The 112,505-nt window shown below is 72.5% G+C and carries 110 protein-coding genes (2 of these 110 only partly in view); 41 read left to right on the top strand and 69 right to left on the bottom strand.

Translation table 11 applies throughout. From position 1 onward, the window contains the following. The 3 genes from STRCI_RS31515 to STRCI_RS31505 form a co-directional block, all read right to left on the bottom strand. Positions 1–1,000 carry the 5' portion of a damage-control phosphatase ARMT1 family protein gene (locus STRCI_RS31515; RefSeq protein WP_269662341.1) on the bottom strand. Its footprint begins 167 nt before the window's first position, so the window shows 1,000 of its 1,167 coding nt (coding positions 1–1,000); it begins with the start codon at positions 998–1,000; the stop codon falls past the left edge of the window. A gap of 38 nt (positions 1,001–1,038) precedes the next feature. Beyond that, complete coding sequence (locus tag STRCI_RS31510) at positions 1,039–1,686, bottom strand: ScbR family autoregulator-binding transcription factor (RefSeq protein WP_269662340.1); 648 nt, start codon at positions 1,684–1,686, stop codon at positions 1,039–1,041. 70 nt (positions 1,687–1,756) lie between these two features. Further along, positions 1,757–2,671, bottom strand: a complete 915-nt coding sequence (locus tag STRCI_RS31505; protein ID WP_269662339.1) for a ScbA/BarX family gamma-butyrolactone biosynthesis protein — start codon at positions 2,669–2,671, stop codon at positions 1,757–1,759. A 176-nt stretch (positions 2,672–2,847) separates the two neighbouring features. Here STRCI_RS31505 and STRCI_RS31500 point away from each other — a divergent pair, with 176 nt between their 5' ends. Beyond that, positions 2,848–3,516 carry a ScbR family autoregulator-binding transcription factor gene (locus STRCI_RS31500; RefSeq protein WP_269662338.1) on the top strand — a complete coding sequence of 223 codons (669 nt, stop codon included), beginning with the start codon at positions 2,848–2,850 and terminating at the stop codon, positions 3,514–3,516. Next, entirely contained in the window at positions 3,513–4,376 is an 864-nt protein-coding gene (locus tag STRCI_RS31495; RefSeq protein WP_269662337.1) for an NAD(P)H-binding protein, read from the top strand. The genes STRCI_RS31500 and STRCI_RS31495 overlap by 4 nt, the downstream gene beginning before the upstream one ends. A 66-nt stretch (positions 4,377–4,442) precedes the next feature. Here the strand turns inward: STRCI_RS31495 and STRCI_RS31490 are convergent, their stop codons facing one another. Then, positions 4,443–6,245, bottom strand: a complete 1,803-nt coding sequence (locus STRCI_RS31490) for a S8 family peptidase (protein ID WP_269662336.1) — start codon at positions 6,243–6,245, stop codon at positions 4,443–4,445. A 379-nt stretch (positions 6,246–6,624) separates the two neighbouring features. Here STRCI_RS31490 and STRCI_RS31485 point away from each other — a divergent pair, with 379 nt between their 5' ends. Next, positions 6,625–7,530: a lytic polysaccharide monooxygenase auxiliary activity family 9 protein gene (locus STRCI_RS31485; protein WP_269662335.1), complete on the top strand. Its 906-nt coding sequence runs from the start codon at positions 6,625–6,627 to the stop codon at positions 7,528–7,530. 18 nt (positions 7,531–7,548) lie between these two features. On the opposite strand, the gene STRCI_RS31480 is transcribed toward STRCI_RS31485, so the two are convergent. Beyond that, complete coding sequence (locus STRCI_RS31480; protein ID WP_269662334.1) at positions 7,549–8,202, bottom strand: Tat pathway signal sequence domain protein; 654 nt, start codon at positions 8,200–8,202, stop codon at positions 7,549–7,551. A 328-nt stretch (positions 8,203–8,530) separates the two neighbouring features. On the opposite strand from STRCI_RS31480, the gene STRCI_RS31475 reads away from it, so the two are divergent. The 3 genes from STRCI_RS31475 to STRCI_RS31465 all read left to right on the top strand — a co-directional run bounded on the left by STRCI_RS31475 (position 8,531) and on the right by STRCI_RS31465 (position 11,122). Beyond that, positions 8,531–9,142, top strand: coding sequence for a DUF6230 family protein (locus tag STRCI_RS31475; protein ID WP_269662333.1), 612 nt, complete (start codon positions 8,531–8,533; stop codon positions 9,140–9,142). Then, on the top strand, positions 9,142–9,558 hold the full coding sequence (locus tag STRCI_RS31470) for a DUF6114 domain-containing protein (protein ID WP_269662332.1): 417 nt from the start codon (positions 9,142–9,144) through the stop codon (positions 9,556–9,558). The genes STRCI_RS31475 and STRCI_RS31470 overlap by 1 nt, the downstream gene beginning before the upstream one ends. 184 nt (positions 9,559–9,742) lie before the next feature. Then, a complete protein-coding gene (locus STRCI_RS31465) occupies positions 9,743–11,122 on the top strand; it encodes a glycoside hydrolase family 43 protein (protein ID WP_269662331.1) in 1,380 nt (459 codons plus the stop codon). A gap of 10 nt (positions 11,123–11,132) precedes the next feature. On the opposite strand, the gene STRCI_RS31460 is transcribed toward STRCI_RS31465, so the two are convergent. Beyond that, on the bottom strand, positions 11,133–12,068 hold the full coding sequence (locus STRCI_RS31460; protein WP_269662330.1) for an ABC transporter substrate-binding protein: 936 nt from the start codon (positions 12,066–12,068) through the stop codon (positions 11,133–11,135). Positions 12,069–12,231: 163 nt separating this feature from the next. Here STRCI_RS31460 and STRCI_RS31455 point away from each other — a divergent pair, with 163 nt between their 5' ends. Genes STRCI_RS31455 through STRCI_RS31440 form a run of 4 tightly spaced genes read left to right on the top strand, consistent with a single transcriptional unit; the run spans position 12,232 to position 16,185 of the window. Then, positions 12,232–14,688, top strand: coding sequence for a sensor histidine kinase (locus STRCI_RS31455; RefSeq protein ID WP_269662329.1), 2,457 nt, complete (start codon positions 12,232–12,234; stop codon positions 14,686–14,688). Beyond that, positions 14,685–15,161, top strand: a complete 477-nt coding sequence (locus STRCI_RS31450) for a roadblock/LC7 domain-containing protein (protein WP_269662328.1) — start codon at positions 14,685–14,687, stop codon at positions 15,159–15,161. Before STRCI_RS31455 ends, STRCI_RS31450 begins: the two co-directional genes overlap by 4 nt. A gap of 42 nt (positions 15,162–15,203) precedes the next feature. Beyond that, positions 15,204–15,620 (top strand): DUF742 domain-containing protein, encoded by a 417-nt coding sequence (locus STRCI_RS31445; protein WP_269662327.1) that lies wholly within the window; start codon positions 15,204–15,206, stop codon positions 15,618–15,620. Continuing rightward, positions 15,568–16,185, top strand: a complete 618-nt coding sequence (locus STRCI_RS31440; protein WP_269662326.1) for a GTP-binding protein — start codon at positions 15,568–15,570, stop codon at positions 16,183–16,185. Before STRCI_RS31445 ends, STRCI_RS31440 begins: the two co-directional genes overlap by 53 nt. Position 16,186: 1 nt before the next feature. Here the strand turns inward: STRCI_RS31440 and STRCI_RS31435 are convergent, their stop codons facing one another. From STRCI_RS31435 to STRCI_RS31420, 4 genes are all read right to left on the bottom strand, one after another. Beyond that, positions 16,187–16,861, bottom strand: coding sequence for an ABC transporter permease (locus tag STRCI_RS31435; RefSeq protein ID WP_269662325.1), 675 nt, complete (start codon positions 16,859–16,861; stop codon positions 16,187–16,189). Beyond that, positions 16,858–17,532 (bottom strand): ABC transporter permease, encoded by a 675-nt coding sequence (locus STRCI_RS31430; RefSeq protein WP_269662324.1) that lies wholly within the window; start codon positions 17,530–17,532, stop codon positions 16,858–16,860. Before STRCI_RS31430 ends, STRCI_RS31435 begins: the two co-directional genes overlap by 4 nt. Then, on the bottom strand, positions 17,529–18,671 hold the full coding sequence (locus STRCI_RS31425; RefSeq protein ID WP_269662323.1) for an ABC transporter ATP-binding protein: 1,143 nt from the start codon (positions 18,669–18,671) through the stop codon (positions 17,529–17,531). Before STRCI_RS31425 ends, STRCI_RS31430 begins: the two co-directional genes overlap by 4 nt. Positions 18,672–18,756: 85 nt before the next feature. Beyond that, positions 18,757–19,134 (bottom strand): hypothetical protein, encoded by a 378-nt coding sequence (locus STRCI_RS31420; RefSeq protein ID WP_269662322.1) that lies wholly within the window; start codon positions 19,132–19,134, stop codon positions 18,757–18,759. Positions 19,135–19,231: 97 nt separating this feature from the next. Between STRCI_RS31420 and STRCI_RS31415 the strand changes: the two genes are divergently transcribed. After that, positions 19,232–20,032: a class I SAM-dependent methyltransferase gene (locus STRCI_RS31415; RefSeq protein ID WP_269662321.1), complete on the top strand. Its 801-nt coding sequence runs from the start codon at positions 19,232–19,234 to the stop codon at positions 20,030–20,032. Positions 20,033–20,041: 9 nt separating this feature from the next. Here the strand turns inward: STRCI_RS31415 and STRCI_RS31410 are convergent, their stop codons facing one another. The 3 genes from STRCI_RS31410 to STRCI_RS31400 are packed head-to-tail and all read right to left on the bottom strand — an operon-like array spanning position 20,042 to position 22,533. After that, on the bottom strand, positions 20,042–20,764 hold the full coding sequence (locus STRCI_RS31410; RefSeq protein WP_269662320.1) for an FAD:protein FMN transferase: 723 nt from the start codon (positions 20,762–20,764) through the stop codon (positions 20,042–20,044). A gap of 1 nt (position 20,765) precedes the next feature. Continuing rightward, positions 20,766–21,182, bottom strand: a complete 417-nt coding sequence (locus STRCI_RS31405) for an FMN-binding protein (RefSeq protein WP_269662319.1) — start codon at positions 21,180–21,182, stop codon at positions 20,766–20,768. A 10-nt stretch (positions 21,183–21,192) separates the two neighbouring features. Further along, positions 21,193–22,533, bottom strand: a complete 1,341-nt coding sequence (locus STRCI_RS31400; RefSeq protein WP_269662318.1) for a ferredoxin reductase family protein — start codon at positions 22,531–22,533, stop codon at positions 21,193–21,195. Between the two features lie 157 nt (positions 22,534–22,690). Between STRCI_RS31400 and STRCI_RS31395 the strand changes: the two genes are divergently transcribed. Both STRCI_RS31395 and STRCI_RS31390 read left to right on the top strand, forming a co-directional pair. Further along, positions 22,691–23,380: a response regulator transcription factor gene (locus STRCI_RS31395; protein WP_269662317.1), complete on the top strand. Its 690-nt coding sequence runs from the start codon at positions 22,691–22,693 to the stop codon at positions 23,378–23,380. Next, on the top strand, positions 23,377–24,816 hold the full coding sequence (locus tag STRCI_RS31390; protein ID WP_269662316.1) for a sensor histidine kinase: 1,440 nt from the start codon (positions 23,377–23,379) through the stop codon (positions 24,814–24,816). Before STRCI_RS31395 ends, STRCI_RS31390 begins: the two co-directional genes overlap by 4 nt. Here the strand turns inward: STRCI_RS31390 and STRCI_RS31385 are convergent. Next, positions 24,813–25,346, bottom strand: coding sequence for a barstar family protein (locus tag STRCI_RS31385; protein WP_269662315.1), 534 nt, complete (start codon positions 25,344–25,346; stop codon positions 24,813–24,815). The two genes, STRCI_RS31390 and STRCI_RS31385, sit on opposite strands and share 4 nt — an antisense overlap. An 87-nt stretch (positions 25,347–25,433) precedes the next feature. On the opposite strand from STRCI_RS31385, the gene STRCI_RS31380 reads away from it, so the two are divergent. Beyond that, positions 25,434–26,423 carry an NAD-dependent epimerase/dehydratase family protein gene (locus STRCI_RS31380; RefSeq protein WP_269662314.1) on the top strand — a complete coding sequence of 330 codons (990 nt, stop codon included), beginning with the start codon at positions 25,434–25,436 and terminating at the stop codon, positions 26,421–26,423. A gap of 6 nt (positions 26,424–26,429) precedes the next feature. Here the strand turns inward: STRCI_RS31380 and STRCI_RS31375 are convergent, their stop codons facing one another. Further along, positions 26,430–27,542, bottom strand: coding sequence for a sensor histidine kinase (locus STRCI_RS31375; protein ID WP_269662313.1), 1,113 nt, complete (start codon positions 27,540–27,542; stop codon positions 26,430–26,432). Between the two features lie 2 nt (positions 27,543–27,544). After that, positions 27,545–28,231 (bottom strand): response regulator transcription factor, encoded by a 687-nt coding sequence (locus STRCI_RS31370; RefSeq protein WP_269662312.1) that lies wholly within the window; start codon positions 28,229–28,231, stop codon positions 27,545–27,547. Positions 28,232–28,335: 104 nt separating this feature from the next. Here STRCI_RS31370 and STRCI_RS31365 point away from each other — a divergent pair, with 104 nt between their 5' ends. The 3 genes from STRCI_RS31365 to STRCI_RS31355 are packed head-to-tail and all read left to right on the top strand — an operon-like array spanning position 28,336 to position 30,412. After that, positions 28,336–29,043, top strand: a complete 708-nt coding sequence (locus tag STRCI_RS31365) for a glycosyltransferase family 2 protein (RefSeq protein WP_269662311.1) — start codon at positions 28,336–28,338, stop codon at positions 29,041–29,043. Next, positions 29,040–29,651 carry a TIGR04282 family arsenosugar biosynthesis glycosyltransferase gene (locus STRCI_RS31360; protein WP_269662310.1) on the top strand — a complete coding sequence of 204 codons (612 nt, stop codon included), beginning with the start codon at positions 29,040–29,042 and terminating at the stop codon, positions 29,649–29,651. The genes STRCI_RS31365 and STRCI_RS31360 overlap by 4 nt, the downstream gene beginning before the upstream one ends. Then, on the top strand, positions 29,648–30,412 hold the full coding sequence (locus STRCI_RS31355) for a class I SAM-dependent methyltransferase (protein ID WP_269662309.1): 765 nt from the start codon (positions 29,648–29,650) through the stop codon (positions 30,410–30,412). Before STRCI_RS31360 ends, STRCI_RS31355 begins: the two co-directional genes overlap by 4 nt. Positions 30,413–30,713: 301 nt before the next feature. Here STRCI_RS31355 and STRCI_RS31350 read toward each other — a convergent pair whose 3' ends face one another. Next, on the bottom strand, positions 30,714–31,955 hold the full coding sequence (locus STRCI_RS31350; protein ID WP_269662308.1) for a molybdopterin-dependent oxidoreductase: 1,242 nt from the start codon (positions 31,953–31,955) through the stop codon (positions 30,714–30,716). 113 nt (positions 31,956–32,068) lie between these two features. Between STRCI_RS31350 and STRCI_RS31345 the strand changes: the two genes are divergently transcribed. Continuing rightward, on the top strand, positions 32,069–33,397 hold the full coding sequence (locus STRCI_RS31345) for a hypothetical protein (RefSeq protein ID WP_269662307.1): 1,329 nt from the start codon (positions 32,069–32,071) through the stop codon (positions 33,395–33,397). Between the two features lie 24 nt (positions 33,398–33,421). Here STRCI_RS31345 and STRCI_RS31340 read toward each other — a convergent pair whose 3' ends face one another. Genes STRCI_RS31340 through STRCI_RS31290 form a run of 11 tightly spaced genes read right to left on the bottom strand, consistent with a single transcriptional unit; the run spans position 33,422 to position 47,083 of the window. Continuing rightward, positions 33,422–36,127 (bottom strand): SpoIIE family protein phosphatase, encoded by a 2,706-nt coding sequence (locus STRCI_RS31340; RefSeq protein ID WP_418953393.1) that lies wholly within the window; start codon positions 36,125–36,127, stop codon positions 33,422–33,424. A gap of 32 nt (positions 36,128–36,159) precedes the next feature. After that, the gene (locus STRCI_RS31335) at positions 36,160–37,629 is read right to left on the bottom strand and encodes an ABC transporter ATP-binding protein (protein WP_269662306.1); all 1,470 of its coding nucleotides are present in this window, start codon (positions 37,627–37,629) and stop codon (positions 36,160–36,162) included. Further along, positions 37,626–38,426 (bottom strand): ABC transporter permease, encoded by an 801-nt coding sequence (locus STRCI_RS31330; protein ID WP_269662305.1) that lies wholly within the window; start codon positions 38,424–38,426, stop codon positions 37,626–37,628. The genes STRCI_RS31335 and STRCI_RS31330 overlap by 4 nt, the downstream gene beginning before the upstream one ends. After that, positions 38,423–39,376 carry an ABC transporter permease gene (locus STRCI_RS31325; protein WP_269662304.1) on the bottom strand — a complete coding sequence of 318 codons (954 nt, stop codon included), beginning with the start codon at positions 39,374–39,376 and terminating at the stop codon, positions 38,423–38,425. The genes STRCI_RS31330 and STRCI_RS31325 overlap by 4 nt, the downstream gene beginning before the upstream one ends. Continuing rightward, positions 39,373–40,929 carry an ABC transporter substrate-binding protein gene (locus STRCI_RS31320; protein ID WP_269662303.1) on the bottom strand — a complete coding sequence of 519 codons (1,557 nt, stop codon included), beginning with the start codon at positions 40,927–40,929 and terminating at the stop codon, positions 39,373–39,375. Before STRCI_RS31320 ends, STRCI_RS31325 begins: the two co-directional genes overlap by 4 nt. A 19-nt stretch (positions 40,930–40,948) precedes the next feature. After that, on the bottom strand, positions 40,949–41,737 hold the full coding sequence (locus STRCI_RS31315; RefSeq protein ID WP_269662302.1) for a class I SAM-dependent DNA methyltransferase: 789 nt from the start codon (positions 41,735–41,737) through the stop codon (positions 40,949–40,951). Continuing rightward, positions 41,734–42,930, bottom strand: a complete 1,197-nt coding sequence (locus STRCI_RS31310; RefSeq protein WP_269662301.1) for an MFS transporter — start codon at positions 42,928–42,930, stop codon at positions 41,734–41,736. Before STRCI_RS31310 ends, STRCI_RS31315 begins: the two co-directional genes overlap by 4 nt. Then, on the bottom strand, positions 42,914–43,954 hold the full coding sequence (locus tag STRCI_RS31305; RefSeq protein ID WP_269662300.1) for a mandelate racemase/muconate lactonizing enzyme family protein: 1,041 nt from the start codon (positions 43,952–43,954) through the stop codon (positions 42,914–42,916). Before STRCI_RS31305 ends, STRCI_RS31310 begins: the two co-directional genes overlap by 17 nt. Further along, the gene (locus tag STRCI_RS31300; RefSeq protein ID WP_269662299.1) at positions 43,951–45,021 is read right to left on the bottom strand and encodes a PLP-dependent cysteine synthase family protein; all 1,071 of its coding nucleotides are present in this window, start codon (positions 45,019–45,021) and stop codon (positions 43,951–43,953) included. The genes STRCI_RS31305 and STRCI_RS31300 overlap by 4 nt, the downstream gene beginning before the upstream one ends. After that, the gene (locus tag STRCI_RS31295; protein WP_269662298.1) at positions 45,018–45,830 is read right to left on the bottom strand and encodes a Rossmann-like domain-containing protein; all 813 of its coding nucleotides are present in this window, start codon (positions 45,828–45,830) and stop codon (positions 45,018–45,020) included. The genes STRCI_RS31300 and STRCI_RS31295 overlap by 4 nt, the downstream gene beginning before the upstream one ends. Next, positions 45,827–47,083: an ATP-grasp domain-containing protein gene (locus STRCI_RS31290; RefSeq protein ID WP_269662297.1), complete on the bottom strand. Its 1,257-nt coding sequence runs from the start codon at positions 47,081–47,083 to the stop codon at positions 45,827–45,829. Before STRCI_RS31290 ends, STRCI_RS31295 begins: the two co-directional genes overlap by 4 nt. Before the next feature lie 186 nt (positions 47,084–47,269). Here STRCI_RS31290 and STRCI_RS31285 point away from each other — a divergent pair, with 186 nt between their 5' ends. After that, on the top strand, positions 47,270–48,022 hold the full coding sequence (locus tag STRCI_RS31285) for a DUF4142 domain-containing protein (RefSeq protein WP_269662296.1): 753 nt from the start codon (positions 47,270–47,272) through the stop codon (positions 48,020–48,022). 6 nt (positions 48,023–48,028) lie between these two features. Here STRCI_RS31285 and STRCI_RS31280 read toward each other — a convergent pair whose 3' ends face one another. Together STRCI_RS31280 and STRCI_RS31275 are read right to left on the bottom strand one after the other, a co-directional pair. Further along, the gene (locus STRCI_RS31280; RefSeq protein WP_269662295.1) at positions 48,029–49,090 is read right to left on the bottom strand and encodes a PucR family transcriptional regulator; all 1,062 of its coding nucleotides are present in this window, start codon (positions 49,088–49,090) and stop codon (positions 48,029–48,031) included. 130 nt (positions 49,091–49,220) lie between these two features. Next, a complete protein-coding gene (locus STRCI_RS31275; protein WP_269662294.1) occupies positions 49,221–49,802 on the bottom strand; it encodes an Rv1733c family protein in 582 nt (193 codons plus the stop codon). Between the two features lie 286 nt (positions 49,803–50,088). Here STRCI_RS31275 and STRCI_RS31270 point away from each other — a divergent pair, with 286 nt between their 5' ends. The 3 genes from STRCI_RS31270 (at position 50,089) to STRCI_RS31260 (ending at position 52,735) form a co-directional block, all read left to right on the top strand. Next, complete coding sequence (locus tag STRCI_RS31270; RefSeq protein WP_269664695.1) at positions 50,089–50,874, top strand: SAM-dependent methyltransferase; 786 nt, start codon at positions 50,089–50,091, stop codon at positions 50,872–50,874. 246 nt (positions 50,875–51,120) lie between these two features. After that, entirely contained in the window at positions 51,121–52,107 is a 987-nt protein-coding gene (locus STRCI_RS31265; protein WP_269662293.1) for a lysylphosphatidylglycerol synthase transmembrane domain-containing protein, read from the top strand. Positions 52,108–52,180: 73 nt separating this feature from the next. Then, a complete protein-coding gene (locus STRCI_RS31260) occupies positions 52,181–52,735 on the top strand; it encodes a hypothetical protein (protein WP_269662292.1) in 555 nt (184 codons plus the stop codon). 13 nt (positions 52,736–52,748) lie between these two features. On the opposite strand, the gene STRCI_RS31255 is transcribed toward STRCI_RS31260, so the two are convergent. From STRCI_RS31255 to STRCI_RS31230, 6 genes are all read right to left on the bottom strand, one after another. After that, positions 52,749–53,954, bottom strand: coding sequence for a PP2C family protein-serine/threonine phosphatase (locus tag STRCI_RS31255; RefSeq protein ID WP_269662291.1), 1,206 nt, complete (start codon positions 53,952–53,954; stop codon positions 52,749–52,751). Between the two features lie 141 nt (positions 53,955–54,095). After that, positions 54,096–55,322 carry an MFS transporter gene (locus STRCI_RS31250; protein ID WP_269662290.1) on the bottom strand — a complete coding sequence of 409 codons (1,227 nt, stop codon included), beginning with the start codon at positions 55,320–55,322 and terminating at the stop codon, positions 54,096–54,098. After that, the gene (locus STRCI_RS31245) at positions 55,297–55,863 is read right to left on the bottom strand and encodes a GNAT family N-acetyltransferase (RefSeq protein ID WP_269662289.1); all 567 of its coding nucleotides are present in this window, start codon (positions 55,861–55,863) and stop codon (positions 55,297–55,299) included. The genes STRCI_RS31250 and STRCI_RS31245 overlap by 26 nt, the downstream gene beginning before the upstream one ends. 4 nt (positions 55,864–55,867) lie before the next feature. Further along, positions 55,868–57,043, bottom strand: coding sequence for a type III PLP-dependent enzyme (locus tag STRCI_RS31240; protein ID WP_269662288.1), 1,176 nt, complete (start codon positions 57,041–57,043; stop codon positions 55,868–55,870). After that, positions 57,040–58,305: a DUF6271 family protein gene (locus tag STRCI_RS31235; RefSeq protein WP_269664694.1), complete on the bottom strand. Its 1,266-nt coding sequence runs from the start codon at positions 58,303–58,305 to the stop codon at positions 57,040–57,042. Before STRCI_RS31235 ends, STRCI_RS31240 begins: the two co-directional genes overlap by 4 nt. A gap of 50 nt (positions 58,306–58,355) precedes the next feature. Then, positions 58,356–59,372, bottom strand: a complete 1,017-nt coding sequence (locus tag STRCI_RS31230) for a phytanoyl-CoA dioxygenase family protein (RefSeq protein ID WP_269662287.1) — start codon at positions 59,370–59,372, stop codon at positions 58,356–58,358. Between the two features lie 45 nt (positions 59,373–59,417). Here STRCI_RS31230 and STRCI_RS31225 point away from each other — a divergent pair, with 45 nt between their 5' ends. After that, positions 59,418–60,146 (top strand): GntR family transcriptional regulator, encoded by a 729-nt coding sequence (locus STRCI_RS31225; protein ID WP_418953478.1) that lies wholly within the window; start codon positions 59,418–59,420, stop codon positions 60,144–60,146. Between the two features lie 134 nt (positions 60,147–60,280). Here STRCI_RS31225 and STRCI_RS31220 read toward each other — a convergent pair whose 3' ends face one another. The 9 genes from STRCI_RS31220 to STRCI_RS31180 are packed head-to-tail and all read right to left on the bottom strand — an operon-like array spanning position 60,281 to position 67,568. Further along, positions 60,281–60,712 carry an HIT family protein gene (locus tag STRCI_RS31220; RefSeq protein WP_269662285.1) on the bottom strand — a complete coding sequence of 144 codons (432 nt, stop codon included), beginning with the start codon at positions 60,710–60,712 and terminating at the stop codon, positions 60,281–60,283. A gap of 1 nt (position 60,713) precedes the next feature. Next, a complete protein-coding gene (locus STRCI_RS31215) occupies positions 60,714–61,421 on the bottom strand; it encodes a copper homeostasis protein CutC (protein WP_269662284.1) in 708 nt (235 codons plus the stop codon). 3 nt (positions 61,422–61,424) lie between these two features. Beyond that, complete coding sequence (locus STRCI_RS31210) at positions 61,425–62,093, bottom strand: HAD family hydrolase (protein ID WP_269662283.1); 669 nt, start codon at positions 62,091–62,093, stop codon at positions 61,425–61,427. A 26-nt stretch (positions 62,094–62,119) separates the two neighbouring features. Further along, positions 62,120–63,217 carry a glycosyltransferase family 4 protein gene (locus STRCI_RS31205; RefSeq protein ID WP_269662282.1) on the bottom strand — a complete coding sequence of 366 codons (1,098 nt, stop codon included), beginning with the start codon at positions 63,215–63,217 and terminating at the stop codon, positions 62,120–62,122. Continuing rightward, the gene (locus STRCI_RS31200) at positions 63,214–63,741 is read right to left on the bottom strand and encodes a dCTP deaminase (RefSeq protein WP_269662281.1); all 528 of its coding nucleotides are present in this window, start codon (positions 63,739–63,741) and stop codon (positions 63,214–63,216) included. Before STRCI_RS31200 ends, STRCI_RS31205 begins: the two co-directional genes overlap by 4 nt. Next, positions 63,738–64,268, bottom strand: coding sequence for a dCTP deaminase (gene dcd, locus STRCI_RS31195; protein ID WP_015657115.1), 531 nt, complete (start codon positions 64,266–64,268; stop codon positions 63,738–63,740). The genes STRCI_RS31200 and dcd overlap by 4 nt, the downstream gene beginning before the upstream one ends. Continuing rightward, the gene (locus STRCI_RS31190; RefSeq protein ID WP_269662280.1) at positions 64,265–65,233 is read right to left on the bottom strand and encodes a diiron oxygenase; all 969 of its coding nucleotides are present in this window, start codon (positions 65,231–65,233) and stop codon (positions 64,265–64,267) included. The genes dcd and STRCI_RS31190 overlap by 4 nt, the downstream gene beginning before the upstream one ends. 50 nt (positions 65,234–65,283) lie before the next feature. Next, the gene (locus tag STRCI_RS31185; RefSeq protein WP_269662279.1) at positions 65,284–66,330 is read right to left on the bottom strand and encodes a methyltransferase; all 1,047 of its coding nucleotides are present in this window, start codon (positions 66,328–66,330) and stop codon (positions 65,284–65,286) included. Continuing rightward, on the bottom strand, positions 66,327–67,568 hold the full coding sequence (locus tag STRCI_RS31180; RefSeq protein ID WP_269662278.1) for a cytochrome P450 family protein: 1,242 nt from the start codon (positions 67,566–67,568) through the stop codon (positions 66,327–66,329). The genes STRCI_RS31185 and STRCI_RS31180 overlap by 4 nt, the downstream gene beginning before the upstream one ends. Before the next feature lie 281 nt (positions 67,569–67,849). On the opposite strand from STRCI_RS31180, the gene STRCI_RS31175 reads away from it, so the two are divergent. Then, positions 67,850–68,548, top strand: a complete 699-nt coding sequence (locus STRCI_RS31175; RefSeq protein ID WP_269662277.1) for a LuxR C-terminal-related transcriptional regulator — start codon at positions 67,850–67,852, stop codon at positions 68,546–68,548. 51 nt (positions 68,549–68,599) lie between these two features. Here the strand turns inward: STRCI_RS31175 and STRCI_RS31170 are convergent, their stop codons facing one another. The 14 genes from STRCI_RS31170 to STRCI_RS31105 form a co-directional block, all read right to left on the bottom strand. Beyond that, complete coding sequence (locus STRCI_RS31170) at positions 68,600–69,772, bottom strand: NAD(P)/FAD-dependent oxidoreductase (RefSeq protein ID WP_269662276.1); 1,173 nt, start codon at positions 69,770–69,772, stop codon at positions 68,600–68,602. A 20-nt stretch (positions 69,773–69,792) separates the two neighbouring features. Continuing rightward, positions 69,793–71,313 carry a SagB family peptide dehydrogenase gene (locus STRCI_RS31165; protein ID WP_269662275.1) on the bottom strand — a complete coding sequence of 507 codons (1,521 nt, stop codon included), beginning with the start codon at positions 71,311–71,313 and terminating at the stop codon, positions 69,793–69,795. Further along, positions 71,310–71,468: a hypothetical protein gene (locus STRCI_RS31160; RefSeq protein ID WP_269662274.1), complete on the bottom strand. Its 159-nt coding sequence runs from the start codon at positions 71,466–71,468 to the stop codon at positions 71,310–71,312. The genes STRCI_RS31165 and STRCI_RS31160 overlap by 4 nt, the downstream gene beginning before the upstream one ends. 278 nt (positions 71,469–71,746) lie before the next feature. Next, a complete protein-coding gene (locus STRCI_RS31155; RefSeq protein ID WP_269662273.1) occupies positions 71,747–73,309 on the bottom strand; it encodes a SagB family peptide dehydrogenase in 1,563 nt (520 codons plus the stop codon). Positions 73,310–73,320: 11 nt separating this feature from the next. After that, positions 73,321–75,318: a TOMM precursor leader peptide-binding protein gene (locus STRCI_RS31150; protein ID WP_269662272.1), complete on the bottom strand. Its 1,998-nt coding sequence runs from the start codon at positions 75,316–75,318 to the stop codon at positions 73,321–73,323. Then, positions 75,311–77,191, bottom strand: a complete 1,881-nt coding sequence (locus STRCI_RS31145) for a hypothetical protein (protein WP_269662271.1) — start codon at positions 77,189–77,191, stop codon at positions 75,311–75,313. Before STRCI_RS31145 ends, STRCI_RS31150 begins: the two co-directional genes overlap by 8 nt. Before the next feature lie 169 nt (positions 77,192–77,360). Beyond that, positions 77,361–78,494: a nucleotide disphospho-sugar-binding domain-containing protein gene (locus STRCI_RS31140; protein WP_269662270.1), complete on the bottom strand. Its 1,134-nt coding sequence runs from the start codon at positions 78,492–78,494 to the stop codon at positions 77,361–77,363. A gap of 3 nt (positions 78,495–78,497) precedes the next feature. Next, positions 78,498–79,460, bottom strand: coding sequence for a dTDP-glucose 4,6-dehydratase (gene rfbB / locus STRCI_RS31135; RefSeq protein ID WP_269662269.1), 963 nt, complete (start codon positions 79,458–79,460; stop codon positions 78,498–78,500). Next, positions 79,457–80,524, bottom strand: coding sequence for a glucose-1-phosphate thymidylyltransferase (locus STRCI_RS31130; RefSeq protein ID WP_269662268.1), 1,068 nt, complete (start codon positions 80,522–80,524; stop codon positions 79,457–79,459). Before STRCI_RS31130 ends, rfbB begins: the two co-directional genes overlap by 4 nt. Before the next feature lie 24 nt (positions 80,525–80,548). Beyond that, a complete protein-coding gene (locus STRCI_RS31125; RefSeq protein ID WP_269662267.1) occupies positions 80,549–81,385 on the bottom strand; it encodes an ABC transporter permease in 837 nt (278 codons plus the stop codon). Continuing rightward, positions 81,382–82,383 carry an ATP-binding cassette domain-containing protein gene (locus STRCI_RS31120; protein ID WP_269662266.1) on the bottom strand — a complete coding sequence of 334 codons (1,002 nt, stop codon included), beginning with the start codon at positions 82,381–82,383 and terminating at the stop codon, positions 81,382–81,384. The genes STRCI_RS31125 and STRCI_RS31120 overlap by 4 nt, the downstream gene beginning before the upstream one ends. A gap of 34 nt (positions 82,384–82,417) precedes the next feature. Continuing rightward, positions 82,418–83,647 carry a cytochrome P450 family protein gene (locus STRCI_RS31115; protein ID WP_269662265.1) on the bottom strand — a complete coding sequence of 410 codons (1,230 nt, stop codon included), beginning with the start codon at positions 83,645–83,647 and terminating at the stop codon, positions 82,418–82,420. Next, positions 83,644–84,852, bottom strand: a complete 1,209-nt coding sequence (locus STRCI_RS31110; RefSeq protein ID WP_269662264.1) for a macrolide family glycosyltransferase — start codon at positions 84,850–84,852, stop codon at positions 83,644–83,646. The genes STRCI_RS31115 and STRCI_RS31110 overlap by 4 nt, the downstream gene beginning before the upstream one ends. After that, entirely contained in the window at positions 84,849–86,072 is a 1,224-nt protein-coding gene (locus STRCI_RS31105; protein WP_269662263.1) for a macrolide family glycosyltransferase, read from the bottom strand. The genes STRCI_RS31110 and STRCI_RS31105 overlap by 4 nt, the downstream gene beginning before the upstream one ends. A 305-nt stretch (positions 86,073–86,377) precedes the next feature. Between STRCI_RS31105 and STRCI_RS31100 the strand changes: the two genes are divergently transcribed. From STRCI_RS31100 to STRCI_RS31085, 4 genes are all read left to right on the top strand, one after another. Continuing rightward, positions 86,378–86,518 (top strand): hypothetical protein, encoded by a 141-nt coding sequence (locus tag STRCI_RS31100; RefSeq protein ID WP_159045587.1) that lies wholly within the window; start codon positions 86,378–86,380, stop codon positions 86,516–86,518. 108 nt (positions 86,519–86,626) lie between these two features. Next, on the top strand, positions 86,627–87,235 hold the full coding sequence (locus STRCI_RS31095) for a flavoprotein (RefSeq protein WP_269662262.1): 609 nt from the start codon (positions 86,627–86,629) through the stop codon (positions 87,233–87,235). Next, positions 87,219–88,400, top strand: coding sequence for a macrolide family glycosyltransferase (locus tag STRCI_RS31090; RefSeq protein ID WP_269662261.1), 1,182 nt, complete (start codon positions 87,219–87,221; stop codon positions 88,398–88,400). Before STRCI_RS31095 ends, STRCI_RS31090 begins: the two co-directional genes overlap by 17 nt. Further along, the gene (locus STRCI_RS31085) at positions 88,397–89,143 is read left to right on the top strand and encodes an NAD-dependent epimerase/dehydratase family protein (protein ID WP_269662260.1); all 747 of its coding nucleotides are present in this window, start codon (positions 88,397–88,399) and stop codon (positions 89,141–89,143) included. Before STRCI_RS31090 ends, STRCI_RS31085 begins: the two co-directional genes overlap by 4 nt. On the opposite strand, the gene STRCI_RS31080 is transcribed toward STRCI_RS31085, so the two are convergent. The 6 genes from STRCI_RS31080 to STRCI_RS31055 all read right to left on the bottom strand — a co-directional run bounded on the left by STRCI_RS31080 (position 89,112) and on the right by STRCI_RS31055 (position 94,434). After that, complete coding sequence (locus STRCI_RS31080) at positions 89,112–89,564, bottom strand: hypothetical protein (RefSeq protein ID WP_269662259.1); 453 nt, start codon at positions 89,562–89,564, stop codon at positions 89,112–89,114. The two genes, STRCI_RS31085 and STRCI_RS31080, sit on opposite strands and share 32 nt — an antisense overlap. 32 nt (positions 89,565–89,596) lie before the next feature. Next, positions 89,597–90,946: an NAD(P)/FAD-dependent oxidoreductase gene (locus STRCI_RS31075; protein ID WP_269664693.1), complete on the bottom strand. Its 1,350-nt coding sequence runs from the start codon at positions 90,944–90,946 to the stop codon at positions 89,597–89,599. 187 nt (positions 90,947–91,133) lie between these two features. Continuing rightward, positions 91,134–91,541: a peptide-methionine (R)-S-oxide reductase MsrB gene (gene msrB, locus STRCI_RS31070; RefSeq protein WP_269662258.1), complete on the bottom strand. Its 408-nt coding sequence runs from the start codon at positions 91,539–91,541 to the stop codon at positions 91,134–91,136. 13 nt (positions 91,542–91,554) lie between these two features. Continuing rightward, positions 91,555–92,940 (bottom strand): UDP-N-acetylmuramate--L-alanine ligase, encoded by a 1,386-nt coding sequence (gene murC / locus STRCI_RS31065; RefSeq protein ID WP_269662257.1) that lies wholly within the window; start codon positions 92,938–92,940, stop codon positions 91,555–91,557. 74 nt (positions 92,941–93,014) lie between these two features. Continuing rightward, on the bottom strand, positions 93,015–93,488 hold the full coding sequence (locus STRCI_RS31060) for an indole-3-glycerol phosphate synthase (protein WP_269662256.1): 474 nt from the start codon (positions 93,486–93,488) through the stop codon (positions 93,015–93,017). Positions 93,489–93,663: 175 nt separating this feature from the next. After that, positions 93,664–94,434 (bottom strand): pyrimidine reductase family protein, encoded by a 771-nt coding sequence (locus STRCI_RS31055; RefSeq protein WP_269662255.1) that lies wholly within the window; start codon positions 94,432–94,434, stop codon positions 93,664–93,666. A 104-nt stretch (positions 94,435–94,538) separates the two neighbouring features. Between STRCI_RS31055 and zapE the strand changes: the two genes are divergently transcribed. The 5 genes from zapE to STRCI_RS31030 all read left to right on the top strand — a co-directional run bounded on the left by zapE (position 94,539) and on the right by STRCI_RS31030 (position 99,139). Continuing rightward, positions 94,539–95,684, top strand: coding sequence for a cell division protein ZapE (gene zapE / locus STRCI_RS31050; protein WP_269662254.1), 1,146 nt, complete (start codon positions 94,539–94,541; stop codon positions 95,682–95,684). An 84-nt stretch (positions 95,685–95,768) separates the two neighbouring features. Next, positions 95,769–96,557, top strand: coding sequence for a slipin family protein (locus STRCI_RS31045; protein WP_269662253.1), 789 nt, complete (start codon positions 95,769–95,771; stop codon positions 96,555–96,557). A gap of 90 nt (positions 96,558–96,647) precedes the next feature. Further along, entirely contained in the window at positions 96,648–98,027 is a 1,380-nt protein-coding gene (locus STRCI_RS31040) for a PhoX family protein (protein WP_269662252.1), read from the top strand. A 62-nt stretch (positions 98,028–98,089) separates the two neighbouring features. Continuing rightward, positions 98,090–98,938, top strand: a complete 849-nt coding sequence (locus STRCI_RS31035) for a polysaccharide deacetylase family protein (RefSeq protein ID WP_269662251.1) — start codon at positions 98,090–98,092, stop codon at positions 98,936–98,938. 18 nt (positions 98,939–98,956) lie between these two features. Continuing rightward, complete coding sequence (locus tag STRCI_RS31030) at positions 98,957–99,139, top strand: hypothetical protein (RefSeq protein ID WP_269662250.1); 183 nt, start codon at positions 98,957–98,959, stop codon at positions 99,137–99,139. On the opposite strand, the gene STRCI_RS31025 is transcribed toward STRCI_RS31030, so the two are convergent. Next, a complete protein-coding gene (locus tag STRCI_RS31025) occupies positions 99,131–99,802 on the bottom strand; it encodes an ABC transporter (RefSeq protein WP_269662249.1) in 672 nt (223 codons plus the stop codon). The two genes, STRCI_RS31030 and STRCI_RS31025, sit on opposite strands and share 9 nt — an antisense overlap. Then, positions 99,799–100,656: an ABC transporter ATP-binding protein gene (locus STRCI_RS31020; RefSeq protein ID WP_269662248.1), complete on the bottom strand. Its 858-nt coding sequence runs from the start codon at positions 100,654–100,656 to the stop codon at positions 99,799–99,801. The genes STRCI_RS31025 and STRCI_RS31020 overlap by 4 nt, the downstream gene beginning before the upstream one ends. An 83-nt stretch (positions 100,657–100,739) precedes the next feature. Here STRCI_RS31020 and STRCI_RS31015 point away from each other — a divergent pair, with 83 nt between their 5' ends. The 6 genes from STRCI_RS31015 to STRCI_RS30990 all read left to right on the top strand — a co-directional run bounded on the left by STRCI_RS31015 (position 100,740) and on the right by STRCI_RS30990 (position 107,885). After that, positions 100,740–101,459, top strand: a complete 720-nt coding sequence (locus STRCI_RS31015; protein WP_269662247.1) for a peptidyl-tRNA hydrolase — start codon at positions 100,740–100,742, stop codon at positions 101,457–101,459. Between the two features lie 58 nt (positions 101,460–101,517). Further along, positions 101,518–102,807 (top strand): outer membrane protein assembly factor BamB family protein, encoded by a 1,290-nt coding sequence (locus STRCI_RS31010; protein ID WP_269662246.1) that lies wholly within the window; start codon positions 101,518–101,520, stop codon positions 102,805–102,807. A 356-nt stretch (positions 102,808–103,163) separates the two neighbouring features. Further along, the gene (locus STRCI_RS31005; RefSeq protein WP_269662245.1) at positions 103,164–104,450 is read left to right on the top strand and encodes an MbnB/TglH/ChrH family RiPP precursor modification enzyme; all 1,287 of its coding nucleotides are present in this window, start codon (positions 103,164–103,166) and stop codon (positions 104,448–104,450) included. 82 nt (positions 104,451–104,532) lie between these two features. Then, entirely contained in the window at positions 104,533–105,312 is a 780-nt protein-coding gene (locus tag STRCI_RS31000; RefSeq protein WP_269662244.1) for a DUF4142 domain-containing protein, read from the top strand. A gap of 94 nt (positions 105,313–105,406) precedes the next feature. Beyond that, entirely contained in the window at positions 105,407–106,180 is a 774-nt protein-coding gene (locus STRCI_RS30995; RefSeq protein ID WP_269662243.1) for a TIGR04222 domain-containing membrane protein, read from the top strand. A 124-nt stretch (positions 106,181–106,304) separates the two neighbouring features. Further along, the gene (locus STRCI_RS30990) at positions 106,305–107,885 is read left to right on the top strand and encodes an alpha/beta hydrolase (protein ID WP_269662242.1); all 1,581 of its coding nucleotides are present in this window, start codon (positions 106,305–106,307) and stop codon (positions 107,883–107,885) included. On the opposite strand, the gene hemQ is transcribed toward STRCI_RS30990, so the two are convergent. Together hemQ and hemG are read right to left on the bottom strand one after the other, a co-directional pair. Continuing rightward, on the bottom strand, positions 107,882–108,613 hold the full coding sequence (gene hemQ / locus STRCI_RS30985; protein WP_269662241.1) for a hydrogen peroxide-dependent heme synthase: 732 nt from the start codon (positions 108,611–108,613) through the stop codon (positions 107,882–107,884). The genes STRCI_RS30990 and hemQ overlap by 4 nt on opposite strands. 5 nt (positions 108,614–108,618) lie before the next feature. Continuing rightward, entirely contained in the window at positions 108,619–110,091 is a 1,473-nt protein-coding gene (hemG, locus tag STRCI_RS30980) for a protoporphyrinogen oxidase (RefSeq protein WP_269662240.1), read from the bottom strand. Positions 110,092–110,287: 196 nt separating this feature from the next. Between hemG and STRCI_RS30975 the strand changes: the two genes are divergently transcribed. Together STRCI_RS30975 and STRCI_RS30970 are read left to right on the top strand one after the other, a co-directional pair. Next, entirely contained in the window at positions 110,288–111,247 is a 960-nt protein-coding gene (locus tag STRCI_RS30975; protein ID WP_269662239.1) for a DUF4349 domain-containing protein, read from the top strand. 39 nt (positions 111,248–111,286) lie between these two features. Then, positions 111,287–112,505, top strand: partial view of an FAD-dependent oxidoreductase gene (locus tag STRCI_RS30970; RefSeq protein WP_269662238.1) — the 5' portion only. The gene runs 179 nt beyond the window's last position; 1,219 of the gene's 1,398 nt are visible here — the first part of the coding sequence; the start codon lies at positions 111,287–111,289; its stop codon lies beyond the right edge, outside the window.

The raw sequence follows: 112,505 nt of genomic DNA, 5'->3' as shown, positions 1-112,505 counted from the left end.
AGGCGGTGGTCGGCGGCCATCTGCGGTCCCCCACCAGACGGCGGTAGTTGAGATCGCCCTTGAGGATCGTCAGCGTGGCCCGCGCCAGCTCCTCGCGGAGGTCGCCGGGCATCCGCTCGTACGGCAGGGGCGCGCAGGAGAAGGGGTGGGCGCGGACCGTGAGCCGCCCGTCGGTCAGCGCCGTCCACAGGGTGTCGCCGTACGCCCGCGCCGCGCCCGGTGCCGCCCTGAGCCTGTGCAGGGCGTCGAGTACGTCGGCGGGGGTGGCGTCGGAGACGAAGTACGGGTGCGGTTTGACGTGCAGGACGGCCCGCTCCAGGCGCCCCTGGCCGAGCAGGTGGGCGATCAGGAGGAGGTCGGGGATGAGTTCGCGGCCGGCGTTGTCGGCGATCAGGCACAGAAGCGGAGCCCTCCGCAGCAGGGACCTCAGGGCCGCGCTGTCGTCGGCGACCAGGGGCGGGGTGCCGGAAGGGTCGGTACCGTCGGCGGCGGACAGCCGGAAGCCGAGGTCGGCGCGGTTGCCCCACAGCGAGCCGTGCAGCAGGGCCCGGTCCCGCTCGTCGGGGGAGAGTGCGGCGAGACCGTCCAGCGCGGACAGTTCCTCGTCCGTCTCCGGGGAGTCCAGCTCGGCCAGCTTGGCGGGGCGGAAGGGGTCGACGCCCTGCCAGGTGCCGGGGGTGAAGTAGCCGACGGCGCCGAGGAGTCGGCGGTAGAAGTAGTTCTCCGACCACAGCCACGGTACGTCGGCCCAGGGGCGGCCCGCGTAGGTGTCGGTGCCCCATTCCCGCCAGCGGTCCCGGTCGTGGGCGTCGGCGGGGAGCGGCTCGATCACGCCCTTGGTGCAGTCGTGCAGCAGCGCGTCGAGCGCGGCCTGCCGGTCGGGGCCGTACGGGAGCGCCGTGCGGACCTGCTCGATGATGGCGGGGTGGCGCTCGGTGAGGACGGCGTAGGGGAAGCTGCCGGGTTCGTCGCCGAGGATCACGGGCGGGGTGTCGTCCATGCGGCGACGGTATCGCGCGCACCGGGCCCGTCCCCGGCTCAGACGCCTCTGGCCTCCCGCTCCAGCTGGGTGGCGAGGGTGAGGTAGCGGGGACGGCGGGGCACCGGGACCATGCCGCGGATGAGCAGGGCCCACATCTCGGCGACCCGGCGGGGCTGCCGGGCGACCGGTTCGACGGAGCGGCCGACCGTGCGGGTGCCGACGAAGAAGCAGACGAGGGAGTGGGCCGCGGCGTCGATGTCGACATCCGGATGGACGTCCGACTCCTTGACCGCGCCGAGGAGTTTGCGGGAGGCGATCTCCAGCCACTCCGAGAACGGGTGCTGCATCGGCGCCTTGACGGCGACCGGGCCGGTGGCGAGCCGGAGCCCGGCCCGCGGGATCGGTCCCTCGACCGACATCCGGGTTATGCCGAAAGTGGTGCGCATCAGCGCTTCCAGGGAGGAGTAGCCGCGGGCGTCCATCTCTCCGGCGATCTGGCGGGAGGCCTGCGACTGGAGCTCCATGATCGCGTGCGCGAGGTCTTCCTTCGCCGCGAAGTGGAAGTACAGGGCGCCCTTGGTGACTTGGGCGTGCTCGACGATGTCGCTCAGACTGGTCGATTCGTAGCCACGACGATCGAACAGGTCAGCGGCAGCGGTGATGATCGTCGCGCGGGTCTGCTCTGCGCGTAACTGCCTCGCCATCGGCTGAACTCTCCTGGGACGGAAAAGAACGGGTCATGCCGTTTGTTTTTTACTCCGCATACACCATAGCTCACTGCGCGACCGTGCCCACCCGGCATGCGAAGACTGCTGAATCCCCTTGCACACCGATGACTTGGAGCTGATCGTCCGGACCGGGCTCCGCCTCGATCCACGTGGGCTGATCCAGCTCCGCATACCGGTCGAAGGTCGCGTGGAAGGATATGGGGGCGCGCCGCCCGCCTCCTGTCACCCGGGCCGCCTGACCGGCCGCCTCCAGGAGCAGCATGCCGGGGACATGATCCAGGGGGTGGTCGAAAAAAACGGGATGCGCGGTATCCACGCGCAACTGCCAGCGCCCCGGACGGTCCGGCCGGGCCAGGACGACATCGGCGGGGACCGTGCGCTCCACCAGGGCGGGCGGCACTCCGGGCGGTGGGTCAAGTGCCTGGACGTTGGCGGCCGTTCGGCCGCCGCGCAGTCTGCGGTAGACCGGTTCGCTGGTCCAGGAGGCGGCGAAGAACGCGCTCGCGACCTGCGTGTTCTCGATGGTCACGGTCGCGGTGAGGTGGAAGGCGACCACGCGTCCGGCGCGGCGCCGGACGTCGAAGATCGTGATGTCGACGACCGGTTCGGCGGGTGCCGGACCCACGGCGAGGTGTTCGGGCCGGGTACTGACACGCAGTTCCTGCAACACGAACCGGTGGTCCAGCGGCACGTCGTACTCGGTGTGGGCGAGGAGCGTGCCGCCCTGGCGGACGGTTTCGGTGACGAGCAGCGGCTCGTATGCGGTACGGTCGCTCGAAACGTGCAGCGGATGGGCTCGCGGCCATTGCGCGGCTACCCTGAACTGGTCGGTTCCGATCCGCCGCCAGCCGGTGAGGAGGGTCTCGGCGAAGGCCGCGCGATGCACCAACTGGCGGGGCACGGCGGCGGTGAGGGCGTCGGACGCCGTAGGGAAATCGACGAGTTGCGGCAATTCAGGCATGTCTCTCCCTGGCTCCCCCGACAGTGTTGACAGACGGCGAGGTGCCCGTGCCGTGAGCGCTAGAGTACGAGCCGACCGGTTTGTTTTCAATGAGACCAGGGTGACCAGGATCGGTGCGCGTCCGCGCCGTCGCACTGTGGGCCATCCCGTCAACTCGGCGCATCGGAGGGGCCCTTATGGCGAAGCAGGAACGCGCCATCAGGACGCGCAGAGCGATCCTGGAAGCCGCGGGTGCGGTGTTCGACGAGCACGGCTACGCCTCCACGACGATCTCCATGGTGCTGGAGCGGGCCGAGGTCACCAAGGGCGCCCTGTACTTCCACTTCCCTTCCAAGGAGTCCCTCGCCCAGGCGGTGCTGGACGAGCAGGTGCCGTTCGGCGCGGTGCCGCCGCAGCCGTGCAAGCTCCAGGAGATCGTGGACATGAGCTTCGTCTACGGCCGGCGCCTGCTGAGCAACCCGCTGCTGCAGGGCAGTGTGCGACTGACCGTGGACCAGGCCACGCCTCCCGGGGTCGACCACTCCGGGCCCTTCCGGCAGTGGGCCGACCATGTGATCGACCTGCTGGAAGAGGCCGACAAGCAGGGCGAGTTGCTGCCCACAGTCGTGGCCAGGGACACCGTGGAGCTGCTGGTCGGGTCCTTCGCCGGCATTCAGCTGATGTCCCGGGCGCTGACCGGCCGGGAGGATCTCGGCCACCGCATCTCGGTGCTGTGGGCGCACGTCCTGCCGAGCATCGCGGTGCCGGGGCTGCTGGGCCGGCTCGACACCGCCCCGGACCGGGGCGCGCGGATCCTCGCCGCGCTCGGCGAGGACGGGGAGCTGGTGCGGAGGGACGAGCCATGATCCTGCTCACCGGGGCGACCGGCACGGTCGGCGGGCTGGTCGCGCGCCGCCTGCGCGGCACCGTTCCCCTGCGGCTGCTGACCCGCCGCCCGGAGCGGGCCGCGGACCTCGCCGGGCCGCAAGTCGAGGTGGTGGGCGGCGACTTCGACGATCCGGGGAGTCTGCGGCGGGCGCTGACGGGTGTGACGTCTGCACTGCTGGTCACCGCGAACCCGCTGACGCACGCCCATGACGAGCACTTCCTGGCGGCGGCGCGCGCCGGCGGGCTCCGGCATGTGGTGAAGCTGTCGGCGCTCGCGGTCACCGACCTCGACGCCACCGACCTGATCACGACCTGGCAGCGCGACAACGAGCAACTCGTCACTGACTCCGGCCTGTTGTGGACGCATCTGCGGCCGCGCGCGTTCATGTCCAACACGCTCGGCTGGGCCATCTCCATCCGCGCGGAGGGCGTGGTGCGGGCCGCGTGCGGTACAGCGGTCAACGCCACCGTCGATCCCCAGGACATCGCGGACGTGGCGGCGCTGACGCTGCTGGCACCCGAGGCGCACGCCGGGCGGGCGTACCCGCTCACCGGCCCGGAGGCGATCAGCCCCGTGGACCAGACGAAGATCCTCGGCGAACTGCTGGAACGGCCCTTGGCGTTCGACGAGTTGAGCGAGGAAGAAGCCCGGCGGCGGCTGCTCGTACGCTATCCGGCACCGATCGCCGAGGCGCTCGCGGAGAGCGCGTCCCGGGGCCGGGCCGGGGCGAAGTCGGAGGTGGACCCCACCGTCGCAGAACTGCTGGGGCGGCCCGCCGGGGACTACCGGCGGTGGGCGCTCGGTCATCTGGCCGCGTTCCGCGGCGACGGGACATGACGACGGGCCGGCCGATGCCCCATCCGCACCGGCCGGCCCGTCCGCTCAAGCGGTCGGAGCTTCAGCTCAGAAGGTCAGCTTCCAGCTGTTGATCCGACCCGTGTCCTGCGCCGCCGTGTCCTGCACCCGCAGCTTCCAGGTGCCGTTCGCGACCTCGCTGGAGGCGTTCACCGTGTAGGTGGCGATGACGTTGTCCGCGGAGTCCGAGGAGCTGGCGGACTTCAGGCGGTACGTCGAACCGTCCGGCGCCACCAGGTCGATGACCAGGTCACCGCGCCAGGTGTGGGTGATGTCCACGCCGACCTGGAGCGCCGAGGGGGCGTTGCCGGTGCGGCCGGAGACCGTGATCGGGGACTCGATCGCGGAGCCGGCGTCCGGGATGGAGACGGCCGAGGTGCTGGTGAAGGTGGTGCCCCCCGTGGAGCCGCCGCCGGAGCCGCTCACCGCCTGCACCGTCTTGGTCGCGTCCGCCAGGCCCGCGCCGCAGCCACCGGAGCAAGTACCGGCCAGAGCCCGCGAGTTGGTCTTGATCGCGGACTCGATCTGGGCCGGGGTCAGCTCGGAGTTCGCCGACTTCATCAGCGCGGCGAGACCCGCGATGTGCGGGGCGGCCATGCTGGTGCCCTGGTAGTACTCGTAGCTCTCCGCGCCCGGACCCTGCGCGCCGGAGTTCAGCGTGGACAGGATGCCGTTGGCGGTGGTGGCGGTCTCACCGCCGGGGGCGGCGATGTCGACGACGGTGCCGTAGTTGGAGTAGGAGGCGCGGTTGCCCTGCCGGTCGGCGGCCGCGACGCTGATCACGTTGGCGCAGCTGGCCGGCGAGTAGTTGGCCGCGTTGGCGTTGCTGTTGCCCGCCGCGACGACGACGGTGGTGCCGCGGTTCACGGCGCCGTTGATCGCGTTCTGGGTCGCGGTGGAGCAGGTGCCGCCGCCACCGAGGCTCATGTTGATGACCTTGGCGACGTTGGTGTTGGCCGGAACACCGGAGACGGTGCCGCCGGATGCCCAGGTGATGGCGTCGATGATGTCGGAGTCGTAGCCGCCGCACTTGCCGAGCACGCGCAGCGGGGAGACCTTCGCGCCGTAGGCGATACCGGCGACGCCCTTGCCGTTGTTGGTGACACCGGCGATCGTGCCGGCCACGTGCGTGCCGTGCCAGGAGGAGTCGTAGGCCGGGTCACCGGAGGCGCACTGGTTGGCGGCGGTCCAGTCGCCCACGTCGGCCGGGTTGCTGTCCCGGCCGTTGCCGTCGCCCGCGACGGTGGTGTCCGAGATGAAGTCGTAGCCGCCGACGATGTTCGCGGCGAGGTCGGAGTGGGTGACATAGCCGGTGTCGATGACGGCGACGGTGACTCCGGTGCCGGTGGCGACGTCCCAGGCACCCGGCACGTTCATGCCCGCGGTGGTCTCGAACAGGTCCCACTGCTTGCCGTACTCGGTGTCATTCGGCGTGGCCAGCGGCTTGTTCAGCCGGTCCGGTACGACGTAGGCGACCTGCGGGTCGGCCTGGTACTCGGCGACGACGTCGGCGACATCGGCCTTGGTGAGGTCCTCGCCGAGGTCGACGAGGGCGGCGCCGGTGCCGAGGCGGCGCTGGAAGTCCAGCGACTCGCCGGCCTCCTTGCCCTTGGCGGCGGCGTCCGCGTCGGCGGCCTTGTTCGACTTCGCCTCGGCGGCGCCGGACTTGTAGCCGACGATGAGGCGCTCGGCCGGGGCGCCGGGGGCCGCCTCGGTACGGGCGGTGGGGGCGTCCTTGGTGGTGGCGGAGTCCTGGGCGACGGCCACCGTGGCGGTAGCGGCCGTGAACAGCGCGGCGGAGACCGCGGCGACGGATATCAGCTTCCGTCGCACGGGGGGAGAGGTACGCAAGGGATTGCCTTTCGTGGCCGTACTCCGGGCAGCGCGGAGCGGCGGTCAATTCGCTTCGTCGTCGAAGCGGAGGGGGGCGAACCGAGAACCGAAAAGCGTTGCGCTGTGGCCGGCCAGGCGCGGTGGGGACCGGCCCTTCAGGGGTTACCTGTGGGTCGGCTGTGCTGGAACGATAGGCAAACAGAAGGTCATAGGGATACAGGGGAAACCCTCGATCCGGCCGGAAACCAACCCTCGTGGTCAGCCGGTTGACTGCTTGTGTCCGCTTTTGCAGGGGCTCGCGCCCCGCTGAACGCGCCGGGCCGCTCGCCCGTACTGGACAGAAGCAGACCCCGCACTGGACAGCAGCGGACACCCGCCCGGCCGAGGAGACCCCCACATGACCCGGACCCGCGCCCGGCTCGCCACCGCCGTCGCGGCCCCTGTGCTGCTCGCCCTGTGGGGCGCGACCCCGGCCGCCGCGCACGGCGCGCCGACGGATCCGGTCAGCCGGGTGATGGCCTGCTCCCCCGAGGGCGGCGCGGACGCCCGCTCGGCGGCCTGCCGCGCGGCCGTCGCCGCGAACGGCACGCCCTTCACCGCCTGGGACAACCTGCGCATCGCGAACGTGAACGGACGGGACCGGCAGATCGTCCCCGACGGAGAGCTGTGCAGCGGCGGCCTGCCCGCCTACAAGGGCCTGGACCTGGCCCGCGCCGACTGGCCGTCGACCCGCCTGAACCCCGGTGCCGCGCTGACCATGCGGTACGTCTCGACGATCCCGCACACCGGCACGTTCCGGCTCTACCTCACCGAGCAGGGCTACGACCCCACCGGTCCGCTCTCCTGGTCCGACCTCCCGGAACAGCCCTTCGCCGAGGTCCGCGACCCGGCGCTGACGGACGGCGCCTACCGCATCCGCGCGACCCTGCCGAAGGACCGGACGGGCCGTCATGTGCTGTACACGGTGTGGCAGAACAGCAGCACTCCGGACACGTACTACTCGTGCTCGGACGTGGTGTTCCCGGAGCGGGAGACGGCGCCGACGCGAAAGCCGGAGAGCACGAGGAAGCCGTCGGCCGGGGAGACCACGAAGAAGCCGGAGACCACGGCGCCCGCGGCGACCACGGAGAGCCCCGAGGTCGCCAGGAGCCCCGACAGTTCCCCGGTCGCGCAACGCCGTACCGCGGCCACGACGTCCGCACCGGACTCCGGCCCCTCGGCCCCGCTGCTCGCGGGCGGCGCCGCCGCGGTGCTTCTCCTCACCGGGGGCGCCACCCTGGCCGTACGCCTGCGTCGGAGGTGAACTCCGCGGCTACGTCCGTCAGTTGACGAAGACGAGCTCGCCGCCGTCGGTCACCGGGGCGTACTTGGCGGTGAAGTAGCCGTTCGCGAAGCAGAGCGAGGAGCCGGACGTCTTCGTGAACTGCTGGGCCGTGAAGTTGATGCTGTTGTCGTCGTTGCTCGCCGTGCCGGTCAGGCTCGGCGCCTGGTAGACGCAGGTGATGGCGCCCAGCAGCGTGCGCAGTTTGACGGTGGTCCGGACGGTGGATCCGCCCGCCGGGGTCACCGTGACGGTGCCGTCGGAGGTCACGGTGGTGCCGTAGGGCAGGTTGTCGACGGTGATGCTGCTGACGCCGAGCACTCCGAGGACGTTGCTGGTGCAGCTCGCGCTGTCGAAGGTGTGCGCGCCGAGCGACTCGGTCGCGGTACCGGGAGCGGCCGGGTTGTCCATGACAGTGGCGGTGAACTGCGAGGACGTGCAGGAGACACCGCTGGTGCCGGTCGCGCTGGAGTAGAGGGTGGCGGTGGTGCCACTGGCCAGCGGTGCGGTCAGGACGTCCCCGACGGCGACGGGTGTACCGCCGGCGCTGCCCTTGGTGAGGACCGGGGTGTCGGCGGCCGAGGCGGGGCCGGCGAGGGGAAGCGCGCAGGCGGCGGCGGTGCAGATGAGGGTGAGCAGGGTGCGAGTGCGCATGCGGGGGCCTCTTCTCCGAAGCGGGGGGTTGGATTTCAGAGGGGGCCGTCCCGTCCGGCGCCACGGATCCGGGCCGAGCCAGGGAGAGTTGTAGACCTGATTGACCGTCAACGTCAAGACAGACAAGGCGAGTTGGCGAGTTCGCAAGTGCCGGGTCACAGCTGACACATATCCAACACTCTTTTTTCACAACTGCCTTGACCCTCAAATGTAACCCCGGGTAACTTCCTCGAACGCTACCGCGGAGTACGGGAAAGCCCTTCCGCGCCCTCCGCTCGTCCGCCGCTGTCCGCGCCAGGACAACGTGCCCGAAGACCTGGGAGCAGACATGGAAAGCGGTACCAGCAGCAGACCGGGGCGCGTCCGCGCCCGGCGCGCCGCCGTACTGGCGGTCCCCGCCACCCTCACCCTCGCCGGGCTCGCCGTGCTCACCGCCCAGGGCGCGCTGGGTGTGCAGTTCGCGATCTCCGGGATGCCGTTCACGGTGACCGCCACCGAGCTGAACGGCACCGGCTTCGAGCAGTTCGGCGGCCTGGACAACATGGCTCCGGGCAGCCCCAACGAGGGCGACACCGGAGGCCAGGTGCTGGTCGTCACCTCCGTGATCAAGGACGCGACGCTCACCAGGCTCTGCCAGAGCGTCGACCTCGGCGGCGTCAATCTGCTCATCACCGCGGGCAGCGGCGCGGAGAAGGTGACCGCGAGCGATCTGACCACCGACTCCACCGAGCTGTCCGGTGACGCCGCCTTCTCCAACATCGAGATCGGCAACGACGCCAGCACCCTCACCAAAGGCGGGGTGCAGGGCCCCAAGGGCGTCTTCAGCCAGCAGGCCGACACCGTGCGCATCGCCGATCTGCGGCAGACCAACTACGCCACGACGGCCGGGGTGTTCAAGCTGCCGGGCCTCAAGCTCCGCTTCAGCGAGTCGGGTTGCTGATGCTGTCGATGTCCCGCACGGGCTTCCGCCGCTGGCGGGGCGAGCGGCCGTTCTGGGGCGGGCTGCTGCTCGCCCTGGGCGGCGCGGAGATCCTGTTCACCGAGAAGGCGTCCATGAAGGTCGTCCTGCACCTGGGGATGCAGGGCCTGGCCGGATATCTCCTGCCGACCCTGATGCTGCTGCTGGGTCTGCTGATCCTCTTCAACCCCACCCAGCGCCTGTTCTACTCGATCACCGGGCTGCTGCTCTCCCTGGGCACCTGGCTCACCTCGAACCTCGGCGGCTTCTTCCTCGGCCTGCTCCTCGGCGCCACGGGAAGTTGTCTCGCCTTCGGCTGGCTCCCCGATCAGGAGCCGCGCCGCGGCCGCCGGCAACGTCGGCGCGCGGCGCAGCGGGAGGCGGGGGAGCCCGCCTGAACCCGGCTCCCCCGCCGCCCGTCACCCCTGCCACTCCCCCGTCACCACGGAAACCGGCCAACGCGGTCCACCTCATTGACGTACTCCCGTCACACCCCTACTTTCTGATCGCTCCACCGAACTTCGTTCGCAATACCGAACATTCATCCCGCGTATCGGCCGCGACCGCCCCTGGAGTCCCCCCATGACCGCTCTGTCCCGCAGAACCCTCCTCGGCCTGGCGGCGACCGCCCCGCTGGCCGCGACCGGTGCGCTGACCCTCGGCGCCGGGACCGCGTACGCCGCGGACTCGGCGTATGTGATGGCCTACTTCACCGAGTCGAACACCATGCTGGAGGCCGACTACGGACTGCATCTCGCGGTCAGTACCGACGGGCTGCGCTGGACACCGCTGAACCAGAGCGCCCCCGTGGTCACCCCGACCGCCGGTGCGGGCGGGCTGCGCGACCCGTTCGTGCTGCGCAAGCAGGACGGCACCTTCGTGGTGCTGGCGACGGATCTGAGCGGCACCGACTGGAGTCGCACCAGCGTGTACATCCATGTCTGGGACTCCACCGACCTGCGGTCGTTCACCGACTACCGGCTGCTCAAGCTGCACGACATGACCACCACGCACAGCTGGGCGCCGGAGGCCTATTGGGACGCGGGGCGCGGGCAGTACGGCATCCTCTACTCCTCGGTGAACAGCAGCGGCCACAACGTGATCATGGTCAGCTACACGACCGACTTCCGCACGACGACCAGTCCCCAGGTCTTCTTCGATCCCGGCTACGACGTCATCGACGGCAACCTCACCATCGGCGTGAACGGCGTCAACTACCTCTATTACAAGAGGGAAGGGACGCTCGTCGGGGCTCGGTCGTCGTCCCTCGGCCCCGGCAGCTTCACCCCGTTCAGCACCGCGGTCGCGCACGGCGGCACCGAGGCGCCGACGGTGGTGAAGTCACTGACATCCAACACCTGGTACCTGTGGGGCGACACCTACACACCCAACGGGGTCTTCTACGTCTGGCAGTCGACGAATCTCGCGTCCGGAACCTGGGCCCCGCTCGACCAGAAGCTGTACACGCAGCCCCTCAACTCCAAGCACTGCGGCATCCATCCGATCACCTCGACCGAGTACGCCAACCTGCTCACGCGGTGGGGCGCACCGGCCTGGAACCGACTCAAGTCCTACAACTTCCCGGACCGTTACGTCCGGCACAGCGGTTTCCTCGGGCGGATCGACGCCTACCCCTTCGACCCGTTCCCGGACTCCCAGTGGAAGCTGGTGCCAGGGCTCGCAGACTCCTCCGGGGTGTCGTTCCAGTCGGTCAACTACCCGACGCGCTACCTGCGGCACTACAACAACGCGCTCCAGCTCGACGCGAACGACGGCACCTCGGCCTTCGCCGGGGACGCGACCTTCTACCGTACGGCGGGGCTGGCCGACGCTTCCTGGGCGTCGTTCCGGTCGTACAACAACCCGACCCGGTACCTCCGTCACTACGGCTACGCGCTGCGGATCGATCCGATCTCCACGGCCACGGAGCGGCAGGACGCGACGTACCAGGTCGGGTACTGAAGGCTTGTGATCAGTCCAGGCCGACCGACGCCAGCCAGGCCTTCGCCACGTCGAGCGGGTCCTTGTTCTCCAGCTGGACCTGGGAGTCCAGGTCCAGCAGGGTCGTGGTGTCGAGCTTGGCGGAGACCGCGTCGAGGGCGTCGATGCCCTCCTGCGACAGGCCCGACTTGTAGACCAGCGGGGTCACGTTGGCGAAGCCGAAGAGGTTCTCCGGGTCCTTCAGGACGACGAACTTCTCCTTGGTGATGGTCGGGTCCGTGGTGAAGATGTCCGCGGCCTGCACGGTGTTCTTCGTCAGCGCCGCCTGGGTCAGCGGACCGCCCGCGTCGAGCGCCTTGAAGGACTTGAACTCCAGGCCGTAGACGTCCTTCAGGCCGAGCAGGCCCTGGTGCCGGGTCTGGAACTCGGGCGAACCGCCGATGACCATCTCGGGGGCGATGTCCTTGAGGTCGGCGAGGGTGGAGTCGGCGGTCAGGCCGTGCTTCTTCGCCGTCTCCGCGTTGACGCTCACGGAGTCCTTGTCCTCGGCGGGCGAGGACTCCAGCAGCGTCAGCTTCTTGTCGAGCTTGGTCTTCACCGCGGCGTTCACCGCCTCGGCGCTCTTCTGCTCCGCCTTCGGGTCCAGGTACGCCAGCAGCGAGCCGTTGTACTCCGGAAGCACCGTGATGGAGCCGTTCTTCAGCAGACCGTAAGTGGTCTCACGGCTGCCGATGTTGGGCTTGTAGGTGACCTTGAGGCCCTTGGCCTTCAGGGCCTCGCCGTAGATGTCGGCGAGCAGGATGGACTCGGCGAAGTTGTTGGAGCCGACGACGACGGTGTCGCCGCTCGCCTTGTCCCCGGCCAGGGGATTGTCGTTCTCTTCGTCGGAGGAGCCACACCCCGCGAGCAGGGCCGCGGTGGCGGCGAGCACGATGATGGACCTGCTGCGTGAAGCGGTAGAAGTCACGGAACTGATCCAATCCAGCGGCTTCTTGCTCAGTCAAGAGAATCCGGGTCACCGATTGGCCTCAATGAGTAGTCAGTTGTGACCGCATGTGAAGACGTATGCCTCAAGAGGCGATAGTCTCCCCGCAGTTGACGCCAAAGGCCGATCAAAACCAGGAGGAATGGTGTCCACGAAAGAGGTGGACGCGTCCACCACGACACACAATTCCCCGCTCGGCATACGGCGCTTCATCGACCGTCGGCCCTTCCGCCGCAAGCTCAATCTCCTGGTCGGCGTGCCGCTCGCCGTAGTGGCCGTGCTGCTCGCCTACCTCATCAACGACCAGCTCGACCAGTCCTCCGAGGCATCCGACGCGGCCCGGCTGGTCCGGGACAGCGCCGAGGTGGCCACGCTGGTGGACCGGGTGGAGGCCGAGCACCAGCAGGCCATCCTGCTCTCCGTACGGCACGAAGCGGCCGGTGAGGGCGCCGCCCCGCCCTCCACGGACGCCTACGACCGGGCGCAGACCGCGGTGGACGCCCAGGTCGTCAAGGTCCGGGAGACCTTCGGCGACCGGCTGCCGGAGACCGAGGCGCGGGCGCTCAAGGAGATCAGCGCCCTCGGCAGCCTCCGGGACACCATCGAGCAGGGCTATCTCCCCGCGGACAACATCGATCCGGCGTACACCAACGCCGCCAAGGGCGTCATCGACGGCCTGGGCCTGGACCGCAACGCCGGTCTCGCGGCCACCTTCACCGGCAATCTGCTGGACTCGCTGCTGCGCGCCGACGCCGCCCACAGCGCCTTCGAGACCGGGGTGTTCTCCGCCTCCACCGGTGACTCCAACGCGCTCATCGAGTTCATCGGCGCGGTCGGCTCGTACGAGGTGTACACCTACCAGGCGGACCGTTTCGCCCGGTTCGCCACCGCCGAGCAGACCGAGGAGCTGCGCGGGATCGAGCACAGTTCCCCGCAGGCCCTCATCGTCCGCCAGTACGCCGAACTCCAGATCGACCCGGGCACCCTCCAAGCGGACTCCCCCGACGAGATCCGGCGGTCCTTCCAGGCCGCGCTCGTCTCCTACCCCGCCTACCGGGAGCAGGCCGAGATCCGGCTCGGGATCACCGCCTCCCTCATCGACCAGATCGCCGACCGCGCCGAGGACGCCTCCGGGGACGCCGCCTGGCGCGCCGGACTGCTGCTCGCACTTGCCCTGTTCGGCTTCGCCTTCTGGTTCGCCCTGTCGGTCATGGTCCGCCGCTCGGTGGTCCGGCCGGTGCAGGCCCTCACCGGCGCCGCCCGGGAGGTCGCCGAGGTCGCGGACCGTGAGCTGGCCCGGGTCGCCGACGACGACGCCGAGGACGACGGCCCGCCCCGGCTGCGCGAGGTGCCGGTCACCGCGCGCGACGAGATCGGCGACCTCGCCGAGGCCTTCAACCGGGTGCAGACGACCGCGGCCGCGCTGCTGGAACGCCAGGTGCTCAGCCGCCGCAACGTCGCCGAGATGTTCGGCAACGTCGGCCGCCGCGTCAGCAACCTGACCACCCGCCAGCTCTCCCTGATCGACGCGGTCGAGCGCGGCGAGACCGACCCCGAGCTGCTGGAACGGCTCTACAGCATCGACCACATCGCGGTCCGGCTGCGCCGCAACGCCGACAGCCTGATGCTGCTCGCGGGCATCCGTGAGTCGGGCCTCGGCTCCGGTCCGCTGGCGCTCACCACCGTGGTGCGGGCCGCGCTCGGCCAGATCGAGGGGTTCCAGCGGGTACGGCTCCAGGCGCGCTCCGAGGCCGCGGTGGAGCCGGACGTCATCGGCGACCTGACGCTGATGGTGGCCGAACTCCTGGAGAACGCGGTGTCGTTCTCGCCCGCGGGCGCCCCCGTCGAGGTGACCGTGGCGGCCGGGGCGGACGGCGAGTCCGCGTCGATCGTGATCTCCGACCACGGTCTGGGCATGAGCGCCGAGCGGCTCGCCGAGGAGAACGCCCGCCTCGTCCGCCGTGAGCGTCTGGACCTGGTGCCGACCAAGGTGCTGGGCCTGTTCGTGGTCGGTACGCTGGCCCGCCGCTGGGAGATCGAGGTGACGCTGACCCGGACGCCGGGCGGCGGTGTCACCGCCGAGGTCAGCGTGCCGTCGTCGCTGCTGCTGCCGGTGCCGGAGGTGGCGGAACCGGTGACCGCCAAGGCCCCGGCGGCCCCAGAGGCTCCGGAGACCCTGGAGGCCCCGGAGGTTCCCGCGGACGAGGCGCCGGCCACCGGCCCGCTCCCCGCGGCCGCGGCCCCGGGCTCGGTCCCGGCCGACTCCGGCCCCCTCCCCCGCCGGCTCCCCCGGCGCGAGGGTCCCGCCACCGACGTACCCCCTGCCGATCACGCGCGCGCCGACCGGCCGGAAGCCCCGTCCGGCTCCCGCCCGCTGCGCCGACGCGTCCGCGGTGCCACCCTGCGCACCACCGAGGACACCGGCGCCCACCAGGTGCTGCGCCGGTCCGTCCACCCCGCCGACGCCGACGCCGTACGGTCCGCGCTGGAGGAGTTCGAGGCGGGCGTGGAGCGGGCGCACCGCGACAGCGACACCACCCAAGAGACCCCGATCCCCGACCAGCGGGACCAGAACAACCTCCCGGAAGGAGCGGAGCAGTGAGTACGTCGACAGGTGGCACTCCGGCAGAAGCCGCCACACCGGCCGAGCTCCAGGCCGCCGCAGCCGACTTCACCTGGCTGCTGAATCGCTTCGCGACCGAGACCGCGGGTGTCGTCGACGCCATCGCCGTCTCCTCCGACGGGCTGCTGATCGCGGTGTCCGAGCTGCGTGAGCACGCCGACTCCGAGCGGCTCGCCGCGATCGTCTCGGGCATCACCAGCCTGGCTGCCGGGGCCTCCGGCAACTACGGCCTCGGCAGCCTCAACAAGGTCATCATCGATCTGGAGGGCGGGCATGTCCTGGTCTCCGCGATCGGCAGCGGCGCGGTGCTCGGCGTGGTCACCGACAAGGAGGCCAAGCTCGGGAACATCGCCTACGAGATGACGCTGTTCGCCAACCGCGCCGGTGCCGCGCTCAGCCCGCAGCTGGTGCTGGAGCTGAAGAACAGCGTCGGCGCCGCGTCGGCCCGCTGACCGGCTTCCGGCTGGTTCCCGAGAAGGACGGTTACGGACCTCATGGCGGACGGCATTCCACCCCCGGGCCCCGACCCGGTCGGCCCCGCCCCCGCCGTACGGCCGTTCCTGGTCACCGCCGGCCGGGTGGCGCCCAGCCCGTCCGGCCGGACGATGCCCGTCGAGACCCAGGTGGTGGCCACCGCCGAGGGGCTCGGCGCGCTGGAGCTGCTCTCCTTCGAGCAGCACGACATCGTTGCCGCCTGCAGGCAGCCGCAGTCCATCGCGGAGATCGCGGCCCGGCTGCGGCTGCACCTGAACGTCGTCCGGGTGCTCGCGGAGGATCTGCGGGCCGAGGGACGGCTGACAGTGCACGTGCCGAACGCCGATGCCGTCCACGATTCATCCGTACTGCGAAGAGTGATCGATGGCCTGCGCGCCATCCCCGACTCCCGGGGGGTACTCCGTGACACCGACTGAACCGGCCGCCGCCGTACGACCGCCGCTGCCGGTCAAGATGGTGATCGCGGGGGGTTTCGGCGTGGGCAAGACGACCGCGGTCGGCTCCATCTCCGAGATCGAGCCGCTCACCACCGAGGCCGCGATCACGGAAGTCGCGGCGGGCGTCGACGACTTGACGCACACCCCGGGCAAGACGACCACGACCGTCGCCATGGACTTCGGGTGCATCACCATCGACCCGACGCTGAAGCTCTATCTGTTCGGTACGCCCGGACAGGAGCGGTTCGGGTTCATGTGGGACGACCTCGTCGAGGGCGCGGTGGGCGGGCTCGTCATCGTGGACACGCGGCGGCTGGACGACTGTTATGCCGCGGTCGACTACTTCGAGCACAAGGGGATCCCGTTCGCGGTCGCGGTGAACGCGTTCGACGGGAAGGTCGAGCATGAGATCGAGGACGTGCGGTGGGCGCTGGATGTGAGTGACGGGGTGCCGCTGGTGGTGTTCGACGCGCGGGAGCGCGGCTCGGTGCGGGACGCGCTGCTGATCGTCCTGGAGCAGGCGCTGGCCCGCACCGAAGCCTGAACTAACCCACGTGCGCCCTGCGTACGCCACGGGAGACCGTCAGCCTCGCCACCGCCCAGAACAGCCCCAGCGTCGCCAGCGCCATCGCCGCGACCAGCGTCGCTCCGCCCACGACCTTCTCGTAGTCCCGCTGGTACAGGCCGTCCACGATGTAGCGGCCGAGGCCGCCGAAGCTGACGTACGCCGCGATCGTCGCCGTCGAGACGATCTGGATCGCCGCTGAGCGCAGGCCGCTGAGGATCAGGGGGAGGGCGACCGGGAGTTCGACCCGGAAGAGGACCTCCGCCTCCGCCATGCCCATGCCGCGGGCGGCGTCGACGGGGGCGGGGTCGACGGAGCGCATGGCCTCGTAGGTCGTGACGAGGATGGGCGGGATCGCCAGCACCACCAGGGGAATCAGCACCGGGGCCATGCCCAGGCCGAGGAGGAGGAACATCAGGACCATCAGGCCGAAGCTGGGCAGGGCGCGGCCGATGGTGGCGATCAGGGCGAGTGTGTTGCCGCCCCTGCCGGTGTGCCCGGTCACCAGACCGACCGGGAGTCCTACAGCCGCCGCGATGCCGAGGGCCATCAAGGTGTACCCGATGTGCTCGGCGACGCGCGTGGGGATGCCGTCGTAGCCCTCCCAGTGGGCGCTGTCGCCGAGGAAGTCGGCCATGTAGTTGAGGATGTTCATCCGATGGCCTCCTTCGCCACGGTCGGACGTCCGCCTCGGGGCATCCATGGCGTCAGCAGCAGGCGCAGGACGATGAGTACGGCGTCCACGGCGGTGGCGAGCACGGCGGTGCCCACCACGGAGAGCCACACCAGACGCGGCTGGTCGTACTTCAGACCGGCGTCCAGCATGTTCCCGAGGGCTCCCTGGTTTCCGATCAGCATGCCGACGCTGACCAGGGAGATGCTCGACACGGACGCCACGCGCAGCCCGGCGATGATCGCGGGCGCGGCGATCGGCAACTGCACCTGGAGATAGCGCCGCACCGGCCCGAAGCCCATGGCGGTGGCCGCCGCCAGCGTCTCCTGCGGTACCGCGCGCACGCCGTCCACGATGGCCGGGACCAGGATGACCAGGCTGTAGACGGCCAGCGGGATCATCACCGTGGTCTCGCTCAGGCCGGTGTAGTCGATGAGGACCACGAAGAAGGCCAGCGAGGGAATCGCGTAGAGGACGGTGGTCACCCACAGCACCGGCGGGTACAGCCAGCGCAGCCGCACGCAGAGCTGAGCGAGCGGCAGCGACACCACCAGGCCGGCCAGTACCGGGATCAGCGCCTCGCGCAGATGGATTCCGACCAGGCCGAAGTAGCTGTACTCGAGGTAGCTCGGCATGTCGAAGAGCTCGCTCATCGCGCGACCTTCTCCGTCTTCACGACGCTCCGCGCACTCTTGGCGTGAGCCCCCCGGATCGCCTCGCCGATGGTCTGCTGGGAGACCACCCCGGCCGCCCGGCCCTCGCCGTCCACCGCGACGGCCCAGCCGGTCGGTGACAGCACGGCGCAGTCCAGCGCGGCCCGCAGCGAGTCCGTACCGGAGACGAACGGGCGGCCGTGGGGCAGAAGTCGGGCGGGCTCGATCTTCCCGGCGGTCAGCTCCCGCGGCTCGGCCCAGCCAAGAGGCTTGCCGTCCAGGTCCGTTACGAGGAGATAGGGGGCGTCGCCCGTGTCGCGGGCGGCGATCTGCTTGGCGCCGGCGTCGATGGCCACGATCGGCGTGGTGAGCAACTCCAGGCCCGCGGCGGGGAAGAAGGACAGCCGGCGGATGCCCCGGTCGGTGCCGAGGAAGTCCTCGACGAAGGCGTCGGCGGGGTTCGTCAGCAGTTCGGCGGGCGGGGCGAACTGGGCCAGCCGGCCGCCGGTGCGCATCACGGCGACCATCGTGCCGAGCTTGACCGCCTCGTCGATGTCGTGCGTGACGAAGACGATGGTCTTGCCCAACTCGCCCTGAATACGCAGGAGTTCGTCCTGGAGTCCCTTGCGGACGATCGGGTCGACGGCGGAGAACGGCTCGTCCATGAGCAGGACCGGCGGATCGGCGGCGAGGGCACGGGCCACGCCCACGCGCTGCTGCTGTCCGCCGGAGAGCTGGTAGGGATACCGCTTGGCGAGCGCGCCGTCGAGGCCGACCCGGTCCATCAACTCCCGTGCGCGGGCCCGGGACTTCTCCTTGCCCCAGCCCAGCAGGCGGGGCACGGTGGCGATGTTGTCGAGGATGGTGCGGTGCTGGAAGAGACCGGCGTTCTGGATGACGTAACCCATCGACCGGCGCAGGGTGTTGACGGGCTGCTGCTGGATGTTCTTGCCGTCGAGGAGGATGGCGCCCTCGCTGGGTTCGACCATCCGGTTGATCATGCGCAGGGTCGTCGTCTTGCCGCAGCCCGAGGGACCGACGAGGACGGTGATCGAGCGGTCGGGTATCTCCAGCGACAGCCGGTCGACCGCCACCGTGCCGTCCGGGTACCGCTTGGTGACTGAATCTATCCGTATCAAAACGCCGAATACCCTTCGGGTCTGGCAGAAGTCGCCCGCTTCCGGCCGGGGTTGAGCAAGCCGTTGCCGGGAGAGTCTAGACCTCTCACCAGATGAGGACTCCGCCTCCCATGTCCTGTGCACGCACTGCCGTCTCCTCGATGATGGACAGTCGGGAGCCGATGTGGTCGGCGTGCTGGGTGACCGTCCGGTCCGGGGAGCAGGTGAGCGTGGCGAGGTGATCCAGGTTCTCCTTGACCAGGGCGCATTCGGCCAGGAACGCCGGTATCTCCCCGGGCGCGACCAGGTCGCCGACGACCAGGGCCGGGAAGAACCGGGCGCCGAGGGAGCGGATCGCCCGGGAGCCCCAGACCTTGGTGCGCCAGCTCTCCGGACCGGCCAGGTCCAGGACGCCCTCGGGGGTCGGCTGGACGTCGATGTCCCCGTCCTCCCGGAGCAGGAAGATCTCCACAGTCAGACTCATGGCCGCAGTTCACCATGGTGAGCGCGGTCGGAACGACCCGTTTTCGGTGGGCGCCGGGATGTCGGCCGCAGGCGTCCGCGTCCCGCATGGTGGAGTCATGAGCGAGCAGCGGCGCTTCGACGTCTGGCAGGCGGGACCCGGCTACGAGCGGTACATGGGGCGGTGGAGCCGGAAGGTGGCCGAGCGGTTCACCGCCCTGGAGGGGCACGCCGACGGGCTGCGCTGGCTGGATGTGGGGTGCGGCACGGGGGCGCTGTCGGCGGTGCTGACCGCCCGGTGTCGGCCGGCGGTGGTGCTGGGCTGCGACCGGTCCGCCGAACTGGTGGCGACGGCCCGGGTGACGGCGCACGGTCCGGTGGGGTTCGCGGTGGCGGACGCGCGGGCGCTGCCGGTGCGGGACGGGTCGTGGGACATGGCGGTCAGCGGTCTGGCGCTCAACTTCCTTCCCGAGCCCGCCGAAGGGGTCGCCGAGATGGCCCGCGCGGTGCGGCCCGGCGGGCGGGTCGCCGCGTACGTCTGGGACTACGCCGAGGGCATGGAGCTGCTGCGCCGGTTCTGGGACGCGGCCGCGGCGGTGGATCCGGCGGCGGCCGAGCTGGACGAGGGGCGCCGGTTCCCGATGTGCAGACCTGACCCGCTGTACGCGCTGTGGACCGGGGCAGGTCTGGAGGAGGTCCGGATCACCCCGGTCGTCGTCCCTACCGTCTTCACCGATCTCACCGACCTGTGGGCCCCGTTCCTCGCGGGCCAGGGCCCGGCCGCCGGCTATGTCACCGGCCTCCCGCCCGAGGACCGGGACCGCCTGCGCACCGCGCTCGCCGAGTCCCTCCCCGCGGAACCGGACGGCACCATCGCGCTGGCGGCCCGGGCCTGGACGGTCCGCGGGACCAAGCCCTGAGCGTCGGCGCTACGCCGCCACCGGCACCCCCTCCGTCCGCAGCACCCTCCGCTCCGCGTCCACCGCGAACACCTGGCAGCCGGGGCGGGCGGAGGCCCAGGCGATCCCTTCGGCGCCCATCGCGAAGGCGGCGGTCGCCGTGCTGTCGGCCTCGGTCAGGGAGGGGGCGACGACGGTGACGCTGAGCAGGCCGGTCGCCGGGCGCCCGGTGCGGCCGTCGAGGATGTGCGCGCCCCGCTCGTAGAGCGCGGAGGTCGCGACCGCCGCGTCGGTGATCTCCAGGACCGTGCACAGCCGGTCGGCGCGCTCGGGATGCCGTACGCCCACCCGCCAGGGCCCGCCCGCGGCGACCACGTCACCGCCGGCGTTGAGGCAGAACCGCTCCACCCCGGCCGCCCGCAGCAGCTCCGCCGCCCGCTGCACGGCCCAGCCCTTGACCACCGCGCAGGGATCGAGGCCCCGCCCCGGCAGCCGTACGTCGAAGGCGCCGCCGGTGGCGACCCGGTACTCCTCGCACAGGCCGAGGACCTCGGCGAGGTCGGCGCTGACCTCGCCGGGGCCGATCTCGCCCCGGTCCAGCCGGGACACCTCGCTGCCGTGCTTGAACGGGCTGAACCGTTCGTCGACCTCGCGCAGCCAGGCGAAGACGGCGTCCACGGCGGCACCGGGGACCTGCTCGTCGTCCACCCGGAGCGAGACCGGGAACCCCATGACCTGCTCGACGCGCCGCACCTCAGGCACCCTGCTGGTCGAGGGCGGCCTGGAGGGACTCCGTGTAGCCGTCGCTGGTGATCGTCGCGCCGGACACCGTGTCGATGTCCGCGCTCTGCGCTTCGAGGGTCTCCTCGATCAGCGTCGGTACGGCCGCCGTGGTCTGCGGGTGGTTCGGCTGCTGGAGCATCCGCACCGAGGAGATCGTGTCGCCGTCGAAGGTGACCTCGACCTGCACGGCCCCCTTCTCGGTGTTCACCACCGAGCCCTCGACGACGAGCGCGGAGCTGCCGGACGTGGAAGAAGAGGACGGGGACGGCGCAACAGTCTCCGTCGTGGACGGTGCGGACGCGGCTGGGGTGTCCGTCGACGGCGCATAGCGCCACAGCGGGACCAGACCGACGGCGGTCAGGACCAGGACGGGTATGGCTCGCTTCACGGTGTCCCTCTCATCCCGCCAGGCTGAAACGCTCGAAGTGGATCTGCGGTTTGGGCACGTCCAGCGCGCGCAGGCTGCCCAGGACCGCGTTCATCATCGGCGGCGGCCCGCACAGGAAGACGTCCCGCTCGGCGATGTCCGGCACCATCCGGATCAGCTCGGCCGGGGCCAGCCGGTCCGGCGCGACCGGGCCGGTGACCAGGTGCAGCTCGGCGCCCTTGGCGAGGGCCAGCTCGCGCAGTTCGTCGTAGAGGACCGCGTCCCGTTCGCCGGCCACCCGGTAGATGACCACGGCGTGGCCCGTCACCTCCTCCAGCAGCGCCCGGATCGGGGTGACGCCGACGCCGCCGGCGATGAGCAGGGACTCCGGCCGGGTGCGGTGCAGGGCGGTGAAGGCGCCGTAGGGGCCCTCGGCGAAGACTCGGGTGCCGACCTTGAGATGGCGCAGGGCGGCGCTGCCGTCGCCCGCGGCCTTGGCGGTCAGGCGCAGGCCGCGGCCGTCGGGGGCGGCGGACAGGGAGAAGGGGTTCGCCTGCCACCAGCGGTCCTTGGTCAGGAACCGCCACAGGAAGAACTGTCCGGCGCGGGCGGGCAGCCGGTCGAGGTCCCGGCCGGTGATGTGGACGGAGACCACGTTGTCCGACTCGGGCACGACCGCCGAGACGCGCAGCTGGTGGCGCCAGTTCCGCCACAGCGGCAGCACCAGCCGGCCCACCAGCACCGAGCCGAGGGCGACGCCCCACAGCCCGTACCAGTAGGCCGTGGCGGCGGAGGAGGCGGTGAACGTGGTACCGACCGCGACCTGGTGGGTGAAGGCCAGCACCACCGCGAGGTAGGTGTACAGGTGGATGAAGTGCCAGGTCTCGTACGCCAGCCTGCGCCGCGCGAACCGGCCGGAGACCGCGCCGACCACGAGGATGATCACCAGCGCGGCGACGGCCCGCAGCACGCCCTCGACGGTCTCGGCGAGGTCGACGAGCTGGTTGACCGGGTCGAGGCCGGAGGAGTCGGCGTAGCCGAAGGTGATGAAGACGGCGTGCGCCAGCAGCGTCCACAGGATGCCGAAGCCGGTCCAGCGGTGCCAGGAGGTCAGCCGGTCCATGCCGATCCGCCGGTCCAGCCACGGCAGCCGGGCCACCAGCAGCAGCTGGAACGCCATGAACAGGGCGCCGTAGAGACCGGCGAGGCGGCCGAGGACGAGCAGCGCGTTGGACGCGCCGAAGCCCGCGTCGACGAAGAAGTAGGTCACCACGGCCGCGTTCGCGGCCAGCACGGCGTACAGGCCGGTGCGGGCCACCACCCTGGGGCGTATCGCTGTGGGGGGCGCAGGGGGCGATTGGACGGTCGTCACGGGTGGCAGCTCCTCATGGGGGTCCGGGGCCGGGGTACCGAGCTTGGCCGGAGGAAGCTGTCGATCAGCTGTCGTAGATCTTTCAAGTGGTTATCGATGTGTCCGGGCCCCGGGACCGGGCTGTGGTGGCGGGGCCCGGGTGACGCAGTATGGGCGGGTGGAAAAAGTACGACTGCTCGTCGTGGACGACGACCCGCCGATCGCCGATCTCGTCGCGACGGTCGCCCGGTACGAGGGCTGGGACGCGGTCACGGCGAACTCCGGTGAGGAGGCGCTGCGCCGCGCCGCCGAGTTCCGTCCGGACATCGTCGTGCTCGATCTGATGCTCCCGGACGTGGACGGCTTCGGTGTGCTGGACCGGCTGCGCCGCTCCGGGACGATGGTGCCGGTGGTGTTCCTCACCGCGCGCGACGGCGTCGCGGACCGGGTGGCGGGGCTGACCCGGGGCGGCGACGACTACCTGGTCAAGCCGTTCGCGGTGGAGGAGCTGATGGCCCGGCTGCGGACCGTGCTGCGGCGCAGCGCCGGGCCCGGCTTCCAGCGCTCGGTGCTGCGGGTCGGCGATCTGACCATGGACGAGGACACCCGCGAGGTGCACCGCGGCGAGAAGCTCCTCACCCTCACGCCCACCGAGTACGAGGTGCTGCGCTACCTCATGCGCAAGTCACCGACCGTGCAGACCAAGGCGCAGATCCTCGACCACGTGTGGGAGTACGGCTTCGGCGGCCGCTCCAACGTCGTCGAACTGGTCGTCAGCCGGCTGCGCCGCAAGCTCGACGACACCGGCCCGGCGATGATCCACACCGTGCGGGGCTTCGGCTACGTCATCCGGCAGGCTGCGGAGTGACAGGGCGGCTTCGGCGGGCGTACGGCAGTCTGCGGCTCGGGACCCGGCTCGCGCTGGGGCTCGGGGCGCTGGCGCTGGTGGTGTTCGCGGTCGTCGGCACCGCGCTGACGACGTACATGCGCGACTATCTGTCGGCCCAGCTGGACACGCAGCTGGCGCAGGCGCAGGTCGCCCAGTCCAAGAGCATCGCGGACTACGGCACGCTGTCCGGGAAGAAGTACTACCGCTGGTACTACGCCGTGTACGACGTCTCGGACGGCACTCCCGAGCTGCGCGAGCCCGAGACGGACACCGATCTGCCCGAGGACGTCGAGGACTTCACCGCGGTGGCGCAGGCGCGGGTCGACCGGGGTGCGGAGGTGCTGCGCACCGAGCACCTCAAGGACACGGGCCTGTACCGGCTGCGGGCCTGCGAGGTGGAGCCCGGGGTGGTGCTGGTCAGCGCGGCGCCCATGGACGACATCGAGGACACCGTCACCGAACTGGTCACGATCCAGGCCGTGACCTTCGGTCTGGCGCTGCTGGCCCTGGTGGTGGCGGGGCGGTCGATGCTGCGACGCGGACTCAAGCCGCTGAGCGACATGGCGCACACCGCGCGGGGCATCACCTCGCACGATCTGACGGACTCGGCGCGGCTGCCGGTGCGGCACGACATGCGCGGCGGCGGGCCCGAGGTGGAGGAGCTGCGGACCGCGTTCAACACGATGCTGGAGCACATCGACGAGTCCCTCGCCGTGCGCACGGAGGCCGAGCAGCGGCTGCGCCGGTTCGTCGCGGACGCCTCGCACGAGCTGCGCACCCCGCTGATGTCGGTACGCGGCTACGCGGACCTCTTCCAGTACGCGGCCGCCAACGCCCCCGAGGAACGCGACAGGCATCTGGCGCGGCTGCGCGCGGAGGCCGCCCGGATGGGCTTCCTGCTGGACGATCTGCTGCTGCTCGCCCGGCTGGACGCGGCGGAGGTGGAGACCCCGCTGCGGCCCCGGGAGACCGATCTGGTGGAGCTGGTCCAGGACGCCGCGGACGCCTTCCGCGCGAGTCACCCCGGCCATCCGCTGACGGTGGCACCGGGTCCCGAGGCGCTTCCCGCCCGGGTGGACCCGCAGCGTGTCCGGCAGGTCCTGGACAACCTCCTCACCAACGCGGCGATGCACACACCACCCGGCACGGAGGTCTCGGTCGCGGTGTCGGTCGAGCACGGGCTGGCCCGGGTCCGGGTGGCCGACGCGGGGCCCGGTATCCCGCCCGCCGACCGTGAGCGCGTCTTCGATCGCTTCTACCGCGTGGACAAGGCCCGCAGCCGTGACCGCGGCGGCAGCGGTCTGGGGCTCGCCGTGGCGACCTCCCTGATCCGGGCGCACGGCGGCACGATCGACGTGATCAGCGAGCCGGGCTCGACGGTGTTCACGGTGTCGGTCCCGGTGGCCTCGCTCTAGCCTCGCCGCTTGGCGTCCGGCCATTCGGCGTCGTTCCAGTCGACGGTCATCGCGCCGACCGGCTCGAAGCTGATGTCCGGGTCGTCGCTCTGGACCAGGCACAGGAGGCGGTGGCCGAACAGGGCGGCGCTGCGCGCACGGGTGGCGAGGATGTCCAGCAGCGCCTGGGCCGCGTCGGGTTCGGCCCGGCGGAAGCGGTCGTAGCCGGTGAAGGCGAGGACGAGTCCGGTGGCGTCGCGGGTGGTGCCGTACTCGTAGGACTCGACGTCGGACAGGCAGTCGTTGAGGGCGTCGAGGTTCCGGCCGTAGTAGTCGGGGAACTCCAGTGCCTCGGCGATGTCCCGGTGCATGTCGGCGGCCGTCGCCCACCCGCCCGCGTCCAGCGCGACGACGCGGTAGCCGTGCTCGTTCAGCCAGCCGACGGCCTCGTCCAGCAGGCTCCGCCGCCAGTACAGGGTGATGAAGGAGTTGATCATCAGCCGGAGGCCGAGGTCGCCGGAGAGGTCGGCGTCGGGGTCGAAGGCAGCCATGCGCGCACCCTATCCGGATCTTACGGACCCATGACGTGGCGGACGCCGAGCCCCGGGAAACCCCGGTCACCGCCCTAGCGTGGGCCCATGCGTGTACTGGTCACCGGCGGTGCCGGGTTCATCGGGTCCCAGGTCGTGACGGCACTGGCGGCCCGCGGCCACGAGCCCGTCGTGTACGACGTCCGGGCCGACCCGGCGTCGGACGTACGGGATCCGGATGCCGTCCGCCGGGCCCTGACCGGTGTGGACGCGGTGTGCCACCAGGCGGCGATGGTCGGCCTCGGCACCGGTTTCGCGGACGCGCCGGAGTACGTCTCCCGCAACGACCTCGGCACCGCCGTCCTGCTCGCCGCGATGACGGAGGCGGGGGTACGGCGTCTCGTCCTCGCCGGGTCGATGGTGGTGTACGGCGAGGGCCGCTACGGCTGCGTCCGGCACGGTGTCGTCCGGCCCGGCCCGCGTGCCGTCGCCGACCTGGACGCCGGGCGTTTCGAGCCGCGCTGCCCGGAGTGCGGGGAGGAGTTGGCGCCGGGTCTGGTCGGCGAGGACGCGCCGGTCGACCCACGGAACGTGTACGCCACGACCAAGCTCGCCCAGGAGCATCTGGCCGCCTCCTGGGCTCGGGTGACGGACAGTCAGGCAGTGTCCCTGCGCTACCACAACGTGTACGGGCCGGGCATGCCCCGCGACACTCCCTATGCCGGGGTCGCCTCCTTCTTCCGGTCCGCGCTCGCCCGTGGCGAGGCCCCGCGGGTCTTCGAGGACGGCCGCCAGCGACGGGACTTCGTGCACGTACGGGATGTGGCGGCGGCCAACCTGGCGGCCCTGGAGGCGACTTCACCTGCGGGGGCGCTGGTGGTGTACAACACCGGCAGCGGGGATCCGCACACCGTCGGTGAGATGGCCCGTGCGCTGGCGGTGGCCCACGGCGGGCCCGAGCCGGTGGTGACCGGGGAGTACCGGCTGGGGGACGTGCGGCACATCACCGCCGACTCCGCGCGGCTGCGGGCCGAGTTGGGGTGGCGGGCGGGGGTCGGCTTCGAGGACGGGATGCGGGAGTTCGCGGCGGGCGGATAAGAGGGCTCAGCCTTCCGCCGTCGGCAGGGTCACCTCGAAGCGGCAGCCGCCGGGGATGTTCCGTACGGAGGCCCGGCCCTGGTGGGCCTCGACGATTCCGCGGACGATGGCGAGGCCGAGGCCCGCGCCCGCCGGCGGGGTCCGGGCGTCGGTGCCGCGCCAGCCGGTGTCGAAGACGCGCGGCAGGTCCTCCTCAGGGATGCCCCCGCAGCCGTCCGTCACCGACAGCAGCACGCCCTCGGGGACACGTTCGGCGGCGATGGCGACCGTGCCGTCGGACGGGGTCCGCCGGATGGCATTGACCAGGAGGTTGCCGAGGACCCGGCTCATCTCCTTGCCGTCCACCTCGACCGGCACCGCTGCCACTCCGTCGCCGACGAGCCGCACCCCGTGCTCCCGGGCGAGCGGGTCCGCGCCCGCGAGGGCGTCGCCCACCAGGTCGTACAGCGAGATCCTGGTAGGGGTCAGGGCCAGGGCGCCCGCGTGGATGCGGGAGAGTTCGAAGAGGTCGCCGACCATGTCGTTGAGGCGCTCGACCTCGGTGCGGATCTGCTTCAGATAGCGGTCGGGGTCGGCGGCGACCCCGTCCTCCAGGGCCTCGGACATGGCACGCAGCCCGGCCAGCGGGGTGCGCAGATCGTGGGAGATCCAGGCGACGAGTTCCCGGCGGGAGGACTCCAGGGCGCGTTCGCGCTCGCGGGACGCGGTGAGGCGGGCGCTGGTGGCCTCCAACTCCCTGCTCAGTGCGGCCAGTTCGGCGGTGGCGGGGCCGTCGGGGGAGGTGAAGGCGCCGCCGTCGCCGAAGGAGCGGGCGGCGAGGGCGAGGTCGCGGCTGCGGGCGACGACCCAGCGGCCCAGCAGCAGGGCGGTGGCCAGGGAGACCACGGCGGCCATGGCGACGACCAGCGTGACGACCTTCAGATCGTGCTCCGAGAGGAACATCGCCCGGGCGACCACGAGGGTGCCCGCGAGCATCGCGGTGACGGCGACGGCGGCGACCACCGCGAGGTGCACGGCGAGCGAGCGGCGCCGCACCAGCCGCAGCACGCCCGCGCCGAGCACACCGGCCGTGGCGGCGCCGAGGAAGGCGCAGAGGGCAATGAGAAAGGTGTCCCGCACGGTCAGACCCCCTCGAACCGGTAGCCGACGCCCCACACCGTCCGGATCAGCCGGGGGCGGGCCGGGTCGTCCTCGACCTTGCCGCGCAGCCGGCGCACATGGACGGTGACCGTCGACAGATCGCCGAAGTCCCAGCCCCACACCTCCCGCATCAGGTCCTCCCGGCCGAACACCCGGCCCGGGTGCCGCAGGAAGAACGTGAGCAGGTCGAACTCGCGGACGGTAAGGGCGAGTTCGGTGCCGTCCTTGACCGCCCGGCGGGCCGCCGGGTCGACGGTGAGGCCCGCGGCGCGCAGCGGTCCCGGGGACTGGGCGGGGCGGACGCGACGCAGTACGGACTCGACGCGCAGGACGAGTTCGCGGGGGCTGAAGGGCTTGGTGACGTAGTCGTCGGCGCCGACCTCAAGGCCGAGGATGCGGTCGTCCTCGTCGCCGCGCGCGGTGAGCATGATGACCGGCACCGGGCCCTGTCCGCGCATCCTGCGGCACACCTCAAGGCCGTCCATGCCGGGCAGCATCAGATCCAGGACGACCAGGTCCGGCCAGTGCTCGGCGGCCCGCGCGAGGGCGTCGGGCCCGTCACCGGCGCGGTCCACGACGTAGCCGGCGCGGTCGAGGTACCCGCAGACCACCTCGGCGACGGTCGGGTCGTCGTCGACGACGAGGATCCGAGGTTGAAGCTGTTCCATGCCGCCAGCCTCGCACCACGCGCGCGCGAGTGCGCCGGTCCCCCTGCCGACGTCCTTGTTTCGTAAGGAGCCGATGACCGATACACACCATTTGCGCTCGTAGGGTGAACGGCGTGACCACCTCTTCCGCTGCGGAATCCGACCCGGTGTCGGTCGACGTCGTCCTCCCCTGTCTCGACGAGGCCGAGGCGCTGCCCTGGGTGTTGGAGCGCATCCCGCCGGGCTGGCGCGCGCTCGTCGTCGACAACAGCTCCACGGACGGCTCGGCGGCCGTCGCGCGGGCGCTCGGCGCGACCGTGGTGCGCGAGGAGCGGCGCGGGTTCGGCGCCGCCTGCCACGCGGGGCTGACCGCCGCCACGGCCGACGTGGTGTGCTTCTGCGACTGCGACGCCTCCCTCGACCCGTCCGATCTGGTGCCGTTCGTGGACCGGATCCGCTCCGGCTCCGCCGATCTGGTGCTCGGCCGGCGCCGTCCGCGGGGGCGGGGCGCCTGGCCGGTCCACGCCCGTGCCGGGAACCTCGCGCTCGCCCGGCTGCTGCGCCGCCGCACCGGACTGCGGCTGCACGACCTCGGCCCACTGCGCGCCGCCCGCCGCGAACCGCTGCTCGCCCTCGGCCTCACCGACCGGCGCAGCGGCTACCCGCTCCAGATGGTGGTGCGGGCCGCGGACGCGGGCTGGCGGATCGCCGAGTACGACGTCCCGTATCGGCCGCGCACCGGAGCCTCCAAGGTGACGGGCACCTGGCTCGGGACCTGGCGGGCGGTGCGGGACATGAGCCGGGTGCTGGCGGAGCGGGGTGCGCGCGCGTGACGACGCTGCTGGTGATTGCCAAGGAACCCCGGCCGGGCCGCGTGAAGACCCGGCTGACCCCGCCGTTCACCCCGCAGGAGGCGGCGGCGCTGGCGGCGGCCTCGCTCGCGGACACGCTGGACGTGGTGGCCCGGACGCCCGCCCGGCGCCGGGTCCTCGCACTGGACGGGACGCCGGGCCACTGGCTGCCGCCCGGCTTCGAGGTCGTACCGCAGTGCGCGGGCGGCCTGGACGAGCGTCTGGCCGACGCCTTCGCGGGCTGCTCGGGCCCGGCCCTGCTCATCGGCATGGACACCCCGCAGGTGACGCCAGAGCTGCTGACCCTCGATTTCACCGACTGCGACGCGTACTTCGGCCCGGCGGAGGACGGCGGCTTCTGGGCCCTGGGCCTGGCCGAACCCGACCCGGCGCTGCTGCGCGGCATCCCGATGTCGACCCCGCACACCGGCGCCGCCCAGCGCGCCCGGCTCGCGGGGCTGCGGGTGCGGGACCTGCCGGTGCTGCGGGACGTGGACACGGCCGAGGACGCGCGGGCGGTGGCGAAGGAGGCGCCGGAGGGCCGGTTCGCGGGGCTGCTGGAGCGGCTCACGGCGGTGGGGCCCCGATGATTCCCCGGCCCCGCTCGATCGCGCCGCCGCCCACCTGGTCCGCCGACCCCTACACCCACGCCCTGCGCACCGGCCACGGTCCCCTCTTCCTGCGCCGGGCCGACGGCTGGCTGCTGCCGCTGGACGTGGAGCGGTGGTGCGCGGCGGCGGACGCGGCGGATCTGGAAGTACTGCGGCGGTGCGAGGGCGCCGTGCTGGACGTGGGCTGCGGGCCGGGGCGGCTGGTGGCGGCGTTGGGGGCGCAGGGGCGCCGGGTGCTCGGCATCGACGTCAGTGAGGCGGCCGTGGCGCGCACGCTGCGGCTCGGCGGGGCGGCCCTGCGCCGCTCGGTCTTCGAGCCGCTGCCCGCGGAGGGCCGCTGGGGCACGGCCCTGCTGATCGACGGCAACGTCGGCATCGGCGGCGACCCGGGCGCACTGCTCGACCGGATGACCCAACTGCTATGCCCCGGCGGCCTGTTGATCGTGGAGACGGTACCGGGGCTCGACCTCGACGAGCAGGTCCTGGTGGACGTCACCGACGCACACGGCGCGGCCGGCGCCCCCTTCCCGTGGGCCCGCCTCGGCACGCCCGCCCTGCTGCGCCGCGCAGAGGGCGCCGGGTGGCGTGCCGTGGGTCAGTGGGCGGTCGGCGGGCGGTCCTTCGCGGCCCTGCGCACCCGCAGGACGAAGAGGACGGCGGAACCCCCGAACAGCAGGGCCGTGAGGAGCAGCCAGCGGGCGAGGAAGCCGTCCGGGGAGAGCCCGGTCACGGAGCCGTAGCGGTCCGACACCCGCCCGGTGATCAGAGGGAACCACACGAGCAGCAGCAGGCTGGACAGGGCGGCCGGGACCCTGACGTACATCACGCGCCCTCGTCCCGCCGCCGCCCCGAGCGCCCGGTCCACCGCCGAGTACAGCGGCAGCAGCACCAAGTCGTGCAGGACCGCGGCGCCGACGAACCACAGCGCGATCTCGAACCAGTCCCCGTCCAGCAGCCGTACGCCCGCATACCCGGCGAGCGCGAACGAGCATGCGAGGAGCAGCAGTTGGAGTGGACTGCCCAGCGGAAGCGTCGGTCGCATCACAGGTCTCCGAAGGTCATCCGGGCCACCCACTTGGTGTTGAGGACTCCGGGCGCCGCGGGCACGATGACCCGCGCCGGGTGGCCGTGGTCGGGGGAGAGGTCCTCGCCGTTGACGGACAGGGCGAGCAGGGAGCGCGGGTCGGCGACCTGGTTGGCGCGCAGGGCGGCCCGGCGGAAGGCGCCGCGCTGTTGCAGGGACTCCACGAAGACGTCCGGCGGATCGTCGTACCCGACGAGCGCGGCGAGGTCCCGCAGCCGTACACCGCGCCACCACTGGTCGGAGGTCGACCAGCCCTCCACGCAGGCGATCGGCAACGCGGCGCTGTGCTGCGGGAGTTGGAGCAGCTCGGCGCGGGAGAGACGGACGGTTCCGGTGCGACCGGTGACGACCAGGCGCCACGCCTCGTCGCCGGTCTCCGCCGGGCGGATGCCCGCGTAGGCCGCCGTCTTGTTGATCTGGAAGCCGTTCGGGCCGTCGCCGGGGTCGGCGGGGCCGTGCGGGGCGAGGACGGCCGTCCAGCGCAGTCCGTCGAAGTTCTGCCCGACGCTGGTCGCGAACAGCAGCAGCGAGCCGCCGCCGACGAACCACAGGGCGCCACGCCGGGACACGGTCGGCTCGGCGGGTTCGGTGGGGACGAGGTCGTTGCGCTCCTCCCTGATCTGCCGCAGATTGCGCATAGCCAGAGGCAGTTTGAGCGCCAGGTGGGCGAGGAACGCGGCGAAGAACACCCACGCCCCGTAGAAGTGCAGCGGGTAGAAGGAGCCCGGGAAGATGTAGTCCAGCTGGACGTTGAGCATCCCGGTCACGAACTCGAACAGCGCGCCGCCGACCAGGAGCAGCAGCGAGAGCCGCTCCAGGGCGTGGGCGAGGGAGCGGGCGGGCGGCAGCGCGAACAGGCGCGGCACGACCGACCAGAGCTTGGCCAGCAGCACCGGGATCAGCGTGATGCCGAGGGTGACATGGACGCCCTGGTTGAGCCGGTACAGCCAGTGCGGATCGGTCGGCCAGGAGAAGAGATAGAAGCCGAGGATCCCCTTGTCCGGTGTCTTGTCGTTCACCGGCGACAGGTCCGGGTTGTAGGCCGCGTACGACACCAGGCCGGTCAGGAACAGCACCGTGATCCCGCCGAGGAGCACCACGCCCAGCACCGAGGTGAGCCAGGGGCCGCGCAGCGGGCTGCGCCAGAAGCCGGGTGAGAAGGGAGACCGTTCCAGGGAACGCCCGAGGGACCTTTTCATGCCCCGACCGTAGGCCGGGAGGGGGCGCCGGAAGGCGTCACGAACCATGACGAAACTCTGACGTCGCCGCCTGTCAGCCGTCCGGTCCAGAGTCCGCGCCCTAGCGTGCTGACGTGACCCGCGAACCCTCCCGCGACCCGCGCCGAGATCTGTACGCCGCCGCAGCCGCCGCGCTGCTCCTCGCGACCGCCGCTGTCGTCGGCACCGCGATCGAGCACCGTGACGGCACCCTCTTCGTCGACTGGCCGCCACTGCTGGCCGACTGGGGCCCGCACACCGGACCCGGCACCCCGGCGGCGATCGTCGTAGCGGTCGCGGTGGTGGCGTACGGCCCGTCCCTGGCCGCCCGACTGCCCTGGCGCGGGCTGCTGTTCACGGTGTGGGGCACGGGCACGGCATGGATCTTCTCGCTGGCGCTGGTCGACGGCTGGCACCGCGGGATCGCCCGCCGCCTGACGACCCGGTACGAATACCTCCAGGTCATCGACCGCTTCCAGGACATCCCGGCCACCTTGCGGGACTTCACCGGGCACATCCTGATCGGCTCCCCCGACCACTGGCCCGCACACATCGCGGGCCATCCCCCGGCGGCCACGCTCACCTTCGTCTACCTGGACCGGATCGGCCTGGGCGGCGGCGCCTGGGCGGGCGTCTGGTGCATCGTCACCGGCGCCACGGCCGCCGTAGCGATCCTCGTCACCGTCCGCACCCTGGCCGACGAGAGACTCGCCCGCCGCGCCGCCCCGTTCCTGGCCCTGGCACCGGGTGCGGTGTGGCTGGGCGCCTCCGCCGACGCCTGGTTCGCGGCGGTGGCGACCTGGGCGGTGGCCCTGCTCGCCCTGGCGGTGACGGGCCGGCGACCGCGCCTGACCGGCCTCGCCTCCGGCCTCCTGTTCGGCCTGACGGTGTATCTGTCGTACGGCCTCACCCTCTACGTCGTGATCGCGGCGGCCGTGCTGTTCCTGGGCTCGGAGCGGCTCCGGCCGCTGCTCTTCGCCGGGGCCGGATTCCTGGTGGTGCCCCTGGTCCTCACCGGTCTGGGCTTCAACTGGTGGGAGGCGTACGACCTGTTGGTCACCCGGTACGACCAGGGCGCCGGGGGCACCCGGCCGCAGTCCTACTGGGTGTGGGCCAACCTCGCCTGCCAGGTGCTGGTGGTGGGCCTGGCGACGGCGGCGGGGCTGCGGCGAACCGGAGTGGCACTGCTGCGCGGCGGCAGTACGGCCGCTTTCCGGCTCGCGGTGCTGGTGGCCGCCGCGCTGACCGCGATGCTCGTCGCCGATCTGTCCGGGATGAGCAAGGCGGAGACCGAGCGGATCTGGCTGCCGTTCGCGCTGTGGCTGCTGCCGTCGTGCGCGTTCCTGACCGGACCACGTGGCTGGCTCGCCGTGCAGGCGGGGCTCGCGTTGCTCGTCAACCACCTGCTGCGGACGGGCTGGTGATCAGGGCAAGGGCCGTTCGGTTGATCACGGCAGGGGCTGTTCGGTCCAGATGACCTTGCCCTGGGGGGTGTAGCGGGTGCCCCAGCGCTCGGTGAGCTGGGCGACCAGGAAGAGCCCCCGGCCTCCCTCGTCCTCGGACCGGGCCCGGCGCAGCCGCGGTGAGGTGCCGCTGCCGTCGGAGACCTCGCAGATCAGGGCGCGGTCGCGGAGCAGCCGCAGCTGGACGGGGCCGGTGGCGTACCGGATGGCGTTGGTGAAGAGTTCGCTGGCGACCAGCTGGGTGGTGCAGGACAGTTCGTCCAGGCCCCAGGCGGCGAGCTGTTTGGCCACCGCGGCGCGGGCGCGGGAGACGACCGACGGGTCGCTGGGCAGGTCCCACTGGGCGACCCGGTCGGGGCCGAGGGCATGGGTGCGGGCGACCAGCAGCGCCACGTCGTCGCCGGGGCGGGCCGGGAGCAGCGCGTCCAGGACGGCCTCGCAGGTGTCCTCGGGGGCCCGGCCCGGGTGGGCGAGGACGGCGCGGAGCCGTTCGAGACCGGTGTCGATGTCGCGGTGCCGGTCCTCGACGAGTCCGTCGGTGTAGAGCACCAGCTGGCTGCCCTCGGCGAGTTCCAGCTCCGCCGTCTCGAAGGGCATGCCGCCGAGGCCGAGCGGCGGTCCCGAGGGCAGGTCGACGAAGTCCACCGAGCCGTCGGGGGCGACGACCGCGGGCAGCGGGTGCCCGGCGCGGGTCAGGGTGCAGCGCCGGGACACCGGGTCGTAGACGGCGAACAGGCAGGTGGCGCCGATGCTCCAGCTCTCGGAGGGCGCGTTCTCGACCGCCCAGCCCTCACCCCGGTCAAGGCGCCCCACCAGATCGTCGAGGTGGGTGAGGACGTCGTCCGGGGGCAGGTCCAGGGCGCAGAAGTTGTGCACGGCCGTCCGCAGCCGGCCCATCGTCGCGGCGGCGTGCAGCCCGTGCCCGACGACGTCGCCGACGACCAGGGCCACCCGGGCGCCGGAGAGCGGGATGACGTCGAACCAGTCGCCGCCGACCGCGGCCTGCGCGGGCAGATAGCGGTAGGCGACCTCGACGGCGCGCTGCTCGGAGCGGCCCCGGGGCAGCAGGCTGCGCTGGAGGGCGAGTGCGGTGTTGTGCTCGCGGGTGAAGCGGCGGGCGTTGTCGACGCACATCGCGGCCCGTCCGCCCAGCTCCTGGGCGAGGGAGAGATCGTCGTCCTCGAAGGGCTCGGGGTTGGCGCAGCGGTAGAAGCTGACCACGCCGAGGGTGGCGCCGCGCGCTCGCAGCGGCACGGTGATCAGGGAGTGCGTGCCGGCCGCGAGCACCCGCTCAAGGCGCACCGGATCCTGTGCGAACCAGCCGCCCGCCTCGGACAGCACCGGCTCCAGCACCGCCTTGCCGCTCTCCAGGCAGCGGGCCTGCGGGGTGGTGGCGACGTAGGCGAAGCCGTCGCCGACGTGGTACAGCCGTGGCTCGTCGTTGCGGCTGCGCAGGGCGACCCGGCGCAGCGGGACCTCGGTGCCGAACGGCTCGGGCTCCTCGCCGTTGAGGACGGCGTCGGGCAGGTCCACGGCGGCGAAGTCGGCGAACCGGGGGACGACGACCTCGGCGAGTTCCTCGGCGGTGCGGGTGACATCGAGGGTGGCGCCGATCCGCACCCCGGCCTCGTGCAGCAACTCCAGTCTGCGGCGGGCCAGTACGGCGAGCCGGCCGACCCCGGGCTCCCCCACGAGCACCACCCGCCCGCCAGGTCCGTCGCCGGGGGGCGTGCTCACGACGTGCGGGGCGAGCGCCGTGGGCGGGGGTGCCGGCCGGGTGAGGGCGACGGTGCGGGGGCTGCCGAGGAGGCGGGCCTCGACGACCGCTCCGGTCTCCCCGGCCGCGCTGACGACCGTACGGCGCAGCAGGGTGGCGATCCGGCCGCCGGTCAGGGTCACCTCGTCGAGGGTGCGGTCGGGCGAGGCGAGCAGTGCCTCGGCGCGTTCGCGCAACACGGCGAGGTCGATCCGGCCGAGTCCGGCGCTGCCGTCCTGGTCGGGGCCCGGCTCCCGTCCGGCCCGGTGGTAGGCCGCGAGCAGCGCCCGCTCCCGCTCGGTGGCCTGGTCCCGCAGCCGGGCCTCGATGGCCCGGGCGGCCTCCCGTACCAGCCGGACCATGACCGGGTCGCTCTGGTCGCGCAGGCAGGTCAGGTCCAGGACGGCCTCGATCCGCCCGCTGAACGGGTCCCGGACGGGGGCGCCGACGCAGGCGAAGGGCTGGAGGCAGTCGGCGAAGTGTTCCCGGCCGACCACCTGGACGAGCGCGCGTTCGATCAGCGCGGTGCCGATGCCGTTGGTGCCCGCCGCCTCCTCCGAGACGTCGAAGCCGGGGGCGAAGCTCACCGCGTCGAGCCGGTCGAGCAGGTTGCGGCCGCCGCCGAGCCGCTGCACCATCCACCCCTGTCCGTCGCAGAGGGCGATGGTCGTGCCCAGGTCGGCGAGGGAGTCGGCCAGCTTGCGCAGAACCGGTCCGGCGGCGCGCGTGAACCGCTCGTCGAGCGCCACGTCCGGCTCGTAGGGGATGTAGAGCCGGTCCGGATCGAGCCCCGCGGACCGGCATCTCTTCCAGGAGGCCAGCACCGGATCCCGGACGTCCGAGTCGACGCGGGCTCCGGCGAGGAATCGTTCGTGGGCATCGACGAGTCCGCCGATGTCGTCCCAGGCGACGGACAACGGCCTCACTTCCCTCAAGGAGTTTCACCCTAGACCCATTGTGACCCACCTCACAACAATCCGTGAACGGGGCCCATCGCCCCCGCCAGGACCCGCTCGGCCGGGCCCTGCTCCACGACCTCACCCGCCTCCAGCACGGCGACGCGGTGTGCGAGGCGGGCGGTCGCGGGGTCGTGGGTGATCAGCACGAGGGACGGACCGGCGGCGTCGGTGAGCAGCCCGGCGAGCAGGTCGAGCAGGCCGCGCCGGGTGACGGTGTCGAGACCCGAGGTGATCTCGTCGCAGACCAGGACCCGGGGCCGGGCCAGCAGGGCGCGGGCGAGCGCGGCGCGCTGGAGCTCGCCGCCGGAGAGCGCGCCGGGGCGGCGGTGCGCGAGGTCGCCGGTGAGACCGAGCCTCTTGAGCGCCTCCAGGGCCTCGGCCCGTGCCGCGGGCCCGTCGGTGCCGCGCAGGCGGACCGCAGTGCGGGCGATCTGGTCCAGCACGGGCCGGTGCTCGTCGAAGGCGGCGCGGGCGTCCTGGAAGACGTACTGGACGGCGGCGAGCCGGGCCCGGTCCCGGTGTCGCAGGCTGCGCGGGAGCACCGCTCCGTCGAGCAGGATCTCGCCGTCGTGGTCGCGGTGCAGCCCTGCCAGGCAGCGGCCGAGGGTGGTCTTGCCGCTGCCGGAGCGCCCTACGACGGCGAGGCACTCGCCTGCTCGCAGGGTGAGGTGGGGTACGTGCAGGACAGGGGTGCGGCCGTGTACGGCGGTCAGGTTCCGGACCTCCAGAACGGACCGCTTCTCGACGGCACCGGTCCGGTCCGTGATGGAGGCAGCGTCGGCTTCGAGCAGTTTCCGTGTCCACTCGTGGCGGGGCGCGGCCCACAGCCGTTCTGCCGGTCCGGACTCCACGACCCGGCCCGCGCGCATCACCAGCACCTCGTCGGCGAGCGCACGCACAGTGTCGAGGTCGTGGCTGAGCAGGACGACCGCGATTCCGCGCGCCGCGACCGCCGCGAGCCGCTCGACGATCCGGCTCTTGGTCGACGGGTCCTGTCCGGTGGTGGGTTCGTCGGCGACGACGACCCGGGCGCCGAGCAGGAGCGCCTGGGCGAGCACGAACCTCTGCTGCTGACCGCCGGAGAGCTGGTGCGGGTAGCGCCGCAACAGGGCTTCGCCGTCCGGGAGTTGGGCATCGGCCAGGGCGCGCCGCAGATCGGAGCGGTCGCGGCCGTGGGCGCGGGCGATGTCGTGCAGCAGGGCGCCGACCCGGCGCACCGGGTTGAGGACGGCGGCGGGGTGCTGGGGGATGTAGCCCACGGGTCCGTCGTCCGGCGCGCACACCTCGCCGGTGACCCGGGCGCCCGGCGGGTACTCCCCCAGCAGCGCGAGGCCGGTGGTGGTCTTGCCGCTGCCGGAGGCGCCGACCAGGGCGGTCACCCTGCCGGGCGGCACTCGCAGATTCACCCCGTCCACGATCGCGCGGCCGTCGATCTCGACCCGCAGTTCGCGGATCTCGGCGACCAGGTCAGGACTCACGAGTCGCGCCTCTCCGGTGAGCCCTTCTCCAGCGCCGCGTCGAAGAGCAGGTTGGTGCCCGTGGTCAGGGCCACGATCAGCAGCGCGGGCACCACGACGGCCCACGGCTGGACGAACAGTCCGGTGCGGTTGCGGTCGACCATGACGGCCCAGTCGGCGGCGTCCGGCGCCACGCCGACGCCGAGGAAGGCGGCCGTGGAGACCAGGTACAGCACACCCGTCAGCCGGATCCCGGCGTCGGCGCCGAGCGTGCGCAGGGCGGAGCGGCCGACGTACCCGACGGCGACCCGCCACCGGCTCTCGCCCTGCATACGCAGCGCCTCGACGGCGGGCCGGGCCGCCGCCCCGGCCGCCGCCGCGCGCACGATCCGCGCCGCGTCCGGCACATTGACCAGCGCGACGAACAGCGCGAGCCCCACCGCGCCGGGCGCGAACACCGAAGCCACCAGCAGGATCAGCAACAACGACGGCACGGCGAGCAGCACGTCGAGGGGCCGCATCAACAGCTCCTCCAGCCACCGCAGTCGGGTGAGCGCGGCGATCAACCCGACCGGCACGGCGACGAGATAGGCGAGGCCGGTCGCGGCGATCGCGGTCACCACGACCGTACGGCCGCCGTGCAGCACCTGCCGCCAGACGTCCCGGCCGACGAAGTCGGTGCCGAGCCAGTGCCCGTCGCCGAGCGCGAAGGACACTCCCCGGGGGCCGGGGTCACCGGCGAACAGCGGTCCGAGGAGGGCGAGTCCGAGGGGTACGGCGACAACAGCGACGCCGAGTCCGAGGCGGCGCCGGGTCATGCGGCCACCTCCGCCCGCGGGGTCAGCCGGTGCGCGATGAGGTCGGCGCCCAGGTTGAGGACGACGGTCAGCACCCCGAACACCACCGCGAGCCCCTGCACGACCGGGACGTCGCGTTCGGCGACGGCGTTGAGCAGGACGGTGCCGAGTCCCGGGATCACGAACAGGGCCTCCACGACGATCACTCCGCACAGCAGCCAGTCCACCGTGCGGGCCAGCTGCTGTACGGCGGGGGCGGCGGCGTTGGGCAGGGCGTGCAGCCAGCGGATCCGGCGCTCGGGAACGCCGTAGCGGCGGGCGTGGGCGGTGTACGGCGCGGCGAGGGCGTCGATCATCCCGGCCCTGACCAGTCGGCTGAGCGAGCAGACGGGGCGGGCCAGCAGCACGAGTACCGGTAGGACGAGGGCGGTTGGGTGACCGAGCAGATCGGTGCCGTAGCCCACGGCAGTCGGTGGCAGCCAGGCCAGTTTCAGCGCGAACACCGTGACCAGGAGCACGCCCAGGGCGAACTCGGGGACCGCGTACACGGCGAGCGTGACGGAGCTGATCAGCCGGTCCGCCGGGCGGCCCTCGTGGCGGGCGGCGAGGACGCCCAGGCCGAAGCCGATGGGGATGAGCAGGGTGAGGGTGAGGGTGGCGAGCAGGAGGGTCGGTCCGAAGGCGTCTGTTATGTACTGGGTTACGGGGCGACCGGAGGTGAGGGAGGTGCCCAGGTCGCCGTGGAGGAGGGCCGCCGCCCAGTCCGCGAAACGCTCATGGGCGGGGCGGTCCAGGTTCAGGGACTCCCGGATCCCTGTGATCCGGGCGGGGTCGGGCTGGTCCCCGGCGAGGGCGACTGCCGCGTCGCCGGGGAGGGCCTCGGTGAGAGCGAAGATCAGCAGTACTACTGCGGCGGTCTGGGCTGCACCCAGCGTCAGGCGCTTCGCGACGAAGGTGGTGCTTGTGCTCACGCCAGCCAGACCCGGTCGAAGCGGGCCCAGTCGAGGGTGTTGGCGGGCGCCTTCTCGTCAACACCCCTCACATTCCTGGCCGTTCCCAGGATCCAGTCCGCGAACCCCCAGATCAGGAACCCTCCCTCCGCATACAGCCGACGCTGCATCCGCTCGTACACAGCCGCCCGCTCACCCCTGTCCCGCGTCGACTGGGCCTGCTGATACAGCTCGTCGAAGTCCTTGTGCCGCCAATGAGTCGCGTTGGTGGTGGAGTCGGTGAGGAGGCGTTGGGAGATGTGGGCCTCTATGGGCATGGCGCCGGAGCGGTAGCAGCACAGGCTGCCGGAGTCGAGGATGTCGCTCCAGTAGGAGTCCTTGCTGCCCATGCGGACGTCGATCGTGACGCCGGCCTTCGCCGCCTGGTCACGGAGGATTCCGGCGGCCTCGGTGAATCCGGCGGCGACGGCGGAGGTGTCGAGGGTGACCTTGAGCCGCTCCGCCCCGGCCCGTTCGAGCAGTGACTTGGCCCGGTCGAGGTCCTGCTCGCGCTGGGGCAGGGAGTCGGCGTAGTACTGGTATCCCTTGCCGAACAGGTCGTTGCCGATCTCGCCCGCGCCGGACAGGGCGCCGTCGACGAGTTCCTGACGGTCGGCGATGAGGAAGAACGCCTCGCGGACCCGGGGGTCGTCGAAGGGGGCCCGGTCGGTCTTCATGCAGAACGCCTGCATGGCGCTGCCCCGCAGCCGCACGATCCCGATCTGCCCCTTGCCCTCGTGGGCGCGGGCGGTGGTGGGGTTCAGTTCGTGCGCGTACTCGACCTGTCCGCCGAGGAGCGCGTTGACGCGGGCGGACTCCTCGTTGGCCACGACGATTTCGAGCTCGTCGAGGTGGGGAGCGCCCTCCCAGTAGTCCTCGTAGCGGCGGAACACCGCCGACCGGCCGGGCGCGAAGGAGACGAACCGGAACGGTCCGGACCCGATCGGCCGGCGGTCGAAGTCGGAGGCGTCCTCGGGCACGATGTACGCGCCGAACGCGGCCAGGATGTTGGGGAGTTCGGCCGTCGGCCGCTTCAGGACGAACTCGATGCCGCGCTCGCCCGTCGCCCGGCTGGCGTCGAGGTCGATCGGCTCCAGGGACGCCTTGGCGCGGAACGCCTGCGCGGGGTCGGCGATGCGGCCGTAGCTGTGCAGAACGTCGGCGGCGGTGACCGGCTTGCCGTTGTGGAAGGTGGCCCGACGGAGGGTCACCTGCCAGCGGTCCAGGGTCTTGTTGGGCTCCCACTTCTCGGCGAGGCGGGGCCGGGCGGAGAGGTCGGCGCCGTAGTCGGCGAGTTTGTCGTAGAGGGCCTTGGCGCGGGCGACGTCGGCGAAGAGGTTCGCCCGATGCGGGTCGAGGGTCTCGCTCGCGCCGCCCCCGGCGAAGGCGGCGCGCAGTCGGCCACCCCGCTTGGTGGTCCTGCCGCCGTTGTCGTCGGTGCTACTGCCGCAGCCCACTACGGCCAGCGCGGCGGCTCCGGTCGTGGCGGCGAGGAAGCCGCGTCGGCGCAGGCCGGGGAAACGCTCGTCGTGCATGTGTCTGTCCTCGGGGTGTCTAGGCGGTGCGAAGGCGGGCGACGAGATGGAGCCGGTCGGCGTCGGCCGAGACGCCGGGCAACTGGCCGTCCCGCCAAGGGGGTTCGGTACGCGGGCCGGGCCCGTCGTGGAGTTCGAGCACCTCGAAGCCGTGCGCGGCGAGGAAGTGCCGTAGCTCCTGCGGGAACAGCAGCCGCCAGGCGGAGTGCTGTTCGACGGGTCGCGCCCCGTCGTCGGTGGTCCATACGCGGGTACGGCACAGGAGTTGGGCGGTGCGGTCGACGGACAGGGTGGTCGTGGACCGGTACTCGGTGCCCTCCAGGGCGAAGGCGGTTTCGGCGGGCCGGTCGAGCAGGTCGGCGCGGCCCAGGAAGTACGCCCCGTTGCGCAGCTCCGCGACCAGCAGCCCGCCCCGGGTCAGGGTCCGGCGGCAGGAGGCGAGGAAGCCGTCGAGCTGGGCGTTGGTGTGGCAGTACAGCAGGGCGCTGTCCAGGCAGACAACGGCGTCGTGGGCGGCCCGGCCGAAGTCGAAGCCGTGCAGATCGGCCCGGAGGTACGTGGGCCCGGGGTGACGGCTTCGGGCGTGCGCGAGCATGGTCTCGGAGCGGTCGGCGCCGGTGACGGTGCGGCCCGCGGCACTGAGGTGGGCGGCGTCCCGGCCGGTGCCGCAGCCCATGTCCAGGACACGCGGCCCGGCGCCGTGGCGGCGCAGGCAGTCCTCGGCCCAGCGCCCGGCAAGCCGCTCGGGGTCGGGAAAGCGGGCCTCGTACAGGGCCGGTTGGTCGGTGAGCAGGTTGCGGCCGGTCATACGAGGCTCCGCTCCACGGCAGCCCGCGGCAGCGCCCCGCGCCGGTGCAGCCGGGCCACCCCGGCGGCCGAGGCGAGACCGACGACGGCACAGCAGATCCAGGGCAGTTGCCCGCCGCTGTCCATGGCCCAGCCGATGCCGGCGCTGCCCGCCGCGGCCGCGATGCCGGAGACGGCGTAGAAGACGCCGAAGTAGGTGCCGGTCAGCTCGGGGCGGCCGAAGCGGGGGATGAGTCCCATGACGAGCGGGGAGGCGATCATGAGGCCGAGGTGGAGCAGCAGGGTGCCGAACAGGACGGTGACCGGGCTGTCGATCAGGGGCGGCAGGAAGGCCAGTCCCATCACGGCCAGCCCTGCCGCTATCCAACGGGAGCTGTAACCACGGGACTTGAGGCCGTGAGTGATCCGCAGCTGAAGGGCGAGGGTGGCGATGGTCCCGACGAGGAAGACCAGGCCCGCGGCCCCGTCCCAGCCGGTGGCCTGCCGGGCGCGCTCGGGGAGCAGCAGGTACAGCTGGTTCTCCAGGGTGAACATGCCGACCATGGCCAGCGCGAAGGCCAGGAAGTCCCGGTTGCCGAGGACCTCACCCCAGTCGCCGCGCACTCCGCCGCCGGTCGGCTCGGTCTTCCGCGCGGGCAGCACCAGGGCCTGCGCCACGGTGAGCACCGCGAAGATCCCGGCGGCGGTCAGCGCGGAGGTCCGGAAGTCGACGAGGAGCAGGGCGCTGCCCAGCAGCGGCCCGATCAGCGCGCCGGTCGTGGCGAACACGTTGAACAGCGCGAACGCCTCCGCCCTGCGCTCCCCCGCCTCCTGGGCGAGATACGACCGGACGGCCGGGTTGAACAGCGCCCCCGCCAGTCCGCTGAGCACGGACGCGGCGAGCAGCACGGCGAGCGAGCCACCGAGCGCGAACAGGCCGAACCCGACGGTTCGCAGGGCGCATCCGGCGATGATGACGCCCCGCGCGCCGAGCCGGTCGGAGGCCGAGCCGCCGATGACGAACAGCCCCTGCTGACTGAGGTTGCGCACTCCGAGGACCACCCCGACGACAGCCGCCGACAGGCCCAGGTCGTCGGTGAGGTGGGTGGCGAGATAGGGGACGAGGAGGTAGAAGCCGGTGTTGACGCCGAGCTGGTTGACGAGCAACAGGCGTACGGCGAACGGGAACCGGCGGATCTCATGCCAGGTCCGCACAGGTCACCCCCAGCCCCGGTCGCTCGCTCGCGCGGACGAAACCGTCGCCGCCCCCGATGCCGGTCCACGGGTCGTGGGCGAGCAGTAGATGGCCGTCGAGGTCGGTCCAGCGGGCGCGGTCGGCGAGGTGGACGGCGGGCGCGAGTCCGAGGCTGCTGGCGGTGAGGCAGCCGAGCATCAGTTCCGTACCGCTGCCTTCGAGAGCGTCGGCGATCCGCAGGGCCGCGTGGACGCCGCCGCACTTGGCAAGCTTGACGTTGACGCCGTGCACCCGCCCGGCGAGGCGGCGGGCGTCGGCCGGGGTGACGGCGTCCTCGTCAGCGATGACGGGCAGCGGCGACTTCTCGGCGAGGGCGCCCAGCGCCTCGGGGTCGCCGGGGGCGAGGGGCTGTTCCACGGCTTCCACGCCGAGGTCGGCGTAGCGCGGGAGCAGCGCGGCGGCCTGGGCCGGGGTCCAGGCGCCGTTGGGGTCGAGGAGCAGCCGGACGCCAGGTGCCGCGTCGCGGATGACCCGGACGCGCTCGATGTCGTCCTCGGGGTCGGCGGCGCCCGCCTTAGCCTTGATGATCTCGAAGCCGCCGGCGGCGAGTCGGCGGGCCTCGGCGGCGGCGCGCAGGGGCCCGGTGATGCCGATGGTCCGCGCGGTGGCGGCGACGGGGGTCGCCGAGGTGCCGAGGAGGCGGTGGACGGGGACCCCGGCGCGCTTGCCGACCAGGTCCAGCAGCGCGGACTCCACGGCGGCGGTGACGGCCGCGGGTGTACCGGCGGGCGTCACCTCCCCTTCCCGCAGCGCCTCCAAAGCACTCTCCGGGTCGGCGAAGCGGCTCCATTCGACGTCCCCGAGCAGCCGTCGCAGCGTGTCGGCGTCGAGGGCGTAGTACACGCTGCTGACGGCCTCGCCGTGGCCGGACAGGCCCTCGTGCTCGACGGTCAGCCATACGGCGTCGCGGGCGGCCATGGTGGAACGGGATATGCGCAACGGCTCGGCGAGGCGGAGCCGTACGGTGCGCAGGCGGGACTTCACCGCATGCCTTTCAGGGGATCGACGACCCGGGTGCAGCGCGCCCAGCCGGTGGCCTCGGCCGCGTACGGGTGGGGTATCTCCACGGGCCGGGTGGCCGCATCGGCCGGGTCGAGTCCGTGGGCGAGGGCGAAGCCGTCGTCGTAGACGGTGCCGAGGTAGCGGTGCGGGCCGTCGGGGAAGACGGTGGCGACGACCGCGCCGGGGTGGACCCGGGCGGCCCAGGCGGCGACCCGGGCGGCGGCGCCGGTGCTCCAGCCGCCGCTGACGAAGCTTCCGCGGGCGAGCCGTCGGCAGCTGTCGACGGCCTCGGCGGGCCCGACCCAGTGCACCTCGTCGAAAGCGTCGTAGGCGACGTTGCGCGGATGGATGCTGCTGCCGAGGCCACGCATCAGCCGGGGTGCGGCGGGCTGGCCGAAGATGGTGGAGCCGGTGGCGTCGACGCCGATGAGCCTGAGGTGGGGCCAGTGGCGGCGCAGGGGGCCGATCAGGCCCGCGCTGTGGCCTCCGGTGCCGACGCTGCACACCAGGATGTCCAAGTGGTCCAACTGGGTGCCGAGTTCGGCGGCGAGGGAGGCATATCCGGCGGTGTTGTCCGGGTTGTTGTACTGGTCCGGCCAGTAGGCGCCGGGGAGTTCGGCGAGCAGTTCGCGCAGCCGGGCGAGCCGTGCGGCCTGCCAGCCGCCCTGCGCGGCGGGGCGGTCGGCGAGTTCCAGGCGGACGCCGTGGGCGCGCAGCAACTGCCGCATGGACGGCTCCAGTTCGCTGTCGCCGACCAGCACGATGGGATGCCCGAGCGCCTGCCCGGCGAAGGCGAGCCCGATGCCGAGGGTGCCGGAGGTGGACTCCACCACCGGTGCGCCGGGCGCCAGTTCGCCGCGGTCCCGGGCGCCGAGCAGCATCGACACGGCGGCCCGTGCCTTCATGCCGCCCGCGGCGAGCCCTTCCAGCTTGGCCCAGAACCCGGGGTGCGCGCCGGGCAGCCCGGTGGTGATCCGGACGACGGGCGTACGGCCGACCAGGTCGAGCAACTCCCGTCGCGCGGTGGTTCGTACGGCGGTCGCGGTCATCGTCGGCCTCCGTCACCGCGGTACCGGTGGACCACGCCGGGTCCGCCGTCGAGCCAGAAGAAGGGGTAGGGCTCCGCGCACACCGCGCTCACCCCGTGCCCGAGGAACCGGGGCAGCACCGCGCTGCCGGTCTGCGCGAACATCACCAGCTTCTTGCCGTGCCGCAGCGCGTGTTCTCGCAGCGGTTCGAAGGTGCCGTTGCCCAGTGTCATCCCGGAGACCAACAGCGCGTCACAGGCGTCGGCGGCGCCGAGCGCGTCCCGCGTGACCGGCTCCCCCCACTCGGTCGCACCGCCCTTCAGATCGCACGGGACATAGCCGAGGCCGCGTGAACGCAGCTCCTCCAGCAGCGAGTTGACTACGCCGACGACGAGCACCGTGGCTCCGGCGGGCAGGTCGAGCAGCTCGACGACGGCCCGTGCGCGGGCCCGGGACTTCACCAGCGACGAGCCGGTCGGCAGCGGGACGCTCTCGGCGCCGCTCGCCCGGGTGTGCGGGGCGGTGTGCATCAGGTAGGCGTCGAGCGCGGCCACCCGCACCGGCTCCAGCGGATGCTCCAGCAGCCGGGCGACATCCGCGCCGGCACAGTCGTCGAGCGCGCTGTCGGACAGCGCACCGGGTTCGACGGAACAGGAGCCGACGGCCTCGGCGAGGCGCAGGCTGAGCACCTCGTTGCGGTAGCCGGTACCCCGCCCGTCGTGCCGTACGGCCTGCCGGGTGGTGAAGGCGACGGCGATCCGCAGGGCGCCCGGATCGGGCCCGAGGGCGCCCGCCCGGACCTGGTCGAGGAGTTGGGCGTACGAGGTCATCGGACGACCAGCTCCGCCCGCAGCCCGGCCAGCAGCCCCTCGACCCGGTCCCGCGCGCCGAGCCCGCCGGGATCGCCCGCCATGACATGGCCGAGGTACTCGTTGTTGCTGCCTGCGGCCTGCACGGCGTGCCCGGGCTCGGCGAGCTGGATCTCCAGCACGTCCTCCGCGTCGGTGACGCTGCTTCCGTCGAGCGCTTCGAGGGTGCCCGTCCGCTCCGGTACGAGGAAGCCGATGGCGGCGCTGCGCAGTCCCGTGTCGGCGGGCCGCAGGTCGGGGGCGTTGCCGAGGGCGACGTCCACGCAGGCGGCGGCGAGGTCGATGCCGGTGACATGGCGGACCAGTTCGGTGATGCGGTTGCCGGCGGGCCGGGGGTTGACCTCGACGACGCGTGGCCCGGCGGAGGTCAGCTTGATCTCGGTGTGCGCGACGACCCCGTCGGTGAGGCCGAGCGCCTTGAGCGCGTCCACCGCGGTCCGCCGTACCGTGGCGGATTCGGCGGGGGTGAGCGCGGCGGGGAACATATGGCCGGTCTCGATGAAGGCGGGCGCTCCGCCGATGCTCTTGTCGGTGACTCCGAGGACCCGCACGGCACCGCCGTGGGAGACGGTCTCGACGCTGACCTCGGGGCCGTCGAGCAGCTCTTCGAGGAGGACCAGGGGCACCCGTTCCTGCCCGCGCGCGTTGACCGGGAATCCGTGCAGCGCGCGTACGGCCTCGGCAAGCCGGGCTTCGTCGTCGACGCGCCGCACATACATCCCCGCGCACAGGTCGACCGGCTTGACGACCAGCGGGTAGCCGATCTCCCGGGCGGCGCGGGCGAGTTCGGGCCACTCCTGGTGGACGGCGAAGCGCGGCTGCGGCAGTCCGGCGGCGGCGAGAACCCGGCGGGTGGCGTCCTTGCGGCAGGCGGTCCCGACCGCCTCGGGACCCGGACCCGGCAGGCCCAGCCGTCCGGCGAGCCGGGCGGCCGTCGGAAGGTAGTAGTCGCAGGACGTGACCACCCCGTCGAAGCCCAGCACGCCGTGCAGCCGCTCCACCTCGGGCAGCAGGGCCTCGGTGTCGTTGGTGTCGGCGGTGATCACATGACGGGCGCCGAGCAGCGGGTGCGCGGTCCCCTCGGGCGCCGAGCGCAGGTAGTGGTGCAGATCCCGGGTGAGGAACGTGAACTCGTGCCCGCCTTCCCGGATCGCGCGTGGCAGCAGCCTGCTCATCGAGCCGACCCAGCTCTCGACCACCAGCAGATGACCCACAACTCCCCTTTTCGCAGTGCGGACGAACGCGGCCCGCACACGTTAACTGATAATGATTCCCATTGTCATCTAGTGGGTGTGACGCAGGCCACGGAAAGGGTCGGGAAGTTTTACCCGCTCCGATGATTGTTTCGGCGAGCACGCCCGTATCTCCTGGTGTCCGAGCCATTCGCCTCAGGAGGTCCGATGCGTTTGTCGCGCAGCACGGCGGGAACCGTCTTCGTCGGCGGCGCCCTGGTGCTCACCCTCTCCGCCCTCGCGTACCCCGCGATGCTCGGAGTGGAGACCACCTCGTCCGACACGTCCCGCATCATCGCCAACACCCGTTACGGGCCGTTGACCGAGGCGGACCGCGACTTCGTGGTCAAGGTGCGGTCGGCCGGACTGTGGGAGTACCCGATCGGCGAGATGGCCCTGCAGCGCGCGGACTCCGCGGCGATGAAGGAGGCGGGCGCGCATCTGGTCGTCGGCCACTCGGGCCTCGACGAGCTGTGCCGCAAGATCGCACCCGAACTCGGCATCACCCTGCCCAACCAGCCCAGCCCGCAGCAGCAGCAGTTCGTGGCGACCGTGGACTCCAAGTCCGGCAAGGAGTTCGACTCGACCGCGGTCGCCATCATGCGGGTCGCCCATGGCCGGATCTTCCCGGCGGTGGCCAGCATCCGGGCCAGCACCCAGAACACGCTGGTCCGACAGCTCGCGGACCTCACCAACGACACGGTCCTGGACCACATCACGGTGCTGGAGAAGACCGGACTGGTCAACTACGACCAGGTCAACTTCCAGCAGACCTCGCCTCCGAAGCTGCCTGACGAGCAGCTCACCCCGCCGCCGCCGCAGCCCGGCGCCCCGGTCCTCGCCCTCAAGCCCCGGCCGGACCTCAACGTCAACACCGCCTCGCCCAAGCCGAACCCCAGCCCTAGCGGCACGGTGCGCTGAGCGGGGTCACAGGGGCTTCGCCGGCCAGTCCAGCAGCCGGGCGCCGATCACCGCGGTCTGGAGGGTGTACCGCTGCACCGGGTCGGCCGGGTCGGCGCCGGTGAGCTGGCGGACCCGGTCGAGGCGGTAGGTCAGCGCGCGGACGCTGAGCGAGAGCCGGCGGGCCGCCTCCGCGGCCACACAGCCGGAGTCGAAGTAGGCGGTGAGCGTGTCCAACAGCGGCCGCGCGCCGCCGCGGGCCCGGCGCAGCGGGCCGAGGACGGTGGCCACCAGGTCGGCCATGGCCTGCCGGTCCCGGGTGAGCACGGGGTACACCAGCAGTTCGGAGGCGTGCAGCACCGGCTCCGTCAGCTCCAGGCGCTCAGCGAGGTCCAGCGCGTTCAGCGCCTCCTCGTAGGACTGGACGACGCCGAGCGGGCCGGGGTGCGCGCGGCCGAGCGCCACCTGGCCGCCGTCGGTGGCGGCGTGCGCGTGCTTGGCGAAGTGGGCGAGCACCTCGGCCTGATCGCCGGGGGCGATGCAGACCAGTCGGCCGTCCTTGGTGGTGAGCAGGATGCTGCGGTCCCCGAACCGGCCGATCAGCGCGCGCTCCACCTCGCGCGGGACGGGGTCGCCGTCGTCGTAGGCGGTCCGGCCGCGGGCCACGGCGACGGCGTGTGCGTGCGACAGCCGCAGCCCGTACCGCTCCGCGCGCTGCGCCAGCAGACCGAGGTCGCTGCGGCCGTACAGCAGATCGTCCACGAACTCCCGGCGGGCGGCCTCCTCCTGCCGTACAGCGTCCCGCTGGGCGCGCTCGTACCCCTCGGCGAAGGCGTCCACCGCCTGTGCGACGGCGGCCAGGACGGCGTCCGCCGAGACGTCGGTGCCGGTGGGCCAGTGGGCGCGGGTCTCGGCCAGGTGCGCGGCGACGAGGGCCCGCAGGCCGAGCCCGGCCTCGGCGGCCCGCTCGCCCAGGGAACGGCGGGAGTCGCGCTCCGCGCGGGTGAGCCGGCGGCCGGTGGCGGAGGCGTCGGCGAGGATGCCGGAGTAACCCGTGAGGTACTCCTCGAATCCGTCCGGCCCCGCCATGCCCGTTCCCCCTCCTCGCCACAACGCTGCGCAGCCCGCGTGCGCTTGCGTTGTTTTCTGACGACTTTCTATCGCATGGGGCGCGCAGGGGGTACGGCGCGGACGGGGTCGTTGGCGGAGGGCGTCGAGGTCAGCCGGTCTTCCAGCCGTTGCGGGTGTCGATGCGCTCCCATTCCACGGCCCACTGCGCGAGACGTCGGCGCTCCATCAGCTGCCGGACGACCCAGACCGTGCCGAGGACGGTCCCGGCGGCGCACAGGGCGGCCAGCGTGCCGCCCGAGACGGCGTGCAGGGTGGTCTCGCCGGCGCTCAGCGGCGCGGCCGTGATCTGGTCGTGGCCGTCGGTCCAGACCCGGATCGTGGCCCCGGCCTTGATCTTCGGCGGGACGCGCGCGTCGTCGGTGTGGGTCCGTCCGTCGGGGCCGGTCCAGCGCACCGTGGCCCACACCCGGTAGTCGGCCGGTACCCGGGCGGGCGTCTTGCCGGCCGTGTCCTCCACCAGCACCGCCGACACCTGCCGGCTCCGGACGCGCTGCTCCTCGGCGGCCCGCTCCACCGCGCCGACCGCGACCAGGCCCGCCAGCACCCCGCCCACCAGGGCGAGCACCCATCCGGCGAGCACCACCCAGGCCTCGACGAGATCGCAGCGCCGTCTCAGCGGGCTGCGCCGCCACCGCCACATCCGTACCTGTTCGGACCGTGCTTCATCCATCGGCCGACACCCCCTGGAGAGCACCGACAGGACATTCCCAGTGTGCCCCCGTCCGCCGGATGTCGCTCTCGCCGGGTTTCCGACCGCCTGCGTCGACATGTGAACCGATGTGGCCGAAAATCGACTGTCCGCGGGGCGCTTCCTGCCCAAGGGGCGTGCGGAGAAAGTCAGTTCGCCTAAGTTGGGCACCGCCTGATCACCCTCACCCGATCACGCTCACCTGATCAACGAAGCCACAGCAGGAGGCCGCACCGTGTCGGACGTCGATCCCCAGATCCGCGCGTCGATGGAGATACGCGCCCGCATCGACACGACGAAGCCGCACTCGGCGCGCTTCTGGAACTACTTCGTCGGCGGCAAGGACAACTACGAGGTCGACCGCGAGATCGGCGACCACATCAAGGAGATCTTCCCCGGACTGGTCGACGTGGCCGTCACCAGCAGGCACTTCCTGGGCCGGGCCGTCCGCCACCTCGCCGTCGAGCAGGGCATCCGGCAGTTCCTGGACATCGGCACCGGTCTGCCCACCGCCGACAACACCCATGAGGTCGCCCAGCGCGTCGCCCCGGACGCCCGGATCGTCTACGTCGACAACGACCCCATCGTGCTGGCCCACGCGAACGCCCTGCTCACCAGCACTCCGGAGGGCAGGACCGCCTATCTGGACGCCGACCTGTACGACCCCAAGTCCGTTCTGGAGGCGGCGGCGGAGACCCTGGACCTCTCCCAGCCGGTCGCGCTGATGATCCTCAACACCCTGGGCCATGTCGCCGAGCACTCCGCGGCCCGCGACCTGGTGCAGCGGCTGATGGCGGGCCTGCCGTCGGGCAGCTACCTGGTGATCAGCGACTCCACCGCCACCAGCGAGGGCATGATCGCCGCGTCGGAGGCCTACAACGCGAGCGGCGCGGTGCCGTACTACGTGCGCAGCGTCGAGGAGATCGGCGCCTTCTTCGACGGCCTCGACCTGGTCGAGCCGGGTGTCGTCCAGGTGACCGAGTGGCGCCCGGACGGGACCGGCCCGCAGGGCGTCTCCGTGGACGCCTACTGCGGGGTGGGCCGCAAGGCCTGATCGCCCGCGATCACCGCTGAGGGGGGCCGTTCCGCAGGCGCGGAACGGCCCCCCTCCCGGCTCCTTCACCACCCGGGACTCGAACGCCGTGGTCCAGGTCCTCACCCGTTTCTTCGGTGGGCCGTCGGTTTCCGGACTCCGCCGCGTCACATCCAGCGGGCATCTTTCGCTCGTCCCCACTGCTCCGCCTTGTGATGCCGTCCGCCCTGCGCCCCGTGGGCGTGACGCGGAAGGACGACGTGCGCCATGTCCCTTCTCCCGCTCCCCGCCGCCGCCCCCGCCCGCCGGTACTCCCCCTCCCTCGCCCGCGTCGCCCGCCCGGTGCTGACCGTCCTGCCGCTGCTGCTGATCGGCGGCTGGGTGGCGGCCGACTGGCGCGGTGTCTACGACGGTGCCGCCCGGCTCGCCGCCGCCGATCCACGGTGGCTGCCGGCCGGGGTCGCCTTCACCTGTCTGACCTGGGTGGCCGCCGCCGTGGTCCGGCAGGGGGCGATCCCGGAGCGGCTGCCGCCCCTGCCGCTGCTCGCCTCGCAGTTCGCCGCGGGCGCCGCGAACCATGTGCTCCCGGCGGGTCTCGGCGCCCATGCCGTGACCCTGCGGTTCCTTCAGGGCCAGGGCATACCGCTGCCCCGGGCGGCCGCCTCGCTCGCCCTGTACTCGCTGGTCAAGCCGGTCGCGAAGACGCTCGTACTGCTCGGCCTGCTGGTGGCGGCGCCGGGGCTGATCCGGCTGGAGGGACTCGTCCCGGACGGCGGAACGCTGCTGCCGGTCGCCGTGGGCGCGACGGCCGTACTCGCCACGCTGGGCCTGGTCCTGGCCCTCGTGGGGCCGGTGCGCCGCGGCTGTGCCGGGTTCCTGCGGACCGCCCTCACCGACGCCCGGCTGCTGCACACCCGGCCGAGCCGGGTGCTGGCGCTGTGGGGCGGGGCGGCCGTCACCCCGCTGCTCCAGGCCGGCGTGGTCGCCTCCGTCGGGGCCTCGCTGGGGCTGCCGCTGTCGTGGACGCAGATGCTGTTCGCGTTCCTCGCCGCCAGTACCGCCGTCGGCGCGGTGCCCGCCCCGGGCGGGATCGGCCCGGTGGACGCGGCGCTGGTCTTCACGCTGGTCGCCCTCGGCGCCTCGCTGGGACCGGCGACGGCGACCGTGATCGGCTATCGCGTGCTGACGGTGTGGCTGCCGCTGGTGCCGGGGGTGCTGGTGCTGTCGGCGCTGGTCCATCGCAAGGTGCTCTGAGGCGGGTCCGGCAGGGGATCCTCTGAGTACGCGTACTCATCCGGTGCGCGCGCCCGCCGGGCACAATCGCCGCATGCCCCTCTCAACCCCCGTCCGGCGCACGCGTCTTGCCGCGGCCGGTCTTGCCCTGGCCGGCTCCCTGGCCCTGACCGGCTGCGGTGAACCGCGGCCCGCCGACGCGCAGGACGGTGCCGCCGCGCGCCCGCCGGGCGCGTCCCCGTACGTGGAGCCGGGGGCGAACGACGGAGCGCCGCACTACAACGAGAACAACGCCCACCGTCAGCCCCGCGAGATGTCCCCGGCGCACGAGAAGGACGCCCAGCGGGAGGCCGAGCGCATCGAGCCGGTGCTCAAGAAGCTGTGGAAGCAGGGGAAGTGGGATCCCGGTTCGGTGCGGGCGGCGCTGCTCGGGCTCGGCTACGCGGAAGGGGACGGCGGCCTTGCCGTCGAGGCGATGCGCTCGCGGTACCAGGACGGTGAGTACGTCGTCCCGGAGGGCGCGATGGTCGGGCTGCGGGTCCACCGCGACGCCTGTGTCACGGCGTTCGTCCAGAAGTCCAACTACGGCGTGCAGGCCAACGGGCCGTACCTGGAGACGGGTTGTATGACACCGCCCGTCGGGCACTGAGGCCCGGAGCCGGTCAGCGCTGGTGGAGCCGGGCGGCCAGCAGCGCGACGTCGTCCTCGGCGTGCCGGGCGTCCAGCCGGGCGAGCGCGAGGTCGAGGACGTCCTGGACTCCGGTGGCGGCGGAGAAGCTGAGCCGGGCCAGCCGGTTCAGTGAGTGGTCGATGTCCTCGCCGCGGCGCTCCACGAGTCCGTCGGTGAAGAGCATCAGCGCCTGGGAGGGGTCGAGCGGGTAGGTGGCGGCCTGGTAGCCGCCGAGGCCGGTCCCCAGGGGCGGGCCGACCGGTACCGGGAGCAGGGAGACCCGGCCCGATCCGTCGATCACAGCGGGCGGGAGGTGACCGGCGCTGGCCAGGGTGACCTGTCCGCGCACCGGGTCCACGCGGGCGATGAGGCAGGTGGCCGGGCGGCGCTCGGGCTCGGCCGAGGCGAGGTCGTCGAGCTGGCGCAGCACGCGGTGCGGCGGCAGGTCGGCGGAGGCGATGTAGCGCAGGGCGGAACGGTAGGCGGTCATGTCGACGGCGGCGTCCAGGCCGTGCCCCATGACATCGCCGACGACCAGCAGCGTACGGCCGAAGTGCAGCCGTACTGTCTCGCACCAGTCGCCGCCCACCAGGGCGCGCTGTCCGACGGGCAGATAGCGGATGGCGACGTCGAGATTGGGGTGCGGGCGGCCGGGCTCGGCGAGCAGGGCCCGCTGGAGCCTGCCGACGATGCCGGCGACCGCGTCGTGCTCCCGGGCGTGCCGGATCTCGGCGGCGGCCCGCTCGGCCAGGAACATGAGCAGCTCTTCTTCCGCCTGGCTGAAGGGCGCCCCCTCCCGGGAGCAGACCAGCAGGCCGTACCGGTGGCTGTGGACGGCGACCGGTACGCACAGGGCGGGCCGGGAGCCGCCGGAGGTGAGGCGTACGGCCGCCTTGCCGGTGATCTCGCCGACCCAGCCGGCGTCGGGGAGTATCGCGGGGTTGCCGCGGACGGCCTCGTACTCGGCGCCGGGCTCGCCCGGCGAGCGCAGCACCGCCACGGCGGCGCCGACCTGGGCGGCGGCCTCCTGGGTCAGCTCCGCGCGGGTGGTGTCCTCGTCCAGGGTGGTGCCGATCCGGGCGGCGGCCGCGCGCAGGGCGCTCAGCGGGGAGCCACCGGCGCCCCACGGGACCGACCCGGCGGCGTCGGCCTGATCGGCCGTCGCCGGACTCTGAAACGACTCGAACGATCGCGCCACAACTACAACAGTAAAAGCACGCCGAACCGGAACAGGTGACGACCAGGTTTCCTCATCTCGAACGCCTGTACGTTCGAGAGTGTCGGGACGGCCGGGCGCGACGCCCTGATCCGCCCCGACGCCCTGATCCGCCCCGACGCCCTAGTCCGCCGCGACCCCCTGCTCCGCCGCAACGCCCTGCTTCGCCGCGGCCACCGGTGCGGCGTCGGGCGTGGTCCAGCGGATCCGGGTCGCGCACAGGGACACGGCCAGGGCGGAGGCCGCGACGACGGCCATGCCCCACACCAGGCTGGTGGCACCGGCGACGAAGCCGATGAGGGCCGGTCCCGCGAGCAGCCCCGTGGTGCCCATCGCCGCGACCAGCGCCAGGGCCTCCGGGCCGCGCGCCGCGGCGGCGACGTAGACGCACGGGGTGACAGCCGCGACCCCGAGACCGACGCAGGCGAAGCCCAGCAGGGTGGGCAGCACCCCGCCGACCAGCAGGGCGAGGGCGAGTCCAGTGCCGGCGAGGGCGCTGCCGAGGCGGACGATCAGGGCGTCGCCCCAGCGTTCGCGCCAGCCGTCGGCCATGAGCCGGGCCAGCACCATCACCACCGAGACGACGGCGATGCCCATCGGCACCAGATGCTCCGGCGCCTTGACGACGTCCTCCAGATAGAGCGCCGACCAGTCGTTCATGGCGCCCTCGGTCACGGTGCCGAAGGCCATGGCGCAGCCCATCCACAGCGTCAGCGCCGACGGCAGGGCGAGTCCTCGGCGGCGCTCCTTCTTCTTCGCCTCCCGCGGCCGGGGCTCCTCGTCGGTCAGCAGCCGGGGCTGGGCGTAGGCGAGGAGGAGGACCAGCAGGACGGTGGCCACCGTGAAGTGGGCGGTGACGGCGGAGGTCACCAGGTTGGTGCCGGAGGCCAGCAGCGCGGCGGCGAGGGAGCCCGCGCTGAAGGTGGCGTGCAGCTGGGACATGGCGGCGCGCTGGTAGCGGGCCTCCAGTGCGGCGCCCTGCGCGTTCATGGCGACGTTGAGGCAGCCGACGGCGACTCCGTCCAGGCAGATGACCAGCAGCGCGACCGGGTAGTTCGGGGCCACGGACAGCGCCATCAGAAGGGCCCCGAGGCACAGGGCGGAGACGAAGGCGAGGCGCCGCGAGCCGAGCCGGCGCATCAGCACCGCGACCAGCGGGAAGGAGGCGGCGGCGCCCGCGCCGCAGGCCATGAGCAGCAGCCCGAGCTCCTCCTCGGTCAGGTCGAGCCGGGTCTTCAGGGCGGGGAGCCGGGCGGCCCAGGTGGCGTACTGGAAGCCGAGGAGACAGAAGAGTGCCGCTATCGCCGACTGGGCGCGGCGGAACTCACCAGGGACGCGGAACACGGTCATCAGCCTGCTTTCTGCGCATCGTTGCTTCGGCACCCGCGTGAGCGTCGCGGAGTGCCGTCGACATGTAGACCGCGTTCTCGCCGTAGCTCGCGGGGAGTTCGACCTCGCGGTGGGTCAGATAGCCGTGGGCCGTCCAGAAGGTCTCCATCCCGCCGACGGCGACCAGCGAGATCCGCCGGTAGCGCAGGGCCCCGGCCGTGGCGGTGAGCCGGTGCAGCAACCGGCTGCCCAGCCCTTGGCCGCGCAGCGGCTCGGCGACGACGAGGTCGTGCAGATGGAGGTTGGGCGAGCGGAAGACGGTCCGCTCCGGGCGGCTCAGATCGGGGTAGCGGAAGGCCGGGTAGGGCAACGCGAGGACATAGCCCGCGAGTTGCCCGTCGAGGTGCAGGACGAGACAGGTGCTGGGCGAGGCCCGGCCGCGCGATTCCAGGGCGGCCCGGCCCTCCAGCAGGGAGCTGTCTCCGTAGGCGGTGGCTTCGAGGGCCGCCACACCGGGCCAGTCGGCGGCGGCGACGGCCCGGATGCGCAGGTGGTGGTCCATCGGCTCAGACCTCTCCGCGGATCGTGCTGTGCGGCAGCGGGCGGAATCCGTTGAAGCCCTGGGTCAGATAGCTGATGGCGTACGCCCCGGCGGACAGCACCCACACCGGGTCGCCCGAGGCCGCCGCTCCGGGCACCCGCACCCGGGGGTGCTCGCTCGGGTAGGCGTCGTCACTGTCGCAGGTGGGACCGGCGACGACGGCGGGCACGTACTCCGCGCTGTGGGTGGGGAAGACCAGGCGGTAGCCCAACTGGTCCATCTCGTACAGGCCGTTGAACTTCCCGCAGCTCAGGTAGAGCCAGCGCGCCCGCTCGCCGTCCGGCTGCCGGCGCTCGGTCAGCCGGGACACATGGGCCCGGATCGCGCCGTGGTCGGCGACCAGGTGCCGACCCGGCTCCATGACTACGGCCAAGGGTGCCGGGGAGAGGTCCCTGAGCCGCTCGATGCCCTCGCGGATCACCACGAAGATCTTGTCCAGCGGGGGTTCGAGGGCGCCGCCCCGCCGGTCGACGTAGCCGAGCGCGGGCAGTCCGCCGCCGAGGTTGACGTGGTCCGGGACGATGCCGCGCCGGTGCAGCGCCGTCAGGGCCTCGGCCAGCGAGTCGAAGGCCAGCCGCCAGGCGGCGGTGGTCATCTGCTGCGAGCCGACGTGCAGGGAGAGCCCGGCCGGGGTCAGCCCCGCCGCCCGCGCGGCCTGAAGCACCTGTACGGCGTCCTGCGCCGAGCAGCCGAACTTCCGGGTCAGCCCCCACAGGGCGCCCTGCCCGCCGGTGGCCAGCCGGCAGAACACCCGTGAGCCAGGGGCGTGTTCGGCGATCGCCGTGACGTCCGCCAGGCTGTCGGTGGCGAAGTCGCGGATGCCGAGCCGGTGAGCCTCGGCGATGTCGGTGTCGGACTTGACGGTGTTGCCGTAGTGGATCCGGTCCACCGGCACCCCGGTGCGCAGCGCCAGCGCGATCTCGCCCGGGCTCGCCGCGTCGAAGCCCGCGCCCCGGTCGGCGAGGCAGGTGAGCACCTCGTCGACCGGGCAGGCCTTGACGGCGAAGCGGACGTCGAGGCCGGGCAACTCCCGCAGCAGTGCGTCGTACTGGGCCTCGACGCCGACGAGGTCGTACACGACCCGGTCGTCGGTGGCGGCGGCCAGCGCCGCGCGCAGCCGGGGGCTCAGCCGCCCGCTCACCGGGTCGCTCCCGGCAGTCCGGTGTCCCGGCTCGCCCCCACGAGAGGCGCCCAGGACTCGGTCAGCAGCGCGAAGTCCTCGATGTCCTGCCGGGCCTCGTCGAGCAGCCGCGCCCGGCGTGGCACCAGCGCCTCGGCGAACTCGGCGTATCTGCCGCCCAGTAGGCGATAGGCACGGTCGACCTGGTCCAGGCGCCCCTCGTTCTCGGTGCGGTCCAGTCCGGTGCTCTCGCGCAGGAGGGCGGCGACCGCGTCGGCGCGGATCTCCTGCCGGTGGTCGAGGAGGGCGGCTCCGGCCGCGGCCATCCGGTCGTAGACGAAGTTGAAGTAGAGCATGGACAGCAGGAACTTCACGAAGCGTGTCTGGTAGGCGGCGAAGCCGGTGTCCGTGCGGCGCTCCGGGGTGTGGAAGTTCTCGATGTGGCGGTTGTGCAGGACGCCGGGGAGGGTGGCGTCGTGCACCAGGTGGATGTGGAAGTAGTCGCTGCCGATGGTGTTCCGGGCGGGCGGCAGCGGCATCCGCTCGTACACCCGGTGGGCGAAGCCGATGTTGCACATGTCGACCCGCATCGGGTCGACCAGGGCCAGCTTGGTGCGGTCCTCGCTGTACGGGGCGGTTCCGGCGCCGGTGAAGGACTCCGCGGCCAGCGCCCGCTTCCGCTCCGCGGTCCAGTGGCCGGGCGCCCACAGGCTGACGACGTTGTCATAGACCCTCGGGTCGAGCCGGCGCATCTCGGCGATGTCCACGGAGAGTTCGCCGATGAAGGAGCCGCCCGCCATCGAGACGGGGCGTTCGCGGTACGCCGGATCCAGGTCCGTCTCCGACACCTCGGCCGAGACCTCGACGGCCCGCCTGCCCAGTGCGGTCAGTTCGGGGTGGACGGGGAAGACCGGGGCGCCGTCCTTGGTCTGGTAGCGGGAGTCCGAGTCGCGGCGGTGCACCGAGCGGCAGCCGAGGGCGGCGGCGATCAGGAAGGCGCGGTTGGTGCAGGCGCCGTAGGAGACCTCGGGCGGGAGCATCAGGTCGAGCATCAGGTCCGGCTTGGGGACGCGGGCGCGGTCGATGACGGTGCGCAGGAAGTCCCGCTGCCGGGTCTCGTCGAGGTGGTGGACGGTGATGCGCGGGTGCGGGGCGAGGGCGGCGACGGTCCGGGCGTGTTCGGCGAACGTCCGCTCGTCGCAGGAGTCGAGGATCAGCAGGTGCACCTCGACGCCGAAGTGCCGGACCGCGTGGGCCGCTTCCGCGCCGATCGCCGAGATCATCGGGGAGCAGGCCCGGTTGGTGGGCAGGACCAGACAGACGCGGTGCCCGTTCACCGGGCGTCCCAGGAGTCCAGGCCCAGTACCTTGCGGCCCAGGCCGGTCAGGTCGGCGGCGCCGTAGCGGAGGGACTCGGGCCGGACCGCGTCGCCGAGCAGGGTGCCGTTCCAGTCGGGGGTGCCGAGGGTGCGCCAGGAGTCGACGCGTGAGCGCCTCAGCTCCTCGTGTTCCTCCAGGGCGGGCATCATCGAGAGGTACTGGACCGCGCGGGCGCCGCTGCCGGAGTTGGGGGCCACACCGTGCGCCAGCAGCCCGTTGAAGATCAGCAGGTCGCCGGCCCGGAGGTCGGGCCGCACCAGGGGGAACTCCCGGCGGTCGACGGCGGGCCGGATGGGGTCACGGCCCTCGGGCTGCTCCACCCGCCACCGGTCGAACTGCCGGAACAGCTCCGGGCAGCACTGGAACCCGCCCAGTTCGGGCTCGGTGTCGTTGAGCGCGATGATGCCCTGGACGCGCTGGGGCAGTACTTCCAGGGTGGTGTCGACGTCCCAGTGCAGCTCGATGTCGAAGCCCTGCTCGGTGGGTTCGATCAGGGAGCGCGAACGGTTCTTGATGTTGGGCGGGTTGAGGTTCAGCCGGTCCAGCGTGGTCCACAGCTCCTCGCAGTCCCAGATGTCGACGAACGCGTCGTAGACCCGCTGGTTCTGGCGGCTGTCCCAGATGAGCTGGTGGTGGTACGCCTCGACGAAGCCGTAGACGAACAGGTCGCGGTCCAGGTCGGAGCGGAACTCCCGCTCCTCGTACCAGGTTTCGGGGCGCTCGGGGTCGAGGCCCTGGAAGTCCCAGGCGAACTCCAGCAGGCCGCGCGCGGCCTCGGGGGAGATCGCCTCGCGGACGACGACATAGCCGTACGTCTGCCAGCAGGCGAAGTCCTCCGCGGAGAGCACGCGCAGGGGGCGGGACTTCTCGATCCGGCGCAGGGGGGTGGGGGTGAGGTAGGTCTCGCCGTCGGCGCTGAAGTAGGGGCGGGTCGATGCCGCCCGGTGCAGACGCTGGTCAGGGATGGGCATGGCTGGTGCTCCAGGCTCGTTTGTGCTGCGGCCGAATGGCCGAGTATTGGACTAGACCAAGGAGGGGTATCCGGGGCTATAACGGAGTCCGCCGAGCGGCCGGAAGGCAGGAGCATGACCACCGATGCCGGTGCGCGAGCGCCCAAGTACTACCGCGTCAAGGAGCAGTTGCTGGAGTTGACACGGACCTTGGGGCCCGACGCGCCGATCCCGGCGGAGCGGTCGCTGGCGGTCGCGCTGCGCACCTCGCGCACCACCGTCCGGCGGGCCCTGCGCGAACTCGCGGGCGAGGGACGCCTGGACCGGGTGCACGGCAAGGGCACGTTCGTGGCACGTCCGAAGGTGTACGGGACCCTGCGCCTCGACTCCTGCGCCGAGGATCTGCGGGCCCAGGGAGTCGAACCCGGCGCGCGGACACTTGACGTCGGCCGGGTCGCCGCGGACGAGAAGCTGTCGGGGCTGCTCGGCGTCGGCGTCGGCGAACCGGTGCTGCGCGTCGAGCGGTTGCTGCTGGCCGACGGCGAGCCACTGGCGGTCGAGACGACGCACCGCAACCCCGGGGCGGGGCACGCGGCGGAGGGCGAGGTGACCGTCGAGACCACGCTGGCGACCCCGTGCGAGGCCACGCTGCTGCACACCGACGTGGGCCAGCCGATGCTGCTGGTGACCCGGCACTCGCGCACCGCGGACGGCGAGCCGGTGGACTGGGTCCGCTCGGTGTACCGCGGCGCCCGCTACCGGTTCGTGACAACGTTGCTACGGGCGACGGACTAGGGCCGGTGTTGTCGGGTTCGTCGTCCACCCGTAGCACGGGCGGCGCGGCGGCAACGGGGACGCCCCCCGCGCGGGCCCGGCGCGGCCGGTTCTCGGCAACGCCCGCGCTGCGGGCGGAAGTCGTCGGGCGATCCCTAGCGGAGGGCATCCGCGCTCCCCTCCCCCAGGATGCGGCGGCGGGTCCGCGCCAGGGCCTCGGGGTCGGCGCGGTCCACGTACCAGGGGCGGTTCAGGCGGTCGGCGTCCTCCCGCGGGACCAGGTGGACGTGGAGGTGGAAGACGTCCTGCCAGCCCGCGGGGCGGTTCGCCTGGAACAGGGTCAGGCCGTCGGGCTTGAGCACACCGTCGAGGACCGCGGCCATGCGGTGGACGGTGCGCATCACCGCCGCCGCGTCGTCCTCGGGGATCTCCCAGATGTCCGCCGCGTGCGCACGCGGGATGACGAGGGTGTGGCCCTCCATCACCGCGGTGTTGTCGAGGAAGGCCACGGTCCGCTCGTCCTCGAAGAGGATCTCCGCGTGCAGCCGGCCCGCCACGATGTCGCAGAACACGCACTCGGCCGTCATGTCAGCCCCCGTCCGTCCGGGCGGCGGCGTCGATCAGCTCGCGCCAGCGGCGTACGGCGGCCGGGTCGACCGGGCTGTCCCAGCCCCGGTGCCGCACCGAGGTACCGACGTGGAAGGCGTCGACGCCCCGGGCGCGCAGCGCGGGCACGTGCCCGGCGCCGAGTCCCCCGCCCGCCATCATGGCCACGGTGTGGCCCGGCTCCCCCTGGCGGTCCGCCTCCGCGAGCAGGGTGGGCAGACCGTCCGCGACACCGGCGACGCTGCCCGCGGACAGCAGGGTGTCCAGGCCGGGCAGCCCCTCGATGGCGTGCCGCAGCGCCGTCCGGTCGGCAGCGTGGTCCACCGCCCGGTGGAACGTCCAGCGGCAGCCCGGCACCGCGTCGAGCAGGGCGGGGACCGCGAGCAGGTCCGGTGCGCCGTCCGCGGTGAGGAAGCCGAGGACGAACTCCTCGGCGCCCGCCGCGCGCAGCGCCCCGGCGGCGGCGCGCAGGGCGTCGAGGTCGGCGGCCTGGAAGCCGCCCTTGTCGCGCAGCATCACCCGTACCGGCACGGTGACGGCGTCGCGGGTGCGGACGAACTCCGCGAGCGCGGGGGTCATTCCGTCGGCGTCCATGTCGGCCGCCAGCTCCAGCCGGTGGGCGCCGCCCGCGACGGCCGCCCGCGCCTCCTCGGCGGAGGTGACGACGACTTCGAGAATCGCCTCGCCCATGGCTCAGGCCTCCGTCCGGGTCGCGGCGGCCGTCGCGGGGGTCGGCGGCGGCCAGGTCATCCCGGTGAGATCGGGGACGATCAGATCGGCCGCGGCCAGCGCCTCGGCGGACTGGGTGGAGGTGATCGCCACCACGTCGGCACCGGCGGCCTTCGCCGCCGCGACCCCGGCCGGGGCGTCCTCGAAGACCACGACGTCTCCGGGTGAAACCCCGAGCGCCGCACAGCACTTGAGGCAGCCTTCCGGATCGGGCTTGCCGCGGCTGACGTCGTCGGAGGTGATCAGCACGTCGAAGAGGTCCAGCGCCCCGACCGCGCCGAGTTCGTGCCGGGCGTAGTCCCGGGTGCCCGAGGTCACCAGCCCGAGCGGGACCCCCGACTCCTTGAGCCGGGCGAGGAGTTCGAGGGCACCGGGAACGGCGCCGACCGGGGGCATGTCGGGGAGGGCCGTGTAGGCGAGGGCCTCGGCGAAGAGCTCGTCGACGGTGTGTCCGGGGAAGCGGGGCAGATGGTCGAGCAGCGCCTCGCGCGGGGGCCGCCCGGCGAAGCCCCGGATGGTGGCCTCGTCGTGGGGGACGCCGTGGTTGCGGAAGAGCCGCGACCACGCCTCATGGCTGCGGGGCTCGGTGTCGATCAGGGTGCCGTCGAGGTCGAACAGCGCGGCGGTGTACATGTCGGTTCCTTCGGACGGTCGGTGGCTCACCGCACCTGGGCGGAGAGGGCGGCAAGGTCGCGTGCGGTCCTGGACAGCGGAAAGCGCGCCGCGTTGCGGAACCCGGACCGGCGCAGGCCCTCCAGCGCGCCGGGGTCGTCCCGCAGCCCGGTCAGCTCGGCGAGCGCCCGCCGGGGGTCGGCGAGGAGATCGAGCGGCAGCGCCGAGTCGCCGAGCGCGTCCCGCAGCCCCGGCACCGGCTGGTAGGCCACCGGCAGTCCGCAGGCCTGCGCCTCCACGGCCACCAGACCGAACGCCTCCAGCTTCGCGGACGGCACCACCAGCAGATCGTGCCCGGCGAACGCGGCCCACAGCTCCCGGCGGCTCAGCCACCCCAGATGCCGTACGGCCGACAGGTCCCGTTCCCCGGCCAGCCGCCGGAACTCGGCGACCGGCGCGGCCATGCTGAGCCGCACACCCGGTACCCCGGAGAGCGCGGCGGCCAGTTCGGCGGCGCCCTTCTCCGCGGTGAGGCGGCCGGCGTAGAGGACCCGAAGTGGCCCGCCGTCCCGAGGAGTTCGTACCGGTGGTTCGGCCAGCAGGGCGTCGGGGACGCCCCAGGGGATGTGGACGATACGGTCGCTGTCCGTCTCCGGGGCCACTCGGCGCAGTTGGTCGGCCATCCCGGCGGTCGGCACCACCAGGGAGCGGGCCGCCTCGACGGCCTCCCGCAGCACCGCGCCCTGGGTGTCGTACTCGGCGGCGAACAGCAGGTCCGTGCCGTGCACCAGGCCGATGGCGGGCTGCTTGGGATAGCCCCGCAGGAGCGCCGGGGTGGCGCCGAAGGCGAGGTGCTGGAGGTGCACGACGTCCTGCTCGGTGTGCGGGAAGCGGGCGGTGACCGCGTCCGTGAGCCGGTCGACGTAGGCCCAGAAGCCCTCGCCGCTGAGCTGTTTGCCGGGGACGTCGAGCAGGGCGAGGGTGCTCTCGTCGGGCGGCGGGGAGCCGTCTTCCGGGACGAGCATGAACGCGCTCGCCTTCAGCGGCCCGTCCGGGTCCAGGTACAGATCCTTGAGCAGTTCGACGCTGCCGCCCGGGCTGCCCCAGGGCAGGTCGAGTCCGGTCAGGGTCCGGGGCGCGCTCACCGCAGCTCCTCGTACAGCCGCGAGATGTCGATCCCGCTGGTCCGGGTGTATTTGCGGCCCAGACTCTGGTAGCTGGACATCGCGCCCTCGGCCACCAGGAACACGATCTTCCCGAAGGGCATGCGGGGGTAGACCCGCACCGGCCGTGCCACCCGGATCTCCAGGGTCCAGCGGATGGCGTGGCCCACGTGTCCGAGCGGGGCGGAGACATGGACCCAGACACCGAGCGCGCCGAGGCTGCGGTCGCCGTTGATCATCTGGGCGTAGCGCTCGGAGTGGGTGCGCTCATGGGTGACGCCGAGGTAGAGCCGTCCCGGCCGCAGCACCATGCCCTCGGGCGGGATGACGTGCTCGGTGACGCGGGTCGCGGCGGCGGCGTCCAGCTCGTCGCCCTCGCAGACCCGGATGCGGTCGCCGAGGTGCCAGTCGTAGGCGTTGGGCGAGATCCGCTCCGGGTCGAAGGGCTCGATGACGATGTCGCCGCGTTCCACGGCGGTGGCGATGGCCTCCCTGGTGAGGATCATGTGGTCGGCACCGCCACGTCCTTCCAGTAGCGGGACTCCTGGGGGCCCGCCGAGGACTGGTACTTGCCGCGGTAGAGGTCGACCTCGCCGAGCGACACGAAGAACATGATCTGGCCGATCTTCATCCCCGGGTACACCCGCAGCGGCTGGACCGGGGAGAGCATCAGCGTCCACTGGCCGTGGAAGCCGATGTCGCCGATGGGTGCCGTGATCTCCACGAACAGCCCGAGCCGGCCGACCGAGGACCGCCCGAAGAGCAGCGGCACGTACTGGTCGGAGCCGACCTGTTCCACGGTGTGCCCGAGATAGAGCTGGTCGGGCCTGAGGACATAGCCGTCCTCCCCGATGATGATCTCCCGGGTGGCGTTGGGCCGGTAGGGGTCGATGACGTCGTCGGTGTAGGTCAGCAGCCTGTCGCCGAGGCAGACGTTGTAGCTGTTGGGGTTCACCTGGGCCGGGTTGAACGGCGAGATGACGATCCGGCCGTCGCTCGCGGCCTCGGTGATCTCGGGACCGGTGAGGATCATGCCGCCCTCCCCGTGGCGCCCGCGGCTGCCCCGAAGTCGAAGTCCACCCGGTCCGCCACGTCCAGCTCCCGCAGCATGCGCAGGATCCCGGAGAAGTCGGTGACGAGCAGCTCCGCCTGTCCGCCCCGGGAGTCCTCGACGATGTCGCGGGCCTTGGGGATGCCGGCGAACCGGAGGACCTTCAGCCACCAGTCGAAGTCCTCGGCGCAGAAGGCGTTGATCGCGGCGGGCAGGGACGCCACGAAGAAGTCCTGCTGCTGCCGGGAGAGGTTGACGAAGACGTCCTTCATCACCTCGACCATGACCGGGCCGTGCGCCGACTCGTCGCGGGCGTGCAGCCGGGCGATCGTGGAGTGCAGCGGCTGCACGGTGGTGTCCCGGGCCATCAGGTCGAGGAAGGCGTTCACGCTGACCTCACCGACCGTGGTCCACAGCAGCAGGAGCAGATCCGACTTCCAGCGCTCGGCGGCGGCGTCCTGCGCCTCGTACAGGAGCCGGTTGGTGACGGGGTGACCGCAGTCGGGCTCGGCGGTGATGCCCCGGGCCTCCCGGGTGCGCTGCATGCCGAGCATGTGCATGTACGTGTGCCACACCTCGTCGATGTGGGACTGCCGCACGATCTCCTTCACCTCGAACCGGTCCACCCCGGGGAACACGGCGTGGCCGAGCTTCTCGAAGGTGGGGTTGACGACGAACTCCTCGGCGGCCACGACGCGTTCGTTGTACGCGATCCAGCCCAGGGTGTTCACCGTGCGCCGCTTGTCCTGCGGGGCGCCCTGGAAGTCGGGGTGCTCGCCGAACGGCATCAGCGCGACGGGGTAGTCGAGCAGTCCGGGGTCGTACTCCCCCGCTCCGGTGACCTTGTCCATGTCCGTGCGCACGGTGGCCCGGCGGGGCCAGGCCGCCGCCAGTCTGCGCAGGGTGCTCGGGCCGACCTGGCCGGTGGCTTCCTCGATGGTTCCCAACTCTTGCGTTCCTCCGTTGTCTTGCCGCGTCACTCGGCCGTCCTGCCGCGTCATCGGACGGGTCCGGCGGTGGGGCGGGCCTCGATGACCCGGTAGCCGCTGAAGCCGAGCGGCGCGCCGATCTCGGTGAGTTCGAGGCCGGCGGCATCGAGGAGTCCGGTGAACTCCCGCTCGGTGCGCTCCCGGCCATGGGTCAGAACCATCAGGTTGAGGTCGCTGACGGTGAGGAAGGGGTCGGTCGTGGTGTCCGCGACGGGCGGGGCGACGACCTCGACGATCAGCACCCGGGCCGTGTCCGCCATGGCCTGGCGGCAGTTGCGCAGGATCGTCACACAGCGCTCGTCGTCCCAGTCGTGCAGCACGCTCTTGATCACATAGCGGTCGCCGCCCTCGGGCACGGCGGCGAGGAAGTCCTGGGCGACGAGCACGCACCGGTCCGCGACGCCCGCGGCGGCGAGGGTGTCCGGGGCTCCGGCCACGCCGACCGGGGTGTCGACCAGGACCCCGTGCAGATGGGGGTGGTGCCCGAGGACTCCGGCGAGCAGGGCGCCGTTGCCGCCGCCGACGTCCACGACGGTCCTGACGTCGGCGAAGTCGTAGGACCGAGCCAGCGCCTGGGCCTCCGCGCCGCCGCTGACCGCCATCGCGGCGTGGAACTCCGCGCCCAGCTCCGGATCGGCCGCGAACAGGTCGAAGACCGAGCCTCCGGTGACCGACTCCACGGACGGCCGTCCGGTGCGCAGGCACTCGGTGAACCGTCCCCAGGAGGTCCAGACGGCCTCGCCGAAGTAGGGCATCAGCATGGGGCGGACGGAGCCCGGCACGTCCGAGCGGAGCAGTTCGCCGGCCGGTGCCAGCCGGAAGCCGTCCTCGCCCCGCTGTTCCACCACGCCGAGGGTGGCCAGGCCCCGCAGCAGCCTGCGCAGGGCCGGGGCCCGGGTTCCGGTGCGCTCGGCCAGCTCCTCGGTGGTCAGGGGCTCTTCGGCCAGCAGGTCGGGGAGCCGCAGCCGGGCCGCGGCGTGGATCATCTGGGCGGGTATGAAACCGAAGGCGAGGCGGTAGAGGTTGGCTGCCGCCATCGGGTCGATCAGGGTCACGTGCCACTCGTTTCCGGACGAACAGGAGCGAAGGAGACGGGAAGTGCGGTCAGTCCGCACAGGATGCTGATCTGGCGCCAGCGCAACTCGTCGGGTGGGACGGCCAGTTGAAGGGCGTCGAACCGGTCGAGCAGCGCTCCGAGCGCCGTCGTGGCGAGCATCCGGGCCAGCGGCGCGCCGAGGCAGTAGTGGATGCCGTGTCCGAAGGCCAGATGGGGGTTGGGATCGCGCCGGACGTCGAGGGCGTCGGAGTCCCGGAAGGCTTCGGGGTCCCGGTTGGCCAGGGACAGGCCGATGTTGACGACCGAGCCGCGGGGGATCACGGTCCCGCCGATGACGACGTCGTCGACCGCCACGCGCAGGGAGGACTGCCCCGCGGAGCCTTCGTACCGCAGCAGTTCCTCGACGGCCGAGGGCAGCAGGGCGGAGTCCTCCCTGAGCAGCCGCAACTGGTCGGGGTGGAGCAGCAGGGTGAGCAGTCCGTTGCCGATCAGGTTGGTGGTGGTCTCGTGCCCGGCGACCAGCAACAGCACTGCCAGGCCGATGAGTTCCTCGTCGTCGAGGCTGCTGTCGCGCTCCTGCGCCACGATGAGGGCGCTGAGCAGATCAGGCTGCTCGTCGGGCGCCAGGTCCGGTCGTACGGCAGCTCGCCTGACCGCGACGAGCCGGGTGAAGTAGGCGCGCAGGCGGCGCGAACGCTCCTCGCGGGTACGGGGTCCGGCAGCGGTGGACAGGGTGCGCGCGGCCCAGGTGCGGAAGGTCTCCCGGTCCCGGGTGGGCACCCCGAGCAGCTCGCAGATGACCAGTACGGGCAGCGGGAAGGCGAGGTCGGCGATGATGTCCGACCGCCCGGTGGGCGCGACGGCGTCGAGGAGTTCGCCGGTGACCGACTCGGCTCTCGGCGTAAGGGCGTTGATCCGGCGGCGGGTGAAGCCGTGGGAGACCAGTCCGCGCAGCCGGGTGTGGTGCGGCGGGTCGTTGTTGGCCATCGGGGAGTAGGCGTTCGCCGTGTCGACCGCGTGGCCGAGACGTCGCGGGTCGTTGGAGAGCCCGGGGTCGCGCAGGGCCTGGCGGGCCTCGGCGTACCGGGAGATCAGCCAGTACGTGAAGCCGCTCTCCTCCCGCACCAGGCGGACCGGTGGTTCGGCGCGTATCCGCAGGTGGACCGCGTCCGGTTCCGTGAGCAGCCGGTACGGGCTGAAATCGAGCAACGGTTCGAGTTCCGGCTGAGTCTGCACCTGTTCCCCCTGAGCCGACCGACCGGATCACCCTCGCACCGTGGCCGGAACGTGTCGTCCGTCCCTGGACCGGATTTGCGTCTCAGACTGGAGGTTGAGGTTCCGACTCCGTCTCCACCGGCCGTCACCTGGGGCGACGAAGCCGGGCTCGGATGTCGCTAGATCTTTGCGGCGACCTATCAGTACTCTGCAGACGAGACGAGTGGTCCAGACCATCGGTCGTGGCCGCTTCCCGTATGTCCGTCTTCGGGATCATGCACTCATGGGGGTTATTTCACAGCATGACGAACACAACTGGGGCTGACTGTATACGGGTCCTGATCTGCGACCCGCGCCATCTGATGCGAGCGGGGATGGTCAGCGTCCTGGAGAGAGAACCGGACATCAGCGTGGTGGGCGAGGCCCTCGACGGCCGCGAGATGCTCGCCGCCGTGCAGAGCCTGCGTCCGCACGTCGCACTCATCAACCACGACTCCGACGCCGTGGACGGCATCGCCATGGCGCGCAGTCTGCGGAGAATGGCCCCGGACAGCGCGCCGGGCGTCCTCATGCTCAGCTCCCGGAACGAACAGGCGGAGCTGCTGTCGGCGCTGAAGGGCGGGGTGCGCGGCTTACTGCCGGGCAACTGCGATCCCCGGACCCTGCCCGCCGCCATCCGTGACATCGCCGGCGGCGCGATGGTCCTGAAGTCACCGAAAGCCGTGCAGCTGATCGGCCGACTGCTCAACCGCTCACCCGAGGTGGCCGCCTCCGCCGGCTCCGGGCAGCTCGCGCTGCTCACCACCCGGGAGCGCGATGTGCTCTCACTCGTCGCGAACGGCCACTCCAACCTGGTGATCGCCAAGATGCTTTCGCTGAGCGAGGCGACGGTCAAATCGCACCTCTATCACCTGTGCCAGAAGCTCGGCCTGCGCGATCGCACGCAGGCCGTGATCCTCGCGTACGAGACGGGTCTGGTCCGCCCCTGCGCGGCGGCCTGATCGCACCCCTGAGGGCGGTGCCGGCGGCCACGACCACCGCCGGCACCGCCCTCAGCCCATGGCCGGAAGCAGTTCGGCCGGGTCGACATGGCTCACCGCCACCGACAGGAAGGCGTTCGCGGACGTCGGGTCGCTCGCTATCCATCGGGTGAACTCCAGTCGTTCCGCGGTGACTTCGAGCCGTGCGGTGTCCAGTGCGGTGCGATAGCGCGGCTCCATCAGCCGACGGTGGCCCTCGGCGTAGCGGTCCAGCGCGGCCGCCAGTTCCCGGTCGTCGTGCAGCCCGGCGCCGACCGACTCGGCCAGCAGCGCGGCCTGTTCGAAGGCGTCGCTGATGCCGGTCCCGGTGATGGAGTCCTTGTGGCATCCGGCGTCCCCGGCCAGGACCCAGCCGGGACCCGTGACGGTACGGAGGTGGTTGAGCTGGCTGCCGGTGCCGCGCAGCCGCTCCACCCGCCTGGCCGACAGGGCGCGTTCGGCCAGTTCGGGGGCGGTGGTCCGGATGGCCTCCCGATAGGCGCGGTCCGCGTCCCGCCGGATGCCGGCGAACTCCGACTGGGGGAAGTAGGCGGCCACCAGCGTCAGTTCGTCATGGGTGCCGACCACGCCGATGAGCCGTCCGGTGCGCTCGTACACCTCGAACTGCGCGGGCAGCCCCTCCCAGTAGCCGTAGTACACACAGGTGCGCGGCGCGTCCTCCCGCTCCACCGCCGCCCCGAGCAGACCCGCCAGCGTCGAGCGCATCCCGTCGGCGCCCACCACCAGACGGGCCCGCACCTCGCTCTCGCCCCGGCCGGTCCCACAGCGCACCCCGGTCACCCGGCCGCCCTCGCAGAGCACCCCGGTGACGGCGCACCCCTGCCGGAACTCGGCCCCGGCCTCGACGGCCGCGTCGATCAGCATGCTGTCCAGCACGTACCGGCGCGGCGCGTACACCGCATCGATGCCCTCCTCCACGGGGACCGGCCCGGCGAGCCGGACGTCCTGGAGCGCGTAGGAGATCCGGCGCACCGGCGGACACCCGGTCGCCGCCAGGCGGTCCAGCAGCCCCCAGCGCCTGAGCAGCCGCAGCCCGGGCCGGTGGATGTGCTGGGTGGACAGGGTGTCGCTGGGGAAGGCCGCGCGGTCCAGCAGCAGGACCCGGTACCCGGCCCGCGCGAACAGCAGCGCGGCCGAGGCACCGGCGCTGCGCGCACCGGCCACCACCACGTCGTAGGACTCCATGAGTGGGTGCATCCTCCTGTTCAGAAACCGGCTCGCAGGGGCAGGTGCGGATCCGTGCGGTCCGGTGCGCGCGGGCCGACGGTCACCAGTACGAGCGGCTGGAGCGGGCCCGGGGTCAGACCGAGGGCGGAGCGCAGGCCCGCCGGGTCGAAGTCGCAGTGCACATGGCTCTCCAGACCGGCGGCCGCCGCGGCCAGCGCGATCCGCTGCGCGGCGGCACCGGCCACGATGTTCTGCGCCCGGTACCAGCGGTCCCCGTGGCGCTCCACCCCGGCGCGCGGATCGCCGCAGGGCGCGAGGACCGCGGTGGCGGTACGGCATTCGTCGGCCAGCATGGGGCTCTTGGCCGCGGCGAGCACGTCCCGTACGGCGTCGGCGCGCCGGGTGCCGATCAGCGCGTGGGTCACGGCGTCGTAGAGGTAGGCGCCGGTCTCCACCTCGGGAATCCGCTGGACGACTCCGGCGAGTTGGACCGGGATCCCGGCGGCCACCGGTTCGCCCGCGGCGGCGAGCAGGGCGGCGAGCGTCCGCCGGGGCACCGGGGCCGGGCGGAAGCCGTACGCCGTGCGGCGGCCCGGGAAGCCGTCCGCGAGGGCGAGAGTGGTGGGCGGGAGGGGGTGCCGAGGGCCGTCGGGGAGCGGCCGGGGGGCGGGTGTGGCGTCGCCGAAGTCCCCAGGGGCGGCGCGATGGATGGCGGCGTGCAGGGCGGCAGCCTCGGCCAGAGCGGGAATTTCGCTGATGGGCACGGGTTCGGGCCGGGCGGCGGGCACCTCGCCGTGCCGGCGCGCGGAGGGTACCGCCGGCGGGGCGTCCGGCCGGTGCAGGGTGATCACCGCGAACACGCTCTCCGCGAAGGGCGTGAGGCCGAGCAGCTCGTCCAACGCGCCGTCCTCGTACCGCAGATGGACGGTCGCCGTCAGCCCCGTCGCCTCAGCGGCGGCCACCGCCTGCGCGGTCGCCACCCCGACGTCCAGGCTCTGCAGGCGGTAGCCGAAGACTCCGTACTTGGCCATGTTGCGCCACAGCACACTGCTCAGCAGCAGGACGAACTCCGTTCCCCGGTCGGGTGGTTCGGCGAGCAGTGGAGTGATCAGGTGCCGTCCGTCGCCCTCGCGCAGGCTCTCCAGGGTGTGGTGGACGGGGTCGTAGTGGGACAGTCCGGCGGGGAGGCCGTCCATGGCGGGGTGGGCGAGGTAGAGCTCCACGGGATAGCGGGAGCCGGAGGCGGCGGCGGTGCGGCCGGGTGACAGGAGCTGCCGGCGGGCGGCCGGGCTGCCGAGACCGAGCGGCATGATGCCGCTCATCCAGCGCATCCGGGTCAGCCCGCCCGCCCGGTGCAGCAGCCAGGACAGCCGCCGCAGCGGGTCCGCGTCCCGCGCCTCAGGACGGTCCGGCAACGTCCGGCGGACCGCCGCCGGGTAGCGCTTGTGAACCGGCGGAAGCCGCATCGCATCGGCCGCGGGCAGCGCGTCCGGCGGCTGGTGTCCGGAGGCGAGGTACTCCAGGGCGGCGGAGCCGGTCGAGGCGGTCGCGGCGCTCATGAAGCCTCCCGTGCGGGGTGGGGGGTGATGGCGGGGTTCACGCGGCCCACCCCATGGCGACGCAGGGCGCCCGAGGCGGCCACGCGCCCCTCCAGCGCGGCCGAGATGGTCACGCGGCCCACCCCATGGCGACGCCAGGCGGTCGAAGAGTTCACGCGGTTCTCCCGCGCGGCCGAGGGGGTCACGCAACCCACCCCGTGGCGACACAGAGCGACCGAGGAGACCACGCAGCCCACCCCATCGCGACGCAAAGCAGTCGAAGCGTCCACGCAGTCCGCCCTATCGCGGCGCAAAGCAGTCGAAGCGTCCACGCAGTCCGCCCTATCGCGACGCAAAGCAGTCGAAGCGTCCACGCAGTCCGCCCTATCGCGACGCAAAGCAGTCGAGGCGTCCACGCGGTCCGCCCCGGCGCGGCGCCAGGCAGTCGAAAGGATCACGCGGCCCTCCAGTGCGGGACGGGCATCAGGCAGCGCTCGTCGGCGCCGGGGGTGCCGAGGGCGATCTGGAAGACCGGTTCGTGGCCCGGGGGCAGGCGCAGGGCGCGGGCCAGTGGTGCGGCGGCGTAGCCGTTGTGGATGCGGGCGGCGAGCCCGGACCCGGCGCTCAGCACGCACAGCCGCTGCGCGACCACCCCCGCCTCGTGGTGCAGCACCCTGAACCCCCGGTCACCGAAGGTCACTTGGGCCCGCCGGGCGGGCACCGACAGGAACACCACGGCGTTCACCGTGCGGTAGTCGATGTTGGCCGCCTCCAGACCGAGGTCCACGGACCGGGCGGGACCGAGGTACCGCAGTCCGCCCGCGGTCACCTCGTGCACTCCGGCCTCGGCTCCGGTGACATCGACCGCCCACAGGTGAGCCGTGACGGGCGGCGCGGAACCCTCCGGCACCGCGTCGGACGCATACGGCGCGAAGGCGGGCCGGACCGCGTCCAGCACGGCCTCGACCGGCACCGGCCGCGGCTTCGGGTGGAACGCCGGGGCTCCCGAGGTACGCCTGCGCAGCAGGTCGGCGAGTTCCCCGGCCGGGACGGGCCCGGCGGTCGGGGGCTCCTCGTGGGGCAGCCGGGCGAAGAACGCGGTGTCGGTGAGACGGGCGGCGGCATCCAGCTCGACGAGTTCGGCGAGCGCACCGACACCGGTCGCGGGAGCCGCCGGCCGACAGGCCGCAGGGGGCACCGGCAACTCCGCCTCGGAGCACGGCGGTACGGCCTCCCCCCGCCCCGCGTACAGCGGCAGCACCGCGGCCACGCTCTCCTCCGGGCGCGTGACCCCGAGCAGCCGCTCCAGCACCCCGTCGAGGAACTGGTGCCGCAGCTGCCCCGGTACCCCGAGCGCGCCCGCGACCATCAGCGCGTTCCCGGCCATCAGGCCCGCCTCCTGCGCGCACAGCCGGTACGCGTAGGCGCCGTACCGGAAGGCCGTGCGCCAGAAGACCGTGGACAGCAGCAGCGCACCCACGGCGGCGTCGAGGTCCGTGCCGAGCGCCGCGCCGAGCAGGGCGCGGAAGTCCCCGGCCCGCAGCAGGACCAGGGCGTGGTGCGCCGGGTCGTAGGCGTAGACGCCCGCGGGGAGTCCGTCGTGCCCCGGGGTCCACAGGTAGGTCTCGACCGGCGCGAAGCAGCGGGCCGAGGGGACGGCACGGTGGTAGGGCCAGCGGGCGGTCGGGCCGAACTCGGTGCGCAGGACACCGCAGGTGTAGTGGAGCAGCGCCGAGTGGAGGGCAGCGGTCGGCACGACCCGCCCCCCGGCACTCTCCCCGAGACCCCGGCCCAGCGCGCCAAGACCCCGGCTCGGCGGACCGAGCGTCCGCGGCGGCGACGGCAGCGGATACCGGGGCAGTGAGCCGTGGCGCGTGAACCGCTCCGGTTCCCGCGGTCCGCCCTCCCGGCCGCCCGGCCCCCGCCCGATCAGATCGGCGTAGTCGTGCAGGGAGCGGTGCCAGTACCGTGCGCCGGGCGACTCGGGGGCCCGGCCGGGCCCTTCGACGGCGGTCATCCGCGGAGTCCTCACGGGAACGGGTGGGGGTGGGGGTTGATGTCCGCGGGCGTCAACTCACGGTCGCGGTAACCGAGTTCGTACGGCACCGTCAGCAGCCGCGGGATTCCGTCGACCCGCCGGTTCCGGTGCCCGAAGGTCATCGGCAGGGTCCCCGGCACCATCACCTTGACGCAGGCAAAGCCGCCCGCCCGGTGTTCCGGGGTCGTCTGGTCCACGACCACCACGTCCAGGCCCCGGTCCAGACAGCGGCGGAGCATCTCCTCCAGGTCCGCCCGCAGATCGGTGTGCGCGGGCCACCGCCACTGCTCCTCGAAGCTCGCGAACGGCCGTGCCTCGCGCTCCCCCAGCAGGAAGTCGAACCGGTCGAAGGCGTCCTCGTGGCTGTAGAGCACGGAGTGGTCGCCCATCACCTTCACCAGGGACGGGTCGCGCACCATGCGCCCGGCGCGCTCCCGCTCCGCCGCGTCGTAGATCTTGGCGTGCTCCAGCAGATGCGCCATCTCGTGCAGGACGTTGACGACGGCCTTCTCGGCCAGCAGCGCGGAGCCGCCCGCGCACAGGACACGCGGTCTGCCCGGGTCGCCGAGCGTGTCCAGGCCGACCGCCCAGAAGCACGGGACGCCCTGTTCCAGGGTGGCCGAGTAGAGCTGGACCTCGTACCCCGTCCGATGGCGCAGATGCTCGATCATCATGGGGATCGAGCGGTCCCGCGCGGAGTGCGGATCGACGCGCGGGATCGGCATCCGCCCGTACCAGGTCATCAGGAAGGCGTCCCGCTCGGCCACCTCCAGCAGCCCGCACAGGACGGCCTCCTCCAGACAGCCGCCCATGGCACAGCCGTTGGAGATCTCGTACACGAAACGCGGGTCGTCGTGGCTGTGCGCCGCGTAGTAGGCGTACCGCTCCGGGACGAGCACCGGCTCGGCGCGGGCGAAGGACCAGCCCCACACCCAGGGCATCACCAGGTCCTCGTGGTACCGGATGTAGGGGAAGCCGGGCAGGTCGTGGCGGTCGTCGGGGTAGAGCCCGAAGAGGTGCGGGTCCAGGGCGCGTTCGCCCAGTTCCCGTCGGCTCGCGGTGACCGTGGTGCGCCGCCCCCGGGGCTGCTCCCCGCCGAACCGCTCCAGCGCCTCCAGCACGGCGGTGATCCGGGAGGTGCGGTAGTTGGTCGTACGGCCCCACCCGTGCTGCGAGTTGTTGCCGCGCAGGGAGCTGAGCGGGGCCACCGCGCGGGGCAGCGGCCCGCCGCGCTCGTCGTCCACGGACGGCACCACACCGGCCGCCGGGTCGACGTAGATGTCGTACAACTCCCCTTCGCGCGCGACGACGTTCTGCACCCGGAAGACGTCGGGCGCGGGCTTCGGGCGGGCGGCCGGGACGATCCGCGCCGCCTCGGGGCCGTCGGGCGGCAGCCCGCCGCAGTCCTCGCACAGCGAGTACGGCAGATAGCGGTGGGAGCTGACGGCGAGCGAGGCCAGGTCGACACGGATGAAGCGGTCGTCCGGGCGGCGCCCCGCGACGACGTCCTCGGACCCGCCTCGGCCGGAGAGTTTCGCGTCGAGGAGGTCCACGGCGAGTTCGGCCGCCACGGCCGCCGCCGTCCGGGTGCGCAGGGGCGACAACTGGGCGGCCAGGGCGGTGCCGTGGCGGGCGCGCAGGGTCTCGTGGTGCTGCGCCTTGTCGCGGGCGAGCCGGCGGCGCCAGTCGGCGCAGGTCGGGCAGGCGTCCCCGACCACGGGTCCGACGTGGATCGCGTCCGTCTCGGTGCGCAGCGGGATCCAGGGGACACCGGCCGCCTCCGCAGCCTTGGGGAGGTCGGTGTAGCCGGTGGTGTCGGCGGTGTCCGAGGCGACGAGGACGGCCGCGCAGGAGCCGAGCGCGTCGGCGAGGGCGCCGCGGTCCGGCCGTACCAGCGGGAAGGTGCGGGCCAGCGCGGCGGCGGTGGCCCGGTCGAGCAGGCCGCCGTCGCCGAGCAGGGCGACCGGGCGGGTCGGGTGCTCACGCATCGAGCAGCACCACCCGGACGAGATGCGGCAGTACGGCGTGGACGGCCGGGTCCTGGTCGAGCGGTACGACGACGGGTTCGAGTCCGTCGGCGCGCAGGGCCTCGACGAGCGCGCGGTGCCGCTCCCCGTCGGCGGCCTCGCCCGGGACCCACAGGGAGACCTCGGGTGCGGGCGCGTACTCGGTCTGGTCGTGCGCGTGGGCCTGGTGGGCCAGCAGCAGGCGCCCCAGGCCGGATTCGGCGGCCTCGGCGGGGGTGAACCCGACCCCGCGCTCGCTCGGCCCGGTCGCCTCGTCGCCGAGCCGGAAGAGGTAGGCGGTGACCCCGGCGGGAGCCCGGAGCGTGGACACCGACAGTTCCTCGCCGGTGGTCAGCAGCAGATCACGGAACCGGCCTGCGGCAGGGGTGAGTTGAAGCCCGTCCAGCGCCACGCCCAGCGCCTCGGGCGGTATGAACGCCCCCCGCGTCAGATGGTCCAGCAGCGCCCGCTCCACGGCATCGGCCCGTGTCGTCCCCGCGGCCGTGCCGAAGGGGAACTGCCCGAACACCGCGTCCGCCGGTACGTCCCTCCGCGTGCCGTCCGCCAGCGCGAACCCGGTCACCGAGGCGTCCGCCGGCAGCGCGCCCGGCCGTACGGCGTGGGCGGCGAGCCCGTGCCGCAGGACGGCGTCCTGGGCCTGTGCGAAGTCGGCCCCCGCGCCCCAGACCGGGAAGGACTCCCCGGGGCGCCCGGGGTCGGCGACGGCGACCCGGACGACCCGCAGCGGGAACTGCTCGTAGTGCGCCTCGGTCAAGGGACCCAGCACACCGAGCCGCTCGTCGGTCAACGCGGCGGCCCGCTCGGCGAGTTCGTCCTCGTCCGAGGTGACCGGGGCCACCGGGAGCCGGTGGGCGGACGTCTGAAGCGTCTCCAGGTCGACCCGGACGACACCGGCCGACGACAGGTCCTCCTCCGCGACCCCGGTGACGGACTCGAAGGCGCGGAACACCAGGTGGTTGGCGACGATGCCCGGCACGGGTCCGGTGAGGAAGTCGCTCCGCGCGTCCGCCGCGGGGCTGCCCAGCCGCCGCCACAGACTCCCCCAGCGCGTCTCCGGACGGTCCGCCGGACACACCGGGCCGATCCACGCCTCCTCGCCGAGAAGGGTCACGGGGATGAGCGTCCGCCCGAGCCGCGCGCACGCCCGGTCGACCGCCGACAGCGTGCCGGGGTCGACGCGATCGGCCGCATACAGCACCAAGTCGGCTTCCTCCACCGCTCGTTGCAGCTCGGCAGCGTCCAGTGGACCGGCGTCCGGCGACCCGGCGTCCAGGGCCTGCTCCGCGTCCCGCTGCCGGGCCTCCGCCGCGAGTTCGTCGAGCCGCGCCCGCACCTCCGGTTCGCTGCCCGTGAGACGCGCCGAGACCCGGGCCACACCGGTGAGCAGCGCGCCCTCGACCGCGGCGGCGAGCACGGACCCCGAGCCCAGGACCAGCAGCCGCGTCCGGCGGTACCGCTGGAACCGCAGCGCGGGCGAGGAGCGGAACGCCTCGACGAAGGCGATCTCGGCTGCGTACGCCTCCAACTCGCCCTCGGACAGTGTGTGTTCCTCGTCCTCGCCGACATCGCGGACGAGGCCGGCCTCGTGCAGCGCGCCGACCAGCCGCTCGACCATCTGCCGGGTCGCGGGCCGCATGCTCGCGGTGAGGTCGCCGACGCTGTGTCTGCCGTCGAGGTGCGGGGACAGCTTCTCCAGCCACGCGTAGGTCGAGGTGCCCTGGAAGGTGACGATGTCACTGCCCTTGGTCAGCAGCACACCGTCCCCTTCGGGGGCGGGGGTGAAGAAGACGCCGGTTCTCATCCGCGGACGCATGGCCGCGATCGTGCTCTGCATGGTGGAGGACTCCGCGTTCTGCTGGTCGGGCGTGCGCGCCCCGGGCGAGTCGTGAGGTCGATCGTGTCAGCGGGCCCCCGCCCCGGTCGTCCGTCGGCAGTCTGCATTCCTGCCTCCGCCGAGCGGACGCGAGCGGGCCCGGTCTCCCACTGGTGTGGGGGTCGTGGTCTCAGATCCGCTGGTGATGGCTGGTCAGTTTCTCCAGCACCGGGACGAGTTCCGCCGGCCCCGGCAGGCGGGCCAGCTCCTCGCGCCAGGCGGCCGCCCCCTCCCGGCAGTCCCGCAGCACCGCGAGCAGCGCCGCCCGCAGCGACTCCGCGCTCGGCTCCCGCCGGTCGAGGGCGACTCCGGCGCCCTTGCGGACGAGTTGTACGGCCGCCGCCTCCTCGTCCCAGGCCGGCTCCGGCACGATCAGCTGGGGCACGCCCGCCGCCGCGGCCGAGGCGAACACCTCGGCACCGCCGTGGTGGACGACGGCGGAGCAGGTCGGGAGGAGCTGGGGCAGGGGGACCCGCTCGATGTCCAGCTCGGTCTCCAGCCCACGCAGCGCTTCCCCGAGCCGCTCCCCAGCCACCCACACCCGCGGCCGCAGCGGCCGGCCGCGCAGCCGCTCCGGGACGGTCGCACCACCGCCGTAGGGCACCCAGCGCACATTCTCGTACCGGACGCCCGGCGCGGACAGGCGCATCCCGGGTGGCATCGGGTCCACGGTCCACTGGCCGAGGACCAGTTCCTCCGCGTAGGGCAGTCCGTAGGGTTCGAGGAGCTGCTGCATGGTCTCCTCCAGCGGCTCGGGGAAGCCCGGTGACTGGTCCCGGTAGCGCGCCGAACGCCCGTGCAGCCAGGCGATGTTGTCCCGTCCCCACAGCAGCCGGGCGTGGGCGGCGCCGCCGACCCGGGCGGCGACGGCGGCCGGCAGACAGAAGGGGTCCCAGAGCACCAGGTCGGGGCGCCAGCGGACGACGGTGCCGGTCAGCTCCTCCAGCAGGGGTCGCAGGGCCGCGAAGGCGCGGGTCGTCCGGTACCACCGGGCGCCCCAGTCGGGGCACTCCCCCGTGCCGATGTGCAGTCCGCCGCCAGGGTGGTCGGCCAGGGCGGGGTTGCGGGTGAGGTCGGTGAGCGCGGCGAGGTCCTCGCCCTGTCCCACCGGGACGGCCGCGAGCCCCGCCTCGGTCACCCCGCGCACCAGGTCCGGGTGGGTGGCGACGCGCACCTCGTGGCCCGCGTTCCGCAGCGCCCAGGCGAGCGGGGCCACGGGGAAGGCACGGGCCGCAACGGGAAAGGCGGCGAACAGGACACGCACGGGTCACTTCCTTCTTGCGGGGTGTTCGGTGAGCGGGCGGTACCAGTCGACGGTCTCCAGCAGGCCCCGCTCGAAGGGAACCCGGGGCCGGAATCCGAGGCGCCGCAGCTTGCCGTCGTCGACGCAGTAGCGGCGGTCGTGCCCCTTGCGGTCCTCGACCGGGCGCACCGCGTCCCAGCCGGCGCCGCAGGCGTCCAGGAGCCGCCCGGTCAGCTCACGGTTGGTCAACTGCGTCCCGCCGCCGACGTTGTAGACCTCGCCGGGCGCGCCGTGTTCCAGGACCAGCCGGAGGGCCCGGCAGTGGTCGAGGACGTGCAGCCAGTCCCGGACGTTGCCGCCGTCGCCGTACAGCGGCACGGGCCGCCCGGCCAGCAGCAGGGTGACGAAGCGGGGGATCAGCTTCTCCGGGTGCTGCCCCGGACCGTAGTTGTTGCTGCACCGGGTGATCCGGACGTCGAGGCCGTGGGTGCGGGCGCAGGAGAGGGCGAGCAGGTCGGCAGCGGCCTTGGTGGCGGCGTAGGGGGAGTTGGGCCGGACGGGGGCCTCCTCGGTCCAGGAGCCCTCGTCGATGGAGCCGTACACCTCGTCCGTCGACACCTGCAGGAAGCACCGGGCACCGGCGGCGAGGGCCGCGTCCAGCAGGATCTGGGTGCCGAGCACATTGGTGTGCACGAAGGCCCCGGCGGCGGCGATGGACCGGTCGACATGGCTCTCGGCGGCGAGGTTGACCACCACCGAGCCGCCCGGCAGCAGCTTCTCGACGAGCGCGGCGTCGGTGATGTCCCCCTGGACGAACCGCAGTCGGGGATCGTCGAGGACCGGCGCGAGGTTGGCCGGGTCCCCGGCGTAGGTCAGCGCGTCGAGGACGGTGACCTCGACTTCCGGGGGGCCGTCGGGCCCGAGGAGGTCGCGGACGAAGTGCGAGCCGATGAACCCGGCCGCTCCGGTGACGAGGTAGTGCGTCATGAGGCGATCCGCACGGTGCTGTGGTCGCCGAGCACGAGCCGGTGCGCGGTGGGCACCCGGGGCGCGGGCGCGACCTGGACGTGACAGCCGATGAGGGAGGCGTCGATCCGGCGCACTCCGGTGATGGTCGCCTCGCTCAGCACGATGGAGAACTCGATCTCGCTGTCCTCGATCCGGCAGTTCTCGGCGATCGAAGTGGACGGCCCCACATAGGAGTCGACGATCACCGAGCCGGCGCCGATCAGCGCCGGGCCCACGATCCGGGAACCGCGCACGACGGCTCCCGCGCACACCCGTACCCGGCCGACGAGTTCGCTGTCGGCGCTGACGGTGCCCTCGACGGCGGGTTCGAGCACCTCCAGGACACTGCGGTTGGCCTCCAGCATGTCCGCGACGGTGCCGGTGTCCTTCCAGTACCCGGTGATGACGGTCGGGCGGATGTCCCGGCCCTGCGTGAGCATCAGCCGCAGCGCGTCGGTGATCTCCAGCTCACCGCGCCCGGAGGGGGCGATGGCGCGGACGGCGTCGTGGACGGCGGGGGTGAACAGATAGGCGCCGACGATGGCCAGATCGCCGACGGGCCGCTCCGGCTTCTCCTCCAGATCCGTGACGCGTCCGTCGGCGGACAGTGTGGCGACGCCGTAGGCGCCGGGGTTGGGGACGCGGGTGAGCAGGAGCTGGGCGTCCGGCCGGTGCGTGCGGAACTCGTCGAGCAGCGAACCGATGCCTCCGACGATGAAGTTGTCGCCGAGGTACATCAGGAAGTCGTCGTCGCCGAGGAACTCGCGGGCGATCAGCACGGCGTGGGCGAGTCCCAGCGGGCGGGGCTGCGGAAGGTAGGTGACCCGCAGTCCGAAGTCGGAGCCGTCGCCGACGGCCCGCTCGATCTCCTCGGCGGTGTCGCCGACGATCACTCCTACGTCCTTGATGCCGGCGCCGGCGATGGCTTCGAGGCCGTAGAAGAGGACGGGCTTGTTGGCGATGGGGACGAGTTGTTTGGCGGAGGTGTGGGTGATCGGACGCAGTCGCGTGCCCGCACCGCCCGCCAGTACGAGGGCTTTCACGGGACTCCTTTCGGCTTCAGCGCTTCAGTGCCTCGGCGCGCGGTACTTGGCGACCGTCAGCGGGCCGAAGACCGCGAGCAGCAGCGCGGACCAGCCGAGCGTGGCGGCGACCGGGTGCGCGATCGGCCACGCGGCGTCGGCGGGTACGGCGACGGGGTTGCCGAACAGCTCCCGCACGGCCGACACGACCGCGCTCACCGGGTTCCAGTCGGCGAGCAGCCGCAGCCCCGTGGGCAGCCCTTCGGTGGGGACGAAGATGTTGGAGATCATGGTGAGCGGGAACATCAGCATGCCGACCAGATCGGTGGCCGACCGCGAGGGCAGGACGAGGCCGATCCACATGCCCAGCCAGCTGAAGGCGTAACGGGCCAGGAGCAGCAGCGCCAGCCCGGCGGCCATCGCCGTGGGACGCCAGCCGACCAGGAGCCCGCAGACCGCCATCACCACCAGGGTGATGACCCCGCCCAGGCACTCGGCCAGCGACTGCCCGACGGGCACACCGGTCCGGCTCATGGGCAGGGCGTGGAAGCGGTCGGTGACGCCCCGTTCCTTGTCCTCCGCCACGACGGCCGCACTGGCCGCGATGCCGAACACCGCCATCTGCGCGAGCATGCCCGGCACCACGAAATCGACGTACGAGACACCGCCCGGCGGCCGCATGTTGCTACCCAGCACATAGACGAAGAGCAAGGTGAACAGCAGCGGGATCACCAGCGCCATGGCGGCCCGTTCCGGGGCGCCGCGCAGATGGATCAGATAGCGCCGGGCGACGGTGGCCGCGTCACCGGCGGCCCAGCGCAGCCGGGAGAGCGGGGGCTCCTCGGAGGTGTGCCACGCGCTCGGCGGCAGGGGCGCACTCATGCCATCTCCCGGTCTCGGCTCGGCCCGTTCAGCAGGTTGAGGAACACCTCGTCCAGCGTCGGGCGCCGCAGGGCGAGGTCCTCCACGGCGATCCCCGCGAGGTCCAACTCGCCCAGTACGGCGGCGAGTACGGCCGTTCCGGACACCGCTCCGGAGCCGACGGCGAGGGTCGCCCGGCGCGGATCGTCGGCGAGCACGGGCGCCCGGCCGCCCGCGCGGGCCAGGATCTCGGCGGCCCGGCCGCGCTGTTCGGCGTGGCGGACGGTGAGGTCGATGGACTCCCCGCCGAGCGCGGACTTCAGCTCGAAGGGGGTGCCCTCGGCGACGACCCGGCCGCCGGTACCGTCGGGATCCGTCAACACCGCGATCCGATCGGCCAGTTGGTCGGCCTCGTCCAGGTACTGCGTGGTCAGCAGCACGGTCGTCCCGGCCCGGACCAGCTCCCGTACGCTCTCCCAGAGCCCGGCCCGGCTCTGCGGATCGAGCCCGGTCGTGGGCTCGTCGAGGAACATCACCACGGGCGGGACGACCAGCCCGACCGCGAGGTCGAGGCGCCGGCGCATACCGCCGGACCAGGTGCGCACCGGCCGGTGGGCCGCGTCGGTCAGCCCGAACCGCTCCAGCAGTTCCTCGGCCCGTCGCCGTACGGCGGCTCCGCGCATCCGGTACAGCCGGGCGAACATCTCCAGGTTGTCCCGGCCGCTGATCACCTCGTCCACCGAGGCGTACTGCCCGGTCAGCGCGATGCTCCCGCGCACCCGGGCCGGGTGCCCGACGACATCGTGCCCGGCCACGCGGGCGGTACCGCCGTCCGGGAGCGACAGGGTGGCCAGGATCCGCACCATCGTGGTCTTGCCCGCGCCATTGGGCCCGAGGAGTCCGCAGACGGTTCCGGGGGCGACGGTGAGGTCGACTCCGCCGAGGGCAGGCGTCGCCCCGAACGCCTTGCGCAGTCCGCGCACCTCGATCGCGGGGGCGTCGGGAGGGGGTGGGGGCACGGGGTCTCCTCGCTGAGTCAAGGTGGACGGGGAATCAGACGGCGGGTCGCAGCCGCACCGGCAGCGTCAGCAGCCCGCGCATGTCCCCGACGGGGCGCCACAGTTGGGGCGCGTCCGGATCGGCCGCGGCGAGCTCCGGGAAGCGCTGGAGCAGTACGGCGAGGACGGTCTCCGTCTGGAGCCGGGCGAGCGGCGCGCCCAGGCAGAAGTGGATGCCGTGGCCGAAGGAGAGATGGGGGCCGCGGGCCCGGGTGACGTCGAGCCGGTCGGGCTCGGGGAAGACCTCCGGGTCCCGGTTGGCGGCCGAGAGGGCCACGCTGACGACGCTGCCCGCGGGGACGACGGTGTCGGCGACCCGCACGTCCTCCCGTGCCACCCGCAGCGTGGTGCGCGCCAACGACGCCTCGTAGCGCAGCAGTTCGTCCACCCCCGAGGGCAGCAACTCGGGGCGGCCGCGCAGCAGCGCGAGCTGGTCGGGGTGGCGCAGCAGGGCGTCGACGGCGTTGCCGATCATCCCGGTCGTCGTCTCGTGGCCGGCCACGAGCAACAGCACCAGCAGGCCGACGAGTTCCTCGTCGTCGAGGCGCTGTCCTCGGTCGTGCGCCACCACAAGGGCGGCGAGCAGGTCGGGTTGCTCGTCCTGGGGCAGATCGGTGCGGATGCGGGGGCGCTTCGCGGCCACGAGGGAGGCGAACCAGCGGTGCAGTCGGCGCGTGCGGTCCGCGGGCCCCGATCCGTTGCCGGAGACGGTGAGCATCCGGGTGGCCCAGGTCAGCAGCGCGCCCCGGCTGCGGTGCGGCACACCCAGCAGCTCGCTGATCACCAGGACCGGCAACGGGAAGGCCAGCGTCGCCATCAGGTCGACGTCGCCCTCGTCCGGGACGGCGTCGAGGAGTTCATGGGTGAGCCGCTCGACCCGGGGCCTCAGCTCCTCCACCCGGCGCGGGGTGAACGCCCCCGAGACCAGCCGCCGCAGCCGGGTGTGGTCCGGCGGGTCGCTGTTGACCAGGGGCAGAAAGAAGCTGTCGGCGCCGGAGACGCCGTAACCGGCGGAACTCAGCGCCTGTTCGGCGAGCCGGGGGTCCTTGGAGAACCGGTCGTCTAGCAGCACCGCCCGGGCGTCGGCGTGCCGGGTGATCAGCCAGTAGTCGAGGCCCTGCGGGTTGCGGACGAGCCGGGGCCCCGGGGTCTGCCTCAAGTCGGCGTAGTAGCCGTGCTGATCCGCGAAGAAGGCGGAGGTGTCGATCTCGATCGGCCGGGTCACCGGTGATCCAGGAGGGACTCGACGACATCGGCCGCGGCGGGAGCCCCGCCCGCCCGCCGGATGTGCTCGCGCATCTCCTGGACGCGCCGGGCGCGGGAGGTGTCGGCCAGCGCGCCGACGGCCGCGTCCCGCAAGGTCCCGGCGGTGACCTCGCCGCGGTGCAGCGTCACTCCGAGTCCCAGCTCGGCCAGCCGGTCCGCGTTCGCCCGCTGCTCGCTCATCTGCGGAATCGCCACCATCGGCACCCCGAACGACAGCGCCTCCATCACACTGCCCATCCCCGCATGCGTCACGAACAGATCAGCCTCACGCAACACCTGAAGCTGCGGCACATGCGCCCGCACCTCCACATGCCCGGGCACCCCCGACAACCGCGCCGGATCCACCCGGTCCCCCACCGCCATCACCACATCCCACGGCAACCCGGCAAAGGCATCCACACACGCCTGGAAGAACCCCGGATCATCGTTGTGAATCGTCCCCAACGACACCAACACCAACGGCCGTTCACCACCCGACCGACTCCACTCACCGTCCGTCGCCCGCCGTCCGAGGCCGGGCCCGACGAAGTGGACATCGTCACCGAAGGTCTCGCCATGGAACTGGAACTCGCGCGGGATGAACACCAGCGCCGGTCCGGACTCGCTGCCGGTCATCAACTCCTTGGGCCCGAGCGGGACCTTGACCCGGTCCAGCAGCTTGGCCACACCGTGGAACACCCGCATGATCTCCGGGTGCAGCGGATCGACGTCGGTCCGGTCACTGGCGAGCGACCAGTCGGCGCTCGCCGCGAAGGTGGTCCGGTACGGCAGCGCCGTAATGCCCCGTCGTGCCGCGGCCAGCCGGGCCGCCCACCCGGACGGGTCGTCGTAGACCACGAGGTCGGGCCGGTCCGCCGCGAACGCGCGGTCCAGCGGCCCGAGTACGGCCACGGTCTCGCGCAGCAGATCGCGCAGCACCTTCGCCAGGTCCGCGCTGCCGAACCGGTCCGGGCGGTCCTCGGCGCTGTCGTCGGCCGGCAGCCCGTCCATGGTGGACTCGTAGAGAAGCGGCACCGCGCCGGTCCCGGCCACGGCGTCGGCGAACCTGCGGGTCGTGGCGAAGGTGACCCGGTGCCCGCGCCCGGTCAGTTCCTCGGCGACACCGAGCGCCGGGTTCACATGACCGTGTCCGGGCAGGGCGAAGAACGCGATGTGGGCGCTCATCGTCCCGCCTCGGCGGGCACCAGCAGGGATTCGATGACATCGGCCGCGGCCCGAGCGCCGCCCGCCCGCCGGAGGTGCCGCCGCATGTCCGCCACCCGGCCGCCGAAGGAGCCGTCGGACAGCACCGCGAGCGCCGCCTGCCGCAGGCTGTCGGCCGTCACCTCGGTCCGGTGCAGCATCGTTCCGAGTCCCAGCTCGGCCAGCCGGTCCGCGTTCGCCCGCTGCTCGCTCATCTGCGGAATCGCCACCATCGGCACCCCGAACGACAGCGCCTCCATCACACTGCCCATCCCCGCATGCGTCACGAACAGATCAGCCTCACGCAACACCTGAAGCTGCGGCACATGCGCCCGCACCTCCACATGCCCGGGCACCCCCGACAACCGCGCCGGATCCACCCGGTCCCCCACCGCCATCACCACATCCCACGGCAACCCGGCAAAGGCATCCACACACGCCTGGAAGAACCCCAGATCATCGTTGTGAATCGTCCCCAACGACACCAACACCAACGGCCGTTCACCACCCGACCGACTCCACTCACCGTCGAACCGCCGCTCCGACCAGCACGGTCCGACGAAGTGGAAGTCCTCCCCGAACGTCTCGCCCCGGAACTGGAACTCGCGCGGGATGAACACCAGCGCCGGTCCGGACTCGCTGCCGCCGAAGAACTCCTGGGCGGTCAGGCCCACTCCGAGCCCGGCCAGCAGGGTGGCGATCTCTCCGTACACGGCGGTGAGTCCGGCATGCTCCGGCTCGAAGCTCGCGTACTCCCCGTCCGTACCGAGCGACCAGTGCTCGTTCGCGGCCAGCGTGGGGATGCTGCGCACGGCGGGTATCCCCCAGCTGTGCGCGAGGAGGCGGCCGGTCCAGCCGGACAGCCCGTCGTGGACCAGCACGTCCGGACGGTCACCGTCGAACGCCTCGGCGAGCCTCGGGTACACCGCCTCGGTCTCCCGTACCAGGCCGCGCAGCACCTGCACGAAGTCGCCCGTGGTGAACCGGTCGACGCTCTCCAGATCGCTCATCGCGTTCCGGGTCTGCCGCATGGTCGACTCGTACGGCACCAGCGTGGCGCCGGCCTCCTCGACCTCCGCGCCCTGGCGTGCGGTCACCGCGTAGCTGACGCGATGGCCGCGCTTCACGAGTTCCGCGACGATTCCCGCCGTCGGATTGACGTGACCGGTTCCAGGAATGTTGAAGAAGGCGATATGGGACATCGAACCACCTGTGTCTCCGGGCGGGCAGAACTGTCATCGGACCGGCAACGTAGCAAAGGAATCCGCCCATTAGGTATGCGCCGCCGCAGCCAGTACGCCGCATTGACCGGAAGGTGAGTCCGCGTCTCGCACCGGAGTGGGAGGCGACCCACCGGCTTCCTACTCGTGCGGGGAGCCAGAAACCAGCGGGGCGGCGGAAGAATTCGGGGTGCTCCCCGGACAGCATGGCGACCGCCGCCCGGGCCTCGGGCGGCTCGCGGATGCATTTCCCATCCGTCGGAATATCCATTGTCGAAGGAGGCACCATGCCCGTCGCCGACCTGCTGGCCGATGACCTGCTGGAGCTGGACGCCCTGACCGAGGACGAGCTCCTCACCGTCGAGGCGGACGAGAACGAGGCGCAGGCCATCCTGTGCTCCTGCTGCTGCTCCTGGTGCGGTTGCTGAGTATCGGTCTGATACGCGTCTCCCGGGAGGCCCGGCCTCCCGGGAGACGGCTGGACCCTGTCGCCCCGGAGGTCGGAGTACGCGATGACAAGTGAAGAGAACTGGGGAATGCCGCCCATCCCGATTCCTCCCCTCGGGGTGAAACGCCTTCTCCTGGTCGGCACCGGATCATCCAATGCCGCATTCCTTCCGCTATGGGTCAACTGGTTCCAGGTCAGTTATCCGCAGGTGGAATTGCGCATTGTACTCACGCGTTCCGCACAGCGTTTCGTGACCCGGGAGGGCCTTTCGGTTCTCACCAATCGGCTGGTCTTCGAGGATTCCTGGTCCGAGGAGCCGCAGTCGCGGAAACTCCATGTGGAACTGGCGAGCTGGCCCGACGGAATCGCCGTTTACCCGGCGGGCCTGCACTTCATCGCCCGCCTCGCCCAGGGTCTCGCCGACACCCCGGTGACGATGGCACTGCAGTGCACCGAGGCGCCGATCGCACTGGCCGCCGCGCTGCCTCCGGGCGGCTGGGAGAGCGCCGCGATGACGGACCACCGGGAGCGTCTTGAGCGGCGCGCCAATGTCGTACTGCGAGCGCCGGTCACGGGGCTGAGCATGACGACCGGGCGCCATGACGGCAACCAGCCGGACACCCTCCCGAACCTCCTCAGGAGCCTGGAGGACCTCCGCACCCGACGGGAGGCGGTGAACGGTGCCGGCGCCCGCTGAACCGGGGGCGGCGGCCCGGCATGTGGCGGTCTGCACGGCCGCCGCGTACAGCCACATCGGCCCGCTGCTGGGCACCGTGGCCGAACTCGTCCGGCGCGGTGTGAAGGTCAGTTACGCCACGACCGAGCAGTTCGCGCCCCTGGTGGAGTCCGCGGGCGCCACCCCCGTACCGGTCCGCTCCTCGCTCCCCGCCGACCCCGCCGACTGGCCCACGGACATCCGACGGCTGCCGCTCCTCTACCTCGACGACGCCCGCGCCACGCTGCCCCGGCTGGCGGCGGCCTTCGCGCGGAACCGCCCCGACCTGGTCCTCACCGAGGACCCGGCGGGCGCGGGCAGCGTCCTCGCCGCGAAGTGGGACATCCCGTCGATGCAGGTCTGGACGTATCTCGCGGCGCCCCAGCACTGGTCGCTGGCCCCGCCCGGATCGCCCACCGCGAACCCCGTGGCCCCCGAATTCCTGTCCCGGCTGGAGGAGTTCCTGGCCGAGGAGGGCGTACGGACCACGGCTCGGGACCACTTGAACACGGCGCTGTCGGGCGGACTGGTCCTCATCCCCCGCTCGTTCCAGCCGGACGGCGACACCTTCGGCGAGGAGTACGCCTTCGTCGGCCCGGCCCCGGCTCCGGAACCGGCGGGCTGGACCCCGCCCGACACCGACACCCCGGTCGCCCTGGTCTCCCTGGGCTCGATCGACCACGCCCACCCGGAGTTCTTCGCGACGGTCGCCGAGGCGTTCACCGGCCTGCCCTGGCACGTGGTGATGGCGACCGGCGACCGCTGCGCACAACTGCCCCCGCTCCCCGCCAACGTGGAGGCCCGCGCCTGGGTGCCGAACCGGGCCGTGCTGCGCCACGCCGCCCTCGCGATCCACCACGGGGGCATGGCCACCACGATGGAGGCCCTCCAGCACGGCGTGCCGTCCCTGGTGGTCCCCCGGCTGCCCGAACAGGCCGGTACGGCGAGGCGCGTTCGCGAGCTGGGCCTGGGCACGGCGATCCCGTTCCACTCGGTCACCTCCGCGGCCCTGCGTACCACGGCCCTGCGCCTGCACGCGCACGACGGGGTACGCGCGCGGCTCACCGCGATGCGCGAGGAGATCCGCCGCGCGGGCGGCGCGCGCACCGCGGCCGACGCCGTCCTCGGACGTCTCGCTCCCGCATGACCGCCGAAGTCATCGGCGACGGGTTCATCGCCCGCCACCTGCGCCGCCACCCGCTCCCGCACCACCGGGTGACCGTCCTGGCCGCGGGCGTCTCCAGAACCTCGGAGACCGCGCCGGAGCAATTCGCCCGCGAGGCAAGGCTGGTGACCGACACGGCCCGCCGCTGCCTCGAACAGCACCGGCTGCTGGTCCTGTTGTCCACGGCGGCCACCGGCCTGTACGGCCGACAGGGCGAGGGCCGCGAGAGCGCGCGGATCACCCCGCTGACGCCGTACGGCCATCACAAGCTGGCGATGGAACGGCTCGTCACCGCCTCCGGCGCCCCCGCGCTCGTCCTGCGCCTGAGCCATCTGGTCGGCCCGGACCAGAACCCGGCCCAGCTCATCCCGTCGCTGGTCCGTCAGATCCGCTCGGGCACGGTCACCGTCCACCAGGGGGCGCGCCGGGACCTGCTGGACGTACGGCACTTCGGGACGGTGCTGAACCGGCTGCTGGAGCGGGGAGTCCACGGCCGTACGGTCAATGTGGCCTCGGGGATCTCCCACTCCGCGGAGGAGATCGTCACGGCGGTGGAGAAGGCCATGGGCCTGCGGGCACGCCGCGTCGCGCACGAGGTGCCGCCCGAGTCCGTGCGGATCTCCACCCGCCGGATGCGGGCCTACGTCCCCGAGGCCGCGCACTTCGGCTTCGGCCCCGCCTACCTGGACGAGGTCATCGCGCGCTACGCGCCAGCCACGGTGTGAGGCTGGTGTCCACGATCAACTCCTTGTACGTCTCGTCCCCCGGGAGCGGCACGATGAGCCACTGCCCGGGCGGAAACAGCCGGCCCTTGGTCCGGGCGAGCCCGCCGTAGACGGATCTGAGGAACCCGGGCACGGAGTCCCGGGGTACATCGTGGAACTCCACGCCGTCGACGGTGATCCTCGCGTCGTCCTCGGGGAACAGCCGCACGCTCACATACGGCGACCCCATCAGCTCCACGAACGCCTCGTGCGGCAGCGAGCCGTCCGGGTCGAACACGGTGAACAGTTCGGCCGACGTACGGCGCGAGGTCTGGTCCGCACCGATGTCGTCGGTGACCGACATGCTCACCCCGAACTCCACCGCGAGGTCACGGATCGCCACGACAGCGGACTCGGTGGTCGGCAGATGTGCTCTCTCCATGCCCTGATCATGCCCGACACCCCCAGAAAGGTCTAGACCGGTCGCTCCGGTTCCGTGGGCGGCTCCGCGGGGGTCGGCGCCGGCGGGCCGAAGAGGACGGCACGGGCCACGGGCGGCGCGAACAGCGCGGCCACGGGCTCGGAGAGGGTCAGCACGGCACGGAAGGCGCGGCCCACGACCGGGTCACCGGGTGCGCGCTGCTGGACCCGGCGCAGATACCAGCCCGCGACCCGGTCCGCGGGGCCGGCGTCGAGGGCGTTGCCGATCGCGCCGGGCATCGCGCGGTCGGCCCCGGCGGAGATGTCCCACGCCTGCCGGGACGCCGCGAGCAGCGCCCGCTGGACGCGCCGGGTGGAGGGTGTGCGGCGCGGGTCGGCGAGCGTGTCGCGCAGGGCGACGGCGCTCATCGCGGCCACGGCCATGCCCTGGCCGTAGATCGGGTTGAAGGTGCACAGCGCGTCGCCGGTGGCGAGGAATCCTGCCGGGTGGCCGGGCAGGTCGTAGCGGCGGCGGACGTTGGCGGTGCGCCGGTAGCCGAACGGCGGGGAGAGCGGTTCGGCCTCGTCGATCCAGCGGTCCAGCAGCGGATGGCCGAGCCGCTTGGTGTACGCCACGAACTCCTCGTCGCCCGCGGGCGGTTCGTCGCCGCGCAGCCCCGAGACGATCACCAGGTGGGTGCCGTCCTCCAGGGGCAGCGCACCGCCGCCGTTGAGCTGGCCGGGGCCGGGATAGACGTAGTAGCCGAGGGTCTCGCCGTCCAGGACACCGCCGCGGCCGCGGTAGATCCGGGAGGCGTACGCGAGCCCGGTGTCGAGCCCCTCCTCGTGCGGGGCGGCGGCACCGATCGCCGCGAGCCACTGCGGCGCCCTGGTCCCCGCCCCGCTGGCGTCGACGACCAGGTCGGCCTCCAGCGGCCGCGGTTGGGCGCGCTTCTCGCCGGACCGCTCCCGCAGCAGCACGCCCCGCACTCGCGAGGCGTCCCCGAGCAGCCCGACGACGTCGGCCCCCTCCACCACGTCGATCAGCGGGTTGGCCAGAACCCGACGTCGCACCAGCCCCTCCAGTTGCGCACGGGACCCGGTGTAGATGTGCGTGGAGGCGGACACCCGGCGGAGCCAGCGGCCGTCCTGCCACAGCACCAGGTCCGACGGCATGCCCACCCACGGCGCGCCCGCGTCCCGCAGTTCTCCCAGGAAGCCCGGCAGCAGCGACTCCATGGCCACCTGCCCGCCCTGGAGCAGGACATGGGGATGGCGGCCCTGCGGCACGCCGGACCGCGGCTCGGCGCCCTCCGGGAACCGGTCGCGCTCGACGACGGTCACCCGGTCGGCGTGTCCGGCGAGCGCGTGCGCCGCCAGGAGCCCCGCGAGGCTCCCACCCACGACCACCGCATGCCGTCCGTCCTGACGGCCCGTTCCTACGGCAGAGTCCACCGATCCGCTCCCCTGGTCACCCGAACTGGGACAAGCCTCAAGTATCCCGTCCCGGCAAGCGGGTTGACCATGTTTCGGCCCTTCCACAGGGGGCGACCAGGAGCAGCCGAGGGGCGTACGGCGTACGGCCCTGGGTTCAGCCCTCGTCCGGCGTCAGCCGCAACGAGATGCTGTTGATGCAGTACCGCTGATCGGTGGGCGTCGCATACCCCTCCCCCTCGAACACATGCCCGAGGTGCGATCCGCACCGCGCACACCGCACCTCGGTGCGCACCATGCCGTGGGAGGTGTCCGACAGCAGCTCCACCGCGTCCGTGTCCTTCGGGTCGTAGAAGGACGGCCAGCCGCAGTGGGACTCGAACTTGGTGGTCGAGGTGAACAGTTCGGCGCCGCAGGCGCGGCAGGAGTAGACACCCTCGGTCTTGGTGCCGGTGTACTCACCGGTGAACGCGGGCTCGGTACCGGCCTGCCGGAGTACGGCGTACTCGGCCGGGGTCAGTTCCGCGCGCCACTGCTCGTCCGGCTTCTCGACGTCGTACGACATGAGCCTCAGCCCCTCACTTGGACAGACGGTCCAGGATCTGCGGGCCCAGGTCCGTCACATCACCCGCGCCCATGGTGAGAACGAGATCACCGGGCTTCGCCATTCCCGCCACGACCGCGGCCACCTCGGCCTTGTCGTGGACCGGGGTGACGTCCGCGCCCGCGACCCGGGCCGCATCGATGATCAGCTCGCTGGTGATGCCGGGGATCGGGTCCTCGCGCGCCGGGTAGATGTCCAGGACCAGGGAGGCGTCCGCGAGGGCCAGGGACTGGCCCATCTCCTTGCCCAGCTCCTGGGTGCGGGAGAAGAGGTGGGGCTGGAAGACCACCAGGATCCGGGCGTCACCGGCGGCGGCGCGCATGGCCTCCAGGTCGGCCGTCATCTCGGTCGGGTGGTGCGCGTAGGAATCGATGACCTGCACGCCCGCGGCCTCGCCCTTGAGCTGGAGGCGGCGCTTGACGCCGGTGTAGGCGGCGATCGCCGGTGCCAGCTCGGCGGCGGGGATGCCGAGGGCGGCGCCCGCGGCGAGGGCGGCAACGGCGTTGTGCGCGTAGTGGCGGCCGGGGACGGAGACCGTGAAGGTCAGCTCCTGGCCGTCCAGGACCACGGTCACCTCGCTCTTCAGCCCCTGGGCGACCACCGACAGCACCCGCACGTCGGCGTCCGGCGCCTCGCCGTACGTCACCACGCGTACACCCTCGACGCGCCGCGTCAGCTCGCGCGCGCCTTCGTGGTCGGCGGAGATCACCAGCGTGCCACCGGGCACGATCTTGCCCGCGAAGGTCTCGAAGGACTCGTAGATCTCGTCCATCGAGGCGTAGTTCGCGTGGTGGTCGAGCTCCACGTTGAGCACGATCGCGACCTCGGGCGCGTACTTGTGGAAGCTGCGGTCCGATTCGTCGGCCTCGGCGACGAAGATCTCGCCGTCGCCGTGCAGCGCGTTGGAACCGGGCGCGTCCAGGTCGCCGCCGATGGCGTACGACGGGTTCAGGCCCAGCTCGCTCAGCGACACGGCCAGCATCGAGGTCGTGGTGGTCTTGCCGTGCGTACCGGCCACCGCGATCGGCCGCAGGCCGTCCATCAGGGCGGCGAGCGCGTCGGACCGGTGCACCACCGGGATGCCCAGCTCGGCGGCGCGGGCCAGCTCGGGGTTGTCGGCTCGGATCGCCGAGGACACGACCACACAGCTCGCGTCGTCGGCGAGGTGCCCGGCGGCGTGCCCGATGTGCACGGTCGCCCCGAGCGCCCGCAGGGCCTCGGCGGTGGCGGACTCCTTGGCGTCGCTGCCCGCGACGGCGGCTCCGCGCTGCGCCAGGATCTTCGCGATGCCAGACATACCGGCGCCGCCGATGCCGATGAAGTGCGGTCGGTCCATGGCGGAGGGAAGGCCGGCTGCCATGTGCATATCTCCCAAGATCCGGTACGACGGTGAAGGCGCCCCCAGCCTATGGGGTGCGCCGGTCCCCCGGAGCACTAGGCCTTGCTGTGCGAGAACAGCTTCAGTACCGGTACCCCCACCTTGTGCCGGGCCCGGGAGGCCCAGTCCCGGTGGAAGAACTCCTCCACGTAGTGCGGATCGGTCAGCACGATCACCTCGTCCGCGCCGGTCTCGGAGACCAGCGATCTGAGCGCGTCCAGCGGGTGATCCTCGACCAGCCGCCCGTCCGCCTCGCTCCCGGAGGCCCGCAACGCCGTGAGGGAGACCTCCAGGGCCCGCTCGCCGAACCCCTTCGCCTCCTCCCCCTCCGGGGTGTCGCCCTCCCGTGCCGCCTCGTCCAGCTCGCCCAGCGCCACGTCGTCGATGGCCCGCAACAGGCGATCGGCCTGGTCACCGCGCGGCTGGAGCAGCACATGGAAGGAGACCGGCACGTCCCCGTGCAACGTGGTGACGAACTCCACGTCCGCGGACGTCAGGGCCTTCTCGATCATCAATACGCTTCTGAACACCAGGCGCCCCTTCTCCTGCAGGGCCGTGCGAGGCCCTGCGGAAACCATCCTGCCCCGTGGTCGCACGGGGACTGCGAGTTTTAGTGTGCCCGCCGGAAGCTAAACGGAACGGGTGATTCCGCCGTTCTCGGGATCACAAGACCGAACCGTCACCCCAAGGCGCCCGCGACCCCCGTCAGGCCCGCCCGTACCGGGTGAAGAGGAAGCCCTCCTCCTCCAGCAGGGACACCAGTGCGAATTTCCTGGGCACCTCGACCGAGGGGCCCCCGGCGATCCGCTGCGCGCCCCCCGCGGTGAGCATCGGGGACACCGTCAGACAGATCTCGTCCAGCGCATCGGCCGCCACCAGCTGTCCGAGCAGGGTCGGCCCGCCCTCGGTCAGCAGCCGCCGGTACCCGAGCCCGGCGAGCCCGCGTACGGCGCGCTCCGGCTCCACGCCCGCGCCGTCACCGGCGAGCACCACCCGCACGCCCGCCCGCTCCGCCGCAGCGATCCGGTCCGGGGCGGCGGAGGCACCGGTCAGGACCACCGTCGGCACCAGCGGCTCGGTGAACAGCGGAAGGGAGAAGTCCAGGTCGAGACTGGCCGTGACGACCGCGACGGCCGGTGCGGGCGCCTGCCCGGCGGCCTCCCGCCGGTCCGCGAACTCCGCCCGCGCGCGGGCCGGCCGGTACCCCTCCTGCCGTACCGTCTGCGCGCCGACGACCACCACGTCCGCCAGCGCCCGCAGGGTGCCGAAGATCCGCATGTCGGCCGCGCTGGAGATCGGCTGCGACCTGCCGTCGTGCTGGGCGGCGCCGTCGAGGGTGGACACCATGTTGGCGCGCAGCCAGGGCTCGGCGGTGTCGGGATAGGCGTAGGCGTCGGCCAGCTCGCCGAGACTCCACTCCCGGTCTGCCGTCCCGGATTCGAGTGTCTGATCGGTCACAGGGAACAGGTGTCGCATGCGGGAAGTGTTCCACGGGGCGCGGGGGCGGGCCTCAGGAGCGCGCGCAGGAGCATGGGGCCGCGCCGGACGCCCCCGCGGACCACCCCCTAAAATCGATAGACGTGTCCTCCTCTCCCTCCGCCGGCTCCTCCACCACCGGCTCCCCCACCGCCGGCGAAGCCCCCATAGCCGAAGCGGCCCCCGTCTCCCTCTGCTCCCGCGAGCCGCACGTCCCCGCGGACCGTCTGGTGGCCGAGATGGTCCCGCCGCCCCGCTTCGACTCGGTCCGCTTCAGCACCTACCTGCCGGACCCGAACCAGCCCAGCCAGACCGAGGCGGTCCAGGTCCTGGAGACCTTCGCGGCGGGCCTCGGCGGAGCGCACGCGGTGGGCGGCTCCGCCAGGCGCGGCTTCTTCGGCCTCGGCAGACCCAAGGCCCCGAAGACCCCGCCCGGCCCCCGGGGCGTCTACCTGGACGGCGGCTACGGCGTCGGCAAGACCCACCTGCTGGCCTCCCTCTGGCACGCCACTCCGGCCGAGCCCTCCCTCAAGGCGTTCGGCACCTTCGTGGAGCTGACGAACCTGGTCGGCGCCCTCGGCTTCCAGCAGACGGTGCAGACCCTCTCCGGCCACCGGCTGCTCTGCATCGACGAGTTCGAGCTGGACGACCCGGGCGACACGGTCCTCGTCTCCACCCTGCTCGGCAAGCTCGTGGACGCCGGGGTCGCGCTCGCCGCCACCTCCAACACCCTCCCCGGCAAGCTCGGCGAGGGCCGCTTCGCGGCGGCGGACTTCCTGCGCGAGATCCAGGGCCTGTCGGCGCACTTCCGCCCGCTGCGCATCGACGGCGAGGACTACCGCCACCGCGGACTGCCCGAGGCACCGGCGCCGTACGGCGACGAGCAGGTGACGAAGGCGGCGTACGCCACCGAGGGCGCCTCCCTCGACGACTTTCCCCGGCTGCTGGAGCACCTGGCCAGGGTCCACCCCAGCCGGTACGGCGCGCTGACCGACGGCGTGCGGGCGGTCTGCCTGACCGACGTACAGCCGGTCCCGGACCAGTCGACGGCCCTCAGGCTCGTCGTCCTCGCGGACCGGCTCTACGACCGTGAAGTGCCCGTGCTGGCCTCGGGTCTGCCCTTCGATCAGCTGTTCAGCGAGGAGATGCTGAAGGGTGGCTACCGCAAGAAGTACTTCCGCGCGATCTCCCGCCTCACCGCGCTGGCGCGGGACGCGAAGCCGCTCGTCGAAGCCTCCGGAGCCGCCTGAGCCGGGCCGAGGCATACCCGTACCGCAAACCTGGGCATATCGTCTAATAAGCGGGTACACCGGACCTCTGACAGGGAGGTCGTCATGGTCGAGGAGCTGCTCACCGTGGCCGCGGCCGCCGGCGCCGCCGGGCTGGTCTACTTCGCCGCCGCGGCACGGGTCGTCAAGCAGTACGAGCGCGGGGTCGTCTTCCGGCTCGGGCGGCTGCGCGGCGCGGTGCGCCAGCCGGGGCTCGCCGTGATCGTGCCGGGCGTGGACCGGCTGCGCCGGGTCAACATGCAGATCGTGACGCTGCCGGTGCCGGCCCAGGAGGGCATCACCCGGGACAACGTCACGGTGCGGGTGGACGCGGTCGTCTACTTCAAGGTCGTGGACGCGCCGTCGGCGATCGTGAACGTCGAGGACTACCGGTTCGCGGTCTCGCAGATGGCGCAGACCTCGCTGCGCTCGATCATCGGCAAGAGCGATCTGGACGATCTGCTCTCCAACCGGGAGAAGCTCAACCAGGGCCTGGAGCTGATGATCGACAGTCCCGCGATCGGCTGGGGCGTGGGCGTCGACCGCGTGGAGATCAAGGACGTCTCCCTGCCGGACACCATGAAGCGCTCGATGGCCCGCCAGGCGGAGGCCGACCGGGAGCGGCGGGCCCGGATCATCAACGCGGACGCCGAGCTCCAGGCGTCGAAGAAGCTGGCCGAGGCGGCGCAGCAGATGGAGGACACCCCCGCCGCACTCCAGCTGCGCCTGCTCCAGACGGTCGTGGCGGTGGCCGCCGAGAAGAACTCCACCCTGGTGCTGCCGTTCCCGGTGGAGCTGCTGAGATTCCTGGAGAAGGCCCAGCAGCCGCTGCCGGAGCGCCACGACGGAAAGTGAACACGCTCTACGCGCGTGGTTCACCTGACGGAAAGCAGATGGTAGACACGGCGTCGACACAGTCCTGTCCGCCAGCAGGAAGGTTCCCGCATGTCCGACCACGGCACTCATAGCCGCCGTCAACTCCTCGCCCGCACCGGCGCCTTGGGCGTATCGATCGCCTTCGCCGGAAACCTGACCGAACTCTTCGCGGGCACCGCCGCCGCGCAGACCCTGGGCCACACGGGCTACGGCCCCCTCGTCCCCGACCCCAACGGCCTCCTCGACCTGCCGGAGGGCTTCCGCTACCGCGTGCTCTCCCGCGAGGGCGACCCGCTGCGCTCCGGCGAGGGCAAGGTGCCCTCCAACCACGACGGCATGACGGCCCTGCCCGGCCGCCGCGGCCGCGTCCATCTGGTCCGCAACCACGAGAACCGCAATACCGCGAAGCTCCCCGTCCCCACGGTCGAGGGCCTGACCTACGACCCGCAGGGCAAGGGTGGCTGCACGGCCCTCACCCTGGACCCGCACGGCGAGGTCCTGGCCGAACGGGTCGCCATCGCCGGTACGGCCGTCAACTGCGCGGGCGGGCCCACCCCTTGGGGCACCTGGCTGACCTGCGAGGAGACCGAGGACAGAGCGGGCACCAACGGCTACACGAAGGACCACGGCTTCATCTTCGAGGTCGATCCGGCCGACCCGCACCGCAGCGGCGCGGTCCCGCTGACGGCGATGGGCCGCTTCCAGCACGAGGCGGTGGCGGTGGACCCGCGCACCGGCATCGTCTACGAGACCGAGGACGCCTTCCAGACGCCCTTCGGCCTCTTCTACCGCTTCCTGCCCAACCACCCCCACGGCGGCGCCGGTTCACTGCGCGCGGGCGGCCGCCTCCAGGCGATGCGGGTGCCGGGCGTACCGGACCTGTCGTCGATCCAGGAGACCGGCACGACCTTCGACCACGTCGACTGGGTCGCCGTACCGGACCCGCTGGCCACCGAAACCCCCATCCGCCACCAGGACTTCGGCCGCAAGGGCATCACCCACGCCCAGAAGCTGGAGGGCTGCTACTGGGGCGGCCGCTCGGTCTACTTCGTCTCCTCCTACGCCCGCAGCTCGGAGGGCTCGGCGGCCGACCACTACGGCCAGATCTGGCGCTACGACCCCACCCACCGCCGCCTCACCCTCGTGATCGTCTTCGGCCCCGACACCGACATCCAGCTCCCCGGCGAATCGCCCGACAACATCTGCCTGGCCCCGTCGGGCGGCCTCATGGTCTGCGAGGACGGCAGCGGCGCCCAGCACGTCTACGGCGTCACCCGGCACGGCGAGGTCTACGAGATGGCCCGCAACGCCCAGAACATCGGCACCCCGGGAGCCCCCGAGTGGGGCGAGTTCGCGGGCGTCGCCTTCTCCCCCGACGGCCGCACGATGTACGTCAACTGCTACACCCCGGGGACGACCTTCGCGGTGCGGGGCCCCTGGCGCAGGTGACGCGCGCCAGGGCGCGGGCGGCAATCCGGAGCTTGTCCGATTAGTCCGGTTATGTTCATTCGGTGATCCTTCGAGCACGACAAGTCACCGCCGTCTGCGCCCTGGCCGCCGCCCTCTGCGCCTGCGCCTCCCCCGAGGCCGAGGCCCCCCGGGCCGCCCGCCCCGCACCGGCGGCGGCCTCCGTGGCTCCCTCGGAGCCGCCCACGCTGGCGCCGGGGCCCGCCGGACTGACTCGCGTCTTCCGGAACGGGCCCCGGTCGTCGGAGAAGGTCGTCGCGCTCACCTTCGACGCCGACATGACCGCCGGTCAGGGGGCCCGGGCGGCTGGTGGGGAGCGGTTCGACAATCCGGGGCTCATCGCGGCGCTGCGGGCGCTGAAGGTCCCGGCGACCGTGTTCATGACCGGGCGGTGGGCTGAGGAGTACCCCGACCAGGCGCGCGGCATCGGACGGGATCCGCTCTTCGAGGTGGCCAACCACTCCTACAGCCACCACGCCTTCACCGGGGACTGCTACGGGCTGCCCACCCTCTCCGAGGCGCGGATGCGGGGCGACGTCGAGCGAGCCTACGCCGCCTTCCGCGAGGCCGGTGTGCCGGACGCCATGCCGTACTTCCGGTTCCCCGGCGGCTGCTACGACCGCGCGGCGCTCAAGGCACTGACCCCGGCCGGGGTCACCGCCGTGCAGTGGGACGTGGTGAGCGGGGACGCCTTCGCCACCGACGCCGACGCCGTGGCCCGGCAGGTGCTGGACGGGGTGCGGCCGGGGTCGGTCGTCGTCATGCACTGCACCCGCAGCGCCGCCCCGGCCACCGAACGCGCCGTCCGCACCGTCGTCCCCGAGCTGCGGCGCCAGGGATACCGGTTCGTGAAGGTGTCCGAGTTGATCGGGGCCGCCCGCACGGAGCGGTGAGCGCTCTACGCTGGACCCATGAGCGACAGCGACTATTGCACGATCGCCGACGCGACCAAGCCGCCCAAGGCCGACGGACCGCCGTACGCCGAGTGCGTGCTGTGCCGGGAGCCCACCGAGTACCCCGAGTCCTTCAAGGGCCTCACCCTCTGCCCGGTCTGCGAGTGGCGGGAGGCCGAGCGGACCGCCTGCTCAGGGTGATCTGCGCGAGCACAGCGCGCAGGCCAGGGCGATCGCCGCGGCGGTGAAGAGGGTCGCGGCGATCAGGGGCAGCGCCGGCAGCGGGACCGTGCCCGAGCGGGAGCCCGTGACCAGCCCGCTCACCGCCGCCTGCGCCGGGGAGCCGGTCAGCACCACCGACAGCAGCGCGGCGAGGAGCATCGCGGGTATCGCCCGGCCGGTCGTGCGCAGCACCGGCCAGGTGGTCAGCGCTCCCACGGCCGTTCCGAGCAGCGCGCAGACCAGCGCGGCGACCAGCCCCGCGGCGCCCGCCGGGAGCCGCGACACCTCCGTCTGGTAGTCCGCGCTCTTCGGATCGCTGATCAGCGTCACCAGGACCGTCGCCAGCGTGCCGAGCGCCGTCGCCGCCGTCAGCGCGACCAGCAGCGCGGCGAGGTGGGCCCGTCCCGGACCGACGGCCGCCGCCACGACACCTCGGGCCGCGGGCGGTTCGCCGGTGACGCAGATCCGCACCAGCCAGGCCGCGACCGGCAGCAGGGCCGCCGCCGCGTAGCCGAGCGAGTCCAGCACCGGCTGACCGCCCTGGACGCCCACGGCCAGGAAGACGGCGTAGAGCAGGAACGGCGGCAGCCAGCGCTGGGAGCGCAGGAGCAGGGCGGTCTGGTAGCGGAGCAGTGCGGTCACTGGGCTTCCTCACTGCCCACGGTCACCACATGCCATGGCGGGCGGGCCGTCAGCAGGGCGCGGAGCAGGACGTCGGAGTGGGATGCGGGGACCGTGACGCGGTAGGTGCCCGCGGTGGTCTCTTCGAGCGCGGTGAGGGGGAGCCGGGCGGTCTCGGCCGGGAGGGTCCCGCCGCTCGGACCCTGCGCCACGACCACCGTCCGCGGCCCGGACCCCCGCGAAGTCTGTTGTTCCGTACGGCGGTTGACGGAGCCGTCGTGGACCGTGCAGATCACGTCCGGGACTCCGGCCAGCCGCCGTGGGTCGTGGTCGACGAAGACCACGGAGGCCCCGGCGGCGGTGCGTTCGGCGACCGCGCGTTCCAGTTCGGCGCGGGCGTCGGTGTCGAGGCCGGTCCATGCCTCGTCCAGCACCAGCAACTCCGGCTCGGCCAGCAGCGCCTGGGCCACGGCGACCTTCTGGCTGCTCCCCTTGGAGAGCTGGGCCATCGGCGTACGGGCGTATCCGGCGGCGCCGAAGCGCTCCAGCCAGTCGCCCGCGGTGCGCTGGGCCGACTCCCGGGACAGGCCGTGGACCGTGCCCAGGTGGGTGAGGTAGCCGAGGGCGGTGAACGGGAGGGCCGTGGGGAAGCGCTCGGGGACGTAGGCCGTGCGGGGGCGGCCGGTGATCCGGCCCTCTGTCGGCGCGTCGATGCCGGCGAGCAGGCGCAGGAAGGTGGATTTGCCGGTGCCGTTCGCGCCCTCTACTCGGGTGAGTGTTCCGGGAGCCATGGCCAGGTTGACCGCCCGTAAGACCCAGGGTCCGCGCAGGCCGTAGCGGCGGCCCACGTTGTCCAGGCGAAGATCACGTCGCATGGGGGTCATCCTGTCGCATGGCGGGTGCGGCGCCCCTACAGGTCGGACCGGGCACCGGTCGCTGGACTGGCAGACTTGGATGAGTGAGCCACGAATCCCCCGCCAGTCCCTTCCGTTGCGAAGCCACCCCTCGCGACCTCGCGCCGCAGTTCGTGCTGCCGCTCGTCGTGCGGATCGAGCGGGCCGCGCCGCCGGCCCGTACCGACGCCCTGGAGACCGCCGCCCGTGCCGTGCTGGTGCTGCTCGCGGATGAGCGGGCCGATGGGGACGGGGAGTGGGCCGAGGCGGTGCGGGACTGGCAGGACGCCCGGATCCGGAAGGTCGTACGGCGGGCCCGGGGCGCCGAGTGGCGGAAGGCGGAGGCGCTCCCGGGGATCACGGTGACCGGGAAGTCCGCTGAGGTCCGGGTCTTTCCGCCGGTCCCCCTCGACGGGTGGCCCAAGGAGCTGGCCAAGCTCCAGGTGTCCGGTACCGACCTCGACGATCCGGAGGCCCCGGTCGCCGCGGATCCCACCGCGCCGGTGCTGTGGCTCAACCCGGACCTCGACATGTCGGCCGGAAAGGCGATGGCCCAGGCCGGGCACGGCGCCCAGCTCGCCTGGTGGGAGCTGTCCGAACAGGAGCGCACGGCCTGGCGCGACGCCGGGTTCCCGCTCGCCGTACGGACGGCGCCCCGCGACCGCTGGCCCGGCCTCACCACCAGCGGTCTGCCGGTCGTCCGGGACGCGGGCTTCACGGAGATCGCCCCGGGCTCCTGCACGGTGGTCGCCGATCACCCGTCCCTGCGGCGGGCCGAGGGGTGATGACATGATCGGGTCGAGTTTCTGATCAGTAACTGACGTACTTCACGGGGGAGTTCACATGCGTCTGTCGACGCGCGGAGGTCGTTTCGTCGTACCCGTCGGGCTGGTGCTCGGTCTGCTGACGGCATGTGGGAGCGGGAGCGGGGGCGAGGGCGGCGCTCCGGCACCCCAGGGCTCCGGCAGGAGTACGACGGCCGCCGCCAAGGGCTACAACCCGCCGCTGAAGTTCCAGGACCAGCCCGCGCACGACATCGCGGGCGGGGTCGACGAGGGGAACTGGTCCGTCGAGCTCAGGGAGACCACGGCGTACGCCGTCTCCGACGAAGAGGTCCGGGCGGTGAGCGTGCTCGACGGCGAGGAGCTGTGGAGCGTGCGGCCGCGGGGACAGCTCGCCGAGGACACCGACTACGGCACCGACGCCATCGCCGGGCCGCACTTCGTCGCCATCGACGGGAGGATCGCCCTGCTCGCCGCGTTCTCCGTCACCGAACCCGGCTCCGGCACCACCCCCGACCGGCCGCTGATCGAACTCACCGCCGTCGCCGCCGACTCCGGCAAGCGCCTGTGGACGGCCACGGTCGAACGGCCCGAAGGGCACGAGGAGGGCGAGCCCTACCTCGCCGGGGCCGATGCCACCACCGCGGTGCTCACCTTCGGCGGCGAGACCGATGCCGTGAGCGTCGGCATCTCCCTCGCCACGCGCGAGACGACCTGGACCGAGCAGGGCTTCGACGCCCGCTTCGTCGACACCGGCGTAGTCGTGGGACGCGGCGGCGCCGACAGCGCCCTCGGCGGCGGCGCCACCGTGGAGGGCCGCAAGACGGCCGACGGCAGCAAGGCGTGGACGTACCGGGACCGCCTCAACAAGACCGAGCTGAGTCCGGTCGGCGGCGGTCTGTTCACGGCGGTCGTCGACGCGCCCTTCGAGTCGGAGACCCGGATCGCCGACCTGCTCGCCATCTCCACCGGCAAGCCGCCGGCCGGGCTCCGGACCGGACGCGCGCTCGGCGAGCCGGACGACCTGTCCTGCTGGTGGGCCGAGGGCTCCGCCGTAGTGTGCGAGACCGAGAAGGACTTCGACGAGCGGGTCGTCGCCCTCGACCCCGAGAACTGGGGAGAGCTCTGGTTCATCTCCTCCGACGACAAGACCCGGCTGATGCCCGACGTCTCCACGGTCTTCCGCTCGGCGGTGTACGGCGAGACCGAGAACGGCTCGGTGGTCCTCGACGCGCGTACGGGCAAGGACAGGGCCTCGGGCGACGGTGACGCGCCGTTCGCGGTGGACGAGTACGCCGGGCTGTTCGGCACATCACTCGGCACGATCGAGTCCCGTCGCGCGGTGAGCTAGGGCCTGTCGTTTGGATCAGGCCGGCTGCAGGAAGGGTGCAGTCCGGCCGGCCCGAGCGGGGGCGATGGGGGTGCCCCCGCGCGAGGTTGTTCGAGCGTGGGGGAGCGTGCAGCCGCAAGGCGGAGGAGGGCGGCGACGCGGAGCGTCGGCAACCGACGACAACGCCGCTGGGGTCCCCCCTCTGGGGGAGTGCGTGCCAGGGCCCGCGACGCCGGGCTGATCCAAACGACAGGCCCTAGGCCGGGCAGGCCCCCCGCGCCCAACCTCAAATGTTGCTCTGAAGCCCGGCCCGGGGGGATTCACCGCCGCGCGCCGGGGCCATACCCCCTCCACGCACGTGACGGAGGGGGACGGCGATGGAGCGACTGGGGACGGGCATCGGGTGGCGGCCGGAGATCGCGGAGGCCGTGGAGGCGATGGAGGGCATCGACTGGGTCGAGGCCGTCGCCGAGAACGTGTGTCCCGGACATCTCCCGGAGTCGCTGCTGCGGCTGCGTGCGCGCGGGGTCACCGTCGTCCCGCACGGCGTCTCGCTCGGGCTCGGCGGCGCCGACCGGCCGGACCAGGAGCGGCTGAGCGCCCTCGCCGAGCGGGCAGAGGCGCTGGGCTCGCCGCTGGTCACCGAGCACATCGCGTTCGTGCGGGCGGGCGGCCCGCTCACCGCGTCGCCGCGCCTGGAGGCCGGTCATCTGCTGCCGGTGCCGCGCACCCGGGACGCCCTGAAGGTGCTGTGCGAGAACGTCCGGATCGCCCAGGACGCCCTCCCCGTACCGCTGGCCGTGGAGAACATCGCCGCCCTGTTCTCCTGGCCCGGCGAGGAGATGACCGAGGGGCAGTTCCTGTACGACCTCGCCGACCGCACCGGAGTGCGGCTGCTCATCGACGTCGCCAATCTGCACACCAACCACGTCAACCGGGGCGAGGACCCGGCCGAGGCGCTCGCCGAAGTGCCGCTGGAGGCCCTCGCCTACGTCCATGTCGCCGGCGGTTTCGAGCGGGACGGCGTCTGGCACGACAGCCACGCCCACCCGGTCCCGCGGCCGGTGCTGGACATCCTGACCGATCTCGCGTCCCGGGTCGCGCCGCCCGGTGTGCTCCTGGAGCGCGACGAGAACTTCCCCGAACCGGACGAGCTGGAGCGGGAGTTGGGGGAGATCCGGGCCGCCGTCGAGAAGGGCGGCAGGGTACCCGAGGCCCGGCCCGTCACGCCTGGTACGGCACCGGAACCGGCCGCCGACGACGAGGCCCGCGAGCGGCTCGCCCTGGACCAGGCGGCGCTGCTCTCCGCCCTGGTCGCCGGGACCCCCGCCCCCGAGGGCTTCGACCGCGCGCGCCTCGGGGTGCAGGCGCGGGCGCTCGCCGGGAAGCGGGCGGACGTAGTGGCGAAGGTCGCGCCGGAACTGCCGGTGATCCTGGGTCCGGGATACCGGCCGAATTTCCTCGCCTACGCCCAGCGCAACCCCATGACCAGCGGCTATCGCCGGGACGCGCTCGACTTCGCCGGTCAACTGCTGCACGGGGAGGCGGCGTTGGAGGTGCCCGCCAGGAAGGAGCTGAACCAGTGGTGGCGGGAGCGCTCGGGCCCGGCCCCGCTGGCCCACTCCCGGCTGGCGCGGATACGGCGGTCCCTGACCGGCCGGTGAACGAGGGGCCCCGCTTAATAGTTAATATGCCCATCCCACCCCTCGAAGCGCACTGACGTGCGGTGCCGAAACTGGAGGCACCATGCGACCGCGACCGCCCGTCCCCGGCCGGGGCATCCTCAGCGGAACCGGACTCATCATCACCGGCCTGACGGCGACCCTCGTGGCACTGATCGTCCCGATCTGGTCGTACGCCGACCGCTCCGGGACCGGTCTGGACGTCCTGAACGCCGAGACCGTGTCGACGGAGTACGGCCCCCTGTCGGGGCTGGACCGCGACTTCATCACCAAGGTCCGGCTGGCCGGACTGTGGGAGCTGCCCGCCGGTCAGCAGGCCCAGCGCAAGGGCGGCACGGCGGCGGTGCAGACGGCGGGGGAGCATCTCGTCGAGGGGCACACCTTCCTGGACGAGCGGGTCCGTGACGTCGCCGCCAAGCTCTCCCTGGCGCTGCCCAACGAGCCGAACGAGCAGCAGCGGCAGTGGCTCGGCGTGCTGGACTCCGCCGAGGGCGCCGAGTACGACTGGCAGTTCGCCAACCTGCTGCGGCTGGCGCACGGCAAGGTGTTCTCGGTGGTGGCCCAGGTCCGTGCGAGCACGCGCAACACGCTGGTCCGTGAGCTCGCCGACGACGCCAACACCACCGTGCTGGACCACATCACCGTCCTGGAGGCCACCGGGTACGTCGACTTCGACGCCCTGGCCCGGGAGATGGCCGCCGGGAACACTCCCCCGCTCACCCGTTCCCCGGCACCGCCGGGACCGGTGACCGACCCCTCCCCCGCGATCCCCGTGACCCCCTCGCCGGTGCCGACGCCGTCGTACCCCCTGCCGCCCGCAGCCAGCCGCCCTCAGGAGTCCTGAGCGGGCCAAACGGAACGTCACATCCCGACAACGCATCGTCCGGATTGTGAATAAGGCATGGCGCTCGCAGGAGCCTTTGGCATAGAAACGCGGCATGTTCTGGGTCCTTCTCCTGCTCCTGGCCTGGGCCGTCGCCGGCACCGCCTGCACCCGGCTGTGCCTGGCCGCCGTACACGCGGCGGCCGCGGATGTGAACGCCGGCCGGGAACACGATCTGACGCTGTACGAGGCCGCGTTCCTGTCCGGCGGCCCCCGCCGGGTCGCCGATCTGACCCTGGTCTCCATGGCCCGCCAGCGCCGGCTGCTGCTGGCCCGTACGGGCTGGGCGACGGTCGTCGACCCGCGCGGCCGGGACGACATCGAACGGTCCGTCATAGGGGCCATCGGGCCCGAGGGGCAGTCCCGGATCGAGCCGGTGCGGGACGCCGCGGCCGGTGCGGAGGCGGTGGGCAGCCTCGCCGACCGGCTCGTGCGGGCGGGCCTCGCGGTGCCGGACGGCGCCCGCGGCGGGACAGCGGCCGCGGTACGGCAGGTGCAGGCCGCCGCGGCGGCCGTCCTCGTGCTGGGCGCGACCGCGCTGCTGATGCCCGGCGCCGCCGACCTGCCCCGGCATCTGGTCGCCCTCTGGTTCGGGCTGCCGCTCGCGCTCACCCTGAGCTGTCTGGCCATAGCCCGGGTCGAGATCCACCCGTACTCGCGCTGGGCCTCCCCGGCCGGGCAGCGGCTGCTGGGCACCCTCGCCCGGCACACGGCCGCCGGGGACGACCGCCGGTATCTCACCACGGTCGCCGTCCGTGGCGTCCGCGCGATCGGGGAGCCCGACCTGCGGGCCGCCTTCGAGCACCGCGAGCCCCTCCGGCGCGACTGACGCCTTCGGCTCGCGGGGGCGCACAAGGGGCATTGACGGCGACACCCGCCGGACGGTGCTTGCCTTCGCCGACTGCCGAACGAACCATCCCTTTTGTTGCGTACGCGCACCGAAGGGACACGCGATGAGAGCCCCCGCCCTCTACTCGGCCGCCGGGTCGTTGCTCCTGACCACCCTCGCCGCCGCCCCCGCCGACGGCGCGGAGGCCGTGCCCGGCCTGGCCGAGCTGCGCGGCACCGCGGTGGCCGCCGAGCGCGCGAAGGACGCCGGCATCCGCTTCGGCTCCTGCTCCAAGGAGCAGGACATGCCGGGCAGCCTCCGCTGCGGCACGGTGAGCGTCCCGCTGGACTACGCGAATCCGAACGGCAGGCAGATCAAGCTGACGGTCAGCCGGGTCCTGGCCACCCACAAGGACCCGCACAACAGCAAGCGCCGGGTGCCCCGGCAGGGCGCGCTGGTCTTCAACCCGGGCGGCCCCGGCGCCTCGGGCACGTACTTCCCGCTGATCGGCCTGATGCCCGAGTGGAAGCGCATCGGGGCCGCCTACGACCTCGTCGGCTACGCCCCGCGCGGGGTGGGCGACAGCGCGCCGCTGTCCTGCCAGGACCCCAAGAGGTTCTTCAAGGGCCCGTCCCAGGCGCCCATCCACCCCTCGGAGTCGTACAAGCGCGAGCGCATCGCGCAGGCGAAGGCGTACGCCCGCGGCTGCGCCCAGCGCTCCGGCAGCGCGCTCAGGCACTACCACTCCCTCAACAACGCCCGTGACCTGGACGTCCTGCGGGCCGCGCTGGGCGAGGACAAGCTGACGTTCATGGGCGCCTCGTACGGCACGTACTACGGCGCGCTGTACGCGACGCTCTTCCCCTCGCATGTGCGGCGGATGGTGTTCGACGCCGCCGTGAACCCGGAGCCGGAGCAGATCTGGTACCGCAACAACCTCGACCAGTCAGCGGCGTTCGAGAGCCGCTGGGCGGACCTGCGGGAGTGGATCGCCAAGCACCACAAGGTGTACGGCCTGGGCAACACCCCGGCGAAGGTGCTGCGCAGCTACCTCAGGGCGAGCGCGCGGCTCGCCGCCGAGCCCGCGGGCGGCAAGGTGGGTCCGGGGCAGCTGCACGGGGCCTTCCTCCAGGCCGGGTACTACGACGACTACTGGCCGCTGCGCGCGGAGGCGCTGTCGGCGTACCTCAAGGGCGATCCGCAGCCGCTGATCGACATCGCGGCACCGGTGACGGAGGCGGCCGCCGAGGCGGAGAACAGCAAGGCGGTCTACACGGCCGTCGAGTGCAATGACGGGCCCTGGCCGACCGAGTGGCGGGTGTGGGACCGGGACAACACGCGGCTCGCGCGGGTGGCGCCGTTCGAGACGTGGGACAACGTGTGGGCGAATCTGCCCTGCGCGTACTGGCCCGGGCCGCGTCAGTCGCCCATTGATGTGCGCACCGGTCCCGGTGAGCTGCCGCCGACGCTGATCCTCGCCGCCGAGTGGGATGCCGCGGCACCGTATGAGGGGGCGCTGGAGCTGCATCGGCGGTTGTGGCACTCGGTGTTGGTGACCGAGCGGGACGCGGGGACGCACGGGATCGGGGGCGGGCCCAACAAGTGCGTCAACGCCCATCTGGACGCGTACCTGCTGGAAGGGCGGCTCCCGGTGCGGCGCGCCGCGTGCGCGCCGCACCCGGAGCCTCGCCCCGAGACGTCCTAGGCCAGCTCTGCGACCAGGTCGCCGACCGACTTCCTGCGGCCCGTGTAGAACGGGACCTCCTCGCGGACGTGCATACGGGCCTCCGAGGCACGCAGGTGACGCATCAGGTCGACGATGCGGTGCAGTTCGTCCGCCTCGAAGGCGAGGATCCACTCGTAGTCGCCGAGGGAGAACGAGGCGACGGTGTTGGCCCGGACGTCGGGGTAGCCGCGGGCCATCTTGCCGTGGTCGGCGAGCATCCGGCGGCGGTCCTCGTCGGGCAGCAGGTACCAGTCGTAGGAGCGCACGAAGGGGTACACGCTGACGTAGTCGCGGGGCGTCTCGTCGGCGAGGAACGCCGGGATGTGCGAGCGGTTGAACTCGGCGGGACGGTGCAGCGCCATGTTCGACCAGACCGGCTCCAGCGCGCGGCCGAGCTTCGTGCGGCGGAAGAGGTTGTACGCCTCCTGGAGCTGGTCGCTGGTCTCGGCGTGCCACCAGATCATGACGTCGGCGTCGGCGCGCAGCCCGGACAGGTCGTAGGTGCCGCGGATCGTCACGTCCTTGGCGGCGAGCTGGTCGAACAGCTCCTGGACCTCGTCGGCGTAACCGCCGCGGTCCTCGGGGAGGACGTCCTTCAGCTTGAAGACGGACCAGAGGGTGTAGCGGATGACCTCGTTGAGGTCCTTGGCCAGCTTGCCCTTGTTCGGGACCCTGCCGGACTCGGTGGTGGGGGCGTCGTCACTCATGTCCCTCATTCTCCTGCTCCTCCGTGCAGACTCTGCACCGGGTTGGCGGTGAGCTCCTGCACTGCGCGCAGGTCACCCTGGATCTGGTCGACGGCGGCGTACGCGCTCGCGATGCACGCCGGGATGCCCACACCGTCGTAGGCGGCGCCGCACAGGGCCAGGCCCGGGACGCGGCCGATGTGGTCGCGGACCCGCGCCACGCGCGCGTGGTGGCCGACGGGGTACTGGGGCAGTCCGTCGGTCCAGCGGGTGACGCGGGTGGCGACGGGCGCTGCGTCGAGGCCGGTGGCCGCCTTGAGGTCGTGCCGGGAGACGTCGACGAGGGCGGCGTCGTCCCGCTGGAGGATCTCGGTCTCGCCGTAGCGTCCGACGGAGGTGCGCAGCACCAGCAGGTCCGGGTCCTCCTCGGCGATCCAGCCCCACTTCCGGGAGGCGAAGGTGGAAGCCTTGATGGTGTGGCCGTCGACGGGCGGCACCAGGAATCCGCTGCCCTCGGGGAGCGCGGTCCCGGCGCGGCGGTAGACGAGGGTGATCAGGGCCATGGAGGCGTACTCGACGGCGGTCAGCTCGGCCGCGGCGGCCGGGGCCTCGGCGCGCAGCAGGTCGGCGGCGACCGGGGCGGGTACGGCGAGGACGACGGCGTCCGCGCGCAGCGTCCGGTCGCCGGTGACGATCCGCCAGCCGTCCGGCGCGCGGCGCAGCCCGGTCACCGGGGCGCCGGTGACGATCTCGCCGCCCCGGGCCCGCACCGACTCCGCGACGGCGAGCGGAAGGGTGCCGATGCCGCCCTGGATGCCCATGAACACCGGGCCGGACTGCTGCTGGTTGGCGGCGGCCTTGGCCTGGATCTCACGGACCGCCTCGGTCAGCGAGTCATGGGTCCGCGCCGCCTGGAAGAGCTGCGGTACGGCCGAGCGCAGCGAGATGCGGTAGGCGTCGCCCGCGTACACCCCGCCGAGCAGCGGCTCGACGAGACGGTCGACGACCTCCCGGCCCAGCCGCTCGGCGACGTACGCCCCGACCGCCACGTCCTCGCCGACCTCGGTCCGGGGCAGTTCGGCGTCCCGCTCGATCCGGGCGAGGCCCTCGTCGGAGAGCACGCCGGACAGAGCCGCGGCGGTGCCGGGGACGCCCATGACATGGCCCTTGGGCATGGGGCGCAGGGCGCCTCGGGTCCACAGGGAGGCGGTGGCGACGGCGGGCGGCTGGAGGCGGTCGTCGAGGCCGACCTCGCGGGCGAGAGCGACGGCCTCGGGGCGGCGCGCGAGCATCGACTCGGCGCCGAGGTCCACGCGGACGCCCTCGATCTCGCCGGGCAGCAGCTTGCCGCCGACCCGGTCCGCCGCCTCCAGCACGGTCACCCGTCTGCCCTCGGCGAGCAGCCGGTGGGCGGCGGCGAGGCCGGCGATCCCGGCGCCGATGACGACGACCTGTCCGTGTTCCGCTGAAGTGCCCGAATCCGTGCCCGCTGCGTGCATGATCCCACTCTCTCAAACACCACTGACACTCCCGCCAGGGCCGTTCGGCCCGGACCCGCCGCCGAGCGGCCGGGCGCCGCGTGCCCGGCCCGAGTCCGGACCGTGACCGCATCGGAACCGGCGCGGCCCAACGTCCTGGCCTGGTCAGGCGTCGAAGGAGCATTCAGGCCCGTCACGACCCCGGGGGGTACGCCTCATGCGCTCACGACGTTCCGTTCGACCCGTCCATGCCGTCACCGGTCTGCTGCTGGCCGCAGCCCTGGCGCTGACCGGATGCAGCGGCGCCGCCGACTCCAGTGACTCCGGCGGCAGCAACGAGGCCGCCAAGTCCCAGGCGGACAGCGCCGCGGGCGCCGGGGCCGAGGACTCCGGTGCCGACAAGGCGACCGCCCCGCCGAAGGTGACCGCGAGCCACATCATCCGTACGGCCTCGCTGACCGTTCAGGTCAAGGACGTACCGAAGGCCCTCGACGAGGCCCGCACCACCGTCGAGAACGCGGGCGGCTACGTCGGCAACGAGACGACCTCCCTCGACGGCAAGGGCAGGGAGCGCACCCGGGTCGTGCTGCGGGTGCCCGTCGACTCCTACGCGGACGTCCTCGCCGATCTGGAGGGCACCGGCAAGCTGATCGACCGCACGGCGAAGGCGCAGGACGTCACCGAGCAGGTGGTCGACGTGGAGAGCCGCATCACCTCGCAGCGGGCCAGTGTGGCCCGGATCCGGGAGCTGATGGACCAGGCCACCAAGCTGAGCGATGTGGTCACGCTGGAGGGCGAGCTGAGCACCCGCCAGGCGGACCTGGAGGCGCTGCTCGCCCGGCAGGCCTCCCTGAAGGACCGCACGAGCCTGGCCACCATCACCCTGTCGCTGTCCGAGACGCCGGTGAAGAAGGCGGTCGCCGAGGACGACGACCCGGGGGTCGTGGACGCGCTGACGGGCGGCTGGGACGCCTTCGTGACGATGCTGCGGTGGATCGTCATGGCCGCGGCGGCGGTCCTGCCGTTCGCCGCCGGTGCGGCCCTGCTGATCGTGCTCTGGCTCCGCCTGGTCCACCCGCGCCTGAACCGCCGCTCCGAGCCCGCGCCCGCGACGACCGCGCTCGGCCCGCTCCCGACGACTCGGCAGGCACCGGAGCCGAGTCGCGAGGAGGACTGAGCGCGAGCCCGAAATGATCTGCGCCCGTAGCGTGTTCGCATGAGCATGAGCTTCGGGCGGGGTACACGGGAACGGCTGGTCGTGATCGGTGGCGACGCCGCGGGCATGTCCGCGGCGTCGCAGGCGCGCCGGATGAAGTGCGCCGGGGAACTGGAGATCGTGGCCTTCGAGCGCGGCAACTTCTCCTCCTACTCGGCGTGCGGCATCCCGTACTGGGTGGGCGGCGACGTCTCCGCGCGGGAGGAGCTGATCGCCCGGACGCCCGAGCAGCACCGCGCGCGGGACATCGATCTGCGCATGCGCACCGAGGTCATGGAGATCGACGTGGCGGGGCAGCGGGTGCGCGCGCGTGCCGTCGATTCCGGGGCCGAGTCCTGGACGTCGTACGACAGACTCGTGATCGCCACCGGTGCCCGGCCGATCCGGCCGGAGCTGCCGGGTGTCGACGCGCCGGGGGTGCACGGCGTGCAGACGCTGGACGACGGGCAGGTGCTGATCGACACGCTGGCACGCACGCGTGGGCGGCGCGCGGTGGTGGTCGGGGCCGGGTACATCGGGGTGGAGATGGCCGAGGCGCTCATCAACCGCGGCTACGAGGTGACCGTCGTCAACCGCGGCAAGGAGCCGATGTCCACGCTCGACCCGGACATGGGCCGGCTGGTGCACGAGGCCATGTCGGGGCTCGGCATCACCATGGTCGACGACGCCGAGGTCACCGAGATCCTCACCGGTGACGACGGACGGGCCCGCGCGGTGGCGACCGGGGACGCCGAGTACCCGGCGGACGTCGTGGTCCTCGGCATCGGCGTCCGCCCGGAGACGACGCTGGCCCGGGCGGCGGGGCTCCCCCTCGGCAGTCACCAGGGGCTGCTGACGGACCTCGGGATGCGGGTGCGCGGCCACGCGAACATCTGGGCGGGCGGCGACTGCGTGGAGGTCCTCGACCTGGTCTCGGGCCAGCAGCGGTACATCGCCCTGGGCACCCACGCCAACAAGCACGGGCAGGTCATCGGCACCAACGCGGGCGGCGGCTACGCCACCTTCCCCGGTGTGGTCGGCACCGCGGTGAGCAAGGTCTGCGACCTGGAGATCGCCCGCACGGGCCTGCGCGAGAAGGACGCCGACCGCGTCGGCCTCCAGTACGTCACCGCCACCATCGAGTCGACCGGCAGGGCCGGTTACTACCCCGGCGCCTCCCCCATGACGGTGAAGATGCTCGCCGAGCGCCGCACGGGCCGCCTGCTGGGCGTCCAGATCG

The sequence above is a fragment of the Streptomyces cinnabarinus genome, from assembly GCF_027270315.1.
In the GTDB taxonomy this organism is placed as follows: domain Bacteria; phylum Actinomycetota; class Actinomycetes; order Streptomycetales; family Streptomycetaceae; genus Streptomyces; species Streptomyces cinnabarinus.
This window is presented reverse-complemented; position numbering and strand designations above follow the sequence as displayed.

Bases quoted from the DNA above. Each gene is read 5' to 3' on its own strand.
- STRCI_RS31045 (WP_269662253.1), top strand. From the start codon at position 95,769: ATGGTCGAGGAGCTGCTCACCGTGGCCGCGGCCGCCGGCGCCGCCGGG.
- STRCI_RS31445 (WP_269662327.1), top strand. From the start codon at position 15,204: ATGGCGGACGGCATTCCACCCCCGGGCCCCGACCCGGTCGGCCCCGCC.
- STRCI_RS31350 (WP_269662308.1), bottom strand. From the start codon at position 31,955: ATGAAAAGGTCCCTCGGGCGTTCCCTGGAACGGTCTCCCTTCTCACCC.
- STRCI_RS31275 (WP_269662294.1), bottom strand. From the start codon at position 49,802: ATGGATGAAGCACGGTCCGAACAGGTACGGATGTGGCGGTGGCGGCGC.
- STRCI_RS31440 (WP_269662326.1), top strand. From the start codon at position 15,568: ATGGCCTGCGCGCCATCCCCGACTCCCGGGGGGTACTCCGTGACACCG.
- STRCI_RS31245 (WP_269662289.1), bottom strand. From the start codon at position 55,863: ATGGACCACCACCTGCGCATCCGGGCCGTCGCCGCCGCCGACTGGCCC.
- STRCI_RS31110 (WP_269662264.1), bottom strand. From the start codon at position 84,852: ATGAGCGCCCACATCGCGTTCTTCGCCCTGCCCGGACACGGTCATGTG.
- STRCI_RS31270 (WP_269664695.1), top strand. From the start codon at position 50,089: ATGGAGATACGCGCCCGCATCGACACGACGAAGCCGCACTCGGCGCGC.
- STRCI_RS31465 (WP_269662331.1), top strand. From the start codon at position 9,743: ATGACCGCTCTGTCCCGCAGAACCCTCCTCGGCCTGGCGGCGACCGCC.
- STRCI_RS30990 (WP_269662242.1), top strand. From the start codon at position 106,305: ATGAGAGCCCCCGCCCTCTACTCGGCCGCCGGGTCGTTGCTCCTGACC.
- STRCI_RS31300 (WP_269662299.1), bottom strand. From the start codon at position 45,021: ATGACCGCGACCGCCGTACGAACCACCGCGCGACGGGAGTTGCTCGAC.
- hemQ (WP_269662241.1), bottom strand. From the start codon at position 108,613: ATGAGTGACGACGCCCCCACCACCGAGTCCGGCAGGGTCCCGAACAAG.
- hemG (WP_269662240.1), bottom strand. From the start codon at position 110,091: ATGCACGCAGCGGGCACGGATTCGGGCACTTCAGCGGAACACGGACAG.
- STRCI_RS31005 (WP_269662245.1), top strand. From the start codon at position 103,164: ATGGAGCGACTGGGGACGGGCATCGGGTGGCGGCCGGAGATCGCGGAG.
- STRCI_RS31200 (WP_269662281.1), bottom strand. From the start codon at position 63,741: ATGATCCTCACCAGGGAGGCCATCGCCACCGCCGTGGAACGCGGCGAC.
- STRCI_RS31480 (WP_269662334.1), bottom strand. From the start codon at position 8,202: ATGCGCACTCGCACCCTGCTCACCCTCATCTGCACCGCCGCCGCCTGC.
- STRCI_RS31285 (WP_269662296.1), top strand. From the start codon at position 47,270: ATGCGTTTGTCGCGCAGCACGGCGGGAACCGTCTTCGTCGGCGGCGCC.
- STRCI_RS31355 (WP_269662309.1), top strand. From the start codon at position 29,648: ATGATTCCCCGGCCCCGCTCGATCGCGCCGCCGCCCACCTGGTCCGCC.
- STRCI_RS31175 (WP_269662277.1), top strand. From the start codon at position 67,850: ATGACGAACACAACTGGGGCTGACTGTATACGGGTCCTGATCTGCGAC.
- STRCI_RS31265 (WP_269662293.1), top strand. From the start codon at position 51,121: ATGTCCCTTCTCCCGCTCCCCGCCGCCGCCCCCGCCCGCCGGTACTCC.
- STRCI_RS31280 (WP_269662295.1), bottom strand. From the start codon at position 49,090: ATGGCGGGGCCGGACGGATTCGAGGAGTACCTCACGGGTTACTCCGGC.
- STRCI_RS31010 (WP_269662246.1), top strand. From the start codon at position 101,518: ATGCGTCTGTCGACGCGCGGAGGTCGTTTCGTCGTACCCGTCGGGCTG.
- msrB (WP_269662258.1), bottom strand. From the start codon at position 91,541: ATGTCGTACGACGTCGAGAAGCCGGACGAGCAGTGGCGCGCGGAACTG.
- STRCI_RS30995 (WP_269662243.1), top strand. From the start codon at position 105,407: ATGTTCTGGGTCCTTCTCCTGCTCCTGGCCTGGGCCGTCGCCGGCACC.
- STRCI_RS31505 (WP_269662339.1), bottom strand. From the start codon at position 2,671: ATGCCTGAATTGCCGCAACTCGTCGATTTCCCTACGGCGTCCGACGCC.
- STRCI_RS31475 (WP_269662333.1), top strand. From the start codon at position 8,531: ATGGAAAGCGGTACCAGCAGCAGACCGGGGCGCGTCCGCGCCCGGCGC.
- STRCI_RS31215 (WP_269662284.1), bottom strand. From the start codon at position 61,421: ATGGGCGAGGCGATTCTCGAAGTCGTCGTCACCTCCGCCGAGGAGGCG.
- STRCI_RS31260 (WP_269662292.1), top strand. From the start codon at position 52,181: ATGCCCCTCTCAACCCCCGTCCGGCGCACGCGTCTTGCCGCGGCCGGT.
- STRCI_RS31330 (WP_269662305.1), bottom strand. From the start codon at position 38,426: ATGACCCGGCGCCGCCTCGGACTCGGCGTCGCTGTTGTCGCCGTACCC.
- STRCI_RS31220 (WP_269662285.1), bottom strand. From the start codon at position 60,712: ATGACGGCCGAGTGCGTGTTCTGCGACATCGTGGCGGGCCGGCTGCAC.
- STRCI_RS31170 (WP_269662276.1), bottom strand. From the start codon at position 69,772: ATGGAGTCCTACGACGTGGTGGTGGCCGGTGCGCGCAGCGCCGGTGCC.
- STRCI_RS31430 (WP_269662324.1), bottom strand. From the start codon at position 17,532: ATGAGCGAGCTCTTCGACATGCCGAGCTACCTCGAGTACAGCTACTTC.
- STRCI_RS31210 (WP_269662283.1), bottom strand. From the start codon at position 62,093: ATGTACACCGCCGCGCTGTTCGACCTCGACGGCACCCTGATCGACACC.
- STRCI_RS31230 (WP_269662287.1), bottom strand. From the start codon at position 59,372: ATGCCCATCCCTGACCAGCGTCTGCACCGGGCGGCATCGACCCGCCCC.
- STRCI_RS31385 (WP_269662315.1), bottom strand. From the start codon at position 25,346: ATGGCTGCCTTCGACCCCGACGCCGACCTCTCCGGCGACCTCGGCCTC.
- STRCI_RS31320 (WP_269662303.1), bottom strand. From the start codon at position 40,929: ATGCACGACGAGCGTTTCCCCGGCCTGCGCCGACGCGGCTTCCTCGCC.
- rfbB (WP_269662269.1), bottom strand. From the start codon at position 79,460: ATGACGCACTACCTCGTCACCGGAGCGGCCGGGTTCATCGGCTCGCAC.
- STRCI_RS31000 (WP_269662244.1), top strand. From the start codon at position 104,533: ATGCGACCGCGACCGCCCGTCCCCGGCCGGGGCATCCTCAGCGGAACC.
- STRCI_RS31095 (WP_269662262.1), top strand. From the start codon at position 86,627: ATGCCGCCCATCCCGATTCCTCCCCTCGGGGTGAAACGCCTTCTCCTG.
- STRCI_RS31020 (WP_269662248.1), bottom strand. From the start codon at position 100,656: ATGCGACGTGATCTTCGCCTGGACAACGTGGGCCGCCGCTACGGCCTG.
- STRCI_RS31125 (WP_269662267.1), bottom strand. From the start codon at position 81,385: ATGAGTGCGCCCCTGCCGCCGAGCGCGTGGCACACCTCCGAGGAGCCC.
- STRCI_RS31080 (WP_269662259.1), bottom strand. From the start codon at position 89,564: ATGGAGAGAGCACATCTGCCGACCACCGAGTCCGCTGTCGTGGCGATC.
- STRCI_RS31370 (WP_269662312.1), bottom strand. From the start codon at position 28,231: ATGGAACAGCTTCAACCTCGGATCCTCGTCGTCGACGACGACCCGACC.
- dcd (WP_015657115.1), bottom strand. From the start codon at position 64,268: ATGATCCTCACCGGTCCCGAGATCACCGAGGCCGCGAGCGACGGCCGG.
- STRCI_RS31250 (WP_269662290.1), bottom strand. From the start codon at position 55,322: ATGACCGTGTTCCGCGTCCCTGGTGAGTTCCGCCGCGCCCAGTCGGCG.
- STRCI_RS31295 (WP_269662298.1), bottom strand. From the start codon at position 45,830: ATGACCTCGTACGCCCAACTCCTCGACCAGGTCCGGGCGGGCGCCCTC.
- STRCI_RS31500 (WP_269662338.1), top strand. From the start codon at position 2,848: ATGGCGAAGCAGGAACGCGCCATCAGGACGCGCAGAGCGATCCTGGAA.
- STRCI_RS31040 (WP_269662252.1), top strand. From the start codon at position 96,648: ATGTCCGACCACGGCACTCATAGCCGCCGTCAACTCCTCGCCCGCACC.
- STRCI_RS31150 (WP_269662272.1), bottom strand. From the start codon at position 75,318: ATGCGTGAGCACCCGACCCGCCCGGTCGCCCTGCTCGGCGACGGCGGC.
- STRCI_RS31165 (WP_269662275.1), bottom strand. From the start codon at position 71,313: ATGAGCGCCGCGACCGCCTCGACCGGCTCCGCCGCCCTGGAGTACCTC.
- STRCI_RS31055 (WP_269662255.1), bottom strand. From the start codon at position 94,434: ATGCGACACCTGTTCCCTGTGACCGATCAGACACTCGAATCCGGGACG.
- STRCI_RS31415 (WP_269662321.1), top strand. From the start codon at position 19,232: ATGAGCGAGCAGCGGCGCTTCGACGTCTGGCAGGCGGGACCCGGCTAC.
- murC (WP_269662257.1), bottom strand. From the start codon at position 92,940: ATGGCAGCCGGCCTTCCCTCCGCCATGGACCGACCGCACTTCATCGGC.
- STRCI_RS31085 (WP_269662260.1), top strand. From the start codon at position 88,397: ATGACCGCCGAAGTCATCGGCGACGGGTTCATCGCCCGCCACCTGCGC.
- STRCI_RS31100 (WP_159045587.1), top strand. From the start codon at position 86,378: ATGCCCGTCGCCGACCTGCTGGCCGATGACCTGCTGGAGCTGGACGCC.
- STRCI_RS31030 (WP_269662250.1), top strand. From the start codon at position 98,957: ATGAGCGACAGCGACTATTGCACGATCGCCGACGCGACCAAGCCGCCC.
- STRCI_RS31155 (WP_269662273.1), bottom strand. From the start codon at position 73,309: ATGACCGCCGTCGAAGGGCCCGGCCGGGCCCCCGAGTCGCCCGGCGCA.
- STRCI_RS31495 (WP_269662337.1), top strand. From the start codon at position 3,513: ATGATCCTGCTCACCGGGGCGACCGGCACGGTCGGCGGGCTGGTCGCG.
- STRCI_RS31380 (WP_269662314.1), top strand. From the start codon at position 25,434: ATGCGTGTACTGGTCACCGGCGGTGCCGGGTTCATCGGGTCCCAGGTC.
- STRCI_RS31470 (WP_269662332.1), top strand. From the start codon at position 9,142: ATGCTGTCGATGTCCCGCACGGGCTTCCGCCGCTGGCGGGGCGAGCGG.
- STRCI_RS31145 (WP_269662271.1), bottom strand. From the start codon at position 77,191: ATGCAGAGCACGATCGCGGCCATGCGTCCGCGGATGAGAACCGGCGTC.
- STRCI_RS31485 (WP_269662335.1), top strand. From the start codon at position 6,625: ATGACCCGGACCCGCGCCCGGCTCGCCACCGCCGTCGCGGCCCCTGTG.
- STRCI_RS31420 (WP_269662322.1), bottom strand. From the start codon at position 19,134: ATGAGTCTGACTGTGGAGATCTTCCTGCTCCGGGAGGACGGGGACATC.
- STRCI_RS31235 (WP_269664694.1), bottom strand. From the start codon at position 58,305: ATGATCTCGGCGATCGGCGCGGAAGCGGCCCACGCGGTCCGGCACTTC.
- STRCI_RS31435 (WP_269662325.1), bottom strand. From the start codon at position 16,861: ATGAACATCCTCAACTACATGGCCGACTTCCTCGGCGACAGCGCCCAC.
- STRCI_RS31105 (WP_269662263.1), bottom strand. From the start codon at position 86,072: ATGTCCCATATCGCCTTCTTCAACATTCCTGGAACCGGTCACGTCAAT.
- STRCI_RS31510 (WP_269662340.1), bottom strand. From the start codon at position 1,686: ATGGCGAGGCAGTTACGCGCAGAGCAGACCCGCGCGACGATCATCACC.
- STRCI_RS31315 (WP_269662302.1), bottom strand. From the start codon at position 41,737: ATGACCGGCCGCAACCTGCTCACCGACCAACCGGCCCTGTACGAGGCC.
- STRCI_RS30975 (WP_269662239.1), top strand. From the start codon at position 110,288: ATGCGCTCACGACGTTCCGTTCGACCCGTCCATGCCGTCACCGGTCTG.